Annotated in this window: 78 protein-coding genes, 2 tRNA genes, 1 pseudogene and 1 riboswitch (1 of these 82 only partly in view); of the genes and pseudogenes, 26 read left to right on the top strand and 55 right to left on the bottom strand. The window is 41.3% G+C overall.

Going from position 1 to position 84,669, the window contains the following annotated elements; all coding sequences use genetic code 11:
- Positions 1-217 precede the first annotated feature (217 nt).
- Complete coding sequence (locus FPZ43_RS14180) at positions 218-745, bottom strand: OmpA family protein (RefSeq protein ID WP_146382575.1); 528 nt, start codon at positions 743-745, stop codon at positions 218-220.
- A 152-nt stretch (positions 746-897) separates the two neighbouring features.
- Here FPZ43_RS14180 and FPZ43_RS14175 point away from each other — a divergent pair, with 152 nt between their 5' ends.
- Positions 898-1,275 carry a PH domain-containing protein gene (locus FPZ43_RS14175; RefSeq protein ID WP_146382574.1) on the top strand — a complete coding sequence of 126 codons (378 nt, stop codon included), beginning with the start codon at positions 898-900 and terminating at the stop codon, positions 1,273-1,275.
- A gap of 202 nt (positions 1,276-1,477) precedes the next feature.
- The gene (locus tag FPZ43_RS14170) at positions 1,478-3,688 is read left to right on the top strand and encodes a TonB-dependent receptor (RefSeq protein WP_146382573.1); all 2,211 of its coding nucleotides are present in this window, start codon (positions 1,478-1,480) and stop codon (positions 3,686-3,688) included.
- 67 nt (positions 3,689-3,755) lie between these two features.
- Here FPZ43_RS14170 and FPZ43_RS14165 read toward each other — a convergent pair whose 3' ends face one another.
- From FPZ43_RS14165 to FPZ43_RS14130, 8 genes are all read right to left on the bottom strand, one after another.
- Complete coding sequence (locus FPZ43_RS14165) at positions 3,756-5,066, bottom strand: hypothetical protein (protein WP_146382572.1); 1,311 nt, start codon at positions 5,064-5,066, stop codon at positions 3,756-3,758.
- A gap of 97 nt (positions 5,067-5,163) precedes the next feature.
- Positions 5,164-5,922: an oxygenase MpaB family protein gene (locus FPZ43_RS14160; RefSeq protein ID WP_146382571.1), complete on the bottom strand. Its 759-nt coding sequence runs from the start codon at positions 5,920-5,922 to the stop codon at positions 5,164-5,166.
- Complete coding sequence (locus tag FPZ43_RS14155; protein ID WP_146382570.1) at positions 5,907-6,296, bottom strand: ribosomal maturation YjgA family protein; 390 nt, start codon at positions 6,294-6,296, stop codon at positions 5,907-5,909. Before FPZ43_RS14155 ends, FPZ43_RS14160 begins: the two co-directional genes overlap by 16 nt.
- 1 nt (position 6,297) lies before the next feature.
- Entirely contained in the window at positions 6,298-6,855 is a 558-nt protein-coding gene (locus tag FPZ43_RS14150) for a hypothetical protein (RefSeq protein WP_222430980.1), read from the bottom strand.
- A gap of 43 nt (positions 6,856-6,898) precedes the next feature.
- Entirely contained in the window at positions 6,899-7,201 is a 303-nt protein-coding gene (locus FPZ43_RS14145; protein ID WP_261381090.1) for a winged helix-turn-helix domain-containing protein, read from the bottom strand.
- Positions 7,182-7,823, bottom strand: coding sequence for a hypothetical protein (locus FPZ43_RS14140; protein WP_146382568.1), 642 nt, complete (start codon positions 7,821-7,823; stop codon positions 7,182-7,184). The genes FPZ43_RS14145 and FPZ43_RS14140 overlap by 20 nt, the downstream gene beginning before the upstream one ends.
- 65 nt (positions 7,824-7,888) lie before the next feature.
- Positions 7,889-8,242: a polysaccharide biosynthesis protein gene (locus FPZ43_RS14135; RefSeq protein ID WP_146382567.1), complete on the bottom strand. Its 354-nt coding sequence runs from the start codon at positions 8,240-8,242 to the stop codon at positions 7,889-7,891.
- A 512-nt stretch (positions 8,243-8,754) separates the two neighbouring features.
- Positions 8,755-9,483 (bottom strand): carbohydrate deacetylase, encoded by a 729-nt coding sequence (locus FPZ43_RS14130; protein WP_146382566.1) that lies wholly within the window; start codon positions 9,481-9,483, stop codon positions 8,755-8,757.
- 354 nt (positions 9,484-9,837) lie between these two features.
- On the opposite strand from FPZ43_RS14130, the gene FPZ43_RS14125 reads away from it, so the two are divergent.
- The 9 genes from FPZ43_RS14125 (at position 9,838) to FPZ43_RS14085 (ending at position 21,933) form a co-directional block, all read left to right on the top strand.
- A complete protein-coding gene (locus FPZ43_RS14125; RefSeq protein WP_146382565.1) occupies positions 9,838-10,617 on the top strand; it encodes a polysaccharide biosynthesis/export family protein in 780 nt (259 codons plus the stop codon).
- A gap of 13 nt (positions 10,618-10,630) precedes the next feature.
- Positions 10,631-13,042: a GumC family protein gene (locus FPZ43_RS14120; RefSeq protein ID WP_146382564.1), complete on the top strand. Its 2,412-nt coding sequence runs from the start codon at positions 10,631-10,633 to the stop codon at positions 13,040-13,042.
- An 18-nt stretch (positions 13,043-13,060) separates the two neighbouring features.
- A complete protein-coding gene (locus FPZ43_RS14115) occupies positions 13,061-14,458 on the top strand; it encodes a UDP-glucose 6-dehydrogenase (protein WP_146382563.1) in 1,398 nt (465 codons plus the stop codon).
- Between the two features lie 34 nt (positions 14,459-14,492).
- Positions 14,493-15,797: a lipid II flippase MurJ gene (locus FPZ43_RS14110; protein WP_146382562.1), complete on the top strand. Its 1,305-nt coding sequence runs from the start codon at positions 14,493-14,495 to the stop codon at positions 15,795-15,797.
- Between the two features lie 119 nt (positions 15,798-15,916).
- On the top strand, positions 15,917-16,462 hold the full coding sequence (locus tag FPZ43_RS14105; protein ID WP_186461844.1) for an acyltransferase: 546 nt from the start codon (positions 15,917-15,919) through the stop codon (positions 16,460-16,462).
- Entirely contained in the window at positions 16,455-17,660 is a 1,206-nt protein-coding gene (locus FPZ43_RS14100; protein WP_146382561.1) for a VpsF family polysaccharide biosynthesis protein, read from the top strand. Before FPZ43_RS14105 ends, FPZ43_RS14100 begins: the two co-directional genes overlap by 8 nt.
- Positions 17,661-17,673: 13 nt before the next feature.
- Positions 17,674-18,747: a glycosyltransferase gene (locus FPZ43_RS14095; RefSeq protein WP_146382560.1), complete on the top strand. Its 1,074-nt coding sequence runs from the start codon at positions 17,674-17,676 to the stop codon at positions 18,745-18,747.
- 46 nt (positions 18,748-18,793) lie between these two features.
- Positions 18,794-19,858 (top strand): glycosyltransferase family 4 protein, encoded by a 1,065-nt coding sequence (locus tag FPZ43_RS14090; RefSeq protein ID WP_146382559.1) that lies wholly within the window; start codon positions 18,794-18,796, stop codon positions 19,856-19,858.
- Positions 19,859-19,902: 44 nt separating this feature from the next.
- Complete coding sequence (locus tag FPZ43_RS14085; RefSeq protein ID WP_146382558.1) at positions 19,903-21,933, top strand: right-handed parallel beta-helix repeat-containing protein; 2,031 nt, start codon at positions 19,903-19,905, stop codon at positions 21,931-21,933.
- A gap of 31 nt (positions 21,934-21,964) precedes the next feature.
- Here the strand turns inward: FPZ43_RS14085 and FPZ43_RS14080 are convergent, their stop codons facing one another.
- A complete protein-coding gene (locus tag FPZ43_RS14080; protein ID WP_222430979.1) occupies positions 21,965-22,693 on the bottom strand; it encodes a WecB/TagA/CpsF family glycosyltransferase in 729 nt (242 codons plus the stop codon).
- Between the two features lie 234 nt (positions 22,694-22,927).
- Here FPZ43_RS14080 and gmd point away from each other — a divergent pair, with 234 nt between their 5' ends.
- From gmd to FPZ43_RS14065, 3 genes are all read left to right on the top strand, one after another.
- On the top strand, positions 22,928-24,049 hold the full coding sequence (gene gmd, locus FPZ43_RS14075) for a GDP-mannose 4,6-dehydratase (protein WP_146382557.1): 1,122 nt from the start codon (positions 22,928-22,930) through the stop codon (positions 24,047-24,049).
- Positions 24,050-24,056: 7 nt separating this feature from the next.
- Positions 24,057-25,001, top strand: a complete 945-nt coding sequence (fcl, locus tag FPZ43_RS14070; protein ID WP_146382556.1) for a GDP-L-fucose synthase — start codon at positions 24,057-24,059, stop codon at positions 24,999-25,001.
- 450 nt (positions 25,002-25,451) lie between these two features.
- The gene (locus FPZ43_RS14065; RefSeq protein WP_146382555.1) at positions 25,452-26,849 is read left to right on the top strand and encodes an undecaprenyl-phosphate glucose phosphotransferase; all 1,398 of its coding nucleotides are present in this window, start codon (positions 25,452-25,454) and stop codon (positions 26,847-26,849) included.
- A 122-nt stretch (positions 26,850-26,971) separates the two neighbouring features.
- On the opposite strand, the gene FPZ43_RS14060 is transcribed toward FPZ43_RS14065, so the two are convergent.
- The 5 genes from FPZ43_RS14060 to FPZ43_RS14040 are packed head-to-tail and all read right to left on the bottom strand — an operon-like array spanning position 26,972 to position 32,061.
- Positions 26,972-28,006: an acyltransferase family protein gene (locus FPZ43_RS14060; protein ID WP_186461843.1), complete on the bottom strand. Its 1,035-nt coding sequence runs from the start codon at positions 28,004-28,006 to the stop codon at positions 26,972-26,974.
- Positions 28,007-28,022: 16 nt separating this feature from the next.
- Positions 28,023-29,207 carry a glycosyltransferase family 4 protein gene (locus FPZ43_RS14055; protein WP_146382553.1) on the bottom strand — a complete coding sequence of 395 codons (1,185 nt, stop codon included), beginning with the start codon at positions 29,205-29,207 and terminating at the stop codon, positions 28,023-28,025.
- A 6-nt stretch (positions 29,208-29,213) separates the two neighbouring features.
- A complete protein-coding gene (locus FPZ43_RS14050; RefSeq protein WP_186461842.1) occupies positions 29,214-30,077 on the bottom strand; it encodes a glycosyltransferase family 2 protein in 864 nt (287 codons plus the stop codon).
- A gap of 18 nt (positions 30,078-30,095) precedes the next feature.
- The gene (locus tag FPZ43_RS14045; RefSeq protein ID WP_146382551.1) at positions 30,096-31,358 is read right to left on the bottom strand and encodes a hypothetical protein; all 1,263 of its coding nucleotides are present in this window, start codon (positions 31,356-31,358) and stop codon (positions 30,096-30,098) included.
- A gap of 25 nt (positions 31,359-31,383) precedes the next feature.
- Positions 31,384-32,061 (bottom strand): CatB-related O-acetyltransferase, encoded by a 678-nt coding sequence (locus tag FPZ43_RS14040; RefSeq protein WP_146382550.1) that lies wholly within the window; start codon positions 32,059-32,061, stop codon positions 31,384-31,386.
- Positions 32,062-32,254: 193 nt separating this feature from the next.
- On the opposite strand from FPZ43_RS14040, the gene FPZ43_RS14035 reads away from it, so the two are divergent.
- A complete protein-coding gene (locus FPZ43_RS14035) occupies positions 32,255-33,367 on the top strand; it encodes an endonuclease/exonuclease/phosphatase family protein (RefSeq protein ID WP_146382549.1) in 1,113 nt (370 codons plus the stop codon).
- Between the two features lie 36 nt (positions 33,368-33,403).
- On the opposite strand, the gene FPZ43_RS14030 is transcribed toward FPZ43_RS14035, so the two are convergent.
- The 24 genes and pseudogenes from FPZ43_RS14030 to FPZ43_RS13915 form a co-directional block, all read right to left on the bottom strand.
- Complete coding sequence (locus FPZ43_RS14030) at positions 33,404-34,663, bottom strand: WcaI family glycosyltransferase (RefSeq protein ID WP_146382548.1); 1,260 nt, start codon at positions 34,661-34,663, stop codon at positions 33,404-33,406.
- Positions 34,664-34,859: 196 nt separating this feature from the next.
- Entirely contained in the window at positions 34,860-35,699 is an 840-nt protein-coding gene (locus tag FPZ43_RS14025) for a glycosyltransferase family 2 protein (RefSeq protein WP_261381089.1), read from the bottom strand.
- Positions 35,692-36,237, bottom strand: a complete 546-nt coding sequence (locus tag FPZ43_RS14020; RefSeq protein ID WP_146382547.1) for a DapH/DapD/GlmU-related protein — start codon at positions 36,235-36,237, stop codon at positions 35,692-35,694. Before FPZ43_RS14020 ends, FPZ43_RS14025 begins: the two co-directional genes overlap by 8 nt.
- Positions 36,238-36,308: 71 nt before the next feature.
- Positions 36,309-37,529 (bottom strand): glycosyltransferase, encoded by a 1,221-nt coding sequence (locus FPZ43_RS14015; RefSeq protein ID WP_146382546.1) that lies wholly within the window; start codon positions 37,527-37,529, stop codon positions 36,309-36,311.
- A 6-nt stretch (positions 37,530-37,535) separates the two neighbouring features.
- Complete coding sequence (locus tag FPZ43_RS14010; protein ID WP_146382545.1) at positions 37,536-38,198, bottom strand: acyltransferase; 663 nt, start codon at positions 38,196-38,198, stop codon at positions 37,536-37,538.
- 42 nt (positions 38,199-38,240) lie between these two features.
- Positions 38,241-39,362, bottom strand: coding sequence for a glycosyltransferase family 9 protein (locus FPZ43_RS14005; protein WP_146382544.1), 1,122 nt, complete (start codon positions 39,360-39,362; stop codon positions 38,241-38,243).
- A 25-nt stretch (positions 39,363-39,387) separates the two neighbouring features.
- Positions 39,388-40,770, bottom strand: coding sequence for a hypothetical protein (locus FPZ43_RS14000; RefSeq protein ID WP_222430978.1), 1,383 nt, complete (start codon positions 40,768-40,770; stop codon positions 39,388-39,390).
- Between the two features lie 33 nt (positions 40,771-40,803).
- Entirely contained in the window at positions 40,804-42,036 is a 1,233-nt protein-coding gene (locus tag FPZ43_RS13995) for a glycosyltransferase family 4 protein (protein WP_146382543.1), read from the bottom strand.
- The gene (locus FPZ43_RS19680; RefSeq protein ID WP_146382542.1) at positions 42,033-42,641 is read right to left on the bottom strand and encodes an acyltransferase; all 609 of its coding nucleotides are present in this window, start codon (positions 42,639-42,641) and stop codon (positions 42,033-42,035) included. Before FPZ43_RS19680 ends, FPZ43_RS13995 begins: the two co-directional genes overlap by 4 nt.
- A complete protein-coding gene (locus tag FPZ43_RS13985) occupies positions 42,641-43,786 on the bottom strand; it encodes a glycosyltransferase (RefSeq protein ID WP_146382541.1) in 1,146 nt (381 codons plus the stop codon). Before FPZ43_RS13985 ends, FPZ43_RS19680 begins: the two co-directional genes overlap by 1 nt.
- Before the next feature lie 483 nt (positions 43,787-44,269).
- Positions 44,270-44,491: pseudogene (locus FPZ43_RS19750) on the bottom strand (acyltransferase); the annotation flags it as partial.
- Between the two features lie 279 nt (positions 44,492-44,770).
- The gene (locus FPZ43_RS13975; RefSeq protein ID WP_146382539.1) at positions 44,771-45,877 is read right to left on the bottom strand and encodes a glycosyltransferase; all 1,107 of its coding nucleotides are present in this window, start codon (positions 45,875-45,877) and stop codon (positions 44,771-44,773) included.
- Between the two features lie 6 nt (positions 45,878-45,883).
- Positions 45,884-46,948 carry an NAD-dependent epimerase/dehydratase family protein gene (locus FPZ43_RS13970; protein WP_146382538.1) on the bottom strand — a complete coding sequence of 355 codons (1,065 nt, stop codon included), beginning with the start codon at positions 46,946-46,948 and terminating at the stop codon, positions 45,884-45,886.
- A gap of 18 nt (positions 46,949-46,966) precedes the next feature.
- Positions 46,967-48,133 carry a glycosyltransferase family protein gene (locus FPZ43_RS13965; RefSeq protein ID WP_146382537.1) on the bottom strand — a complete coding sequence of 389 codons (1,167 nt, stop codon included), beginning with the start codon at positions 48,131-48,133 and terminating at the stop codon, positions 46,967-46,969.
- 43 nt (positions 48,134-48,176) lie between these two features.
- On the bottom strand, positions 48,177-49,010 hold the full coding sequence (locus FPZ43_RS13960) for a DUF5672 family protein (RefSeq protein ID WP_146382536.1): 834 nt from the start codon (positions 49,008-49,010) through the stop codon (positions 48,177-48,179).
- Entirely contained in the window at positions 49,000-49,959 is a 960-nt protein-coding gene (locus FPZ43_RS13955; RefSeq protein WP_146382535.1) for a glycosyltransferase family 2 protein, read from the bottom strand. The genes FPZ43_RS13960 and FPZ43_RS13955 overlap by 11 nt, the downstream gene beginning before the upstream one ends.
- A gap of 4 nt (positions 49,960-49,963) precedes the next feature.
- Positions 49,964-50,767: a glycosyltransferase family 2 protein gene (locus FPZ43_RS13950; RefSeq protein WP_146382534.1), complete on the bottom strand. Its 804-nt coding sequence runs from the start codon at positions 50,765-50,767 to the stop codon at positions 49,964-49,966.
- 3 nt (positions 50,768-50,770) lie between these two features.
- Positions 50,771-51,661, bottom strand: a complete 891-nt coding sequence (locus FPZ43_RS13945) for an alpha-1,2-fucosyltransferase (RefSeq protein ID WP_146382533.1) — start codon at positions 51,659-51,661, stop codon at positions 50,771-50,773.
- 9 nt (positions 51,662-51,670) lie between these two features.
- On the bottom strand, positions 51,671-53,260 hold the full coding sequence (locus tag FPZ43_RS19670) for a glycosyltransferase (protein WP_146382532.1): 1,590 nt from the start codon (positions 53,258-53,260) through the stop codon (positions 51,671-51,673).
- Positions 53,261-53,311: 51 nt separating this feature from the next.
- Positions 53,312-54,628 (bottom strand): ABC transporter ATP-binding protein, encoded by a 1,317-nt coding sequence (locus FPZ43_RS13935; protein ID WP_146382531.1) that lies wholly within the window; start codon positions 54,626-54,628, stop codon positions 53,312-53,314.
- Positions 54,629-54,645: 17 nt separating this feature from the next.
- Positions 54,646-55,503 carry an ABC transporter permease gene (locus tag FPZ43_RS13930; RefSeq protein WP_146382530.1) on the bottom strand — a complete coding sequence of 286 codons (858 nt, stop codon included), beginning with the start codon at positions 55,501-55,503 and terminating at the stop codon, positions 54,646-54,648.
- Positions 55,504-55,545: 42 nt separating this feature from the next.
- The gene (locus FPZ43_RS13925; protein WP_146382529.1) at positions 55,546-57,969 is read right to left on the bottom strand and encodes a GumC family protein; all 2,424 of its coding nucleotides are present in this window, start codon (positions 57,967-57,969) and stop codon (positions 55,546-55,548) included.
- Between the two features lie 12 nt (positions 57,970-57,981).
- On the bottom strand, positions 57,982-58,746 hold the full coding sequence (locus FPZ43_RS13920) for a polysaccharide biosynthesis/export family protein (RefSeq protein ID WP_146382528.1): 765 nt from the start codon (positions 58,744-58,746) through the stop codon (positions 57,982-57,984).
- A 123-nt stretch (positions 58,747-58,869) separates the two neighbouring features.
- Entirely contained in the window at positions 58,870-59,895 is a 1,026-nt protein-coding gene (locus FPZ43_RS13915; protein WP_146382527.1) for a hypothetical protein, read from the bottom strand.
- Positions 59,896-60,215: 320 nt separating this feature from the next.
- On the opposite strand from FPZ43_RS13915, the gene FPZ43_RS13910 reads away from it, so the two are divergent.
- Complete coding sequence (locus FPZ43_RS13910; RefSeq protein WP_146382526.1) at positions 60,216-60,494, top strand: hypothetical protein; 279 nt, start codon at positions 60,216-60,218, stop codon at positions 60,492-60,494.
- 51 nt (positions 60,495-60,545) lie between these two features.
- Here FPZ43_RS13910 and FPZ43_RS13905 read toward each other — a convergent pair whose 3' ends face one another.
- The gene (locus tag FPZ43_RS13905) at positions 60,546-60,854 is read right to left on the bottom strand and encodes a phosphoribosylpyrophosphate synthetase (RefSeq protein ID WP_146382525.1); all 309 of its coding nucleotides are present in this window, start codon (positions 60,852-60,854) and stop codon (positions 60,546-60,548) included.
- 236 nt (positions 60,855-61,090) lie between these two features.
- Here FPZ43_RS13905 and FPZ43_RS13900 point away from each other — a divergent pair, with 236 nt between their 5' ends.
- Positions 61,091-61,483 carry an acyl-CoA thioesterase gene (locus FPZ43_RS13900; RefSeq protein ID WP_146382524.1) on the top strand — a complete coding sequence of 131 codons (393 nt, stop codon included), beginning with the start codon at positions 61,091-61,093 and terminating at the stop codon, positions 61,481-61,483.
- Positions 61,484-61,494: 11 nt separating this feature from the next.
- Here FPZ43_RS13900 and FPZ43_RS13895 read toward each other — a convergent pair whose 3' ends face one another.
- The 3 genes from FPZ43_RS13895 to FPZ43_RS13885 all read right to left on the bottom strand — a co-directional run bounded on the left by FPZ43_RS13895 (position 61,495) and on the right by FPZ43_RS13885 (position 64,864).
- Complete coding sequence (locus FPZ43_RS13895; RefSeq protein ID WP_146382523.1) at positions 61,495-63,711, bottom strand: bifunctional alpha,alpha-trehalose-phosphate synthase (UDP-forming)/trehalose-phosphatase; 2,217 nt, start codon at positions 63,709-63,711, stop codon at positions 61,495-61,497.
- 380 nt (positions 63,712-64,091) lie between these two features.
- On the bottom strand, positions 64,092-64,583 hold the full coding sequence (gene msrA / locus FPZ43_RS13890; protein ID WP_146382522.1) for a peptide-methionine (S)-S-oxide reductase MsrA: 492 nt from the start codon (positions 64,581-64,583) through the stop codon (positions 64,092-64,094).
- A gap of 210 nt (positions 64,584-64,793) precedes the next feature.
- Positions 64,794-64,864: transfer RNA gene (locus FPZ43_RS13885), tRNA-Gln, on the bottom strand.
- A 136-nt stretch (positions 64,865-65,000) separates the two neighbouring features.
- On the opposite strand from FPZ43_RS13885, the gene FPZ43_RS13880 reads away from it, so the two are divergent.
- Positions 65,001-65,978 (top strand): hypothetical protein, encoded by a 978-nt coding sequence (locus FPZ43_RS13880; RefSeq protein ID WP_146382521.1) that lies wholly within the window; start codon positions 65,001-65,003, stop codon positions 65,976-65,978.
- A gap of 201 nt (positions 65,979-66,179) precedes the next feature.
- Here FPZ43_RS13880 and FPZ43_RS13875 read toward each other — a convergent pair whose 3' ends face one another.
- Positions 66,180-68,354 (bottom strand): DUF5916 domain-containing protein, encoded by a 2,175-nt coding sequence (locus FPZ43_RS13875; RefSeq protein ID WP_222430977.1) that lies wholly within the window; start codon positions 68,352-68,354, stop codon positions 66,180-66,182.
- 108 nt (positions 68,355-68,462) lie between these two features.
- Here FPZ43_RS13875 and FPZ43_RS13870 point away from each other — a divergent pair, with 108 nt between their 5' ends.
- Complete coding sequence (locus FPZ43_RS13870) at positions 68,463-69,071, top strand: class I SAM-dependent methyltransferase (RefSeq protein ID WP_146382520.1); 609 nt, start codon at positions 68,463-68,465, stop codon at positions 69,069-69,071.
- Positions 69,072-69,158: 87 nt separating this feature from the next.
- Here FPZ43_RS13870 and FPZ43_RS19320 read toward each other — a convergent pair.
- The 3 genes from FPZ43_RS19320 to FPZ43_RS13860 form a co-directional block, all read right to left on the bottom strand.
- Positions 69,159-69,230, bottom strand: a tRNA-Cys gene (locus FPZ43_RS19320).
- Between the two features lie 20 nt (positions 69,231-69,250).
- Positions 69,251-69,886 carry a peroxiredoxin gene (locus FPZ43_RS13865; RefSeq protein ID WP_146382519.1) on the bottom strand — a complete coding sequence of 212 codons (636 nt, stop codon included), beginning with the start codon at positions 69,884-69,886 and terminating at the stop codon, positions 69,251-69,253.
- Positions 69,887-70,052: 166 nt separating this feature from the next.
- Positions 70,053-70,171, bottom strand: a riboswitch (SAM riboswitch).
- A 352-nt stretch (positions 70,172-70,523) separates the two neighbouring features.
- Positions 70,524-71,597, bottom strand: a complete 1,074-nt coding sequence (locus FPZ43_RS13860; protein WP_146382518.1) for a cellulase family glycosylhydrolase — start codon at positions 71,595-71,597, stop codon at positions 70,524-70,526.
- A gap of 371 nt (positions 71,598-71,968) precedes the next feature.
- Between FPZ43_RS13860 and FPZ43_RS13855 the strand changes: the two genes are divergently transcribed.
- Positions 71,969-73,462 carry a PAS domain-containing sensor histidine kinase gene (locus FPZ43_RS13855; RefSeq protein ID WP_146382517.1) on the top strand — a complete coding sequence of 498 codons (1,494 nt, stop codon included), beginning with the start codon at positions 71,969-71,971 and terminating at the stop codon, positions 73,460-73,462.
- Positions 73,459-73,893, top strand: coding sequence for a response regulator (locus tag FPZ43_RS13850; protein WP_146382516.1), 435 nt, complete (start codon positions 73,459-73,461; stop codon positions 73,891-73,893). The genes FPZ43_RS13855 and FPZ43_RS13850 overlap by 4 nt, the downstream gene beginning before the upstream one ends.
- A gap of 112 nt (positions 73,894-74,005) precedes the next feature.
- On the opposite strand, the gene FPZ43_RS13845 is transcribed toward FPZ43_RS13850, so the two are convergent.
- From FPZ43_RS13845 to FPZ43_RS13825, 5 genes are all read right to left on the bottom strand, one after another.
- Positions 74,006-74,986, bottom strand: coding sequence for a type I phosphomannose isomerase catalytic subunit (locus FPZ43_RS13845; RefSeq protein WP_146382515.1), 981 nt, complete (start codon positions 74,984-74,986; stop codon positions 74,006-74,008).
- 405 nt (positions 74,987-75,391) lie between these two features.
- Positions 75,392-76,099 carry a hypothetical protein gene (locus FPZ43_RS13840; protein ID WP_146382514.1) on the bottom strand — a complete coding sequence of 236 codons (708 nt, stop codon included), beginning with the start codon at positions 76,097-76,099 and terminating at the stop codon, positions 75,392-75,394.
- A 15-nt stretch (positions 76,100-76,114) separates the two neighbouring features.
- A complete protein-coding gene (locus FPZ43_RS13835) occupies positions 76,115-76,816 on the bottom strand; it encodes a metallophosphoesterase (RefSeq protein ID WP_146382513.1) in 702 nt (233 codons plus the stop codon).
- A 505-nt stretch (positions 76,817-77,321) separates the two neighbouring features.
- A complete protein-coding gene (locus tag FPZ43_RS13830) occupies positions 77,322-77,810 on the bottom strand; it encodes a hypothetical protein (RefSeq protein WP_186461841.1) in 489 nt (162 codons plus the stop codon).
- Positions 77,811-77,939: 129 nt separating this feature from the next.
- A complete protein-coding gene (locus FPZ43_RS13825; protein WP_146382512.1) occupies positions 77,940-79,169 on the bottom strand; it encodes an NADP-dependent isocitrate dehydrogenase in 1,230 nt (409 codons plus the stop codon).
- 250 nt (positions 79,170-79,419) lie between these two features.
- On the opposite strand from FPZ43_RS13825, the gene FPZ43_RS13820 reads away from it, so the two are divergent.
- Complete coding sequence (locus tag FPZ43_RS13820; protein WP_146382511.1) at positions 79,420-80,133, top strand: hypothetical protein; 714 nt, start codon at positions 79,420-79,422, stop codon at positions 80,131-80,133.
- Positions 80,134-80,213: 80 nt separating this feature from the next.
- Positions 80,214-80,639: a hypothetical protein gene (locus FPZ43_RS13815; protein WP_146382510.1), complete on the top strand. Its 426-nt coding sequence runs from the start codon at positions 80,214-80,216 to the stop codon at positions 80,637-80,639.
- 353 nt (positions 80,640-80,992) lie between these two features.
- On the opposite strand, the gene FPZ43_RS13810 is transcribed toward FPZ43_RS13815, so the two are convergent.
- The 3 genes from FPZ43_RS13810 to FPZ43_RS13800 form a co-directional block, all read right to left on the bottom strand.
- Entirely contained in the window at positions 80,993-82,822 is a 1,830-nt protein-coding gene (locus FPZ43_RS13810) for a DNA polymerase III subunit gamma/tau (protein ID WP_146382509.1), read from the bottom strand.
- A gap of 75 nt (positions 82,823-82,897) precedes the next feature.
- The gene (locus FPZ43_RS13805; RefSeq protein WP_146382508.1) at positions 82,898-83,146 is read right to left on the bottom strand and encodes a hypothetical protein; all 249 of its coding nucleotides are present in this window, start codon (positions 83,144-83,146) and stop codon (positions 82,898-82,900) included.
- Between the two features lie 83 nt (positions 83,147-83,229).
- Positions 83,230-83,838: a hypothetical protein gene (locus FPZ43_RS13800; protein WP_146382507.1), complete on the bottom strand. Its 609-nt coding sequence runs from the start codon at positions 83,836-83,838 to the stop codon at positions 83,230-83,232.
- A 120-nt stretch (positions 83,839-83,958) separates the two neighbouring features.
- Here FPZ43_RS13800 and rpsF point away from each other — a divergent pair, with 120 nt between their 5' ends.
- The 3 genes in view from rpsF to rplI are tightly spaced (at most 16 nt apart) and all read left to right on the top strand, a layout consistent with a single transcriptional unit that may run on beyond the window.
- A complete protein-coding gene (rpsF, locus tag FPZ43_RS13795; protein ID WP_146382506.1) occupies positions 83,959-84,324 on the top strand; it encodes a 30S ribosomal protein S6 in 366 nt (121 codons plus the stop codon).
- Positions 84,324-84,587 carry a 30S ribosomal protein S18 gene (rpsR, locus tag FPZ43_RS13790; RefSeq protein WP_095705209.1) on the top strand — a complete coding sequence of 88 codons (264 nt, stop codon included), beginning with the start codon at positions 84,324-84,326 and terminating at the stop codon, positions 84,585-84,587. Before rpsF ends, rpsR begins: the two co-directional genes overlap by 1 nt.
- Before the next feature lie 16 nt (positions 84,588-84,603).
- On the top strand, positions 84,604-84,669 hold the beginning of the coding sequence (gene rplI, locus FPZ43_RS13785; protein ID WP_146382505.1) for a 50S ribosomal protein L9. The gene runs 378 nt beyond the window's last position; only the first 66 of its 444 coding nucleotides appear in the window; the start codon lies at positions 84,604-84,606; its stop codon lies off the right edge, out of view.

The raw sequence follows: 84,669 nt of genomic DNA, 5'->3' as shown, positions 1-84,669 counted from the left end.
AGTACTTTTGCCCATGTTGAATATTTAAGTGTGGTAACTCAAATATCAACAACAAAGGGGTAGCTATAAACTACCCCTTAACTTTTCCAAAAATATTTTACCGGACAACAGTGAACTTGTTTCAGCATCCCACATTCAGGTGAGCCCTATCGTGCCAAAACGCCAACAAAAAAGCCTTAAGTGATCTACTTAAGGCTTTTTAAAATAGCTTAAAAAACTACTGCTTTTTGATCTCTACGCGGCGGTTAAGCGCGCGGCCGGCTTCATCAGTATTATTGCTGATGGGCTTGGTTTCGCCGTAACCCTTAATAACCAGGTTGTCGCCGTTAACACCACTATTTACCAGGTAAGTTTTAACTGCATTGGCACGCTCAACAGAAAGCGCCTGGTTGTGCTGTTCGGTACCTTCGGCAGACGAATGTCCACCTACCAAAAACTTAACTGATTGGTCTTTCTTTATTTCTGCAGCCGCCTTATCTAAAATAGGGTAAGCATCAGTCTTCAATATACCCGAGTTAAACTCGAACTGGATATTTTTAAAGTTATAATCTGGCGGGGCCGGTGCAGGTGCCGGTTCAGGAGCCGGGGCTGGCGCAGGTGCCGGTTTTGGCGCAGGCGGCGGTGGCGGCGGTGTGCTTACCGGAGCTGCAGGTTTTACAACTGCCTTTTTGCTTTTGCATGATGTTGCAATTACAGCCGTTAGCGCAAATGAAAAAATAAAAAATCTTGATCTTAAAAAATTCATACTGTTGTGAGTTTGGTACAGTTTTAAACGATTGGGGGTTATCAATATTGTAAAAGTAGCATTTACAGCCTTAAAAACGGCTTTTTAATTTGATATTGGGTTTGGCAGACCAATCCTTTTACACATATTTGATGCACATAAAATATAACCATATGGGCCTTTTTTCAAACTTATTAGGTAATGCCGGGGTAGCAAATCCCGACGAATTAAGAAAAGATTATGCTAACCTTTTTGTAGACGGTGAAAACGTCGAGATAGGTTTTAAGCTTTTCCGTGACGTATTCATTTTCACAAACAAGCGCTTGATACTTGTTGATAAACAAGGCATTACCGGCAGCAAAGTGCAGTACTTGAGCATTGCATACAAAAGCATTTCCCGCTTCAGTATTGAAACATCGGGTCATTTTGACCTTGACGCCGAATTGAAGATCTGGATATCCAGCGACCTGAATCCAATCATCGAAAAGAAATTTAATAAGCAGGTTAATATTTATGATCTGCAGCGCATACTTGCAATGCACGTATTATAATATAACCCAGCCCCGGCCATTGCGCCGGGGTTGTTACTTACAGCTTCAGTGATCTTGATATTTACTTTCCCTCTCCTTTTGCCTACTATAATAGTTCAACGATAGGCTTCGTCTGTCTTGTTAAATAGCCGTTACAAGTGCCTCATAGGCCTTTTAGCAATAAAATCTTTTAAATTCGCGGCAAATCCCCGCGAAACTATTGATGAGATATTTACTAATTGCTGCACTTTTATTTTCTGCTTTTCATATATCCGCCCAATCCCTTACGGGCAAAGTTACAGGCACAGGCAACATGCCATTGCAGGGTGCTTATCTTTTTAACATAAAAACAGGAAACCATGCCCATACAGACGAAACCGGGAACTTCCTTTTGAAAGCCAACCAGCCGGGCGATTCGATAAGGATATCACATGTGGGTTATCAAACTGTTATGGTAGCTTATGCCGGTACAGTACTAAACATCAATTTAAAGCCATCAACTTTTCAGCTTAACGAGGTAATAGTATCCGAAGGTATCAATCATCTATCGTCGGTTGCTTCTATTGATTTGCAAACCAATCCTGTAAACTCATCGCAGGAGTTACTTCGCCGTGTGCCGGGACTGTTTATTGGCCAGCATGCAGGAGGTGGCAAAGCCGAGCAATTATTTTTGCGCGGGTTTGATCTTGACCATGGCACTGACATTAATATATCTGTAGACGGCATGCCGGTAAACATGGTTAGTCACGCACATGGCCAGGGATATGCAGATTTACATTTTTTAATACCTGAAACTGTTGGACAGGTTGATTTTGACAAAGGCCCGTACCATGCCAACAAAGGCGACCTGGCCACTGCAGGATATGTGGCATTCTCCACAAAAGAGAGGCTCGACAATAGCTCGGTAACGGCGGAGTATGGCAAATTCAATACATACAAAACGCTCGGGCTGTTCAACTTTCTCAACAAGCCAAACCAGGCCGCCTACGTAGCTGTGGACTATTTAAAAACCGATGGCTATTTTGAAGCCCCGCAAAATTTTAACAGGCTTAACCTGTTTGGCAAATACACCATCAATTTTAAAAATTCCGACAAGCTATCTTTCAGTGCGTCGCATTTTACCAGTAGTTGGGATGCTTCCGGACAGATCCCTCAGCGTGCCGTTGACGAAGGTTTAATAACACGCTTTGGTGCAATTGACAGTAACGAAGGCGGCAAAACCAGCCGTACCAATTTTAACATTTTATATAATAAATATTTCAACCCGACTACGTGGCTAAAAACGAACGCATTTTACAGCCGCTACAAATTCGAGCTATACTCCAATTTTACTTTCTTTTTAAACGACCCTGTAAACGGCGATCAGATTAAGCAAAAAGAGGACAGAAATATTGCCGGCTTCGAGTCGGTTTTAAATAAGCGCTATGGCCTTGGCAGCGGCGACCTTACCATACAGGCAGGCATAGGCGGGCGTTTTGATGACGTTAATAACATCGAGTTATCGCACACCAAAAACCGTAACGAGGTATTGGTACCCATTATGCTGGGCGATATTAACCAGGCCAATGTTTATGCTTACCTCAATACCGAAATTGAAATAGGTAAATTATTGATAAATCCGGCTGTTAGGTTTGATCATTTTAATTTCAGGTATGCCAACAAGCTTTTAACGGGAAACCCTTCCACGCAGGAAGGCCAGGATATAGTGAGCCCTAAACTTAACTTTTTATACAATCAAACCAAAGACCTGCAGTTTTTCCTGAAACTTGGCAGAGGCTTTCATAGTAATGATGCCCGCGTGGTTACAGCTCAGCAAGGCTATCAAACTTTGCCTGCTGCCTATGGTGCTGATTTGGGTACTACCTGGAAACCCGCACCGCGGTTAATTATTAATGCCGCGCTTTGGTACCTCTTTTTACAGCAGGAGTTTGTTTATGTGGGCGATGAAGGTGTTGTGGAACCGGGTGGCCGCACCGCCCGCAAGGGTATTGACCTTGGCATGCGCTATCAACTTAACAAATGGTTGTTTGTTAATGCCGATGCAACATACACCCACGCCCGCGCTATTGACGATCCTAACGGTGAAAACTACATTCCACTTGCTCCAAAATTTACTTTTGCAGGCGGTTTAAGTATTAAACAACTTGGCCGTTTTAGCGGTGGCCTACGTGCTCGCTACCTGGCAGCCCGCCCCGCAAATGAAGATAACTCCATTACAGCAAAAGGCTATTTTATAACAGATGCCAACCTGAGCTATAATTATGGCCGTTGTACCTTTGGCATTATCACCGAAAACATATTTAACCGCGCCTGGAACGAAACCCAGTTTGCAACCACATCCCGACTGCAAAATGAAACCGATCCGGTTACCGAAATTCATTTTACGCCTGGTACACCATTTAATTTAAGAGGATTGGTCACAGTTAGGTTTTAGCAAAATTCCGAAAATAAAAGGAGAGCCTTTATCATCAGATAAAGGCTCTCCTTTTATCAATCGTAATCTATTTCTTTTGCAGATCGGCGGGATTTACTTCTTCGCTCAGCAGTTGGGTAAAAAGCTGCCAGCGTTTTGCCTGATCCTTCACAGTACCACCATTGCGTTCTATATAGCCTTTTATTAAATCCTGCCCGTAATTGTAGTTGATAACATAGCTGCGATATTTTTTGATGAAGTCAACGGATTTTTCGGCTGTTTCATCATTCATCAAACAATACTTTTTGAGCCATTTTAAAGCCTCGTTGCGGGTCATGGTTTCATTGATAAGTCCGCGGGCAGCTTCGTTACGGGCGTAGTTCAATTCCGCCTTTATAGCCAATGCTTTAAAATACACATCTGCACCTGTTGTATCTAAACCTGCAAGCGGCAGCAACACGCTTTTGGCAAACTTTACTTTTTCGTCGCCTGGGAAGGCCATTTCAACACCAAAGTTGGCACTGCCCTCGGCTATAAGTGATTGCGGACTAAACAACGGATAAAGCGACAGCTCCGTATATCCCCTATCATGATATAAGTTCTTTTCGAGCAGCATATTATACACGTGGTGGCCCGGGTAGCTTTCGTGGCTGCCTACATCTATTGCCCGGTCAATAAAAATTTTGATATCGGTATTGATCTGCACATTGCTGGTGTAATTGCCTTTATACCAGTTATAGCCGTTCCAGGGTTTATTGGTAACGTACTCCAGCGTAAAGTTTTCTTTTGCGGGCAGCTTTAAATGCGCCAGCGTGCGCTTGCGCGCTTCGGCAATAGCAGCCTTCATCACGGCATCCAGTTTATCTTTTGGAATGACGAATTTGTTGGCTAACTTTTGAAACCTATCGGCTACACGGCCTTTACCTGGCAGCAGGGTATCCAGCAAATCTACCTGGGCCTTGTATCGCTCTTCGGCATAAGCGGGTGCCGCAACACCAAACAGCTCGCGCGACTCTTCATCGAACGAACGGTATTCTTCACTATAAACCCTGATACGGCGGCCAAAAGCTATCAGCTGGTTGTACATCCAGTGGGCACGCATACGGTTCGAGTCTATTTGCGCGCCATCTGCCACAACTTTCAGATCGTTCATCAGCATGTTGATGTTGGCTAACAAACTATCGCGCGGAAACTCCTTAGCTACCGCCTGTTTTGGCTTAAGCGAATCCGGCCCGTAATAGGCATCAACAAAGTTATCGTCGTACTGGCCTATGGTTAAACCCAGGGTAACGTACTCCTGGGCCATTTTATTAAGCTTTTTTGTTTCGGGGTTATCCTTAATGTTTTGCTTGCAGGCAAAGGCAAATAATACGGGTATGATAAAGAAAATCTTTTTCATTCAGAACGATTTTTCATTGATGGCTGGGGACCGCAAGGTAACAAAACCTTTTAATAGATGTTGGCGCAAATGTGAATTGGCTAACAATCAGCAATCGTCAAGCTATATCAAGCGCTTTAATCCTTGCCTTGTATTCGCCGGGTAAAAGGGCCTCTTTTACGAGCTTATCTATGCTTATCAACCTGCTTAATTTGTATAAACCGATCACAGGCTTTACCACAGCCCTATCTTTAAAAGGCAAAAGTTGCCGTACGGCAGCCGGTGTTAACAGGAGCCAAACTTGCTTTAATAAGGCATATCGCACCGCTCCTAAATGTTTTTTGTATTGCTCAAAAAGATGGATAGTAAACTTGCTGTTTACCATATTGTTCTCAAGATGCTGGGCACGCCCAACAAGCCAGGCGGCATAGTTTGCCGGCAAACCCGGGATACCCATGCGCCTGCCTACTTTGTAAAAAGCATCAAATACCTGGTTCTTTTCTTCAGCAGTTAAGTTACGCTCTAATAATTCAAAAGAACGTACCGAGTAGTCTATCAGCATATACAACACGTCCCGGTAGGCCCAATCAGGTATTTGTGCACCGCGCGCCTCTTCAACCGAGCGGTGTATCTTATTGATCTGATCTATCGCTTTAAAAGCTTCCTCTTGCGGGGCGAAAATAATTTGCCTGGCATAGGTAACGGTAGAGAACAGCCTGCCAAGCGGATCGGCAGGGAGCTTGCCTGTGAAGTACAGCCAATCTACCGCCTTGTTAAGCGCAAACTCGGCAGCTGCCCCTGCAAAAATAAACAATACAGTATCAGCCTTGCCCCAAATGCGGCGCACTACGGAGTCTTTATCTATAAAATACTGCATGGTTGCATTGATTTAGCCAAGCGCTCTGTTATTAAAACTATTATGATACCAAGCATATAAGCCAGCAAATCCGTCCACGCAAATGTGGTGCCTATAATTACCCGGGCTATGGTGTACCTGCCTAACCCTAAAACATCAACAATGTGAAAACACTGTGCTATTTCTATAGAAAACGCAAAAAGCAAAACGACTAAAGCCGCTTTATAATTGCTAAAGTTTACAAAGCCTTTAAGCAGGCAATAGAGCAGGATAACTACCAGTACGTCGCCGCCAAAAGGGCGTATAAAGTTGTCGTGCACGTTAAGGGCGATGATAATCTCGATACCTAGCAGCCACAAGGTGGCCTGGAGGTAAAATTTATTAAAACGCAGCATGTTAATAGGTTGCAGGAGTTAATTTTAGAAGCAGTTTTATATCACGATGGCACAGGTAAAGCGGGATAATGCCAAACAGCCCGAAAGAGCAATCGATCAGCCGCCAGAAAATAGGAATGCCGCGTATTGGGCCGGCAATAAAAGCCAGTGGCACTATGGCCACACAAGCTATTATGCCAAATTCAATTACCCATATATTGCGCAAAGGATTGCGTAAGGGCCCAACAAATAAAACAGCAAGCATTACGTGCGCAAATGCCAGCCAATCGGTACCATAAGCTAAAAACGGATAGGCCGTGGTGGTTGCATGTACTGCATTATAAACCTTATATAGCCAGGTGGCCATAGTTGGGTTAAAATTACCAGCCTGGCTCATCAGCCAATTTAGTTCTGTCTCTATCGGGAATGCGGTAACGCCGCTTATAAATAAACCTGTGATCATTATCCATATGTAGACTTTGATTCGGGTTGTTACAGAATCAGCATTTGTCTTGCCGACATGTTGTCGCGCCAGATCATACTCCTTTTCGATGTGATTGTGTATTGCAATTGTTTTCATAATATAAAGTACTTTGATTTACAAAGTTAAAGCGCAAAAAAATTTACAGTTTCTGTTGTTTTATTAAATTTTCTAGGGCTTGAAGGTGCGCCTTAAAAGCAGCCATACCCGTTTTTGAAGCCATATAGCGTGTATTAGGCTTACGTCCTAAAAAGGATTTATTCACCGTGATGTATTCCTCTTTCTCCAAAGCTTTTAAATGCGAGGCCAGGTTGCCGTCGGTAACGTCAAGTAGCTCCTTTAGGGAGTTAAAATCATAGCTCTCATTAGCAACCAGCACACTCATTATTTGCAGGCGTATGCGGTTTTCAAAAGCTTTATCAAAATTAGTTAACGTTACCTTCACGATCGTACTTAAAGTGCATAACCGTACCGTATATAATATGCAGTACTCCAAAACCAATTGCCCAAAACAGCAAGCCATAACCAGGCAATGCGGTTGCTAAAATGCCAAGGCCAATTTCCATTAAGCCAAGCCATTTAACGTCGCCAAATGTGTACTGGCTTGCAGCAACCAACGCAAGGCCATAAAAAATGAGGCAACCCGGCGCAATAATACCGTAATGCCCCTGCATAAACAATATTATTATAAAACAGCCTCCGGCTAACAAAGGCAAAGCACCGCTAAGTAAAAGCGATTTGCTGCTTTGGCTCCACACTGCGCTGCCTTTACGTCGCGCTTTACGTACCGTTAGCAAAATTCCGGTAGAAACCGATACAATCAAAATAACGGCTGCCAGTACAAACAGCTTAAAATTGGTGTTATGCAAAACATCTGCATTTCCGCTCCTGGCAACGTAAGCCTCGCCCCCATTTGCATATAGCATGGTGTATGCGGCATAGGCCCCTATAAGTGCGTAGATACCCGCCATAACGCCCGACAATCCGCTAAGGGATATGAAACGTGTAGAGCGTTCCATGATCGTCCGGATAGAGCTGATGTCATCATATATATCTTGCTGTTTCATTTTAAAGTACTTTGCACTTCAAAGTAACAAAGAGAAAATCAAATTTGCAAATACATGAGGAAATTTTATTTGTCCCAGATACCCGTTGCGCATTTTGTTATTACAAGCCTGCTTTGCCAGGTAAGGAAAAAACTCATCAGCAGCATAACCACGATGTTTGATATTACCGTGCCATGTAAGCCCATCAGCTTAATCAGCCATATTGATAACGGGATATTAATGATACCTTTAATAATAACGCGTATCAACTGTATGCGTAATTTGCCTGTTCCATTTAACAGGTAAGCTTGTATGAGCATCCATGTTTGTACCACGGTGTAAATCATCATCATCAATGATAAAATGTCAGGCACCTTCACTATATCCTTGATCCATATTTTGTAGGCTACATCTGCAAGCAGGTAAAGCAAAATAGCCAAGACTGCAAAACCAAGCCATATAAACCTCAGCTTTCTAAGAGATTGTTTGATCCAGTCAAAGTCGTTGCGTGCATAAGCATCTGTAAAGGCACTCCAGTAAGGTGTTATAATGATGCTAAATGCTATGTTATTTATTGTGCGGCATCAGTAGTATCGCCGGTGGCATTTGCCTGCGCAAGTTTGTTGCGCAATCCGTTACTTAGCCCAATATCAAAAGTGTTTATCCATGCAACTCGGGACGCGATAGTTATCCAAATACCGTACTGAACTTGGTTTAAATAACCTATGGTGATGGGAACCAGTAAAAAGCCAATCAGAACGCTGGCTCGTTTTATGATAAGGCTGTAAAAAATGTCGCGTTTTATGCCCGCAATACGCTCATAATTAGCGGTAAATATGGCTTTTATCTTTTATGAAAGACATTATCGGTATCAGGTAAGCGTATAAAGCTACGATAAAAAGATGGATACCAGGGCGGTCCCGGTTATTGTTAAGTCAAACGCAACGCATATTCAGCCTAAATAATTCAACCACGACTTCATAGCCTGCTCATCTGTATGATCTGTTAGTTTTTCATCCTGCAAATCGGGATGTAACATAACTTCTGTTACGCTATCAGGCTTTCGAGTTGCAGTGTTGCGTAAAAACATTTGCACCGTCTCAAAATAGTCGGTATAATTTAGGCCTGCCTTTTTTACACGGTTATTGATCCATTTACGATATAAAAACTTGGCATAGTTTCCTTCGTTGTAAGTTTGGGCCAAACGTAGTTTTAAATTAAACTCTTTGGCAACTTCAAAAAATAGAGGAAAAAAAGCGGGCAACGTATGTATATGATAATGAGAATCGAGGTGCGTGAATGATAGCCCTGTGTTAATACCTTGTACTATTTGAGCTCTTATTTCTTCAAGAAAACTCTTCCTGTTCCGCGCATTTAAAAAGGCAGTTGCCTTATTCGTTGCGTTTATATTCCAAAAGCCGTTTTCATCTATAAATTTAGCGTCATTAAAAATTAAAGGTCTTCCCTCGGCAAGGTTTACATGTATGCCAATGCCTTGCATACAACGGTTGCTTTTTATAAGTTCAACGGCTTCATTAAACCCGCCCATATTAACTATTAATGACGAACTATTAATGATACCAAGTTCAAAACTTTTAAGTATTGCCAGATTTATGGTTTTATTTAAACCTAAATCATCAGCATTAATAATAGTATTATTTGGTATAGCGGATAAAACCATTAGTTAGCAAAACTACGTATATGCCCGGGTAGCTCAAGGCATAAAAATTTTATTTTTTTAAAAAAAGCCAATTATTAGTGCAAATTATTCAAAATATAATATCTAAAACTTATTGGATTATATTTTTTTTAGTATTTTCGCCTTAAATGCAGCAAATTAAAACAATTGCTTTTGCAATGATTAAACCTCATAAATTATTAATCACCTCCTGATAACTATGGGCGTTTTATTTAAGTTTTATTTACTTTAATAGTTTGCGCAAAAAGCTATAAGTTTATCTCTACATTATGAGTTTTCAAACACTTGTATTACAACATTTAAACCAACGTTTAGCTTAAACTCAACAAAACCAATATGAGCTTGAAAAATTTTACTAATTTATTTTTAATTGCGCTGGTATTTCTTGGCATGTCATCATGCACGTCTTACAAAAACGTTCCGTATTTCAAAGATCTTCCTTTGGATAGCATAAAAACCGAAACTATTGGAAATTTCACCCCGCTGACTATACAACCCGGAGATTTACTTGGTTTACATGTTAACAGCCTTAACCCGGATGCGTCGTACATGTTTAACTACAACTTGGAAAGACCCAATGGTACCAGCAACCTTGACAAAGCTGAAGAGAGCGCAGTTATAGGTTACCTGGTGGACCAGCAGGGCGATATACACTTACCTTTAGTTGGTGCAGTGCATTTGCAGGGCCAATCAACATTAGAAGCAAGCAAAACGCTTGAGGCTAAACTTGTTGAAGTAGTTAAGCAGCCCAAAGTAAACGTTCGTATTCAAAATTTTAAGGTTTCGGTTTTAGGAGATGTTAAAGCACCGGGCACATTTAACATTGTAAATGAACGCATCACTGTTACTGAGGCATTAAGCCGGGCTGGTGATTTAAATGTTACAGGCATACGCAATATATTGCTTGTGAGGGAAATTGACGGAAAACGAGAGTATGTTCCACTTGATTTAAAGTCGAAAAAGATATTTACTTCGCCATATTATTATTTAAAAAATAATGATGTAATATACGTAACGCCTAACCGTGCAAGGTCTGAAAATGACGGTTCAAGCTTCCAAAGAGTGAGTTTGCTGGTATCTCTATTATCAGTAGTAGCAATAATTTTAACACGATAAGTACTATTAAAATATGAGTAAGCAAAACACGCAGTTGACAACCTTCACCTTGCCTGTATCTGAAGCTTCGTCAACGTCTGACGGTGGCAGGTTGTTAAAAAAATATTTATTTCACTGGCCTCTATTTGTACTTTGCGCTATTGTTGCACTTGTGGGTGCATACTTCTACGTTCAAAACACGCAGCCCGTATATCCAATAGTTGCAACATTGGAATTCAAATCGCCTGTAAGTTCTGAAGGCGGTACAGTCATAAATAAAAATGGAACGGAGCAGCAGCTTGATCCTATCAACACCCCGGTTATCGTTGAAAACGAGATTGAGGTAATGCAGTCAAAGAAACTGATGTATCAGGTTGTGAATGATTTACAATTGTGGGTATCATATGTAAATAAAAAAACAGCTACTGACGTTGAGCTTTACAAAAACAGCCCGGTTAAATTTAATTTCTCAAAGCAAAACGGAGCTATTGATGCAAAAGGCATAAAATTGCTTATTACCATTAAAGATGCTAACTCATTTGTATTAAAAGATAAAGAGGCGGGCGACAAATCTTACAAGTTTTCTACGGTTATTAATGGCGACTTTGGCACCTGGTTCCTAACGCCTACTTCTTACATTAATGATTACATTGGATCGGAAATGTTGATTACAGTGCAGGATCCGGATTTGGTATCTGATAACTATCAATCTAAAGTAAAGGTGGAGCTGGAAAATAAAGATGCACCTTTCGTAAACCTTTCTACTTCGGATATTATACCAGCGAGAGGTAAAGACATTCTTAACTCATTAATGTCATTATATCAAAAAGACGCGCTTTTAAGTAAAGGTAAAGATGCCCAAAGCACTTTGAATTTTATTAATTCTCGTTTAGACTCAATAAACAAAGGCCTTAACATTGCTGAGATCGACATACAGCAGTATAAAAGTAGCCAGGGCATGACTGATATTACGTCACAGGCTCAGGGCTTTAGGGATATACGCCAGGCTAATATCAAGGCATCAAATGATGTGAAGATTCAACTGGGTATAATTGAAGGTTTAGCTAAATGGGTAAACTCTGGCTCAGCAGAAAAACTACCTGCTACAAGTGCCTACCTGCAAGACCCAAGCTTAATGGGTTTATATGATAAACTGGCGGCTTTGCAGGTTCAACGTGCGCAATTACTTGCCACCACACCAGAAACCAACCCCTTATTTGAACCGCTTAACGAGCAAATTGCAACCCTAAGAGAAGCGTTTAAAGAAAAAATCGCTGCTACCAAAGCATCTTTATTGGCTACGCAGAAACAAATGGAATCATTTGACTCTGGTTTGATAGGATCACTAAAGAAAATACCTGATCAGGACAGAAAATATAACTCGATGAAACGCGAGCAGGAGAGTAAAGAGAGGATTTACACTTTCCTTCTTGAAAAACGCGAGCAGGTTGCCCTACGCTACGCTTCATCGGTATCAGACTCCGAGGTAGTTGATGATGCGCATGCAAACAAAGCAAAATGGCCTAAACCGGCAATTATTTATCCTTTAGCATTAATAATAGGCCTTGCAGCCGGCGCTGGTATACTATACGGCCGCGAATCATTAAATGAGCGTATCCTTGTACGTCGTCAAATTGAAGATAAAGTTAATGTGCCTGTATTAGGCGAGCTTAGCTACCAGGAATCTACCACGCCTATTGTGGTTACCGAAGGCCGTGGTAAATTTGCCATTGGCGAGCAGTTCCGCGTATTGCGTACAAACTTGTTCCACTTGCATGGCAATAACGATCCCGGACGCGTTACATTGTTTACCTCGAGTATTGGTGGCGAGGGTAAAAGCTTTGTAAGCTCTAACCTGGCCGTTACTTTGGCATATGCAAAACGTAAAACAATCCTTTTGGAAATGGATTTACGTAAGCCCAAGATCTCAGGCGTGTTCGATTTGTCTCCAGATCATCCTGGTATCAGCGATTTTCTGGCTGAAAAAGCTACTGACTTGGATAAGCTAATACAAAAAACAGCTATTGAAGATCTTGATGTATTGGGTTGCGGCCCGATATTGCCTAACCCATCAGAGTTACTTGAAAAGGAAACGCTTGATAATTTAATTAACATGCTTAAAGAGCGTTATGACGATATCATCATCGACTCCCCTCCTATTCACTTGGTAACAGATGCATTAATTATTGCACGTACAGCCCATGCCACTTTATATATGGTTCGCCAGGGTTACACACATAAAGACGAGTTAGAATTTATTAATGAGATAGACGCATCTAAACGCTTACCTAAATATAGCTTGGTGTTTAATGGTGTTCGTCGCGATAAATTTGGTTACGGCTATGGTTACAGCTACGGCTACAACAATAGTTACTATAACTCATATGCCGAAAAGGAAAAAGAAAGTTTCGGTGAGCAATTTGGAAGATTTTTAAAGAGATTTTAACCATAACGACCCCCAGTAATGTCAAAACCTATAACCAAAATCTGCTGCATAGGCGCAGGATACGTTGGCGGACCTACAATGGCCGTAATTGCACAAAAATGTCCGCATATACAGGTCACGGTTGTTGACCTTAACCAAGCCCGTATTAGTGCCTGGAATGATCCCGACACAAATAATATCCCGGTTTATGAGCCAGGTCTGTCGGAAGTTGTTGCTGAGGCGAGAGGAAGAAATCTATTCTTTTCAACCGAAGTTGATGAAGCTATTGCAGGAGCCGAGATGATTTTCATTTCGGTAAATACGCCAACCAAAACTTACGGTTCTGGTAAAGGCATGGCGGCCGATTTGAAATACATCGAGCTTTGTGCACGCCAGATTGCAAGAGTATCTAAAACAGATAAAATAATTGTTGAGAAATCCACACTACCGGTACGTACCGCCGAGGCTGTAAAAAGCATTTTGCAAAATACAGGCAATGGGGTTCAGTTTCAGATCCTGTCAAATCCGGAATTTTTGGCTGAAGGAACTGCTGTAGAAGATTTACATGCTCCAGATCGTATTTTAATTGGTGGCGACACTACAGAAGAAGGCCAGCAAGCAATTGCAGCACTTGTAGAGGTATATGCCAATTGGGTTCCTACAGACCGCATTCTAACTACCAACCTATGGTCGTCCGAGTTATCAAAACTTACTGCTAATGCATTTTTAGCCCAGCGTGTATCATCGATCAACGCTCTGTCAGAGCTTTGTGAGCGCACAGGTGCCGATGTATCTGAAGTAGCCCGGTCTATCGGTACCGATAGCCGCATTGGCCCTAAGTTTTTGAACGCTTCTGTTGGTTTCGGCGGATCATGTTTTCAAAAAGACATCTTGAACCTGGTTTACATAGCCCGCTCTTACGGCTTGCAACAGGTTGCCGATTACTGGGAACAGGTAATCATTATGAACGATCACCAGAAAAGGCGCTTTGCTACCAATATAGTACGCACGTTATACAATACGGTATCAGGTAAAAAAATTGCGTTTTTGGGATGGGCCTTTAAAAAGGACACCAACGATACCCGCGAATCTGCCGCTATATATGTAGCAGATGATTTGCTTAACGAGCAGGCCAACATTACCGTTTATGACCCTAAAGTGGGCGAAGCGCAGATACAGTATGATCTTAACTATCTTGCCACCCGCAGCGCCGAGCAAAACAAGGAACTTGTAACCGTGATAACTGACCCTTACGAGACTTGTAAAGATGCACATGCCATAGCGATCATGACAGAGTGGGATGAATTTAAAACCTACGACTGGCAACGCATTTACGACAACATGATTAAACCGGCATTTTTATTTGACGGCCGCAACGTTGTTGATAAGAAAAAGCTGACCGACATTGGCTTTAAAGTTTACACAATAGGAAAATGAAGCAAAAGTCCCCAGTCTTAAGGACAGGTCATTGATGAAAGGTATTCTGCCGAATTTATTGGGAAATAAGTTTTTAGCACGTGCTATAAAGTTATCGAGCGTTTCAATTGTTTCTAATTTTCTTGGTTTCTTAATTCCAATCTATATTGCTTATAGGTATTCCATTTCAAAGGAGACAGATGACTTCTTTCTAAGCTACAGCATTATACTGTTTGTTGGAAACATGTTTGCGGGGTCGGTTAGAACAGTGATTATCCCATTTCTGAAGGAACGAATAAGCGATAGTTTTCTTTACAGTAAATTTATATCTACGGTATTCATTTACTTCACAAAGCTTTTGCTTATTCTTTGTGTTGCATTATTCGTAACATCATTAGCTTTATTCGTCTGGACTGATAAACAGCTTTATTGGTTCTTGTTCTTGAGTGTACCCATAGTTTATTTTTCAGTTATCAACTCCTTTTTTTATGGAGTTTTAAATTCGATTGACCAGTTCTATGTAGCCGAATTTTCTCCATTTTCACGTGCAATTATAATCTTCGTAACCATTTACTTTTTGGGGTCGCAGTTTGGAATTAGCGCAGTAATAATAGGCTATAACCTAGGTGAGTTGGGCAAATTCTTTCACTTGCTTTACATCATTCGAATAAAAAATAAGCTTACTATATCCCGAAAAAACTATGACTTTAAAGAAATATCCGTTTTTTTGAAACAGGGTTTCTTCCAAATAGCAAGTGTAACAATCGCGGCGTCATCACCATTGGTTGATAGAGTTGTTGCTGCATTCTTGGCCGTTGGAGCAGTTTCACTTATTGATTATGGTGATAAAGTATTTAGCGTATTTACCGTCCTATTGGGATCATTTTTAACTTTATTACTATCTAAGTGGTCCGGAGATGTTGTTAGCGGAAATTTTAGGTTAAAAAAACTACATAAGACTATGTTGATAGTGTTTACATTATCAATAGCCGTTTTCGTCTTTATTCTTATCTTTAAGTTTCAGATCATTTCCGTTATCTATTCGAGGGTGCCTAAATCTAAACAAGAAATTATTGCTTATATACTATTGGTAAATATGGCGGGATTCATTTTAAACTCCTTGAACCAAGTTATAAACAATGCCGTTATTGCATTAAAGTTCACACGAAACATGGTTATTACTTCAACTGTGAAATTTGTGATAAATATAATTGTGGACATTTTATTTGCTAAAATTTGGGGAGTAATTGGTATAGCCTATGCAAGCGTATTGGTACACGGAGTTGGTTTAGTGATAAATTATCTGCTATTAAAGAGTAAGATGCACTCTGCCTCGTCATTAAAAGGTCAAGCGGCGTAATCATTTTTTTAATGTTAACACACGTTATCCAGTTCTTAAAATGAGTATATATTTATATAGGTTTAGATTATCTCATTAATTTGCTAAAAGTCGAAGTCTAACAGTAAGCTAATGTAGTTATGTCAAGTATTTCAAAAAAAATAAGAAAATATTTAACCATCTTTTTAAAAGGTAACGTCTACTATCTACGATCTCTGGGAGCTCATATTGGGAAGGACTGTCGTATTTACATAAATGATTTTGGATCCGAACCCTTTTTAGTAACAGTAGGAGATAAAGTCACTATTGCTGGTGGTACAAAGATAATTACCCATAATGGCAGTACATGGCTTATTGGTGATGAGAGAGGTAGACGATATCATTATCAACGTGTAGAGATTGGAAACAATGTTTTCATAGGTATGAACGCCATCATTTTGCAGGGTGTTAAGATCGGAAATAATGTAATTGTTGGTGCCGGCGCAGTAGTAACAAAGTCAATTCAAGATGGTTTAGTAGTTGGCGGAAACCCGGCAAAGGTTATTACAACCTTTCAAAATTTTAAAGATAAATCATTGCAAAATCACATCTCAGAACAGGAAATGAATTTTGAAATAAGTTATGAGAATAATATAAATAACGTGGTTGATAGCTCTTTCAAGCCAAATATAGGTCGCAATGAATAAAATCCTTTTGTTAATATTTGCTATCTTAATTTTATTTATAGACGACAACATATTAAATATTGTTGGCTATCACCATAATGATCCCCATGCAAATATTATCTTTAAAATACATCCGCTTGCATACATTTCGGTAGTAAGCCTTTTTTGTTACATCATTTCTTTTAAGATCAAGGTTACAAGCATCGTTCAAAACTGTAAAGTTGAGCTGTCGGCAATTATATTCAGCATCCTCTTGCTTATGTATTTAATTGTGTTTAACAGATTAGCCGGTATATCTTTTCTTATAGATGCAATTGTAACACCGGCACTTGTATCAATACTTTTATTTCACACCCCACAAACTTATTTGATCAGAAATAGCAAGATCATTTATGCAGCCTTTTTTATAAATTTCGGTTTGGCCCTTGTTGAGAAATTGTTGCACAGAGCTATACTTAGCCAGGAATTTCTGTATTTTGAAGAGTTTAGATCAACCGCTCTTTACGGCCATCCGTTAAATAACGCATTAATCATGTCGGCAATTGGCATATTGTTATACATATACAATGATAAGTTATACATAAAATTATTGCTTTTATTATGCACTGTAGTGGCTGTACTTTGCTTTGGTGCCCGAGGGGCGAGCATAGGCATTATAGGCGGTGTTGGATTATCGTTTATAATAGATTCATTCTCAAAAAAATTCAGCTATACGATGAAAAGCGTATTAGGGCTGTTCTTGATTTTTTGCGTTGGCTACGCAATTGTTATAAATACCTCGCTTGGGGACAGAATTTTAAAACGCTCGTCCTTCAAAGACGATAAAAGCGCGCAGGAACGTGTGAAGACATTAAGCATGTTGGACAAGATGACTGATAGCCAACTCCAATGGGGTATGACTGAGGTTGAAACAACGGCGCTAATGAACAAGACCGGCACAAGAACTATGGAAAACTATTTTGTGGTTTGGGTAACAAAGTTTGGTGTTTATTTTTCCATAATACTCTTCATTGTTCTGCTAATATTCATGGCGAAACAAATTCGTCATTTCAATAAAGCAGCACTGTTACCGGCTCTTTTCACAATATTATTTGTTGCCTCTATCAACAATTCGTTGGCAACAAACACTCGTTTACTCTGTGTACTTTCATTATGCTGTTACTCATTAATAAAGCGTAAAGAAGTGTATGTGTTACGTGCCGATCATTCGATAAATTAACTTTGTGTATAATATGAAAATTGCGGCTTACTTATACAATTTGTCCGGAGGTGGGGCAGAAAAAATAATGCTCAATTTTCTTAATTATGTTGCCGAAAACACTGAGCATAATGTTACTTTGATATTGAGTAAAAAAGAGGGGCAGTATCTACCTATAGTTTCTGCACGTGTTAAAATATTTTCATTAAACAAATCAGGAAGTTTTTCTTCACTCCCTGCTTTACATTCTTATTTAAAAAACCATCCGCCAGACGTGTTGTATTCAACACTTACAAATGGTAATATCTTGTCAATTTTAGTAGGGCAATTACTTAATATAAAGGTAATTATTCGGGAAGCTAACACGATGAACGAGTTTTCGAAGTCGGAAAAAAAGATTGTCGATAAAGTTTCGATGAAGTTAATTCAATACCTGTACAAGTATGCTTACAAATGCATTGCTATTTCAGAGATAGTAAAAAAAGATCTGCTTAAGTTTACAAACATACCAGAGCAAAAAATAGAAGTTATCCACAACCCTATTATAGTTAATACCGATATTGAAAAAACTGATGTGGAGCTAGCAAAAGACAAGTTCCATATTTGCTTCGTTGGCAGATTGTCAGCTCAAAAAAACATTAAAACTATAGCCTTGTTGGTTGAGCATTTTGCCAAAACAAATGCGAATATTGTTTTTCATTTTTTTGGAGAGGGCGAAGAGAAATATTTATTAGAAGAGATTGTTGTAAAGTATAACTGTTCTGAAAACATAATTTTACATGGTTTCAATTTATCCTTTTATTCTTACCTGACTAATATGGATTTGTTTATCCATATTCCACTTTGGGAAGGTTTCGGCAATAGCGTTTTGGAAGCGTTTAATTCTGGCATTCCCATGATTCTTAGTAATGTAGAGAGTGGTTATGCAGAACTAATTAAAAGCGATCACTCAAATGTGCACTATGTCGAGCCAATGGCAAAGGAAAAAGTAATTGCCATAATAAATGATTACGTCACAGGAAAAAATCAAAGGTTATCCGGCAGGATTCTGATTGACAGGCCAAATGACGTGGTTTCTCAGTGCTACCTGAGTCTTGCATTAAATTAACAGTAATTGCTATACAATCGAACAACACATCTGCAAAAAATAATGTATGAGAGTATTAATTACCGGCCCAAGCTTAGATGTAAAAGATAACGTTAGTGGAATATCATCTGTCGTAAACACCATAATAAGCCATAGTCCAAATATCGACTATATACATTTTTTAATAGGAAAAAGGGACAAGGAAAAGGCCAGCCTTGGAAGAATTATTCCGGTAGTTAAATCTTATATCTCGCTAATCAAATCTTCAAAAAATAATGGTTATGATATTTTACATCTAAACCTGGCATTAAACGGAAAATCTTTACTACGGGATTACGTGGTTTTTAAAATAGCTCTACTTTTTAAAAAGCGTATATTACTGCATTTGCACGGGGGAAAATATTTGACAAAAAAGCCATCAAATCAGATTCTTTTGCAACTAATAAAGTCGGTATTATCGAAGTCTGATAAGGTGGTGGTGCTAAGTGACCATGAAAAAGAATTAATCAACTCTATCTATAATAAAAGTGGCGTAAGCGTATTACCTAATACTGTAGAGAGTTCTTTTTTAAACTCTTCAATAAAATATAATATTAATGAAGTTCAATTTTTATTCCTTGGGCGTCTCACCGAGTCTAAGGGCCTTGAATTGATTTTAAAAGCTTTCAATGAATATGTCAAATCTGGAAATAAGGCAACACTCAATATATGCGGCACTGGTCCATTAGAAGGATTGGTGATAGATAGCGCTAAAAATAATCCGAATATTAAATTTCATGGTATAGTATCAGGGATACAAAAGATTATGCACCTCGAAAGTAACCATGTTTTTTTGCTTCCATCTTTACATGGAGAGGGGTTGCCGGTAGCCCTACTCGAGAGCATGGCCATGGGTTTGGTGCCAATTGTTACGAACGATGGGTCTATGGGTCTGGCCGTTGAAAGTTTTAAAACGGGCATCATCATTCCTAAAAATGACATTCAAGCCATAACGGACCATATGAAATACTTAACAAACAATTTGGACCAACTTGAGCAAATGTCTGCTAATGCAAAAAAATATATAGCTAATAACTATAATGTTTCAACCTACATAAATAAGCTAAGCGGGCTTTACACAAATATCCTATAACATATTGGTTCTCCTTGCGTTATCATCGTATAATCAAAAGTACTATGAAGGCGTTTCATACATATGGTTTTCTTAAAAAACTACCTTACATTACAAATCTCACAGCGTCAGTAAGGGACGTTTTAACCCCGCTTCTGTTCATTTTTGTTACTATAAACGCCTCACCATTATTGGCACAAAATGGAAAGTCTTACTATGTGGATAGTAAAAATGGGAACGATGACAACAATGGGAATACCATCCAGCAAGCTTGGAAAACCCTCAACAAAGTAAATAATCAGCCATTTAAATCAGGTGATAACATATTTTTTAAGAAGGGTTGTACATTTGATGGTCAGCTTATTATAAAACAATCCGGACAGGCTGGTAAGAACGTCGTTTACAGTAGCTATGGTTCAGGTGCTAATCCTATAATAAATGGATTAGATACATTAACAGATTGGAAACCGCTTGGAAACGGCATTTGGGAAACTACTTGCTTAATTAAGGACTCAAAGTTGAATATACTTTTATTAAACAATATTGTAACCAGCATGGGGCGCTTTCCTAACTCAGATAGTAAAAACGGTGGCTATTTAACGTTTGACTCGCACGTTGGAAACAATACCATTACAGATAAAAATTTAGGTAATAATATTAATTGGACAGGAGCAGAAATTGTTGTAAGGCGTACACATTGGATACTTGAAAGAGGTAAAATTACATCTCATATTAGTAATAACTTAACGTATGAATCTAAGTCAACTATTGAATTCAAGGATAACTATGGGTACTTCATACAGAATGATGTCCGAATATTGGATAGGCTGGGGGAATGGTTTTACGATAGCGAAGGTAAAAAGTTGATAATGTTTTTTGGAAATAACGAACCAAGCAAATATGTGGTTTGCGTGCCCAAATACAACACTTTGGTGGACATATCAGCTTCAGCTATCATGTTGAAGGGTATAACTCTACAAGGCTCTAACTGTGCAACAATTAGTTTAGCCAAGTGTGCAGGCGTAACCATATCACAAAATAATTTAAAATTTTCTGGTAAATACGGCATCCAGATAGCCGGAGCCAATATTACAATTGCTGGCAATGTGATTGAAAAGTCCAATGATATCGGTATTAAAGGCACCTTTATGCCTTCAGGCAAAGTTACCAATAACATTATTGATAAAACGGGTTTATTACCAGGGCAAGGATTTGATTATACTGGCATAGACTTGTATGGAGATGATTTAACTGTATCTAACAATACGATCACAAATTCCGGTTATGACGGAATCAAGCTTGATGGAAACAATGCAACCATAAAAAACAATGTTATTAGGGGCTTTACGTCCGTGATAGATGATGGTGGCGGAATATACTTGCCTGGTAAGTTATTCAAGAACCGCAATGTACTGTATAACATCATATCTGATGGAATTGGAGCTCCTGATGGTACCACAAAAGTTGGCAACAGCCCATCTGAAGGCATTTATGCTGACGACAGCACATCGTACATTAATATAATTGGTAACACCATCTCAAACGTTGCAGGGCATGGCATCAAAATACATAATGCCCATGATATAGTTATCAAAGGCAACACACTCTATAACAATAAAACGCAACTTATTTTGGACCATGACAAGAATCCTAACGGAGGCTTAGTCCGAAATATAACAGTCACAAAAAATACCTTTGTTCCCGGGCCAGCTACTCAAAATACCCTAACCTTAGCAAGCCCTACCGATGATGTTAAAGATTACGGAAATATTGACAGTAATTACTATGTTAATACAACCGGCAACAGCCCGATCACAGTCAAAACAAGCCTGGGACAATTAAGAGATGCACAATTAGCAACATCTATAACCAGCACTATATTTGATAAAAATTCGAAGAATTTTGCGCTGTTATCACCTTCAGGCAATAATTTAAAGGCTGCCCCGGCAAACAATGTGCTTATCAAAACCAACAAAACAAGTAAACCACAAACGATAATCCTTGGAAATGGCACCTTTGTTGATCTCAACGGAAAGCAGTACATCAAGTCCGTAAACTTAGCACCTTTTACCAGTTTAATATTGCTTAAAAAATAACTGCAAATTATATAGGCTTGTTAATTGATGCCTATCGCTTCAATTTTGATTTTACGATTTCTCCAACAAATACTGGCCCATAAAGCAAGTATCTCCGCCACATGCGCTTGGGTTCGTTAAATAGCCGTATAAACCACTCCAACCCTATTTTTACCCAGAATTGGTTTGGTCGACTCACGGTACCTGCGTAGAAGTCGAAGACTGCGCCAATTGAGCAAATTACTTTTGCATCAAGCCTTTTCTTGTTTGCATGGACCCATTTTTCCTGTTTGGGTGCCGTCATGCCAACAAACAAAACGTCAGGTTTAAATGCATTTACCCGTCTTACCATTTCGTCATTGTCTTCAGTGCTAAAAGCTGGCTTAAATGGTGGCGAATACGATCCGAAATTTACGTTTGGGTAATCTCCAGACAAACGATTTTTAATCTTATTCAGGGTTTCGCTAGACGCCCCCAGATAAAAACAACTTCCATTTTCTGCGTTAAGTTTCTCAAGTAAAAACCGGTGTAAATCTGCACCGGCTATTTTGTTAATTTTTTCACCTTTTAAAACTTGAGCTGCGGCTACAATGCCAACACCATCGGGTAATAAAATATCTGATGACATAAGTGCTTCCTTAAACTCAGGATCGCGTTCAGCTATAACATATGAAAATTGATTTATCGTATTAATAGCATACTTATGCTTCAAATCAATTTGGTCAAGTCGAGAAACAAATACCGGATAGCCAAATATCTCTAAAGTTTGTATATTCATCATCTAACGGAAACTATCCTACTTTGCTTATCCAGGATTTAGCTACAAATAGGAGACACTTATTACAAGTCTGCACAACCACGCAGAATATTAATTTATGATTCAAATATATGAAACTAAATATAAAAAATTGTAATTATCACAAAATCACTCCAATATTTTTTTGTAATTTTAATTATTATTAAATCAAACTTATTACTTTTACAAAATATCGTCTAAAACTTATTACATCATATCATGGCAGAAAAAAAAAGAGCTTTAGTAACAGGTATAACAGGACAAGATGGTGCATATCTTGCTGATTTATTACTGTCGAAAGGCTACGAGGTACATGGCATAAAACGCAGAAGCTCGTTATTTAACACTGACCGAATTGACCACCTTTATCATGATCCGCATGAAGAAGATCAACGTTTTGTGTTGCACTATGGTGACCTTTCTGATTCAACTAATCTTATCCGTATAATACAGCAGGTACAACCCGACGAGATATACAATCTCGGAGCAATGAGCCACGTAAAAGTAAGCTTTGATACCCCTGAATATACAGCTAATGCCGATGGTATAGGTACTTTACGTTTGTTGGAAGCTATACGCATTTTGGATCTTACCAAGAAAACTAAGATTTATCAAGCTTCTACATCTGAGTTGTATGGCTTAGTGCAGGCTGTTCCTCAGTCGGAAACTACTCCATTTTACCCAAGATCGCCGTATGCCGTTGCAAAACTTTACGCTTACTGGATTACCGTAAATTATCGTGAAGCTTATGGTATGTATGCATGTAACGGTATTTTGTTTAACCATGAAAGCCCTCTGCGTGGAGAGACTTTTGTTACCCGTAAAATAACCCGGGCAGTTGCCAAAATAGCGCTTAATATTCAGGATAAACTTTACTTGGGTAACCTTGATGCACGTCGCGATTGGGGGCATGCCAAGGACTACGTTGAAGCAATGTACTTGATTTTACAGCAGGAACAACCTGAGGATTTTGTAATTGCTACCGGTATCACAACTACGGTTCGCGACTTTATTAAACTTGCTTTTGCTGAAGTAGGCATTGAAGTTGATTTTAAAGGCGAAGGTGTAGATGAAAAAGGTTATGTGGTGAGCTGCTCTAATCCAGACTACCAGGTTACTATCGGCAGCGAAGTAGTTGCTGTTGATCCTAAATACTTCCGCCCTACTGAGGTTGAATTATTAATTGGCGACCCCAGCAAATCAAAAGACAAATTAGGCTGGGTCCCTAAATATGATCTTCAGGGGCTTGTAAAGGAAATGGTAGCAGCTGATGTCGATCTGTTCCGCCGCGAGAAATTGTTAAAAGATTCAGGATACGCCATCAAAAATCAATTTGAATAATTTATAGATGGAAAAAAATGCTAAAATATACATAGCCGGCCATCGCGGTATGGTAGGCTCTGCTATTCATCGCAAATTAGTTAAAGAAGGATTTACAAATATTATAACGCGCACATCTGCCGAATTAGATTTGCGCGACCAACAAGCTGTCACAAGCTTTTTTGAAGAAAATAAACCTGATTACGTTTTTTTGGCTGCAGCTAAAGTAGGTGGAATTGTAGCGAACAACACCTATCGCGGCGAGTTTTTATATGAAAACTTACAGATTCAAAATAACGTAGTCCACTCCTCACACGCTACAGGCGTTAAAAAATTAATGTTTTTGGGTTCGAGTTGTATTTATCCAAAAATGGCACCTCAGCCACTAAAGGAAGAATATTTGCTTACAGGCCCGCTTGAGCCTACCAACGAGCCCTACGCTATTGCAAAAATTGCCGGTATTAAATTATGTGATGCTTATCGCATGCAATATGGCTGTAACTATATATCGGTTATGCCAACCAATTTGTATGGGTACAACGACAATTATCATCCGCAAAACTCTCATGTGTTGCCTGCTTTAATCCGTCGCTTTCATGAAGCTAAAGAAGGCAATGCCGAGAGTGTTACTATTTGGGGAACCGGTACGCCACGTCGTGAGTTTTTATTCGCGGACGACCTTGCAGATGCCTGCTATTATCTGATGCAGGAGTATGATGAAGAAGGACTTATAAACATTGGCACAGGAGAAGATATCAGCATCAGAGATCTGGCCTACCTGATAAAAGATATTACAGGCTATACCGGCAAGATTGACTTTGACGAATCAAAGCCCGATGGTACACCGCGTAAGCTGATGGATGTTAGCAAACTTGCAAGCCGTGGTTGGAAATATAAAGTTGAGCTAGCAGAGGGTATCAAGCTGGCCTACGCTGATTTTTTAGATAAACAGTCAGCTACTACCGTACAATAACTGCTTAAATAGCAATTTGTTACTATTTAATGCAAGCTCAAGTATAATTGGATAGTTAATTAATATCGTCACTATTATCTAATAGGAGGCATAGCAACGATATTTAAGTTAAATCGAAAGAAAAAGACGCAGAGCTGAGGCAGTCCCTATAAGCTAATAGCCACGCTTCAAGAGTTCCGGTAAATACATACCTATGGAGATGACACTCAATAAACTTGTAAGCATTGGTTTAGTTAATTAATTGAAAGCTTGATTGTATTTGAAGTGTTAAGTTGCCTGAAGCACGCTTAGTTCCTTATCACTTTACCTGCAATGTGTTGCAATCAATATTGTTAGATGTTTTTTTACAGGTCTTGAAGCATTAAGAGGTTATTCCAATTACGCAGACATACAAGTAAAACAGTGATCAAATACATTAAGCCTTAATTGTAATTACAGCAACCTTCAACTATGTTAAACCGTTACGCAACATTTATAAAATCAATCAACTTAACTGTTGACTATATGATTTTAAATTTGAGTATGGTTATTGCTTATTATATTGTTGATAAGGATTTAATACTTTGGTTCACCAATAAGAGCTATCTCCCAATCGTACTTGTGTTTAACCTTACTTGGTTATTGTCAGCAAATATTACCAGGCTGTATGACAAAGTTCTCAATAAAGATTCCGTAGATATTTATAGGGATGTAATAAAAACCTATCTCCTGTTCCTTAGCCTAATCTGCTCTGTAGCAATTGTTATAGGCGTAAAAGCGTATTTTATTACTCGTGGATACCTTATCTACTCATCTGCAATATTTGGCGTACTGCTTTTTTTATGGAAGCTTGTTTTTTTAACGATCCGTAAACGCAGCCGATCGATATTGTATGATACGCGCCGGGCAGTAATTGTAGGCAGCGGCCGCATAAGTAATGATTTGCAAAAGTTTTTACATCGCAATCCCGATCGTGGCTATCAGTTAGTTGGCTATTTTGATGACAATTTGCCAAATGATAGCAGCAAAACGTATCTTGGTAATATAAATGATTGCATTGATTATGTACTTGCAAACAGTGTAGATGAGATTTTTTGTACGTTGCCTGTAGCCGAAAGCGAAAAAATAAGCCAATTGCTGATAGATGCCGACAAAAATCTGATCCGATTTAAAATTGTGCCTGAGTACTTTGATTACGGATCAAAACCGCTTGTAATACAAAGCTTTGGCCATATACCTATTATATCGGTAAGGTCGGAACCTTTGGAAAATATGCTTAACAGGTTTTTAAAGCGTGTTTTTGATATTGGTTTCTCACTTTTTGTAATCATCTTCTTGTTCAGTTGGCTGTATCCAATTTTAGCCGTACTTATTAAGATGGAATCAAAAGGGCCGGTATTGTTTAAACAACTACGCTCCGGACGTGATAATAACCCTTTTTGGTGCTACAAGTTTAGGAGCATGAAAGTAAACAAAGATAGCGACACCTTACAAGCCACCCGTAACGATAGCCGAATTACCAAGTTGGGCTCATTTATGCGGCGTACAAGTATTGATGAATTACCGCAATTTTTTAATGTACTGATGGGCAATATGTCCATAGTTGGCCCACGTCCTCACATGCTTAGCCACACCGAGCAATATGGTAAACTGATTGACAAATTTATGATACGCCACTTTTTAAAACCAGGTATTACCGGCTATGCTCAAATTAAGGGCTTACGTGGTGAAACCAGGACAACAGAGGCTATGCAACAGCGCGTAGAGGCAGATGTTTGGTACCTCGAAAATTGGTCATTTTTGTTAGATATGAAAATTATATTCCTAACGATTTGGAATAGCGTACGCGGCGAAGAAAATGCTTTTTAAGAAACTCTCTTTAACTTCTACACGCTATATCTAGCTGAATTGATATATGGTTAATCATTCTAATAGATTAACTGTCTTGTACAACTTATGCTCAGCCCTTGTTTTAAAATCCCTTAATGCCGCTAATCTTTTGGCAGCGTATGTATGGTTTTTGATTTTCTACGCAAAAATGGTTTTTCAACACCTATCCAAGACAGATAGGCTAATAAATAGCTTGCAGCAACTAATATTAAAAGATTTAGGTTATTGGCCAGTTTTAATTGCACGGCAACTGTTAATATGAGGCCGTGATAAATATAAATGCCGTAAGAGATATCATTTGATCGAAGCAATTTTTTTGATAAAGTAGGAGCAGTGTATGCTAACGCCAAAATCGTGAACGCGAGGATAATGTTTTTGATAAGCGTATAAGTAACAGGCTCAATGACCCCTGACAGCGAGAGACTGAAAGCAATATAACCGATTAACCAGTAAACGGCTCTACTATAAATAACCGGCGATTTGTACAGTTGCAGACGTTGCATTAACACACCTAGCAAAAAAAGGTAAAAGTGAGGTATAAAAGTATAGCTTATGAGTTTTGATAACCTTTCATTTATTGGCACTACTTGCGTAACAATGTTGGCAACCACAAATACAAGCAACGCGCAATACAAATAAACATTAAAACGCTGTTTCTTGAACAAAAAATAGCACAAAGGCAATAATGCGTAAAATTGTAACTCAATAGGTATGGTCCATAAGCTACCGTTGTATGATCCAAAACCGTAATCTTTTAAAAACGATGGGGTATAGATAAGGCCTAAAAATTGGGCCGGAAGCCAGGCTAACACTTGTTTATTGAACATCCTGACACCAGTAATATGTATCACAATAGCCGAGACAATTATACAAACCCATAAGCCAGGGTAAATACGTAACAGCCTGTTGCGTACGTAAACCTTAATATTGTTATTACGTTCGTAAGATGCTGAAATAAGATATCCGCTAATGATAAAAAATACGGGCACCCCCGGAAATAGGTATAACAGATCGATACCAAACCGGCTTATAGGTAATTTAAGATGTTGAAAGTAATGATCTACAATTACCTGTGTTGCGGCAATTAATCTAAGCAGATCAAAATTATTTACCTTAAACTCTTTAGAATGCATCATATTATTTAGCAGGCAGTCAAAGCTTATCCCACCCGGCCGTATTGTAACGCCCATGCCACCGTCTTATCAATGCCGAGGCAACTACACCAGGCTTTTTAAATTTGGATGTCTCGAGCTGCTTTAGTGCCTTTAACAAGTTAGCTCCCATGTGATGGTAACTCATACTATCAATAATACCTACAGACCGCTCGCTCATTAGGCCCTTTTCGTTATCCGGCAGATTGATAAATTTAATTATCGCCTTTGTAATACTCTGAATATCGTAGGGATTGAACGCGTAACCGTTTTCACCTTCTTGCAATAGATCTGTAGCTGCGTTTATATGGGTGCTTAGCAAAACCGGCAAGCCGGCAGCCATAGCCTCGTTTACCACCAGCCCCCAGGTTTCAGACAGGCTGGGCAACACAAAAGCATTGGCGTTGTGCAGGTGAGTTGCTAAGTTTTCGTTATCAACCGTATTGGTAAAAACCACAGAGGATAAGTTAAGGTTCGCCTTAAGCCTTCTTAGCTTGCCCTCTTCCAAACCGTTACCAATAATTTTTAGTTTGTAATCACTAACATTTTGGACCTCCTGCCATGCGCGTAATAAGCTTTCAATATTTTTGATAGGCACCAACCTTGCTACACACACTATTTGTTTACTGGCCGATGGTTGAGGATTTTGTGGTTTAAAAAGGTCGTTATCAATACAGTTAAAACCATAAAATACCACAGTGTCATCATTTCTAAACTTTTCATGATACTCATCATAACTCGGCGATGGAAGCCAAAAAGCATCAGCCTGAGATGTGATAATATTTTTAATGGTTTGTACCAGCCAACTACGCTTAACCTGCTCAGGCTTGGCATCATCAAACATTACAAATTTACGACCGTTTGCCTTTGCCCAAGCTAAGCCCAAAGCGCCGGCATAAAAGGCTATGGATGGCCCAATCACTAAATCGGGCTTAAGAACGTCCAACTGCTTAAATAACTCGCTTTTTATGGTACGGCCGTCAAGATCTGCGGAACTATTATCAGGAAAAAGGCATCTCCACCATTCTCTCGAATTATCCACCGTATCAAACTCATATGGTGAACCGCTTCCAAATAATTCAATCGCGTCTAACGCAATGTTATTACTCGCCAAAAAACTATGCAGATAAACCAACCGGCCCTTCCAGTATACCCTAAAATCATTATTTAAGATGACAATCTTCAATGTAACCTATCCCCTTTGTTTAAATCTATCCCAAATAACAGGGAATAATGTTTTTAGCCATAATTTGAAAACTGCACCTGCATAACTTGCCGGAAAGTGTTTTTTAATATAGTACAAATATTCGTGGTAAGCTAATCCCTTTACGTTATATAAATACTTTATACGATCTTTTATCGAATAAGATGCAGACAACCAACTATTACCATGGTCGTCTTCACAATATCCATAATAGCCGGGCGCTACAAATACACCAAGCCCGGCAGTGTATGCGTTCATACTGTAATCAAAATCAGCCAGGTAATGGGTGTATTTATCGCTCAATATCCCTATTTTTTCCACTGCTGAAGCATCAACTAATAACACGTTGCCATTAACTAAATGGCAAGGCAATGGCTCTTTATCATCAGGTGTAATCAAATTATAGGCAGCATGTCCTTTTTTATTGAGCGTATGCCCCCCATACGTTAGTTTGCCGGTAACCCTACTGCGCGTTGATCCAACTATAACCGAACCAGCATTTTTAACAACATCGTAACAACTTATTATTCGCTGCACGGCGTCTTCAACTAGCTCCACGTCGTCATTAAAAAGCAAAAACAGGTCATACTGCCCCTGGGATCTTGCGTGGTCCCAAACTGTTCGCATACCTCCTGCCCAAAACAACTTACCGGTACCGGTAATAACCTTTACATTTGGATAACTGCCGGCTACAGCAGTAGCTGTACCATCTGAAGATGCATCGTCAAGTAAATAGATGTCTATATCCGATACATCAAAATTCCTTTGCGAAAAAAGGCTTGCCAAAAAAGCAAGTGTCTTCTCCCTGCGGTTATATGATGCCAATAAAACAGCTATTCTATACTTACCCAAAACTTGCGCTTCTATATATCAATATCCCATATCTTGCAGCGTGCGCCTTCGTTGTTGAATTTTAACAAGAGGCACTTGTTCTCTCGAGAAAAACATGAATATTAAAATGAATGGTAACGCAAGTATTGGTTCGCCAAAACTGGTTATCAACAATATGCCTAAACAATAAGCAACATTTTCGTTTTTTGATACAAATGTTTTGCAGAATCTTCCATATCTAAAAGCAAGATAAAGGAAACCCAGCACGCCAAACTTTGCAAAAAAGTCGAAAACGCCATTGGATATATTTACGGTATAACTCTTATTTAAGATTTCGTTATACTTATTACTTACACCCATAATTAACTTATTTCCGAAACTATCCATGATATGCCACATGCTTGAGAAACGGTTTAACGGAATTTGCATGCGGTTATGCCTGTAATACTTTTCTAAAACGCGCAAATGGTTCAGGTCCCGCATGTCTTCGCTGTACGTTTCAATGATTTTGTCTCCCAAAAATGGTATAAAAATAACGAGCAGTATACACACCGGTATCATGATAAGAACCCACAGATTAATTTTAGGAACACGATACCTGTAAGCAAGGAACAGTAATACCAGCAATCCAAGATAATTTGTTGTAGAGAACGTTGAGATATTGCCAATTATCAGGATGATTGCAGTCCCGTCAAATTTAAAGCGATTTAAGAAAAAGTGAAACATCAACGTTATCACTAAAAAACAACCAAAGGATCCCGGCTCCCAAACAAAGCCCGAGTTGCTAAAATCGTGAAAGCCTTGCGTAAAAGTAAAAAATAGCACATTGGTATAGCCCGGTATTTCGTTGCCTGTTGGAAAGTTAATAGCCGAAAACGTTCGATACATTGTTTCATGCGAGAGCAGCTGCAGCGCATAAAACACGAATGATATTACCGTTAAATGGGTTGTAACCTTTACTATATAAGCTATAGCACGCTCCTTTAAAACGGTGGCAACCACAAACGCCAGGAAAACATACTTGCATAAAAAGATCATGTCGCTGCCCAAATAATCGGGAGCCAGATCATTTATTAAAAAAAACCTAAACAGTACATAAAATGAATAACACAGCGTAAAAATGAAGATGTGCTGCATATCTTCTTTATTGAATTGCTTTCTTGAAACGCCAACAATAATCATCAGCGCCATGATCACGAACCAGCCTATTGTACTCGACGACAAGAAATTGGCATTAGCCGTAAGCATCAAAAAAAAGAAAGTAATAATGTAATCTAAGTCGATTTTTTTAGCAAAGGTCATTATTGGCTTTATCTATCTCTGTTATTTATTGGGCTGGTGTATTACTATCTATAAAAGCCTGCACAGTAGCGAAGCTATCAACCTTAGCTTTTAATTTCTCAATATCCCAAAACCACCATTTTATATTAAGTAATGTTTCGATTTGTTGGGGGGTAAATCTGGTTCTGATTACTTTTGCAGGAACCCCACCAACGATTGTGTAAGGTGCAACATCATTATTAACAATAGCGCCGGCTGCTATTACTGCGCCATCGCCAATGGTTATACCATCCATAATTATAACGTTGCTGCCTATCCAAACATCATTGCCAATATCAACAACAAATTTGGGGTTGGGGGATCTATCAACAAATATATGTTCTTTAAAGGTATTTTGCGACGCAAATGTGAAGCCTGCCTGCTTTTGGGTGGAAAAAAACGCTGGATGGGTTGACACAAATTCACTTACCGGATGTGTACCAACACCAGTCCGCACATTACTGCCGACCGAGCAAAAACGACCAATATGCGCCTTTCTGATGATGGATACTTCGGATATGTATGTTCCAAAACCAATATCTGAACTTGCAACCTCAGTATTTTTACCTATAGCATTGTAGCCCTCAAAATTATTTTTAGAATCGAGCACTACGCCACTAAACAGCTTAACCTGTTTTTTACGGTAAGTAAATCTATAATAAAGTAATTTAAGCCAGGACTTCATGAGTTACGGTTACCGTAAAGATATTTATTACATATTTATATCCATCAAATTATTTGTTCAGTAATGAGCGTCAACAGTTAATTCCGCTACACAAAGGTATTTTGCAATAGTTACCAACCACATCAATTTAATATTTCAGCTTATATTTTAAAAGCGGCTTACAACTGTTATTTTTAACCATTAATAATTAGCAATGCCGTCATCTAAAAACCCCGCTCGTCAAAAGCCTGGCTTATCCCTGTTTGATAAGATTATATTAGCCTGTAATATACTTGCGTCATTATTGTTATTACTAAGCTACCTTTCGCCAACTACCGATCCGAGAGATATTTGGATATTAGCGTTGCTGGGTTTAGGTTTTCCGTTTTTAGTACTTGCAAACCTGTTTTTCATCTTTTTTTGGATCTTCCGTAGGATTAAACTGGCTTTGATATCGGCTATCTCTATCTTAGTTGGGTTTAAATTTATCTTGATGAACATTACGTATCATGAGAACAATTATTCGTCTAAAAGCAAAACTGTAAATAGCTTAAGAATAATGCAGTACAATGTTCACGGTTTTGTTGGCATAGGAGCAAAAGACGGAGTAAACATAAAAGACGAAATACTGGAAACTATTGCAATCGAGCGGCCCGATATTATAACTTTTGAAGACTACGTTGTGTCAAATGCAACCAAGACAAGCTCAAACGATTCTGTTAAAGCCGCTTTAAAATTACCAAACTACTATTTTGTTAAACTATCTAAAAAAAATATAAATGCTGCAGGGAACGCTATTTTTAGCAAGTATCCAATAGTAAACTCTGGGGTTGTTGATACAACAAGCTTCAATAAACAGCGGAGTATCTTCGTAGATATTAAATACAACGATAAAAAAATACGAATTTACGCTGTTCACTTGCAATCAGTAATGTTTAAAACGCAGGAACATGCATTTCTTAAAGGGAATGTAAGCGTAAGTAAGTCTGAACAGGTGAGTGATAAATTAAAAAAGGCCTTTATATATAGAAGCTACGAGGTAGCTAAATTAAAGAGACATATTGAAAATTGCCCACACCCATACATTATTTCCGGTGACTTTAATGATACACCAATGTCATTTGCCTTTAACGAATTAATTAGCGGGATGAAAAGCACTTATCAGGAAAAAGGCTACGGACTTGGGTATACTTATTACAATGATTTTCCTAATGTACAGATAGACCATATATTAGTTAGTTCGCAAATTAATATTTTAAATTACTTTTTAAAGAAGGCCAAATTATCAGATCACTATCCTATAATAAGCGATATAGAAGTTAATTAAATATGTCCGATGAAGACATATATTAGAACGGTAATCCTATCCCAAAAAATCCCTTTCAAAATTACCCATCACCATATCAACGTTAAGATGCTTAACAGCGTAATTGCGGGCATTTTGGCGTTTTAGTTCCAAGTCTAAACCATTCTGTGCAATGTGGAGCACTTGATTAGTTAAAATATCTTGTTGTTTACGATCTTGAGGTTCAATTACATAACCGATATCATGATCTTGTGCCAGCTGGTGAAGTGATGTGCCTTGAGACGCAGAAATAATGCTTGCACCGCCTACTGCAAGTATTGTTGACAGCTTTGATGGCATTACTAAATCGGCAGCGTCAGATATCTGCAGAACAAGGTGTATATCGGCCATATTTAAAAACTCATTAAATATGGCCTTGGGCTGCACATCCATGAAGCTGATATTCGTTAATCCAAGCACCGCGGCTTGTTCCTGCAGCGATTTCATATACGGCCCAGATGAGCAGATGATAAATTTAATATTGGGCTGCTTTGCTACATCCTGCGCAGTTACTAAAATCCGCTCGAGCCTTTGTTTTACGCCTACGGCGCCAGAGTATAAAAAGACGATGTCATCCTTGCTATAACCCCATTTGGTTTTAAGATTTTCGCGGCTTGGTATGGGATAAAAGCGCTCTGTATCTACCCAATTAGGAAAGTACTTTACATCGCGATCTACCTTGGCCTTTATCTTTCGAATCATACCCTCCGATATACTGCTTACATAATCGGCGCTTTTTAATATGGAGGTTTCAACTTTAAACAGGCTGTTTAATACATGCTTTTGTGAAAAAAGCTTAAGATCGCGTGCGGCCTCAATTTGCATGTCTTGTACATGATACAGCAACTTACCCCCATTTAACTTACGCAACAAAAGGCCAAGATGCGCCAGGTGAAACGGCGGCGCTATGGTTACAATCAGGTCATATCTTCTGTTAAGTAATATCATCCCAAACACAACAAAAAATTTGGAAACCCAAAATGATAAGTCCTGCAAAGCGCGTTGCTTGCCTGTAGGGTCTTTAGGTATATATGATGGGCACCTATATATAGTTAGTTTGGTATGGTTTTCGGCATAACTTGTTACCTCTCGTTTAAACCATCGATTTTTGTAGGGCTTTTGCACCTTCCATTGGGGATAATATGGGAAGGTAGTTATAACTGTGCAGTCGTATCCACGGTTCAATAACCAACTAATCATTTCGCCATTATACTTACCTATCCCTATCGGCTCCGGCGAAAAGTTATGACTTAGTAACAGTATCTTCTTCTTACTCATTAAAGTATAGCCCCTATCGGTAGATAAATTTATTGCAGCCGACTGTATGCAATAAATCTTTTAAATATAATTGATTTATTGCATACAGCATTAGGTATCACACTCAAAGTCGTGAAAATATCCAGAAACAGGCGCTTAACAAATGTCAGTTTGCATGTATTTAACTCATTAAAAAGGACTTGCGGAGCTGCAATACTTATTTATTGTTGAGGAATTCTTTAGTGCGCAATACTATAAAATATTCATAAATTGATTGAAGGGTTGCATATGTTATACCTGCTGCTCCGTCTAAAAAAGCGCGCCGGATCACAACCATGTAAATCCATTTAATCAATGGCCTGCCGGGCATTTTGTAAAATAAGCCTTTTTGATGATACCGACGGATACTAAAGTCGTTATTAAATAATGCTTGTCGTAATGAAAATTCAACTCCGCTGCCTATGTCGTCCAGGCGCATACGTGCTTCCATATCGGCATAGCTTAAATGACGCGTAAACCAAAATCTTATACCCTTACTAAACGGGTAATGATCAAGGAAACCATCCATACGAGCGACCGGCCCATCGGGTATAGATATGGGGTTGACTAATCGCTCATAACGCATTTTCGCAGGCCGGAAAAGCCGCAGGTAAAACGGCGATATTTGAGCATGCTTAAGCCACTTATTGTTCCATGCAAAATCACGTCGGCGTATCTCATAAGCAACTACGTTATCGCGTAAATTAAGCGATTGTAAGGTAGCTAATAAACTGTCTGATACCCGCTCGTCCGCATCGATATACAGCACCCACGGATGTTTAAATTTGATATTTTGCAATCCCCAATTTTGATGGGCCGACCAATTATCAAATTTGCGTTGGGTAACCGTAGCGCCTGCCGCCCTGGCTATTTCAACGGTGCGGTCCTCACTAAACGAATCGTAAACATGCACATCGTTACACCAGCTAACAGATTGCAGGCAGCCGGGCAAGTCCTGCTCCTCATTTTTAGTAAGTATTAGTACAGATATATTCAAGTTAGCTGCTTTATCAATCAATTAATTCGCGTTTCTTTAATGGTTTGCAAGGATGGCCGGCGCAAACCATCCATGCGGGCATGTCATTTACAACAACCGCCCTGGCGCCTATAACGCAACCATCACCCAATTCAACACCGGGATGTATAAAGGCTTCGGCAGCTACCCAAACGTTATCGCCTATAATTATTGGCTTGGTAATTAAGGGCGAGCCCTTACGGGTGTAATCATGCGTGCCGGTACAAACGTTTACACCCTGTGATATTACAGACCGCTTGCCTATTTTGATTTTACCTTGGGAGTAAAGTATTGCCGTGTTGGCCACACCACATTTGTCGCCCAGCTCAAGGTTCCATGGTGCCCAAATATTGACTCTGGGATATACATGTACACCTTTACCAACCTTTGCACCGAAACATCGCAGTAAAAATGACCTCCAGCCGTGCATTGGCCTTGGCGAAATTTCAAATAGCAGCTGATAAACTATTGCCCAGATAACCCGCGCAATACGATTACGAAGTGAAAATGATGCCCCCGTAAATGTATCCTCATTAATCATTATCAGCGATGTATATAAAGTATTTCAATCCAGACAAATATATTCGATTTTACCAATACAGCATCTCCACATTAGTTTATGCTGGCTATTGTTTTATGAAAAGTAGCCGATGCATGTGCAACATCAAAGTGCTCATTAAAAACCTGCACAGCATTAGCAGCCATCTGCTGTTTTTGTGTAACGGTAAGCGCAAGCCACCTTTCTAAAAGGTTTGTAGTACCGTTCAGGTTATCGTTCTCCACAATGCCGCTACTACCATTCTGTATTTCCATCCAAATGTTTACCTGGTTGGATATCAGCACAGGTTTGCTACAAGCAAGCGCCTCGACTACTGCAATGCCAAAATTTTCCTGATGGCTGGGCAATACAAAACAATCACAACCATGTATAGCGCCCCACTTGGCATCGCCCCTAAGCATTCCTGGAAATAAAACGGCTTGCTTTAATAAAGGCGACCCGCTCACCAAAAGCCGCATTTTTTTTCCGTATGGCGATTCCAACCCCGGCCCGGCTATAACAAGTTTGGGTATCTTAATACCCTGCTTTTTAGTCTGTTCAAAAATTGCTGCATAAGCCTGCAAAAGCAGGTCAACTCCTTTTTTCTCATGTATACGGCTTAAAAACAGCAAATAGTTTTCGCCGTTTAAACCGGGACAGGCTTTGGCAAAGGCGTTAACCATTTGGAGAGTTTTTACCGGCGGATTGATGATGCCGTACCCAACATTAATCTCTTTTTTCGGCCGATATGGTGAAAAGCTTGTTCCGGCTAGTTGCATTTCAATCTCACAGGTAAACAAAAGTCCGTCGGCGTCATTCACCACCCGATTTTCAATCAGTTTCCAATAAAACCAATTACGAATAGCTTTTAGTTTCCTGTCGGGGGCATTTTGAAAATATGGATCGAGCATGCCGTGCGGCATTATGAATACTTTTGGAAACGGCCGGGCGTTTGGGCTTTGCTTAAAACGCTGCTTTTTTAAGGTTTTCATAACCCGCCAGCCTGCGTAACTGGAGTATAGCCAAAGGCCGTTTATTACCACAACATCAAAACGCTCCATATTAGCCATTAACCAAGGCTTCAGCTTCTCAGAATACTGCCATGGGCCCTTGCCAGGGCCAAGAGCATGTACCGGAAAATTATCCATTCCCAAAAAAGAAGCATCCGGGGCATCAAGGCATACTACCTCACGATACACGCCAAGGTTTATCATGTCGGGGTTGCTATTGCGTATCCCCTGGCATGGCCCACCACTTACCGGATCCATACTTGCTATGATATGAAGCAGCTTCATTACAATTTAATAAACAAAGCCATCGGCACGGTTAAAATATTTTGCATTGGCTGGCAACACCTGCAATGGTTTGGCTGGCACGCCGCCGTAAAGTGTCCACTCATCAGTATAAGCCTTGTTGAGCAATGATTTTGCGCCGAGTACACAGCGGGATGGCAGGTCGGCACCGCCTAACATCACTACATTTGTTCCTACAAAGGCATATTCGCCAATTGTTATAGGCTCGCTGTGCTGACGGCTTTCAATCACGTCAATAGAATGTGTTAAAAACTGCGATTGATAACCAGCCACCGTTGTGAAACGCCCTACACGGATAACGTTTGTACAATCGAAGTGATGATTTTTGGTGATGGCAGCGCATTCGCCAAGTATCAATAAGGATTGGCGCCCCGCCTGGTGCGAAAAATGTTTTGAATTGCTGTTGGACGGGAAGCCGGTGATCCAGTTGCTCCGGGCTATTGACGATTTAACGCCCATTTCAATCCCGTCCAAATGTATGGCAATATTCAAGTGGCCTATCCTGGCCCCCTCCGCCATGCTTAATTTGTGCGGATATATCCATGACAGGCCAATGCGTGCCGTAGGGTGTATGGTATAGCCAAACCAGCTTTGCAGGGCAAGCCGCCTTAAGCGCCATGGTAAAATAAAAGCCAGTATCTTCAAAAACATATTATAGTAAATATAAGCTTAAGCCACGCAATTGCCAAAGGCTTAGTTATTGCCGGTGAATGCATTATTATACTTGGCTGCGGTTTTATTAACCATGTCAGTAGCTGTCTGGTAAACCTCGTCGACGGTAATAGAAAGAATACACTTTTTCTTTTGTTCGATACATACCTCAACTCCGCAGCCTGCGCAATCTGTTTTATGATAGATGATCGTGTTGTTATCTCCCCGCGGAAACCAGTGTCTTGGCAGTGCCCTCGCCGCAAAGATAGCCACGCACGGCGCGCCCGCCGCCGCAGCCAGATGCATAGGGCCGCTATCATGTCCTATAAATAACCTTGCCTTTTTTAGTATAGCACCAGATACCCTTGGTGATGTTTTGCCGCAAAGGTTAACACCGCTCCCGCCCCATGTGCTTAGGCAAAGCTCAGAACGTTCGGCCTCTTCGGGGGAGCCGAGAATAACCAGTTGCCAATCGCTAAAGCTTTTCTTTAGTTTTTCTAATAAGGCTATCCAGTTACTTTGCTCCCAATCTTTAGATGGCATTTTTGTGCCTACACTAACTGCTAGGATGGGCTTCGATTTGTCGAGCGTTGATAGGGCCTCATCGGCAAGCTGTTGCTCCTGTGTGCTAAAGTGCATGTCCCAGTACCTGTCCTGATCCAGCGGAATATCGCCAAGCACCTTAAACCTGCGCACCAAACGTTCGGCTTCCCACTCATGCTCGCCGGTTTGCGGGTTAGGTATAAGCATATAATCCCGCAGGGTTTTAGGGAAGCCCATCAGCCTGGGGAACCCGGCTGAAAAAAGAAACAACTTATCGCGCAGCACAGCCATCTTTGTGCTTCCTAAATCCTTAAGCATTTTGGTGGTAGCCAAGTTAATGGCAATATCGACCTTAAGACTCAATATTTGCTTCCAAACATTATACAATACCTTGGGCGACCGTGAGCCCGACGGATAGTTAATCACCCTGTTGAAATAATGATGCTTGCCCAAAACGCTCTCGAGCGCAGGGGCCTTGCTATTTATGGGCTGATTGGTAAGTAAGGTTATATCAGCATCAGGGTAAACCTCTCTGATTTTATTAAAGACCGGCAGGGCTATAATGGTATCACCAAGGCTTCCTATGCGGTATATTAAAATTTTAAGTGGTGATTTATGCATTACAGGCAGCAGTGTTAGCCAATATCTATTCCTGATCCTCTTCGGCTTCAGCCTCAGGCATGTAGGTTTTAAGCGATGCAATTAATAAGCCGCCTATAAGTGTAGAAAAGCCTAAAGTTGTTGGTTGCGCCCATTGGCTTTGAGCAATAAATACAAAAGCCATACTTAATATAATCCAAGGCAATACGTTATGCTGTGTAAGCTGCTTGTAGCTAAGCCATGCTGCTCTAACGCAAAACCAAACCCTTAAAACAATTACGATGATACCCATTATGCGGCCCAATTCGCCAACCAAACGTCCCCAGTCTTCCTCGGCAATCAAAAATGAGTCAACGTTACCGGTTAGCAACCTTGCACCCACGTTGGTACCCATGCCTATGCCATAACCAAAGAACGGTTGATTATCCTGTTGCAAAGCGCCTAATAATCCCCCTAAAAAGCGGTTACCAAGTGTACCTTCCAAACCACCTTCCGAATCGCTGGCCGCACTGTATCGTGTGACAAGGGCCTCGCTTGCCTGCTGAAAAAAACTAAAGTTGTTTAACAACGCCACAGCAATGATGACCAATACAAGGCCGCCAAGCATTTGCCCCAAATGTTTTGGACTGCGCGATACAGATAGCAAAGCAAATGTTACCGTAATTACAATTTGAAAAATGAGGGTGCGACTGATAGACAACGGTATTGATGCAATTACACAAAATGTTGCTGCAATTAGCAATATCTTATTTACACCAGAGTTATTAAGCCAAAAATACGTAACAAACACACCAACCACCGACCAAAATTGGGTATTACCGCTGGTGAAAGAAAAAGTACCCGGCGGCCTGAAAAAACCCAGTGCACCCGCAAAGCCTCCACCTTGTATGTCGCCGCCTACACCACGATTTACCAATGCGGATTGCGGGCTGTAAAATTGCACGGCAATAAGTAGCAACATAGGTATGGAAAGATACAGCATAAACTTGCCCACCTTTATAACATCGTCATGATCGAATATCTTACCAATAAGAAACATGAGCGGAAAATGCAGGATAAGTATCCTGGTGCCGTAAACGGCTACCGTTAAACTGCCATGCCCAATGGTAATAGCTATAAAAAAAGCCAGTATGGCCACCAGTATCATGGTCCACACGTAATTGTTTGAAGGAAAAAGTCCATGCTTTGCCGATACGAATAAGAGAGCAATGGCTACAGGGTCGCGTACGATAAGTAGTGGTGCAGCCAACGCAGGTAGCCCCCATTTACGTAAGGCACCTTCAAACATTAATAGAAGAATATACAACCAGATGCCCTTTTTAAGCAGACCCATCGCTTTATCATGCACAACCTGCGCACGGGCCATGCGGCGCTCAACGCCCTGGCTGTACTTAGTATCAATAGCTGTAGTGTCTTCTCTAAATTCCACGCTTAAGGGTTAAATACGCGATCACGAAAATAGTCAATTATTGTTAGTAATAGCCCGGGCCAATTCATTTCCGTAAATATTCCAGGGCCTTAAACGGGCAGCCTCCATTGCGGCCTTGCCCACCTTACTTACCAATTGCGGGTTCGACAATATTTTTTCGATGGTTTGGTAAATTGCGTTTTCTGAACCTGCTTCAATGATCCAGCCGCTGTGGCCGTGAACTATCACGTCCGGGCCGGCTGTTCTATCGGTAGTGATTACCGGAGTACCTTGGGCCATGGCCTCTGTTATTACCAGCCCAAAACCTTCAAATAACGATGGAAAGAGTAAAACGTCGTGCTGCCGCATCAGTTTTAAAATATCACCATGGGGCATGCTGGGCATCCAATTGTGCCTGCCCAATTCGGTGTCAAGAGCCTGGCAATGCCCTTCTGTTTTACGGCCAACTACAGTTAGTTCTACATGATCCCGCAATTTGTTGACGGCGGCAAACATATCTGCTATGCCTTTACGCTGCGATAGCCCGCCAACAAAAAGCAATTTAAGCTTTCGCCCGCCCGACAAGCTGGCATACTCTCGCGCATCTCCAACCTCCGGAAAGCCGTAAGGAATTACGCTTACTGTACCAAGCTTGCCCGGGTAATCGAGCAAAGTTTTTGCCGTGAATGAGCTGGCTACAAAAATATGATCGGCCAGTTCCAATTCTTCATCTTTGCGGGCAAGCTTGGCTTCCGTATCCTTAAAGGTGGTAAGCGTTGAGGCCCACTCCGGCCAGCGCGTGGCTTCGGCGGCTAATAAGTTGCGCTGCGTGCGCCAATAACCAATGGGCAAGTCGTAAAGGCATTTAATACCCAATTGTTTTGCGGCTTTAAATGTAAACAATGCGCCATCCTCATATGCGAAAACAGCATTGGATTTATTGGCCATTAAATGCCCGGCAGTAAAATTATCTATGCTATGGTATACCTTATCTATCGAAAAAATGCCCTCCTCATGCCTGGTTAAGTTTTGCGCGCCAAGTTTTGAAGCGATGAGCCGGCCTGCCTCCCGCCAAGGTGCGAGATGGGTGAACGGTTTTAAGCGCGGATCCAGCCGCCGGCGCCTGATCTCGGCAAGCGGACCAAAAGCAGCCAACTTATCAAACAACGTACCTTCAAAACTGGCTATTGCCGTGTAGTATGCGTTTAAGATGCCGGCATCGTACAGTCCTGCAAGTGCTGCCCTTACGTTGGCGTTGCCCGTGGGGTGTGATACTGTTACCTTCATTTACTGCTTCTGTCGGGCACGAGCCATGCCTGGTTGGCTGCTAAAAATTCGCAAGGGTTGTAGTCAAGCTCCCAGCTGCGTGTTTTTGAGATTGCCACGGCAGGGTTACCAGCAACAATGGCACCCGCAGGTACCGATTTGCTTACCACAGCCCTGGCACCAACAACGCACCCACGGCCAAGGGTTACCCCGGGTAATATCATGGCGCCTTGCGCTATCCACACATAATCTTCAATAACGGTATCTTTTGCAATTTGAGCCCAGGCATGGTCGGTTACAGAGTGGGTTGCCGTAAGTATTTCAACACCATCATTAATACAAACCCTGTCACCTATATTTATGCTGCCATGTAGTACCATAGATGCGCGACCAATAAATGAGAACTTGCCAACGCTAAGGCGGCTTTTATTTCCTATAATGCTGGCCTCGCCTATTTCGGCAGTTTCATGAACGCGGGCCCCTGCTCGGTTTAAGGCATTGCGCTGGGCGTTGCGCTTAAACACCTGCGGAAGTAACAATATGCGCTTGGCCCAGGCCCTTATGTAGCCCTGCGATGCAAATGGATATTTTATCCGGTTGGCCCATAAATAACTTAAACCGGCCATTAATTACTTTGTAACAGGTTAATAAATTGTTGTGCTACCCTATCTGCGTTATTGCGTGGTGCAACAGCAACTGTGACGGTGTTCATAAAATCTTTAAAGTTACCGTTTTGATAATAAAATACATCATCGGGCAATATATCTTCTGGAAAGCCGTGGGCATGCCATGGCCTGGATACACTGATAACGGGCAAGCCATGTTCGCGCAGGGCAGCAAATGATCCGCTTTTTTCGGTAAGTGTAACGGGTGTGGTTGATATCCCAATATCAGCATTGTGGAGGTATGCGGATATCATTTCCGGATCTTGCTCTCCTATTTCGCTCACATTAATGCCCGCTTCCAGTGCGTACTTTTCCCATTGCAATTTTTCGTTACCACAGCGCCCCAAAAGGTTGATGTTAACTTTTTGATTATTCGCCCTACCAAAGTCCGCTACCTCGATCAGAAAAGATCGCACCATATCGCTGTGATGAATACTGCCAAATACAGCCAGTGTTAAGTAGGGTTTATCTTTTAAATTAACTTGCGGGCGCAGTTCCTTATTTATATTGATGATGTTTGAGAATAACGGCAAGACTGTGGCATCATACCCCATTTGTGCAAGATATTTTTTGTAGAGCAGTGTTTGAGTGCTTACAGCAACAGGATCAAGTTTATTAAGCATCAAAGATATTAGCCGCCTTTGCAGCCAACCCCAAAGCCTGTGCTTAAATGGCCCTTCCACATCCATACCTACCCATAACTCGTGGAACATTACATGCCACCTGGCGCCTTGATTTAATTTGCTCAATAATGTGCCAAGCCCGATTTTTAATCCTTTGGGGTGAAAGCCAAACGGTACAAACTGCAGGCTTAACCATTGTGGTTGTTGTTCGCTTATCCAGGTAGCAGCCTGCGCGTGTGTGGCAGTAACCGTTAAACTTTGAGCAGGCAGGCGCATTACAGGTATATCATAGCCACTAAAATGCTGTACACCTTGCCAAACCTCATTTGTAAACCTATCGTTTAAAGCAATAATAGCTGCCCTGTGCCCCACCTGTAAAAGGTTGGCTGCAAGGCGGCGGCAATAATCGCCAACGCCATCGCGGCCCTGCTGCAAGGAACTGCATACAACAACTACAGATATGCCTTTTTGAGGATTTGCCATTCAACTGCCTAATATAAATCAATTTGCTTTCACTAAGTACATATATGGTTGTTCAACAGTTAGTCGCAACATTTTCGGGCACGCAGTCATTATTCTTTACCAATATCATTTTTAAGTTGTTATTTTTGAAGAATGCTTTATTATAACATTTTAATAATTTGTGATTAATGTTAGCATAATGTAGAGTGAAAATACCCCTAAACCTACTATCAACTTATAAGCGCACAAAACCATTTTATGAGGCCTTTTTTATATTGCAACAAGTGTAAAGCCCCTTTCCACTACAGGCTACCTACTCCATTTTTGGTAAGGTCGTTGCTATTTTTTATTCCTGTTAAACGGTTTTTCTGTGCAAAATGCATGAAAGGGCGTTACCGCATTATGAGTGATGAGGAGTCAAGAAAATATCACATCTAACATTTTCTTGTTTTAATCTTACTGGAAAAGCCTGCGGTATGATAACTGGTAAGTTAGCCCGCGCTCACGGAGTTTAATAAATTTTGCCGGTACGCCGCCTACAATATTGTAGGGTTCAACATCTTTATTTACCACTGCTCCTGCAGCAATCACTGCGCCCTCGCCTATAGTTACACCAGGTAATATGGTTGCCCTCGAGCCTATCCAAACATAATCATGGATGGTTACAGGCAGGTCGCGGTTCTTGAAACCGGGAGAGTCAGGGTCATGATCGGCACCTAAAATCATCACTTCCTGAGAGATAGAAACATTGTTACCGATGCTGATTGCGCCTTTATTATCAAGTCTGCATTTCGCGTTGATAACCGAGTTGTTGCCAATACTAAACTGCCGGGTGCAATCAAAAGTACAATCCATCAAAATAGAACTTTCTCGCCCTATTTTGAACTGCATAATGGTGCGATAATACCATTGCCTTATGGAATGGCTGGGTACGGCGGCAATCCACCTGTTGCAGATATAAATCCTTAACTCTGATATAAAGCGCCTCATTTTTTTGTCATTAGCTTATTCCTGCCAAAACCTTTTTTGGATCCGGTCCATATCAAAGCGTTCTGCAGCCAGCTTTTTTGCATTTGCCGATACTACTTGCCCGTTTGTAATCAAATGTAAGATATCTTCTGCAACCTTTTGTTTGTCAAGCGATGTACTGCAAACAGCAGCCTGATTTTTGGAAAGCAGGTTGCAGGCAGCACTATCTGCCGGGCCATGATATAAGATACTGCCTGGTGCACCAAGGTAGCCCACCATTTTGGTTGACAGGCTGTATAAATAAAAGTCGGGATTGCTGAATTTTATAGGCAGGTATAGCATATCACTTGCGTCGAGCTCGGTTTTAAGCTGATTATTGTCTAGCGTGGTAGGCCTGTAGTCAACTTCGAAACTGCGGGCAGACAGGAAAGCAAGGTTCTGTGTACCTCGTAATATTAATTTGAACTTATACCCGTTTGCCGTAAGGGCATCCAAAGCGTCGGCCAGTACGGCAAACAACGGCATGTAAGCAATATGTAGCAACCCGGCAAAGTAAATCAGCTTTACGTCGTTGTTGGCAGGCGCAGCCAGGTTTATTTCTTGATCTTTAACCCCATCTGTAATCAACTCGAAAGATTGCTTACCAAAAAGCCTTTGGTATTCAAGGCCCAATTCCTCAGATATAACAAGGCGGCGCGAGGCGCGTGTCCAAAGCGTGAAGCTGTTTTTGTAAGAACCCTGTGTAGTGTTGAAATGATCATGAAAGGATACCCATAGCGGTTTTGCACACGCAGCAGCACTGCTGCATAATGCTGCCGAAAACGGACTATGATCAACAACATGCAGTACGTCGTGATCAAACTGCTGAGCAGCCGCCTGGATTTTTTGTATGGTTGCACTTCTAAAAACTTTGAAACGGAGCCAGGTAATAAACGTTCGTACATGCCACCGCGCCCAGCTTTGTATAACCGGCGTGGCAAGTATAATAGTTTCGGGCACTTTGCCCTTACCGGGACCGGCACCAGATTGGTCAACCACCAGCGATATCACTTTATCTTCGTGGCCCTGGTAGAGCCGCCTCAATATGCGGTTGCCGCCGCCGTTTGCGTATAATGAAAAAGGTTGATAGGATAGTAACTTCAAATCGAATTATTTTCTGCTTAGCTGCGCGTCGACAATTTGTTTAATGGTTTCTTCCAAAGATATGGTTATATCCCACTTTGGATAGTGGCTGCGCATTTTATCAAGGTTAGATATATAGCAAATATGATCTCCTATGCGGTTTTCATCAACATATGTGTAAACCTGCTCCCTGCCCGAAAATTTTTCGGCAATTTTAAAGGCCTCCCATATCGAGCATGAATTATCCCTACCACCACCAAGGTTGTACACCTCTGCCACACGCGGCGCATCAATAAAGTTTTGGATAAAGCGGGCAACATCATAAGAGTGAATGTTATCGCGCACCTGTTTGCCTTTGTATCCAAACACTTTGTACTCACGGCCCTCAAGGTTACACTTAACCAAATAGCTCAAAAAGCCATGCAGTTCAACGCCAGAGTGGTTTGGCCCCGTAAGGCAACCGCCGCGCAGGCAGCAGGTAGGCATACCAAAATAGCGCCCATACTCCTGCACCATAACATCAGCCGCAACTTTTGATGAGCCGAATAAAGAGTGCTTGCTTTGATCGATAGAAAAGTTCTCGTCGATGCCGTTTGCGTAAAGCGGGTCGGCGTAATCCCAACGTGTTTCCAGTTCTACCAGATCAATGGTATTGGGCCTGTCGCCGTATACCTTATTGGTCGACATGTGGGCAAAAGATGCTTCCGGGCAAGCCTGGCGTGCTGCTTCCAGTAAATTAAGCGTGCCAACCGCGTTGGTATCAAAATCATCAAACGGTATTGCCGCTGCCCTGTCATGCGATGGCTGCGCGGCCGTATGTACAATGGCATCGGGTTTTATTTGCTTTAGCAACTCTAAGATACCTTGCCGGTCGCGGATATCTGCTTCATGATGGATAAAGGATTTACCCAATAAATCCTGCAAGCGGCTCTGGTTCCAGCGCGTATCGCCCTGGCTGCCAAAAAACACCGCGCGCTGGTTATTATCAACGCCGTGAATTTGCCAACCCAAATTAGCGAAGTACAAGCAAACCTCAGAACCTATTAAACCCGAAGAGCCGGTAACCAGTAATTTTTTAACCGTGTTTAACATTGAAAGATGTGGTGTATTTTAAAAAGCTGTTGCTTCCTGTTTAAATGTATCCAAAACCTGTTGCCACCTTTTTTGCATCGGGGCATCGCCAGTTTCGCTATTTACCAACCGTGCAGCGTTATTAAGTATGTTTTTAAGGTTATCCCCCCTCTTAAGGGTATCTAAACCGTTCAAAATATCTTCATGCCGGTTTGATGTGATGATAACTGCAGCATTGTTTTTAAAAAGGTAATCTATCATGGCTGCATACGGCGGGCCGACAGCAACAACCGGCACACCAGACGCTAATGACTCGCTCATTTTTGTTGCAATGTTGAATTCCGACATATGCCTGAATTTTTCTGTGAAGCTTATCGGCAGCAACAAAGCGTTGTACTGCTGCATGGTTTTTAGAACGTCGGCCGCGGCAACTTTGCCTTTAAACTTTATGCCAGACAAACTTAAATTTGCCGGCAACCTGTCAACGCCCGAATAGATATCAAGCCTGATGTCGGTACCTGTGATGGCCTGCCCTGCTGCCTGCAAAACATCAGTCTGCCAACCTGCAACAGCTCCAAAGTAACCTATTTTAATTGGCCCGCTTTCCTTTATCGTTGGCACGGCATTGTCAGTCATTGGATTTGCCGATCCGAAAAGTACTGTTGAATTAATACCAAACCGGTCTTTATAAAACTGCTGCATTACCGGGCTTATAACAAAAACATGTTCGGCCTCTCGCAAGTGTTTTGCAAATACTGCTTCAACACCGCGGGGATACTCCCACTGGCCGTTTTTGTACTTAAGCAGATGGTCGTCCATTACCCAGGACATGTATTTTACCGGACGTATGGCCTTTAATCCCTCCAATGTATATAATGAATTTGCGCCTTGGGGGCAAATCAAGCCAAGTAGCTCTGTACCTTGTTCGAAACGCTTATCAATACGCCTTGCCGCAGCTGAAGCATATCGCTGCACCATTGATATTTTACGCCCCAATGAGGCAGCCATTGTATTGCCAATCGCCTTGCGCACCTTATCGCTTTGCCAAATTGGTTCTACATAGACGCTTCTTTCGGCGTACTGCTCTGCTACGGGCAAATCATTTGCAAAGCGATCTACATAGATGAAAGCCGAGATGTCGTCGAGCGATTTACCTAATATGCGCTGCAGCGTTAAACCACCACCATGATGGTTGGACACAGACATTTCGGAAAGATAAAAATCGAGACGCATACGGGCAAACTTGCTGCTAATTTAAACTTTCTGTATCAATATACTTTTTCCAAAAATCAAGATGCTTAAACCAGGCGTGGCAGCCAAGCGGCAGCTTACCGTTGTTCAACTTAAGTGAGTGCTCCAGATTGTACTCAAAGCTAAAATGAAGTGCACTCATAGGATCGGCAATAGTGAAATATGGAAACAGCCTGGGCACAATTTCCGACCATACAAGATCCTCGTTTAAATGAAAATGATCAAAATAGAACCCGAATTTCCCGGTGATGTAAATATCGTATTTGTAGCCCGTGACTTTGTTTAACGCAACCTTTAGCTTAGAGGGCAACTTTGACAGAAATATTTTGTACAAAGCCCATTTGAACTTGATGCTGCCCATTGACTGCAACACCTTTATACAGGATTCAATATTGCGTACCGAAAAGCCCGAGTTTACACCCTTTGCAAATGGTGCACCCGGCCGCGCATCCCAATAGCCTTCAAAAAAAGGGGCACCTATGTAATCAAACTTAAAAGCGTTAGCATCAGCTAACAGGTTATTAAATATGTAGCTATCCAACTCGTAGGTTAGCATGTATTGATAGCTGGAAAACAACTCATAAAAGCCAAGGCTGAGCTTCATTTTATTATAAGCCTCAACCGATGCTAACCACTGCGGCGGCACCGGCTTTAACAATAGTGTTGGAAAAACATTCATGTAAGCACTAATATCCATCCCTGCAGGATAGAGCAAATAACAATTGTAAGCCGAAAGCTGCTTTGCGCACGCCCGGAGCGACAGAAGTTCATCGGCAGTTGGCTGCGGCTTGTGCACGGGGATTACCACGCAAAGGCTAACGTTACTTTCCATTAACAGGCTGCTTTAACATTAACCCAATACGGCGCATCAACTTTATTTTAAACAGTTTGATGCTTCCGTTAACCTTTAAAAATTGTTTATAGGCAGCGTTGTCATCGCCATATAGCGCCTGCTCGATAGCTGATTTAACTTCAGCCGAAAATTTGTAATTAAACACCAGGAACTTCACGTACTTATCAAGCAAATGCTGTTTAAATTCGGCTGTACTTATTAAATCGTCCTGCTTTAACAGGTTAAGTATTTTAATCTCTTCTACGTAAGCCATACCACTGGCGTACATTTTCCCGCTTACATCTTTATCATGATTACGAAAATAATTTAGCACCCTGCCGGATATAAAGATGTCGCCCTTTGTAAGCATTTCGATATAAAAGGCCCAGTCGCCACTCATTTTAAATGTAGTGTAACGCGAGGATACATTTTGATAAGCTTCTTTTTTAAACAGCACTGCGCTGGCATTCCAAATGCTGCAACTTGCTGAAAGATACTCTTTGATGTAATTGCGCCCGGTTACCACATCCTGCAACATTGGATAGGCGGATACCTGCTGTATATTATTATCGCCATTAACGGTATAACTTTGGGCGAAGGCTAATACACAGGTTGGGTTGGTGTTAAGCCCATCCACAAGAGTCTGCAATAGGCTTGGTTCGCACCAGTCATCACTTTCGGCTATCCAAATGTATTTACCAACGGCCAGATCAATCCCTTTTTTCCATTGATTAAATGGGCCACCGCTATTGGTGGTATTTAAAATCAAGTGGCTAACTTTCGGATGCTGCCCGTACTGGTCAAGCACATCACGACTGTCGTCGGTTGATTTATCGTCAAGAATAATCAGCTCAAAATCCTGAAAAGTCTGCGCCAATACCGACTCAACCCGCTGCTTTAAATAAGGCGCATGGTTATAATTAGGTATGATGACAGAAACCTCGGGCATTTAGCTATTTTTTAAAGTATTTGTTACGCAAAAACTTAATGAAAGAGCGTAGTGGCTGCTGCCTGTCCAGGCGTGAATAGTTCGCTTCATTCAGCAGATCGGTATAATATTTTGACAGCAACATAGCATGTTTGCCATACATGTAGCTGTAAACACCATCATTACCACCGGGCAGCATAAAGTCATTTACCAGGGAGGTATTGAGTATGCGGTAATGAAATAAAGGCTTATCAATAAAGTGAAACTGATAGCCTGCCGATGTTACCCTGATCCAAAAGTCCCAGTCCTCGTGGCTCATCACAGCGCGGCTTTCGTCCTGCCCGCCCAATTCAACCCAAACTGAGCGGCGAATGATGGCGCAATTATCAATATAGTTTTCCTTAAGTATGAGTTCCATGTCAAATGGCCCGGTGTTGAAACGGGGCTTTGAGCTGTCACCAAAAAAAACAGGCACAGCATGCACAACAGCCGTCTTCGAATTAGCATCTAATATTCTTATACCCTCGTCAATGTAAGCAGCCTCAATTTTATTATCACTGTCCAGCATTAACAAGTATTCCCCTTTTGCAGCCTTAACACCGGTATTGCGGGCGGCTGCGGGGCCTCTGTTCTCCTGACTAATAACTATATGCTTATTTTTTAATGTATTTAAAAGTTCAATGGTCGCCGCATCTGTCGAACCATCGTCAACAATAATGATCTCATAAACCGATGCATCATGATACCGTGTGACGCTATCGAGCGCCTCGGGCAAATACTTGCCCGAATTATAGCACGGAATTATAACAGATACCAACGGCTTATCCATAATTTATAACTGCACCCACTGCTGGAAACTTAAAAATGTTTTGTCGTTAATATCGGGCTGCTTAACCCACTGTTTGGGTGATATTACTATTTTATTTTCATTTTGGTTTAAGAAACCACCCCACCAGCTAAAGGAGCTGTTTGCCAAAATATTATGCCGGCACATGCTCATAAGTGTTAGCTCTAAATAGTCTTTTTTACCACCATCAATATCAACAAAAGTAACCGGCCTGTTAATTTTCAGATTATCTTTTGCCCAATCCAAATCGTCGGAAAATATATAAAACGACGGGTTATCTACCCTTTCGCAAATATAAGCTATGGCGCGCTCATAATACGATAATGGCAAGATGCCCATCAAATCAGCAGCGTTTTTATCGGTAATGTAATCGCCCCGGCGAATATGCAACGATACAGAAGCATCATCAGCAAGTACGGAGTCAAAAACCTGGTAAGCTTGCGTTTCGGCCGGTTGCTTAAGCGTTAGCTCTTCCAATATCTGCCCATCAAGCTGCTCGAAGTATTTATAGTGCTGCCAGTAACCTTCAAGGTATACCTTCCCCTTAATTTTGTAAAGCCCAGGCTCGTAACTCCACCAGCCATCTTCTTTGTAATGGCGGTAAAAATGCTTTGGCATGAGCGCCTCAACCCTGCAATATAACTTTTGGTAAATGTTTTTACAATCGTAAACATCCATCACGGTAGCAACATCGGCAGGCGAAGCAATCGATGCCGTGATGTTGAAATGGTTTAAACCATAACTCCGCATTTGCTGCTGCTGATAAAAAGAAATATCCAATTTCAATACAGCCCCATTGTTTATAGCCAGCTGCCTTGCCACAGCATACTGAAACAACTGATTACCCAAACCGCTTATGATCTTCGCAATTATCATAGTTAGCTGCTAAAGAGGTTTGATGACACGACAAGGGTTGCCCCCGGCAATAACATTATCTGGAATATCGCCAACTACTACGCTACCGGCACCAATTACGGAGTTTTCGCCTATTGTGACTCCTTTTAAAATGATAGAACCTGCTCCTATAAATGCATATTGCTTGATATGAATTGGCGCAGTCTTGATGTCATGGTCTAAATGATAATCTGCTGTGCGTACCTGAGGATTTAACGAATGGAAATTTGTATCCCATATTTTTACTCCGCCGCCAATCAGCACGTTATCTTCAATAGTAACCTTTTTCCATGCTACAATTGTGCAGTTAGACATGCCAACGTTGTCGCCTATGTTTATAATTGCACCTCGCTTTGCAGCTATTATTCGTAACACACTATCCCCGCCAATCATGTTATGATCGGCACCTGAATTGGCTTTGAATTGGTTGCCAATTTTAATGCTACCCTCATTAACAAAGGTAATGACGCCGTTAATATTATAATTGTTTGGTATATCTATGTGAAGTGCCTTAATGTGCTCGGCATTTAAAACTGCATCTGTTTTTTTGCTTTTAATAAATAATCGCCTTATGTAATCCACGGCACGTGTTTTATAATGCCATTGCATATGTTTTGCGTTTTTCTTTACCTCTTTGTAGCTTTCGTTTATTAAGAGTCGGCGGTTTAAGCTAAACATTTCCCTGTAGTATTTACCAAGTAAAACGTTATTATCATCTTGTTTAGGGCTATTAAACAAAAACTTAAGTGCAAACGGTGCGCTTAGCTTTATAAAATGATCGTAGCACTGCATCATAATATCTAACGATACTCCCCTGCTTTTATACAGCGCCAAAAGACTTTTTACGTGAACCAGTGTAATGTACCCCAACTTATGCCACCAATCGCGCGAACCAGCCATCGCCAAAACCGAAGGAGTTTCAAGATAGATGGCCTTTCTCCCTATCATTGTGTTTGCAAAAATTACAGAATGGGGATACGAGGTGTTTAAAGTACTTAAATAAGGCTCATCCAAGTCCTCTAATTTGTATGAAACCCAAAGAGCGCGCCTGAAGACAGAACCCATTAGTTCGCCCAAAAAAATGATGGAGTATTGTGGCGTCAAAAGTTTTTCCCATCTTTCAATAATTTTGTACTGTAAACCAGTATTATTGGTAACCATTTCGGTATGAAACGGTTGGGGGTATTTCAAATATTCATCAATTTCAATCTCGGTAACTTTGGCGTAAATAAAATCTATTGATGAATTTTTGTTAATTACTTCAAGAACATTTTTAACTGCACCAGGCATTAAAAAATCGTCATCCCCAATTATCCAGCAAAATTCGCCTTTCGCACGCTCAACAACATTGAGTATGTTTTTTATTGCACCTAAATTTACAGGTTGAGACTGATAAGTAACATTTGCACGGTGGAGATAAGGTGCAACTACTGAATCAGTATCATCGGTAGATGCATTGTTGGATATTATAACTTCAACCTCATTTTCTTGATCATTAATTTGATCAAACAAGCTTAATAAGTTTGACCGCAGAAACGCGCTTCTATTATAAGTTGGTATGCAAATTGACAATTTAACCATTGGTCTTATCAAATATTTCAGGCGCTTCAGTGCAGCCGGCAATCAAACTTGTTAATCAGTTGAAATCAATTGAGTTTTCCAAAACAGGCGCGGTCTTACAAGCCCAACCCATTTACCGGTAAACTCTTTGCGCATATCGCCGGTTTCGGTAACGTTAAACATCAATACCTTTTCCGCTACTGCCAAATCAGCAAAATTTTCAGGTACTAAAAAAGCGCTGATTATATAATTATTATCGTTTAAAAAGTTACCTGGTATAACCACAACAGACTTGTAGCGGCCTTTATTCAAGGGCTTTCCGTAAAAGTCGTCAATTTCGGTAGTTGCCGAGGGAGCGTTGAATGTTGCTAAAACATATGTATCCAGTGTATCTAAAAGGTGAATACTCGGGCTTACCATGCAACCGTCAACTAAAATATCATATTCAATCTCAACTATAATATCTTCGTTAATACCGAAACTAGATGTAATGCCTCTATTTGCCGACTTTAATCTCAATGCATAAAATGCAGCGTATGGGCTTTCTTTAGAAACGTTTATATTATCTTTAAGTATCTCGGCCTCATTCTCCTTACCCGACGTTATATACTTGTCTATAATTTTATGAGTAAAATCAAGGTCTTGCAAGCTGCCATTTTTTAGCAAAATACATTTATTACATAATGTGCTTATGGCTGCCATATTATGGCTCACAAATAATACAGTTCGCCCTTCTCCCTTGCTCACCTCGTTCATCTTGCCAAGACACTTACGCTGAAAATCGGCATCGCCCACGGCAAGCACTTCGTCAACAATCAATATCTCCGACTCAAGATGCGCTGCCACAGCAAATGCAAGTCTTACATACATGCCGCTGCTGTAACGCTTAACAGGTGTGTCAACATAACGTTCAACCCCGGCAAAGTCAACAATTTCGTCAAATTTGCGGGTTATCTCTGCTTTGCGCATCCCTAATATGGCACCATTGAGGTAGATATTTTCACGACCGGTAAGGTCCGGATGGAAACCGGTGCCAACCTCAAGTAAACTGGCTATGCGCCCGTTAACTTTTATGCTACCGGTGGTTGGCGTAGTAACCCGGCTTAGTATTTTAAGCAATGTACTTTTACCGGCACCGTTGCGACCAATAATACCTACTGCATCGCCTTTATTTATCTCAAAATTAAGATCGCTCAGGCTCCAAACAATGTCACTGGCGCCTTTTACAGCCCTGTCGTTAGCCTCACCTATTTTTAAAAAAGGATCTTCCTTACCTCTCATTAAAGCCCATCGGCGCTCAATATCCCGGCCAAGGGTGCCGGTACTGAAATCGCCCAGCTGGTACGCTTTAGATAGATGTTCGGCTTTAATAGCGATGTTATTGCTCATACCAGGTAATGCTATTATTAAACGGTATCAACAAAGTTTTTCTCAACCCGGTTAAATACCACCAAGCCAATAAAGAACAATATAATGCTTGCTACAACGCTTATGAAGAATGCTTGTGGATAAAACTCACCTGTGCCTGTAAAACCGTATCTGAAGGTTTCTATGAGGCCGCTCATTGGGTTAAATGCAATTATCTCGTGATGGTTTTTAATAGCTGTAGAAAGCGAATAAATAACCGGCGTTGCGTACATGAATAGCTGTATACCGAATGACACTACAAAAGCCAGATCGCGGTATTTGGTAGTCATAGCGGTAACAATAAGGCCAAGGCCAAGGCCCAAAATGGCCATCAACAAAATTACAATAGGAAAAAGCAGCAGGTATATATTGGGTTGAATATTGGCGCCTTTGAACATGTAATAGCCAATTATGATAAAAAACAGCACGAGTTGTATAGCAAACTTTACAAGGTTTGATACTACGATGCTCAATGGCATAATAAGGCGAGGAAAGTAAACCTTGCCAAATATTGCTGCATTATCCCTGAAAACGGTTGAGGTTTTGGTAAGGCAGTCCGAAAAATAGTTCCATGCAACTATACCGGCCATATAAAAAACCGGGCCAGGGGCGCCATTGGTGCCAATTTTAGCAAGGTTGCCAAATACGAAAGTGTAGATAACGGTTGTAAAGATGGGTTGTATAAAAAACCACAAAGGGCCGAGTATGGTTTGCTTATAAAAGGAAACAAAATCGCGGCGTACAAGTAGCCACAACAGGTCACGGTAGTTCCAAACGTCCTTTAAATGGAGGTTAAAGACACTATCGTGCGGTTTTATTTCTAAATCCCATTCCTGTTCCGGGTTGTTTGCGTACATATCTTGATGAAAATCTCACCGGCATAACCGGTCATTGTAAGCTTATTTATCCTTTTTGAATACCCTTTTGATTCTTGCGCCAAGACTGCTTCCTTGTTCCTCCTGCGCATAGCCATAGCTATAGCCAGACCCGTAACCATATCCCGATCCGTAACCGTAACCGCCACCATACGCTTTTCGCGTACCGCCCAGAACTCCCCTTGTTTTTAAGCCATTAAAAACAATGTTTACGTTAACCAACTCGTTGCTGGTATACAGGTTTTCAATCAAATTGAGATAGCGTTTAGGCGTATATTTATGCCTAACCATGAATAAGCAGGCATCAACATACTTGTTCAATATTTTGGCATCGGTAACCAACCCTATCGGTGGGGAATCTATCAGGATAAAATCAAAGTCGGCCTTTAATCTCGACATCATGTCATTGAGTGTGCCGTTGAGCATCAGCTCGGTAGGGTTGGGTGGTATCGAGCCTGCAGGCAAAATGGTAAGATTTTTAATCTCCTTATCGTCCATGGGCCTTAAAATCTGTTCGTAAGTTGCCATACCGGCCATGTAATTGCTGATGCCCGGCTCCATCTGGATATCCATCATCTTACTGATCTTTGGCTTGCGTAAGTCAAACTCAAGCATAGCAACCTTTTTGCCTGTTAGCGCCAAACTTACGGCAAGGTTAAGGCCTGTAAAGCTTTTACCCTCTCCCGATATCGACGAAGTTATAAGTAGCGTTTTTTTATCGCCATGCACACCGATAAAATTGAGCGCAGTACGCAGGGCTCTAAACTGTTCGGCTATTATGGTACGGCTGCCATCTTTTATAACAAACGTTTTTCCGCTTTCATCGTGTAAAATTTCTCCTATGACTGGTGCGCCTGTAACACGCTCAATTTCTGCCCGGAACAATACTTCCTGGTTGTATTGCTCACGCAGCAATACAAATACAACCCCAGCTATAACGCCTATGGCAAGGCCAAATAAGTAAATATTGAAAACCAGTGGTTTTACAGGCGAACCTTTACTATCCGGATAATTTACGATGCGACTATCCGGCACGGCTGATGCACGCGACAGCGCAACCTCTTCCCGTTTAGACAATAACAATGTGTATATGTTATTTTTAATGGTTTGCTGGCGATCGATATCCAAAAATTTGCGCTCTTTATCGGGTATGGTTTTTAGCAGACTATTGTTCTTATTACTTTCCTGCTGTATACCGTTGCGCTGTGTAATGAGGTTTTGCCTAAGCGTTTGCAGATTTTCAATAAGGCTTACACGTATCTGGTTGATTTTATCCTTAGCGGCAACTATATTGGGTGAGTTTTCGCCATTTGTTTGCCTAAGCGATATCAGGTCTGATTCTGCTGCGTATAACGTTTGCACCAACTGCGAAAACACAGGATCGGTAACGCCAAGTGTAGATGGTACAATACCACTTCGCGTGCCTTTGTTAACAATGTACTTTTCTATCTGGTCCAATACATCTAACTGCACCTGTATAGCTGCGTAGCGCTGATCGTTTGATTTTACGTTTTCCAGAAAAATACGGCTTTCTTCAGATACGTTTACAAAACCTTCTGTTTTGCGGAAGTTTGTGAACTTACCCTGCACATCGTTCATTTCGCGGGTTACTATTTCAAGCCTTTCGTTTATAAAAGCAAGTGTGTTATCGGCAGTGCTTACCTTATCGGTTATACCTGCATTGTTGTAAACCTTGATTAGGGCATTTAAAATGGCTTCGCCACGGGCAGGTACCTGGTCCTGAAACTTTAGTAGTATTAACGAAGATTGCTTGGCAGCGACACCTACAGAAAGTGCTCCCGACAAGCCCCCGGCCGCCGACTTGATGTTGCGAATTTGCATGTAGAACTCGCCGCTAATGGGTTCACTATAAACATTGTTGAGGCCTTCCATTGGCTTTACCAGGAAATTACCATAAGGAGTGCGCATTACAGATTTAAAATCATAATCCTTACCATCCACGGTTACTTTGCCTTGTTTTATACGCTCGAATGAAATTGGGATATTTGGCGAATTTACCAGCTTTTGCTCGTCAAGCACTTCAAAAACTACGGGTACCGGATACACCAAAATATCTCTTAAAGATCCTTTCGCATAAATCTGAGTATAAAATTTAGTTTCTCTGACCACGTTTTGCATCAACGTGCGCGACTTCAGAATCTCCAATTCATTCTCGACCGTTTTTGCCGAACTTGATACACCAAGTGCCTGCAATACGCTCATATCCATTTGCCCGCTTTGCTGATCTTTAAGCAAGATCATGGCGTTAGACTCGTAAATGGGCGTTTGGTAATGAATATAAAAGTAGCTTGATACAAGCGATACGAAAATCGTTAACACAAATATTGGCCAAAACGGCAGGTATCTGAAAGCAATAACGTTGATAATGTTTTTTGAAGAAACAGTTTCAAACGGATTACTGGTGTTGCCCTGAGCAGCTTTTTTCATTAATAGATATAGTTATCTTATGAATTGAGAGTATATAACCAATAACAACGAAATGGTGCTAAATACGTATGGAAGCAATTGCGCCGAACGGTTACCCGATGCCTCCCTTGCGTTATTTGGTTCAACATATATGATATCCTGGTTTTGCAGGTTAAACAGATCTTTATCAAACATCTTATCACCGTTAAGGCTAAAACGTTTATAAATGCGCTCGCCATTAACCTCACGTATCAAAAGCACATTATTACGTTTACCATATTGTGTTAAATCGCCGGCGCTGGCCAAGGCTTCGGGCAATGTGATATGCTCCGTAGGCACAGGTATTATGCCTGGGCGGGTAACCTCGCCAAGAACGGTAATTTTGTAGTTGCTTATCCGCACTACAACAATAGGATCTTTGGCAAAATCCTTTTGTACAAGTGTTTTGGCTATCACTTGCGATAATTCGTTCTTAGTTAATCCTGCAGCTTTTATATCGCCTATGTAGGGAAATCTTATGAGGCCAGTATCGTCAACCAGGTAGCCAAGGTTTTGGCCGGTTGCAGTAAGTCCAGGCCCGTTCAAAAGCCTCGTGGTGCGCTCATCAAGCGTAGTGATATTGATCTGCAATAAATCATTACGGCTTATTTTGGTTTCCAAATATTCTGCCTGGATTTTTGAAACAGAATCGCGCTTTATATTGTTAAAGTAAGCAATCTTGCGGTAATCGCCGCATGAACTAAGCATTATGATACTGCCGATCATTAAAAGAAACGCGGTAAGTAAGTTTTTTTTCATAGGGTATTAGGCCGGCAATATTTTATTTTTAGTAGGCTTCACAACTACTAATTGGCAAATTTAAAATTATTGGGCAACTATTTAACTTTTTGTTTAATCGGTTGGTTTATAACAGCATTAAAATTAAACTTTTCGGGCGATATTTTGAGCCTTTTGTTTCACTTGATTTTTGAATACTCTCATTTTGCGTACAGTAAAGTTGTACTCGCCTAAAATGCGGTTGGTTATTGCTTCTTTTAAATTTTGGGGCGTTGCATAAATTGGGATCAGCGTTTTAGTGATGTATCCCTGAAAATGCAATGTATAAAACCTGCATAGTTGTGCATCAACCTTGCTATCTTTTATAACTCCATAAACTGCGTCAGCTTTTTTAAGCAACTGTTTTACTTTGTATACCGGATGCATCGCAAAAGTGTGCTTATGGCCGTTGTAGGCAACGTTCACATTAAAATCAAAATTGATATTGTTATCCTCAAGCGAAAACAGATTCAGCACGGCTGGCTGAATTTCAGTACCGAAAACATCAAGCATTATCATGTCTGACATGTTGGTATTGTCTAAAAACTTGCCGCTCAAAGTATCTTCAAGTAAGGCAGCAAACGCCTCCTTATCCCGGTATCTATTGCATATAAAATTGCAAAAATCATTAAGCAAACTACTGCTCCAAAATGAACTATGAGCCGATGTGATACTACGGCCGGGCGCCAGTTCAAAACGCATAGTGGAACCAGTGTAACCGCCCGCTTTAAGGTTTTCAAAAATGGGGTTAAGGTTTTCAACTATCAACACATCGCTGTCGGCATAAAAAAACCAATCGATATTCAAAGCCTTAACCATGGCATTGATCATGAACCATCTGTCGAAACAGGTTTTCTCAAAAAAAAACGAATTTTTGGAATGATGCTCATAAAGTCCATCAAATTCGGTGGTACCGTAAGCGTACCGAGAAATATCAATGCAATTGTATTTGCTATACTGAACAAAGTTGCAATCTGTTAAAACATAGATATTGGCTGCACCATTTGTTAGCGCGGCCTGCTCAAGCACCTTGTCAAAAAACAGGCTTACTTTATTACCCAGCTGCAGAAAGAAAATAGGAAGTGGTTTATTTCCCGTTTCTGTAAGTGTTGAATTATCAAACCTGTTCAAAGTTTATTTAAATGTTTAAAGGTAAAATGTAAACTTCAGAACCAGGCCTTAACGTTTTTTAACTGCATAGCTGAATCTTAACCGGGGGGATGCTCAAATATAAATAATATATGGAAATAAGGTAACAATAATTCCCTCTCGATGTATAGCACCGTTTTTGTACCAGGGTTTAAACAAGGCGATATCCAGTATCACAAACGATGAAATGGCACACATTATGCAATAAACTTCACAGGCGGATACTGCGTTGAATGATGAGTGAGAACAGGTCGCCTATTGCATCGCTTGATCGATGCCGTCAAAACTTAACTGTACTTTTTATGCAAACACTTAGAATACAAAGCAAAATTAACGGCAGGCCGGCGATTTTGACTGTGGCCAAAAAATGTTCTTCTTTAACTTACTTCAATATTTATAACGAAGGGCATTGGATGGCAACCATCGGTAAAGGCGAAAACGGGGGGTTCGAATTACTGTCATACCATACTCCTATAGACAAACAGGATGTTAAATTGATAGGACGCCAGATAGAAGATAACGCCAATATGTATAGACAGGTAGCCAGCATTGCACCAAACTACATACAGAACGTAGCATAAATAAAAACCCGGCTAATAAGCCGGGTTTTTTATTTATCAACAATTTGTAAATTAAACCTCCTTTTCCTTCAGAGCTTCTACCATTTCATCAGTAAGCGGATCGCTGTAAACACCATAACTATTAACAAGTATACCTTTGATACCATGTTGCGCAGATGAAATGGCATACACTATTGCCTCATCACCCGGGTCGCTGGTGCCCTCAAACCGGTAATGTTTATCTATAATAAACTCGTTAGGGTGTAATTTAAGGTAATCGCCGGTGCATTCAAGATAGCTTTCTTTTAAATTGAAGTCGGCGGTGTAGCCCTTATCGCGCAGGTGGGCAATTACTTCTGATACGGTATCCATTGGTTCCATATTGTGTTGTTTTATTTGTAGATGTTTAGTAGTGCTGAATATACGCCTTAAACCAATAACGAATAAAAATTTTGTGAATTTGGCTGACTATCACATTGTCATCCGCAAAACATTGATCTGTATGCTCAAAATTGCTCAATGATATTGCCTACCTTTATTGCAGCAGCCGCCAGCATTGTTTTGGTGAAGCCTGCTATCGGCCTCACGCTTCGTGAAAGCTGGGTTAAACAACGTACATGACAACAGAAGAGAGAATAAACGCATCAGAAACCCGCGTTTTTAAAACGGTGTTCCCTAATACTACCAACCACTACGACACCCTTTTTGGAGGCACAGCTATGGCCATGATGGATGAGGTGGCCTTTATGACCGCAACCCGTTTTAGCCGCCAGGTTATGGTTACCGTTAGCAGCGATAAAATAGACTTTAAAAAACCCATACCAGCCGGTACTTTTATTGAGCTTGTAGGCCGCGTATGCTATATTGGCAATACCAGCCTGCGCGTAAATGTTGAAATTTACGTTGAACAAATGTATGCCGATGGCCGTGAACTTGCCATACACGGCACATTTGCCTTTGTGGCCATTGATGAAAATAAAAAGCCTGTAAAGGTTAACTCGGGCAGGTAGGCCTGCTGTTGTTATGCAGGCTGCATACGCTGGCTAAGGGTTTGCAAAAGTGCGTGAACCAGGTACGGCGTTAGCAGGTTATACGCAGCTAATGATTCTTCGGCACCTACCTTTATAGTGAACGCATTTGCCACACCCGCCAGTTTCCTGAACATATCTTCGTCGGTTTGGTCGTCTCCTATGCATAGTATAAAATCATACGTATGGCCTGTCATCAGTTGCTCTATCGCTTGGCCTTTATCTGTATTGCCGCCTTTTACTTCAATAACCTTGTGCCCATCCAGTAGTGAAAGCACCCTGGTATCGGCACTCTTTTGCAAATCCTGCAATAACCTTGCAGCCTTAAGGGGGCCCGTCACCGGATCAGCCTTGCGGTAGTGCCATGCCAGCGAAAAATCCTTCTCCTCGATGAACGATCCCGGGCAGGCATCCACATAGCCCTGCATCATTTTATAAACAGTTTGTAGCTTATCCTTCACCTGATCCGATCCAAATGATCCCCAGGCCTGACCCATATGTTTAACTTTGGCACCGTGTTCTGCAATAATGCCTATGGGCAAATGACCCAGCCAACCCTGCAGCGTGTCGCTATCGCGTCCGGATACTATGTAAACTTTGTTATGGTTATCTGCACTAAGTTTAGTAAGGATTTGTAGTACCTCGTCACTGGGACGTGCCATGCCCGGCTCCTTTGCAAAGGGCGCTAATGTACCATCGTAATCAAGCAGAATAAGCCTGTCGGTAGCGCTTGAATACCTATCCAGTATCTTGGCCTTATCGAAATTGTCCATAATGTTTTCGCGCAATTGCAATTGCCCCGCTTTGGCATCCTTAAGCCGATTAAAGAAGTCGCGGGCCCAGTCAACCACGTTATAGCTGCTTATTCGCGCCTGCATAGCTGCCATACGGTCCTCCTGCTCGGCACGTGGCATCTCGAGGCCGCGGCGTATCATGTCGCCAATTTCTTTACGGTCATTAGGGTTGATGATGAGCGCCTCGGGCAGTTCGTCGGCAGCACCCGCCATTTCGCTGAGTACCAGCACACCTCGTTTATCCTTTCGAGATGCTACAAACTCTTTGGCAACAAGGTTCATCCCGTCGCGCAGGGGGGTTATCAGGGCAATGTCGCAGGCGGTATAAAGTGCAATAAGTTCATCAAACGACAAGTGGCCGTACTGATAAACTACAGGTTGCCAGCCAATGTTGCCAAAGCGGCTGTTTAGGTTACCCACATATTCGTCAATTATCTTTTTACGCTCCGCGTAGCGGCTAATATTATCACGCGACGGAATAACCACCAGCGCAAATATTACTTTACCAATATAACCCGGATTTTGCAGCAAAAACTCGCGGTAGCCTTTAAGCCTGCTGAAAACGCCTTTTGTATAATCCAACCTATCTACCGAGAAGATCAGTTTTTTATCCTGCTTCATGTGCAGGTGTTCGTTGCGTTTTGCTACAACCCCTTCATTGTTGTAGGCGCTGTTAAACTGATCATAATCTATCCCGATAGGGAAAGCACCTGTTTTAATTTGCCTGCCATTCAGGTGAATGATTTGATCTTGAACCTTGGCCTGTGTTATTTTGCTAACGCAGTTTAAGAAGTGGTCGCGGTAATCGTTTGTGTGGAAACCAACCAGGTCGGCGCCTAGCATACCTTCAATAATTTCGTGCTGCCAATCATTAGGCATAGCGCGAAACAATTCGTACGACGGGAATGGAATATGCAAAAACAAGCCTATTGTTAGCTTAGGATTGCGCTTGCACAGCAAAGCCGCAAGCGGCAGCAAATGATAATCATGTATCCAAACCGTATCCTCCGGGTTTAATTGGTTGGCCAGATCGTCGGCAAAGTTGTGGTTTATTTTTTTATACGCCTCAAAAAACTGTGGCTGGTAGTCGGCATACGATGGGAAGTAGTGAAACAAAGGCCACAAAACCGAATTGGCAAATCCATTATAATATTGGTCGTACGTTTTTTGGGCTGCAAATATGGGATGGAAATCATAATCGGCCGTAAACGTATCAGACACTGTTTGCCACTCCTGCTCGGAACATTCGGATACGCCAACCCAAACCTTTTTGGTAAACGTACGCTGGCCCTCCTGATCTAGGTATGCACTAACAGCTGATACCAGGCCTCCCGAAGATTGACGATAGCTTAGCTTGTCGCCTTTTTTTTCGATAGTAATGGGGAGCCTGTTAGAGATTATAAATAATTTGGACATAATTTTTCCTTCTTCATCCGATCAAACACACTGTACGCTTATATCACCTTCCCACAAACTGAAGGGTTTATTTAAAAGCTATTAAATTTTCCGGCAGCCCGATGTTTCGGGTTTTGGCATGGCGGTAGCCAGGGGTAAAAAACTACTGCATAAATGCCTACCGGCATAAACACTGTGCGAACGGAGGTTAATCTTTAAAACACAATAATAACTGCCATACACCAATTTTGTTTGGCAAGGCACACTTTCATATAACGCCTTAAAGGGGGAAATTAGTGCAAAAGAGCTCCGCTCAGTATGTTAAGTAACCTCCATTATAAATAAAAACGACGGCATTTTGTGCCGTCGTTTTTATTTATAATGCTGTTTTAAAGTCCAAATTATGCCAGCGTCCAATCCGGTCGTTCAAAATGGCAGGTGTAACCAAAAGGATGCTTCTGGAGGTAATCCTGGTGCTCCTCTTCGGCGTTCCAAAAATCTGTTGCCGGTACCACTTCCGTAACAATTTTGCCCGGCCATTTACCAGACGCATCCATTTCGGCAATAAGCGCATTCGCGGTATCACGCTGCTCATCACTCAGGTAAAAGATGGCCGACCGGTATGATGTGCCAATGTCGTTACCCTGGCGGTTGCGTGTTGTTGGGTCATGGATCTGGAAAAAATATTCCAGCAATTTACGGTACGATAGATTTTCGGGATCAAAAACAATTTCTATGCCTTCGGCATGGCTGCCATGGTTGCGGTAAGTTGCATTAGGCACATCGCCGCCTGTATAGCCTACAACCGTAGATATAACACCGGGCTGTTGTCTAAACAGTTCTTCCACTCCCCAAAAACAACCGCCGGCCAGTATAGCTTTTTCTGTATTCATAGTTTCTTGATTGTAAATTAAATATAAGCCTTAAACTTAGCTTTGTGAAAGTTATAAAGCTACTACGCCTACATCAAAACGCAGGCCGATTTTATATTTAGCCATTTATTTGAATTGCAGATTACAATTGCTGACGTAATGGCGAGGGTGGGCCTTATACTTGGCAGGCCTTCAAACAAAAACGCCCGACTTTTAGCCGGGCGTTTCAAGTTTTCCTGAATGGATTCGAACCACTAATAACAGAGTCAGAGTCTGGTGTGTTACCGTTACACTACAGGAAAATATTGGTGTGTGTTGGTGCTGCAAATTTAAAACTTTGTGTAAACTAATCAATCTCAAATCAAAAAAATTGAATTAGGCTGGCATAAAATTTACGGCATTGCGCTCAATGGCATTATATTCGCCTTTACAATGGCTATGATCAACCTTAAACACGTCTTTACCAAATACACCACTATAATACTCCTGCTATCTGCGGTTACAACCCTACACGCCTGCAAGGGCACCGGTGGTAAAAAAGACCCAAAACTTGGCAATCAGAAAGATGAAAAGGGAAATGTGATCCCATCATTTAAGGCAGTTTGGGGTCGTGGGTATACCGAGGTGCGCCGAAACTTTGCCAATGGTATATCTTTTGGCGATTACGGTTACCAACTGGAGCCGGAGTGGCGCTTGTCGTTCCCATCAGATGATTCGGTTACCATTTATAACCCCAAGCGCAAAATGTTTGTTACCGCCCCGGTAATGTTTGATCATGACTCCATTTTTAACATTGCCTGGTCATGGATGAAATTGCGCAAGCTTACTAAAGACAGTATTTTGTTCCAGGTGATGAAGGTGGAGAACCAGGCCCTGCTGCGCGAAAAGTCTGTTGTATACATGAAGCTTTATGCCAACGATTATATTAAAAACGTGTTGCACACCACCCCTGCCGAACTGATAAAACCCAACAAACACGACACCGCCTACATAATCGATAAGGTTGCAAAAGCCAATGCCGATACGGCCAATGCATTTGCCGGCCGCCAGATGGTAGAGCTGAAAAGCAAAAGCCCTTTAGTAACCGTTGTGCGAAAAAACCTTACAGAAGAAAATAAAACCCAAAGCGCCATCCCGAGCGATTATATGCTGCCAGAGTTTAACATCAGCATAAAAAATGCTTACGAAGATTTCAGCTACTCGTTTACCGCCGTGGTTGATCAGAATGGCCGCATACTATTCCGCAAATCGTTGAACTTTGCCTATGAAGAATTTGAGGAAAGTACAAATAAAGTGATCCGGGCAATTACCGATGGATATTTAAAAGCCTACCTGAAAGTAACCCCTGGCAGTACCCTCGGCATGCCGCACTCCAGCGTAGTTATCCTGCATGTATCGGGGACGAAGAAGAGTTAGAGAGTAGGGAGTGGTTGATTTGTGAGTGGTTAATTGTAATTAGGTTAGTAGTTAACAGTGATTAGTTAGTAAATAATTGCATTTAAAGTAACAATACGGTAACTGATAAACCAAAGCACTAATAACTCCTAACTAATATCTGATAACTAATCGCTGATAACAAATCACTGCTAACTCCTAACTGATAACTACAAACTAACCCTAAATATTCCACCAATAGGTCCATTTAACTGTTAACTGGCGGTTTTTAACTGTAAACGGTGAGGGGATCGAGTTGTCGCCGTAAACAATGAACAGGTCTGATGCCGGTTTGTAGCGCCACTGCAGGCGGCTGTTTATATTCATGTTTTTTGCCTGCTCGTTATACTGCACAAAGGTTGTAAAGTACAGCGTATTGGTAAAGGTAACATCAGCACGCGGGCCTATCAGCCAAAACTTATTGTGGCCATAGGGCTGCGCCATGTGCAGATCGTTAAACGAGGTATTGAGCAGCAGATTAACATACGGCTGAAAGCGGTAGCCAACCTGCCCTGTAACGGCCCAGCGGTTGCCATCGTAATAATAGCCGCCGCGTGCAACTTCTAAAAGGTAAGTAAACACACTTTGTGGTTTTGATGCGAACTGCACATCAATTGTGTTCCAATGATTTTCAAATCCGGTTGGCAGTAAGGGCTTGCCGTTGTTGGTAGGGTCGAACGGGCGCAACAGCTTCACATAGGTATCAAAGCCCGATACAGTAAGCGTTGCCCTGCTGCGAAAGGTAAGCAGGTAACTTAAAACGCTTTCATTATCGGTACGCTTAAAGCTTTCGTCGAAAAAGTAAGTGCTGCTTAATTGAACACCGTGCGACAGAACATTGCCTGATTTTGGGAAGAAGTTATGCTGCACCAGCGGGCTAATTTTGTTGTAGCCATTACGCGGCACATAGCCAACTTCGGCATTGTAGTTTTTGCCCACATATTCGTGCTGCAGGTAAAAGGTCCAGTATTTACTCAGGTATTGAAAATGCCCTGCCGCTACATAATCACGGCCGGTTACATTCGGTGTGAAAGATTTAAGCGCAAGCAATTTGCCTGTAACCAGGTTGCTTGATGATGCCAGGTTAAACTCCATGCCTACGTTACGGTTGTAACCGGGCGCTGTGTTGCCTGCCGCAGGGGCATTGCCTGTGGCATCTTTATTCACAAACAAAAAACCGATGTTGGATCGTGAAAATACACGGCGCTGCAGGGTAACTACGCCAAAGTTCTGCCCCGGTAAGTTAGCTGACCCCGAGGTACCAGTTTGAATGTCCATAACCCCTACCCGCCAGTTCTTATCGATCTTGCCGGTCATACGCCCGCCAAACCTGATGGGCGCGTTAAGCCCTATCCTGCGCGAAAAGAACGGGCGGATATCGGCATAGCCAAAGTTGGCAAACAGGTCGCCGTTCTCTAAAAAGAACTGCCGCTTTTCGGGGAAGAAAAGTTCGTATCGATTAAGATTAATTACCTGCTGGTCCACATCCACCTGCGAAAAATCGGGGTTAACCGTCATGTCCAGGTTCAGGGATGATGTTAACCCTACCTTTACGTCGCCGCCAATTTCCTTGCGCCAAACTGCCGGCTTATTATTCTCAAAGTCTTTTGTGATGCCGCCCAACACGTACGGGATAACTGATATATTGCGTTGTGCAACAGGTGGCGCCTCATCCCAAACTATGGTGCCGGTGTAAGCCAGCGCTGCCGTGGGGAACTGCCGCGGCACTGGTGCCCAGCTGCTTTTTTCGGTAGTGACCAAATCATTGCGGCTAAAGTTGATGCCCCACTCTTTAATACCCTTTTTATAGCGGATACTTTTAAACGGTATGGCAGCCTCAAAAACCCACCTATCCGAATAATTTTTCACTACCGAATACCACTTATTGTCCCAGCTTAAATCTACCTTGCTGCCCTCATACATGGTACCATCCCACTGTGCGCCTGCCGCGTTGGAGCCAAACGAAAATCCATCCGTACGGGCATCAAAGGGGTCCATAAAAAATATGAAGTTGTCGTTTTTCCCGAAGTTAAAGTCGCGCTTTAACGACTCTACCATGTATTGCGGCTGTGGCGTATAACATACGGCCGATATGTAAAAATTATCGTTATCATATGCCATGCGCACAACAGTTTTTAGTTTGGCAAAGCTGGTATCCATGGGCAGCACCATGTAAAAATTGCCTGCACTGTCGGCTTCGGTCCAGCCGGCTTCATTCAATACACCATCAATTTTAATAGGTAACGCCGACCGTTTGATATGGTACCGATAGGCAGCATTCTTTTTTTGAGCCGTTGCAAAGCCGCAAATAAACAGGCAGCAGCAAAGCGATAGCAGAACTTTGTGGATAGATTGCAATTGGTATAAGGCGGTTTTAAAATTGTGAGATAGCCTTAAACAATTATATTAATAATTAATGAAAGGAAAGTGTAACAAATCTGTAAATACTCCATATTAGCACCGCTTATGAATAACCTGCAACAACTATTCGGTAACATCGATATTTACCTGTTCGACCAATTGCTAAAAGGTCGGTTCGACGATTGTAAAATCATTTTAGATGCCGGCTGCGGTGGCGGGCGCAACCTGGTTTATTTTCTGCAAAATGGGTTTGATGTATACGGGATTGACCCTAATGCGCATGCCATAGCACAGGCACAGACGCTGGCTGCACAACTGGCGCCCAACCTGCCGCAAAACAACTTTACTGTAGGCAAAGCCGAAGAACTGAATTTTGGTGACAGCGTATTCGATTTAGTTATCAGCAGCGCCGTATTACATTTTGCTGATAGCGAAGATCATTTTGATGCCATGCTGAAGGCCATGTGGAGGGTACTTAAGCCGGGAGGCTACCTGTTTGCCCGGCTGGCATCAGATATCGGTATCGAAGATTTAGTAATTTCATTGGGCAACGGACGCTACCTTTTGCCTGATGGCAGCGAACGTTTTTTGGTTAACCAGCAAATGCTGCTTAAATATACTGATGCGCTTGGCGGACAACTAATTGAGCCCATTAAAACAACCAATGTGCAAAACCTGCGCTGCATGACCACATGGTGCTTACAGAAAAGGTAAAGTGTTATAAAACAAGAACAGCATACCTTGCACAGTATGCCGCCCCTTTTTTTGAAGTTAGTAGTTAGTTATAGTTAGTATATACTGACGTCGTGGGTAGATTCGAACTACCGTAATAGAGTTTTGCAGACCCTCGCCTCTCCTCTCGGCCACACGACTTTATTTTTTACCTAACAAGCTTACTTGTTAGGTTGCGGGGTTGTACGCAGGTACGGTTTTACTTCTGTAAAGCCTTTAGGGAATTTAGCCGGGATATCTTCTGTTTTTATGGATGGCAACACCACGACGTCTTCGCCGTCTTTCCAATCGGCAGGAGTAGCTACGCTGTGGTAAGCGGTAAGTTGCAGGGAATCAATAACCCTTAAAATTTCCTGGAAGTTGCGGCCGGTAGATGCAGGGTAGCTAATGATCAGTTTAATTTTTTTATCGGGGCCAATGACGAACAGTGAGCGAACCGTTGCAGTAAGTGAGGCGTTGGGGTGGATCATATCATAAGCCTCGGATATTTTGCGATTTTCATCGCCAATGATTGGGAATGTTACCTCAACGTTTTGGGTTTCGTTAATGTCGCTGATCCATCCTTTATGCGATTCGGCACTGTCGGTGCTCAGGGCAATAACTTTTACGTTGCGCTTGTCAAACTCATCTTTTAATGATGCTGTTTTGCCAAGCTCGGTGGTACAGACTGGTGTATAGTCTGCCGGGTGCGAAAACAGCACCCCCCAGCTATCGCCCAAGTATTCATAAAAATCAATTTCACCTTGTGAGGTTTGTGCTTTAAAATTTGGGGCATCATCGCCAATACGTAAGCTCATAGTAGTATATTTTTTTTAAATGTACAGCAAATAAAGCCGCACCGTTTTTATAACGTGTTAAGTAATTATCATGAAAGCTTTTGAGGGCTTCTTTTTAATGTTGATTGGTTATCCGCAAAAGAAGCAAAAGAGAAATATCCGTATGGATATTGATTTCTTTTAAATCAGCTTATCTGTCTTCGCATTGGTTTACGAAGCAGGAATTAGCACCTTTTACGTTTAATTAAAACCGTACAGGTTGCTAAGACGTCATAGGGCCTTTCCCTCTGTCTTTCTGGATAAGTATATTTAAAGAACGATTACATCACAAAAGTAGATATAAATTCTATAATTCCTATAGATTTTATAAATTATTTTTTAAGACGCTGATTTATAAGAAAATAATTTTACTTCTACACTTAAAACGCGTCATTGCGAGGTACGAAGCAATCTCCGAAAGCCCGTTGCTAACTATCCTGTCGAAGATTGCTTCACTGTCGTTCGCAATGACGCGTTAGTATGGTATTGCAGAATTAATTTGCAAGAGTCAGCCTGGGCCTGTCGAAGACCTGATAAAACGACAAGTGTTTCGACAGGCTCAACATGACTGAGTTTTGTTTATCAATCCCAGTGCACAGAAATGACACTTCTAAAAGTCCTATTTACCGTTGAGCTTTTTAATCAGGTCTACCTCTTCCTGTTTATAGGGTTTCCCATCCTTATGGAAAATATCGTGAAACCACTCTTTAGGTTCGCCGCCGTTAGCCATTGGCGTGTCCCAGGCATATATTGTATTTGTTTTACCCGCCACAAAGCCCCAGTTAATTGCGCCAACGTTTTCTTTTTTCAGCATCGGCAGTATGTTGCTAAAAAAGCTACCCTTTGTGCGGGCCATGTATTCGGTACAAATTAAAGGGCGGCCATGGCTTTTTAACATTTGTATGGTTTTTAGGTGCGTATCCTCGGCGGTATAGTCGTGATACGTCACTATGTCGGAGTTTAGGGCCTGGTAAGCATTCAATTCCTCAAGGTCCCACTTCCATAACCCTGCCGAAAGCGGCTGACTTGGGTTTACAGCGCGTGCCCAGCTAAATACTTTTGCAAGCAACCCAAGTGATGCATTACCCTTGTTGGAGTTACCCGGCTCGTTGTATAAATCCCAAAGTAAAATGCGCTTATCATCTTTGAAGCTTGTAAGCACATCCTTCACATAAGCTTCCAGCATTGCCGTTTCGCCCGGGTTGTTAAGGCGGTTACCCGGATTCTGCAGCCACCCGGAATTATGGATACCCGTTTTAGGGGCGGGTTGTTTACCCGTTTTGGCGCCTGCATTCCAGCAGTCGTCAAAAAACACAAACATGGTTTTAATGTGGTGCTTATTGGCAATAGCCAGGTAATCGTTTACGCGCTTTTTAAAACCGGCTTTATCCTGCTGCCAAGCAAGGCTATATAAAAACACCCGCATGCAGTTAAAACCTATACCCTCGGCGTAGCCCAGTTCCCGATCAATAGTTTTCGGATCAAAGGTGTCGGCCTGCCACATCTCCAGCTGATTGATGGCTGTGCTGGGTATAAAATCGGCACCGGTTAACCACTTGTTGCCTGCGTACCATGCCTTAGCCTTAGCAACCGACCACCGCTGGCCCGCCACTGTTTTTTTTGATTGTGCATTTGCCGTACCCAATAACGCCGCAACGATGAGCCCGGTTGCCAATATGCCTTTAAATTTCATAATGTAGATAATTGATTAAGCTAACATAGTGAATAAAAAGCAATGCTTATTGTTAGGGATTGCTTTGGCCAGCCGATATCATAAAAATCTAACCTGATTTTTTGTCTTGACAACCATTTAAGTATCTAATAAGCTATAAAACAGAATAATAAAAATGTGCTATGTAGGTTATATATTCAAATATCTTAGTAAATTATTTATAGTGATAAAATATTTGTAATAAAATTAACTTTTAATAGCGATCATTGCGTTAAAGTTTCTATTTCATTAAATTAAACACAACCTTGTGTTGTATTAATCACAGTAATTCGGGTTTGGCATACTATTTACAGAATAGGCGGTTATAAAAAATGAACGAAATTTCGAAGTAAATGAGTTTTAAAAACGGCACCGAATTTACTGAAGCAAGCTTAGGTCATTTTACACGCCTAATTGATAAAATTTCCAGTGGATTGTGGGAGTATAATGCTATTAACAAAAAAACCACCTGGAGTAACGGGTTTTATACCATGCTTGGCTATGAGGTGGGCGAACTTGAATGCACACACACTAATTTTTTTGAGAATATTCTGTACTATGCAGATAAAAATGCATTTTTAAAAACCAACACCGAAAACAGCACGTCGCCGGTTAGCAGCGAAATAAGGCTACTTACAAAAAACGGCGGTTACCAGTGGTTTAAAAGTATAGCGTATAAAAGCGATAGCAAAGACACATCGCTTTATTATGGGATGCTAACTAACATCAACGCTGATAAACTAACCCGGCTAAATACCGAACGTAAAAACTTTATAGATACAGAAACCGGGCGTATAGCCAAAATTGGCGGATGGGAACTTGACGTGACCAACAGGCAAGTACTTCTAACAACAGATGTGTACCGAATTTTTGAACTGGAAGACGGTACCCCTATAACGCTTGACGAGGCAATAAGCTTTTTTGAACCGAACCATCGCAGCGTTGTTGCCAACGCGGTTGAGGATGCTATTAATCTTTGCAAGAGCTTTGATATTGAGGTACTCTTTCGCACCGCCCGAAATAACGTGATTTGGGTACGCAGCAAATGTGTGCCCATTGTTGATGATTTTGGCCATTGTATATTACTACGTGGCATATTTCAGAATATCGACGCAATTAAGAAGCGCGGCTTGAATATGCAATCGTCCATTAATATGCTCGACGATAAAAATAAACGATTGCAAAACTTCGCTTACATGGTTTCGCATAACCTGCGGTCGCACGCAGGAAACCTTGCGTTTATGGTTGACTTGTATGAGAACGATCTTACCGAAGACCGGGATGAGATCTTTGGACACATAAAAACAATAAGCGGCAGTTTAAGCGCAACCATGTCGCACCTGGACGAGGTGGTGCGCATACAGTCAGACATACAGATGGGCCTGAAGGATGTGAAGTTTGTTGATATGCTCACCAACAGCATGCGCGGCTTAAGCGCCAACATACAGCAATCCGAAGCTGTTATCGACGCCGATTTTAGCCGGTGCCAGCAAATAGCCTACATACCCGCATATTTGGAGAGCATTTTTCATAACATGATAACCAATGCTATAAAGTATCAGCACCCCAAACGTAAGCCTGTGATAGTGATCAAGTCCTTTATTGAAAATAACAAAGTGTTCCTAACTTTTCAGGATAATGGTCTGGGCATTGACCTCAAGCGTCACGGCGAAGATATCTTTGGCATGTACAAAACATTTCATCAACATAAAGACGCAAAAGGCATTGGTCTGTTTATTACCCGTAACCAAGTTGAAGCGCTGGGTGGATCGATAAATGTAGAAAGCACACTTAATAACGGCACAAAATTTACTATTATGTTAGTACATTTTAATAACAATTTATGAATAGTGAGCCCAGAGCGGTTACCGCGTGTGTGATTGATGATGATAGGATATTTACGTTCGGAATAACTAAATTAATGGAAATTACGGGCTTATTTAGCCCTACAATGCAATTTATCAATGGCCAGGAAGCAATTAATTTCTTATCCAATCCTGAAAATGGTGACAAATTGCCCGATGTAATTTTTGTAGACATCAATATGCCGGTAATGAATGGCTGGGAATTTACGCGTAGCTTCGAGGAAATTAAACCCCGTTTGGGAAAAAATATCCCGGTTTATATGGTAAGCTCATCGGTTGATTTGAATGATATTCAACGGGCTAAGATTAATCCTACGCTTAAAGATTACATCATGAAGCCAATCAACACCACTCATTTAACAAACATTTTCAATTCGTTAAACGGCGATATTGAAATGGTGCAATACAACTAAGTAATACTATTAACAGTTAGTACAATATATTGGTACTTGGGGTACTAATAAAGCAGGAAAACCGCCCGGCTATTATGCAGGGCGGTTTCTTGTTTATAAGCCTTATTAATTGTTATTCTATATAGCTTTCCAGTATCTTAAAGCCATTAGTGGTTTCAAGCTCAATTTTTTCGATGGTTGTTGGAAGCAGTATACACTCTCCCATTTTAACAGGGTATGCATTTCCATCATGTTTAATGGTGTATTCGCCGTCAACACAAACATGTATCACGAACGAGTCGAGCGTCGAATAATCCTTGTTAGTGCTATGAGTAAAATCCATTACGTTGGTTGTGAAGTATGGGCATGATACTACGTGTACCGTTTCGTCCTTCTTAGCTTCGTATGGTGTTTTGTACTCGTCGTAATGTTTGTAATCAATAGCGGCCAGGGCTTCCTCTGTATGCAGTTCGCGCTTGTTGCCCTTGTCATCTACGCGGTCAAAATCATAAATGCGATAGGTAATGTCAGATGTTTGCTGGATCTCGGCAATCAGCAAGCCTTTACCGATGGTGTGTACGCGGCCGGCAGGTAAAAAATAAACATCTCCTGCGCTTACGTCCTCGCGGTTAAGGATATCCATGATGTGTCCGCTGTTAAGCGCTTCAACATATTTTTCCTCTGTCATTTCCTGGTTAAAGCCCGAAATCAGCGTAGCCCCTTTGTCGGCTTCGATTACATACCACATCTCGGTTTTACCAAAAGAGTTATGGCGTTTTTTAGCCAGTTCATCATTCGGGTGCACCTGCACGCTCAGGTCATCATTGGCATCAATAAACTTTACAAGCAGCGGGAAGGTATTACCAAAGTGATTGTAAACCTTTTCGCCAACTAATTCGCCTTTAAACTGCTCAAGCAATTTATCTAACGACTGGCCCTGCAACTCGCCACCGTCAACTACTGATACGTCAGACGGTACACCTGAAATTTCCCAGGTTTCGCCGCAGTTTGGCAAATCGCCAATATTTTTGTGCAGGTAGCTTTCAATTTTATGACCACCCCATATTTTATCCTTAAATATGGTTTTAAATTTCAATGGATATAGTGCAGACATGACTGATGTTGTATTTTAAGATAAATATTGCACCTGCTTAATTGTATAAGAGTGCTAATTGGCGGCTAAGTTATACTTTTTTCAACAGCTATAATTACGGTTTTTAAATTTGCTATCAGCTTAACTCTCGTATTTTAAAGCAATTGCAACGGCTTATATATTTTTACTTATTGCTCTGTTTCTAATTAATGTTAATTCACTTTTCAAGATATCACTGATTACAATATTGGCCCAAAATTCAGCATACCAATTAAACGGAGTACTAATGGTATAGGTACTTTTTAACTTCAAAATACACTTGTTGCCGGGCAATTTGGTTAATTGGTATGAATCATTCAATATGCTTATATGCCTGCCGCCGACAACTACGTGTTCATCAAGTACATTGGGTGGTATTTTCTCAGGCTAGGCTTTTATGGCAACGGTTAGCAGTTGAAGAGGCTTAAGCTCTGTTATCACCTCGTCAAAATACAGCCCCTTTTCAAACATGGCTTTACGATGGCCGCCGGCAATAAGGGTATCAATAACCGTACTTGTATGCCGTGGAAAACCTACAACATCGGTAAATAACGAACGATTTTCATTGCTGCTTATTAACCTGATATGGGTTATCTTATTCCAAACGGCCACCGTTGACGCTTCAATAACTACAGACCGGCTTAACTGATATTGGCTTGTGGCGGAACTCGCATCGCGCTCAAGCAAACCTGCAAATAGAGGCAAAATAGCCAATAATGATAGTTTAAGCTTCGGATTGTCTGTACCCTTTTTTAGCTTATTTGATTTGAACTGATAAGCTATTATTCCATCTATACCCGCCATTGTTGAAAAAAACGGATAAACCATTACCCAGCAAATTACCCCTTCAACAGAAAATAGAACCGTGATAATAAATAGCAGCAGCGAGGTTAACCAGGGTAAAAAAAAGGCCCTGGTCCGGTTCTTTACAGCACGTAAAGGGAGTAAAATAATAGTTAAGAAGCCTATTAACGATGGTAAAATAAACAAAAAAGATATGCTCATTATCTCCAGCACATCGCTCAAAAAACCAAACATTAACCTGATAATTAATCCGTAAACAGAGGCTAAAATTATTGCAAAGGTTATTTTCATCTTCGTTTTTAAGGGTTAGATTGTGTTAACTAAAATAATATCTTTTTTGCAGTTATAACGTATTGGCAGCGTATCTCCAATACCTTTGCTAATTAAGTAGATGAAATTGTCGGTTATCACATGTTTTACATTCCATTTGTATATGTAGCGGCCCGGATATAATCCTTTTTCTGTTTCCCAAAAAACAGCCTGGCATCCATGCAAATGTCCGGCAAAAACAATATCATAAGCACCTGCAAATAACTTTTCATCAATTGGTTTATGTAATAACAGGATGTTTATATCGCATTTCGGGATAGCTATTTCAGATATATTTCCGTTTACCCGTATATTAAAACCATTGATATTAATTACAGCGTGATGCTTTTCAATCCAGTTTACGCCATAATCTGTCATTACCTGCCATATTCTTTTCAATCCAAAAAAGTAATCATGATTTCCTGCAATGGCTAATACATGGCGGCCAACAGCAATGCCGTTAAGTAATTGTGAAAGCAACTCCAATCCGCTCTTAGTATCAACATAATCGCCACCCAAAAGCACTATATGGGGGTTTAACCTGCGTACCTTATTGATTAATGATTCAATAAGCCTACCGCAGTATCCATTAAGATGTAAGTCAGATATAAAGAGAATATCAATATTGGTTAAACCCCTGGTGTTGAATTTGTATTCACGCACTTCAAATGGATGATTATAGCCTACTTCTAACCTCATCGTTATACCATATCAAAACGCACATGCATCCTATATACCAATTTTTAAGTGGTGCTTTTTTGTTGAACAGGCCAAAAAGCATATAGGCACCAATAGGCAAAATATTGGCTGCACATTTTATAATACCTGTTTTATAAGTCTGTTTAATGCTTGTTAATATTGGTGTTTGCACACCTTCTAATATCAGCGGAAATAAAAAAAGAAATTGAACTTCGGCCAAATAAAACACAATTACACACAACGGAATAAACAGAGGATGCAGTTTATAAAATAGGATTGCAGATGCAATACAAAGCGCAAGACTTATAGAATATTTAAGTAGTCCATAGAAAGCAAAATTAATATTTGTCAACAATCCCCTGTTTGAGCTAGTTATTTCATTAAGCCTTTGATGCATCCACAAGGCGCCGGAACTGAAAACGTTAGTGCTGATTTTGGTTTGGCTGCTTATGGGTAGCGTGCTTAAGTGTGCGCTGCTTTTTTTAATGAGTGTTTGATAATACATCTATCCATAGATATAATTAAACCAACAAAGCCATGCAATACCGTTACCCAAAACCAACATACGATGATAAATATTTTCAATTTTAGTACAGCGTTTTATATGAAACACAAACTCATCATAACAAATAGCGACAACGGTGTAGATAAGTACCAATAGTATGGGTATGAGATATATTTTAGGCGATGAACTGACCATAGCAAACCACATTAATAAAAACATGGGTATCCCACCCAGGCCCAGTGCTGCGGCTTCGGCATCTCGCTCTTTTTTGGGTATTTTCATGTTGAGCGGGTTACGATGGTAACGCCAGTCTAAAACACCGCCAGCAGTAGCTATAATGCCAAACACGCCCATTAAGACAAATTGCCAGGGTAGATAGGGGAATTCTGTATCAAAATGAATGTTGCTTTGTTTACCCAATGCAATTAGTAATACTATAAAAAATAATGGCGGCAAAAACAATAAAATGAGTGAAAGGTAGTGGCGCACGGGTTAGTAGTATTTTATCCTAAAAATATGCAAATCTGCCAATATTTTATCCATAATGTAAATTACCTTCAAAACAAAAGCCCGGCATGCTAAGCAAACCGGGCTTTGTTAAAAGTATTAAGGCAAAAATTATTTACCCAATTTTGCTTTCAAGTTTTCGTCAATCGCTTCCAAAAACTCTTCGGTGTACAGGTAATCGGTACCGTGCTCAACCTTAGGTTTAATGGTGATAGCCAAATCTTTGGTCATTTTGCCGCTTTCAACAGTTTCGATACAAACCTGCTCAAGGGTATGGCAAAAATCAATCAGTTCCTGGTTGTTGTCCAACTTACCGCGGAACTCTAAACCACGTGTCCATGCAAATATAGATGCAATTGGGTTGGTAGATGTTGGGCGGCCCGCCTGGTGCTCGCGGTAGTGGCGTGTTACGGTACCGTGCGCAGCTTCGGCTTCCATTACGTTACCATCTGGTGTAACCAAGGTAGATGTCATTAAACCTAATGAACCAAAACCTTGTGCTACGGTATCGCTCTGTACGTCGCCATCGTAGTTTTTACAAGCCCAAACAAAGTTACCGTTCCATTTAAGGGCCGATGCAACCATGTCATCAATAAGGCGGTGCTCATAAATAATACCGGCTTCATCAAACTTAGCTTTGTAATCGTTTTGATAGATCTCTTCAAAGATATCTTTGAAACGACCATCATATTTTTTAAGGATGGTGTTTTTTGTTGACAGGTATAACGGCCAGCCTTTCATCAACGCCTGGTTAAAGCAAGCATGGGCAAAACCTTTGATAGACTCATCAGTGTTGTACATTGTTAAAGCAACACCATCACCTTTAAAGTTAAACACCTCGAACGATTGCTCCGGGCCGCCATCTTCGGGCGTAAACTTAACGGTTAATTTACCTTTACCTTTAGTTACAAAGTCGGTAGCGCGGTACTGGTCGCCAAAAGCGTGGCGGCCAATGCAGATTGGGGCTGTCCAGTTTGGTACTAAACGCGGCACATTGCTCATTACAATAGGCTCACGAAATACAGTACCGTCAAGTATGTTACGGATAGTACCATTTGGCGATCTCCACATTTGTTTAAGGCCAAACTCCTCTACGCGTTGTTCATCTGGTGTGATGGTAGCACATTTAATACCTACACCATATTGTAAAATAGCGTTTGCAGCATCAACAGTTACCTGATCATCAGTTTCATCACGATACTCGATACCTAAATCGTAATATTTAATATCAAGGTCGAGGTAAGGAACAATCAATTTATCTTTTATGAATTTCCAGATGATGCGTGTCATTTCATCGCCATCCAGTTCAACTACCGGGTTTTGTACTTTAATTTTTGACATACCTGTTTTTGTGGTTATTTCAGTTTTAACGGTTTCAAACTTACATAAAAATATTTTGTAAGGTAAAACGCCGCCAACTTAAAAAAATAAAATGGCTTAGTGGTTTACCAATAATAATTAAAGAAAAGTTAAACACGCGCTGGCACCAGGCCGTAAACATAATAAATACCGGCAGACAGTTGGTTTTTAAAACTTTGATGTTATTTTTATAGAAATTTACACCTGCCATTTACAATACTTATTGCCCAATATGATAAAGTTGCTTTATAAAACACCCTTGCTTATATTACTGATGTGTTTCATATCAACCGTATCAAAGGCGCAGTTGGGCTTCAATTACGCACAGTACGATTTTGGGCTGGGCGCTGTGGCTAATCGCGTTATTGGTGATGCCGAAAGCATTAAAACCACGCCGGCCGCATTTGTAAATTTTACTTATAACCACAGCCCCTTTGTAAACTACGTTGTAGAAATACAGGCTGGAAGCATGGAAGGTGGCAAGCCAGAGAGCGAATCGGGCAGGTATTTTAAAAACATCTATAAAACCATTGTATTTAGGGGCCAACTGCAGGCAGGGGAGTTAATTGATTACTCGGGCAGCCAATTGATGAACTTTGCCAAAAACATCTACCTGTCATCGGGCTTTGGCTATATAGTAAATGATATACGCGATGTGAACCGTACGTCTACGGATCCAAACCATTACGGCTATTATACAGGCGGCGAGGATAAATCGAGCGAGTTATATATCCCGGTACGATTAGGCTACGAAATAAAAATATTTAACCAGTATAACGAACCATCAACCAAAATTGACCTTGGCGCACAATACAATTATGTATTTGGCGATAATGTTGACGGCTTTAACGCGGGGCGCAGTAAGGATAAATTTATCCAATACAGCATCGGCGTAAAATTTGCATTAGGCGGCTATACCTCGGCAGGCAAGCAAATCCATTACTAACACGGGTTAAAAAATCTTTTGTAAAACAAAGTGATGTGGCAGGGTTTTTAATGTATAACAACTATACAAAACAAAAACCTATGGCAACTGATAAAGACCACGAGTTAAGCATTGATCCGGAAGATCTTGATAACTCAACCGAAACCAACGACAATCTTGATAATGATAACCTAAACTACAACGAAGAGCTTGACAGCTACGAATTGGATGTTAAAGGCGAAGACGAGGATTATGACCATCCAGATCCATATGATACCAGTGCAAAAAACGGCGAGGACTTTGATTCGACCTATGATGAAGCCAACCCATATGATGTAAAAGGCGAGTTTGATACCGGCAGATCGCTTGAAACCGATGCGGAATCATTGGGAATGCACATTGACAGTGGAAAAATAGTAGAGCTTGACCCGCGTGATGAGGCCCTTGCTCATACACCGGAAGATGACCGCGACGACCTTGACGAAGAAGGTTACCCTATCAACGATAAACCTAACGACGTTGCATAAACAAAAGGAGGCGCTTTGTAAGCGCCTCCTTTTGTTTAAAGCCAAGCGGTCATGCCGATGCATATCGGCATCTCATCATATCCGTCTTAAATGCACTTGGGATGCTGAAACAAGTTCAGCACGACGATATTGAATATTGGTATCAATCAACAAAACTAAGTCATGCCGATGCATATCGGCATCTCATCATACCCGATTGCTATGCCCGTGGGATGCTGAAACAAGTTCAGCATGACCTATTTGACGGCGCGTAATAATCAAAACGCAATAAGCTCATGCCGATATATATCGGCATCTTATCATATCCGTTTGCTATGCCCGTGGGATGCTGAAACAAGTTCAGCACGATTACCCTAATCGAAATCCAGGTTAAACTTGTTCTTCAGTTCAATAAGGCTTGGATTTTTTGCGGCCAGGTACTGAAACTTCTCCATTGAGGTGTAGGGTTTACGCACAGTATTAGTTTCTTCTACTTTCGAATTTACTTCCACGGTAAAATTGCGGAGACTGCTGCGTAAAAAGTTATGCAGCTCCGGCCGAATGTCCCTGAATGCAGCTTCCTGCACTTTGGTTGAAACAACAACCTCAAAAGTTTCGGGACCGACGGCAATGGGCTTTATAGATGTAAATATGGTGTATAAGCCTGCTGCTTTACCTTCGGCCTTTAGCTTAACGCCGAAGTTGTTCCAAAGTTGCAAGAACTGATCTACAGTAAAGGCTTCCTTATCACTGCCCTTTAAATAAGGGTCTTCCTCCTCTTGCGCAGCTTCTTCAACCTTCTTGGTAAGCTCCTTTAACGACGGTATTTTTATTGATGACGCCGATGCATGCAAGTTGGGTATAAACACCCGAGCCTTTTCCGCAACGGCCGCTTGCGCGGGCGCGGTATCTACTTTAGCAGGTGCAGCACCTTGGCTTTGTAAAGGCGGTGTTGCTTTGGCGGTATTATAGCTTACAGGCGCATCCCGCATAACCGAAACAGCATCTGCAGGCGGGTTTTGAGACTGATTTACTGTGGTATCAGGTTTTTTTTTTAGCTCCCCGTCTGGGGCAGCTACCTGTTGCACAGGGGCCGAAGCCATATCAAATACCGATTGCAGGTGGCTCATTTTAAGCAAAGCAAGCTCAACCTGTAAACGCTGATTTTTACTTAGCTTATAATTGAGATCGCACTGGTTGGCAATATTCATTGCCGATAACAGGAATGATACCGACGCAGCCTGCGATTGCTGCAAGTATTTGGACTTGATGGTTTCGCTAACCTCGAGCAGTTTTATGGTCGATGCATCCTTACCAACAAGCAGGTTGCGCAAATGCTCGGACAGACCGGATATAAAATGTGCCCCGTCAAAACCTTTTGAAAGTATTTCATCGAACAGCAAAAGCGTAGCGGCGCTATCTTCAGCCAATAGCTTTGCAGTTACATTAAAGTAATAATCGTAATCGAGTATGTTGAGATTGTCAATAACCGCACGGTATGTAACGTTTGCACCGCTAAAGCTCACTATCTGGTCAAACATTGATAAAGCGTCCCTTAAACCACCGTCAGCTTTTTGAGCAATAATGTGCAGGCCGTCATCTTCATACTTAATGTTTTCTTTATAGGCAATATTGGCCAGGTGCCCGGCCATATCCTCTACCCTGATACGGTTAAAATCAAATATCTGGCAACGGGATAAAATAGTTGGAAGTATTTTGTGCTTCTCGGTAGTGGCTAATATAAATATAGCGTAGTTAGGTGGCTCCTCAAGCGTTTTCAGAAAAGCGTTAAACGCCGCCTGCGACAGCATGTGCACCTCATCTATGATATAAACCTTGTAACGGGCAGCTTGCGGTGGTATACGCACCTGCTCTATAAGACTGCGGATATCATCAACCGAGTTGTTTGATGCCGCATCAAGCTCATGTACATTAAAGGAATTACCGTTTTGGAAAGCCCGGCAGCTATCGCACTCGCCACAGGCCTCGCCATTGGGTTGCAGATTGGTGCAATTAATGGTTTTTGCCAGGATACGTGCGCAAGTTGTTTTACCAACCCCACGCGGCCCGCAGAACAAAAACGCCTGCGCCAGCTGATTATTCCTAATAGCGTTTTTTAACGTATTGGTGATATGTTGCTGGCCTACAACGGTTTCGAACGTTGCCGGGCGGTATTTACGAGCCGAAACTATGAAATTATCCACAGGCATAAAGGTAACAAGAAATTGCTTTACCTGAAACCCTTAATGCCAATTGTGTGTAATTTGAAGTGCCAGAGTCTATTGCAAATCATCATCCGGCAGATGGTCGTCATCTTCCGGGTCGGGCTCGCCAAGATCGTCTCCTACACGTATTTCGTTGAGGTCGTTACGGGTTTCCATCTGGTCATCAAAGTCGTCATCGTCCTCATCATCCCATGCACCTTCCAAAGGGCCGCCCAGCCCGGCTGGTGTGTCATGATCGTTAAGATTCAGGTCATCAGATAAATCGTCCGACTGATCTGGCTGGTTATTATTTTCTGATAGCATAGCCTATTTGTTTTTACTAAAAAAGACGTTTAACAGCTTAATAAGTTTTGCGTTCAAGCAAAAAAGCTGATCGCGTGTTTGGATCACAAGATATCAACCTGCTTGATTTCCTTTAGCTGATAGTATCCCTTTGCCGATGGCAGATAAACTTCCATATTTAGCCAGGTAATTTTTACCTTTTTGCCCACAAGCTTGGTTGCAGCACCCATAAACGCTTCCGATCCAGGAAACTGCCTTAGCCATAAATAAGTTTTCTCGCTGCCGCCTTCGCTTATTACAAGATATGTATAGCCGCTTTTATCTACCCTTTTAAACACCCCCCTAGATATTGACCACGCCTCGCCAGCGTTATCTTTTGCGGCCATTTTAACAGCCAGTTTCAGGAAGCTTTCGCATTTTTGATTTAAGAGGTTTTTGCCCACGTCAACACCTACTTTATGCATCTCTGCCTTATCAGTAAGTTCAATTCCCCGCTCCTTTGCCAAATCCTCAGCCAGGTCCATTTGCCCCATAAAGCAATCCATAAAGGCCTGTTCGGCTTCCTGCTTGTTGGCAATTTTGCCCATGTCAAGCTTATTTAAACAAGCACATAAGTTATCGGTAAGCTTTTGCTCAACAGGGCCAACTGTACGCTGTGCAAACAACGGGTAAGTTGCAAAAACAAATAGCAGCAGTAGCAAAGGTTTTTTCATATTGTGTAATAAAGTTTGATGCCTACAAATTACAATAATTTACGGCTTGATAAATACAAAAACACTTTGTACATTTGCAGCCCCGATATACCGGGTAATTAATTAAAAATCAAAATAATAATGCAACAGTACGAAACCGTGATCGTTCTAACCCCGTTGTTATCAGAAGACGTTGCGAAAGAGGCAATTGCCAAATTCACAAAAGTACTTACTGATGGCGGAGCCGAAATTGTCCAAGAGGATAATTGGGGTTTGAGAAAATTAGCGTACCCAATCCAAAAGAAAACTACAGGGTACTATCACTTAACTGAATACAAGGCTCCGGGTGATTTAATTAACAAACTGGAAATTGCTTTCAGACGTGATGAGCGCGTTCTGCGTTTCTTAACCATCGCATTGGACAAACATGCCATTGCTTACAACGACAAAAAACGCAGCGGTGCTTTTAACAAAAAACCTGCAGCTAAAGTGGAGGAAAACAACTAATGGCAAACGACCAAATTAAATACGTTACCGCTCCAAAAGTGGAGGATAACCGTAAAAAATACTGCCGTTTTAAAAAGAATGGTATTAAGTATATCGATTACAAAGACGCAAACTTCCTTTTAAAGTTTGTTAACGACCAGGGTAAAGTATTACCACGCCGTTTAACAGGTACTTCTTTGAAGTTTCAGCGTAAAGTGGCCCAAGCGGTTAAACGCGCACGCCACATCGGTTTATTACCTTATGTTACAGACTCATTAAAATAATCAAGGAGGTAAACAAATGGAAGTTATTTTAAAACAAGACGTAAAAAACCTCGGCGATAAAGACGATGTAGTGAATGTAAAG

Origin of the sequence: Mucilaginibacter pallidiroseus (assembly GCF_007846085.1) — a bacterium.
Lineage (GTDB): Bacteria > Bacteroidota > Bacteroidia > Sphingobacteriales > Sphingobacteriaceae > Mucilaginibacter > Mucilaginibacter pallidiroseus.
This window is presented reverse-complemented; position numbering and strand designations above follow the sequence as displayed.

Bases quoted from the DNA above. Each gene is read 5' to 3' on its own strand.
- FPZ43_RS14180 (WP_146382575.1), bottom strand. From the start codon at position 745: ATGAATTTTTTAAGATCAAGATTTTTTATTTTTTCATTTGCGCTAACG.
- FPZ43_RS14175 (WP_146382574.1), top strand. From the start codon at position 898: ATGGGCCTTTTTTCAAACTTATTAGGTAATGCCGGGGTAGCAAATCCC.
- FPZ43_RS14170 (WP_146382573.1), top strand. From the start codon at position 1,478: ATGAGATATTTACTAATTGCTGCACTTTTATTTTCTGCTTTTCATATA.
- FPZ43_RS14165 (WP_146382572.1), bottom strand. From the start codon at position 5,066: ATGAAAAAGATTTTCTTTATCATACCCGTATTATTTGCCTTTGCCTGC.
- FPZ43_RS14160 (WP_146382571.1), bottom strand. From the start codon at position 5,922: ATGCAGTATTTTATAGATAAAGACTCCGTAGTGCGCCGCATTTGGGGC.
- FPZ43_RS14155 (WP_146382570.1), bottom strand. From the start codon at position 6,296: ATGCTGCGTTTTAATAAATTTTACCTCCAGGCCACCTTGTGGCTGCTA.
- FPZ43_RS14150 (WP_222430980.1), bottom strand. From the start codon at position 6,855: ATGAAAACAATTGCAATACACAATCACATCGAAAAGGAGTATGATCTG.
- FPZ43_RS14140 (WP_146382568.1), bottom strand. From the start codon at position 7,823: ATGAAACAGCAAGATATATATGATGACATCAGCTCTATCCGGACGATC.
- FPZ43_RS14130 (WP_146382566.1), bottom strand. From the start codon at position 9,483: ATGGTTTTATCCGCTATACCAAATAATACTATTATTAATGCTGATGAT.
- FPZ43_RS14125 (WP_146382565.1), top strand. From the start codon at position 9,838: ATGAGCTTGAAAAATTTTACTAATTTATTTTTAATTGCGCTGGTATTT.
- FPZ43_RS14120 (WP_146382564.1), top strand. From the start codon at position 10,631: ATGAGTAAGCAAAACACGCAGTTGACAACCTTCACCTTGCCTGTATCT.
- FPZ43_RS14115 (WP_146382563.1), top strand. From the start codon at position 13,061: ATGTCAAAACCTATAACCAAAATCTGCTGCATAGGCGCAGGATACGTT.
- FPZ43_RS14110 (WP_146382562.1), top strand. From the start codon at position 14,493: ATGAAAGGTATTCTGCCGAATTTATTGGGAAATAAGTTTTTAGCACGT.
- FPZ43_RS14105 (WP_186461844.1), top strand. From the start codon at position 15,917: ATGTCAAGTATTTCAAAAAAAATAAGAAAATATTTAACCATCTTTTTA.
- FPZ43_RS14100 (WP_146382561.1), top strand. From the start codon at position 16,455: ATGAATAAAATCCTTTTGTTAATATTTGCTATCTTAATTTTATTTATA.
- FPZ43_RS14095 (WP_146382560.1), top strand. From the start codon at position 17,674: ATGAAAATTGCGGCTTACTTATACAATTTGTCCGGAGGTGGGGCAGAA.
- FPZ43_RS14090 (WP_146382559.1), top strand. From the start codon at position 18,794: ATGAGAGTATTAATTACCGGCCCAAGCTTAGATGTAAAAGATAACGTT.
- FPZ43_RS14085 (WP_146382558.1), top strand. From the start codon at position 19,903: ATGAAGGCGTTTCATACATATGGTTTTCTTAAAAAACTACCTTACATT.
- FPZ43_RS14080 (WP_222430979.1), bottom strand. From the start codon at position 22,693: ATGATGAATATACAAACTTTAGAGATATTTGGCTATCCGGTATTTGTT.
- gmd (WP_146382557.1), top strand. From the start codon at position 22,928: ATGGCAGAAAAAAAAAGAGCTTTAGTAACAGGTATAACAGGACAAGAT.
- fcl (WP_146382556.1), top strand. From the start codon at position 24,057: ATGGAAAAAAATGCTAAAATATACATAGCCGGCCATCGCGGTATGGTA.
- FPZ43_RS14065 (WP_146382555.1), top strand. From the start codon at position 25,452: ATGTTAAACCGTTACGCAACATTTATAAAATCAATCAACTTAACTGTT.
- FPZ43_RS14060 (WP_186461843.1), bottom strand. From the start codon at position 28,006: ATGATGCATTCTAAAGAGTTTAAGGTAAATAATTTTGATCTGCTTAGA.
- FPZ43_RS14045 (WP_146382551.1), bottom strand. From the start codon at position 31,358: ATGACCTTTGCTAAAAAAATCGACTTAGATTACATTATTACTTTCTTT.
- FPZ43_RS14040 (WP_146382550.1), bottom strand. From the start codon at position 32,061: ATGAAGTCCTGGCTTAAATTACTTTATTATAGATTTACTTACCGTAAA.
- FPZ43_RS14035 (WP_146382549.1), top strand. From the start codon at position 32,255: ATGCCGTCATCTAAAAACCCCGCTCGTCAAAAGCCTGGCTTATCCCTG.
- FPZ43_RS14030 (WP_146382548.1), bottom strand. From the start codon at position 34,663: ATGAGTAAGAAGAAGATACTGTTACTAAGTCATAACTTTTCGCCGGAG.
- FPZ43_RS14020 (WP_146382547.1), bottom strand. From the start codon at position 36,237: ATGATTAATGAGGATACATTTACGGGGGCATCATTTTCACTTCGTAAT.
- FPZ43_RS14015 (WP_146382546.1), bottom strand. From the start codon at position 37,529: ATGAAGCTGCTTCATATCATAGCAAGTATGGATCCGGTAAGTGGTGGG.
- FPZ43_RS14010 (WP_146382545.1), bottom strand. From the start codon at position 38,198: ATGTTTTTGAAGATACTGGCTTTTATTTTACCATGGCGCTTAAGGCGG.
- FPZ43_RS14005 (WP_146382544.1), bottom strand. From the start codon at position 39,362: ATGCATAAATCACCACTTAAAATTTTAATATACCGCATAGGAAGCCTT.
- FPZ43_RS13995 (WP_146382543.1), bottom strand. From the start codon at position 42,036: ATGAAGGTAACAGTATCACACCCCACGGGCAACGCCAACGTAAGGGCA.
- FPZ43_RS19680 (WP_146382542.1), bottom strand. From the start codon at position 42,641: ATGGCCGGTTTAAGTTATTTATGGGCCAACCGGATAAAATATCCATTT.
- FPZ43_RS13985 (WP_146382541.1), bottom strand. From the start codon at position 43,786: ATGGCAAATCCTCAAAAAGGCATATCTGTAGTTGTTGTATGCAGTTCC.
- FPZ43_RS13970 (WP_146382538.1), bottom strand. From the start codon at position 46,948: ATGTTAAACACGGTTAAAAAATTACTGGTTACCGGCTCTTCGGGTTTA.
- FPZ43_RS13965 (WP_146382537.1), bottom strand. From the start codon at position 48,133: ATGTCTGTGTCCAACCATCATGGTGGTGGTTTAACGCTGCAGCGCATA.
- FPZ43_RS13960 (WP_146382536.1), bottom strand. From the start codon at position 49,010: ATGGAAAGTAACGTTAGCCTTTGCGTGGTAATCCCCGTGCACAAGCCG.
- FPZ43_RS13955 (WP_146382535.1), bottom strand. From the start codon at position 49,959: ATGCCCGAGGTTTCTGTCATCATACCTAATTATAACCATGCGCCTTAT.
- FPZ43_RS13950 (WP_146382534.1), bottom strand. From the start codon at position 50,767: ATGGATAAGCCGTTGGTATCTGTTATAATTCCGTGCTATAATTCGGGC.
- FPZ43_RS13945 (WP_146382533.1), bottom strand. From the start codon at position 51,661: ATGATAATTGCGAAGATCATAAGCGGTTTGGGTAATCAGTTGTTTCAG.
- FPZ43_RS19670 (WP_146382532.1), bottom strand. From the start codon at position 53,260: ATGGTTAAATTGTCAATTTGCATACCAACTTATAATAGAAGCGCGTTT.
- FPZ43_RS13935 (WP_146382531.1), bottom strand. From the start codon at position 54,628: ATGAGCAATAACATCGCTATTAAAGCCGAACATCTATCTAAAGCGTAC.
- FPZ43_RS13930 (WP_146382530.1), bottom strand. From the start codon at position 55,503: ATGTACGCAAACAACCCGGAACAGGAATGGGATTTAGAAATAAAACCG.
- FPZ43_RS13925 (WP_146382529.1), bottom strand. From the start codon at position 57,969: ATGAAAAAAGCTGCTCAGGGCAACACCAGTAATCCGTTTGAAACTGTT.
- FPZ43_RS13920 (WP_146382528.1), bottom strand. From the start codon at position 58,746: ATGAAAAAAAACTTACTTACCGCGTTTCTTTTAATGATCGGCAGTATC.
- FPZ43_RS13910 (WP_146382526.1), top strand. From the start codon at position 60,216: ATGCAAACACTTAGAATACAAAGCAAAATTAACGGCAGGCCGGCGATT.
- FPZ43_RS13905 (WP_146382525.1), bottom strand. From the start codon at position 60,854: ATGGAACCAATGGATACCGTATCAGAAGTAATTGCCCACCTGCGCGAT.
- FPZ43_RS13900 (WP_146382524.1), top strand. From the start codon at position 61,091: ATGACAACAGAAGAGAGAATAAACGCATCAGAAACCCGCGTTTTTAAA.
- FPZ43_RS13895 (WP_146382523.1), bottom strand. From the start codon at position 63,711: ATGTCCAAATTATTTATAATCTCTAACAGGCTCCCCATTACTATCGAA.
- msrA (WP_146382522.1), bottom strand. From the start codon at position 64,583: ATGAATACAGAAAAAGCTATACTGGCCGGCGGTTGTTTTTGGGGAGTG.
- FPZ43_RS13880 (WP_146382521.1), top strand. From the start codon at position 65,001: ATGATCAACCTTAAACACGTCTTTACCAAATACACCACTATAATACTC.
- FPZ43_RS13870 (WP_146382520.1), top strand. From the start codon at position 68,463: ATGAATAACCTGCAACAACTATTCGGTAACATCGATATTTACCTGTTC.
- FPZ43_RS13865 (WP_146382519.1), bottom strand. From the start codon at position 69,886: ATGAGCTTACGTATTGGCGATGATGCCCCAAATTTTAAAGCACAAACC.
- FPZ43_RS13860 (WP_146382518.1), bottom strand. From the start codon at position 71,597: ATGAAATTTAAAGGCATATTGGCAACCGGGCTCATCGTTGCGGCGTTA.
- FPZ43_RS13855 (WP_146382517.1), top strand. From the start codon at position 71,969: ATGAGTTTTAAAAACGGCACCGAATTTACTGAAGCAAGCTTAGGTCAT.
- FPZ43_RS13850 (WP_146382516.1), top strand. From the start codon at position 73,459: ATGAATAGTGAGCCCAGAGCGGTTACCGCGTGTGTGATTGATGATGAT.
- FPZ43_RS13845 (WP_146382515.1), bottom strand. From the start codon at position 74,986: ATGTCTGCACTATATCCATTGAAATTTAAAACCATATTTAAGGATAAA.
- FPZ43_RS13840 (WP_146382514.1), bottom strand. From the start codon at position 76,099: ATGAAAATAACCTTTGCAATAATTTTAGCCTCTGTTTACGGATTAATT.
- FPZ43_RS13835 (WP_146382513.1), bottom strand. From the start codon at position 76,816: ATGAGGTTAGAAGTAGGCTATAATCATCCATTTGAAGTGCGTGAATAC.
- FPZ43_RS13825 (WP_146382512.1), bottom strand. From the start codon at position 79,169: ATGTCAAAAATTAAAGTACAAAACCCGGTAGTTGAACTGGATGGCGAT.
- FPZ43_RS13820 (WP_146382511.1), top strand. From the start codon at position 79,420: ATGATAAAGTTGCTTTATAAAACACCCTTGCTTATATTACTGATGTGT.
- FPZ43_RS13815 (WP_146382510.1), top strand. From the start codon at position 80,214: ATGGCAACTGATAAAGACCACGAGTTAAGCATTGATCCGGAAGATCTT.
- FPZ43_RS13805 (WP_146382508.1), bottom strand. From the start codon at position 83,146: ATGCTATCAGAAAATAATAACCAGCCAGATCAGTCGGACGATTTATCT.
- FPZ43_RS13800 (WP_146382507.1), bottom strand. From the start codon at position 83,838: ATGAAAAAACCTTTGCTACTGCTGCTATTTGTTTTTGCAACTTACCCG.
- rpsF (WP_146382506.1), top strand. From the start codon at position 83,959: ATGCAACAGTACGAAACCGTGATCGTTCTAACCCCGTTGTTATCAGAA.
- rpsR (WP_095705209.1), top strand. From the start codon at position 84,324: ATGGCAAACGACCAAATTAAATACGTTACCGCTCCAAAAGTGGAGGAT.